Origin of the sequence: Spirosoma soli (assembly GCF_042684525.1) — a bacterium.
In the GTDB taxonomy this organism is placed as follows: Bacteria; Bacteroidota; Bacteroidia; order Cytophagales; family Spirosomataceae; genus Spirosoma; species Spirosoma soli.
The window spans coordinates 57,672-173,014 of record NZ_JBHULN010000004.1; the positions used below are offsets into that span (position 1 = coordinate 57,672).

The 115,343-nt window shown below is 49.2% G+C and carries 99 protein-coding genes and 2 pseudogenes (2 of these 101 cut by a window edge); 47 read left to right on the forward strand and 54 right to left on the reverse strand.

Annotated elements, in window-relative coordinates:
* The 4 genes from ACFSUS_RS08100 to ACFSUS_RS08115 form a co-directional block, all read right to left on the reverse strand.
* On the reverse strand, nt 1-424 hold the 5' portion of the coding sequence (locus ACFSUS_RS08100; RefSeq protein ID WP_381521396.1) for an energy transducer TonB. The gene continues 23 nt to the left of window position 1, outside the view; the window shows 424 of its 447 coding nt (coding positions 1-424); its start codon is at nt 422-424; the stop codon falls past the left edge of the window.
* A 181-nt stretch (nt 425-605) separates the two neighbouring features.
* Complete coding sequence (locus ACFSUS_RS08105; protein WP_381521398.1) at nt 606-1,439, reverse strand: energy transducer TonB; 834 nt, start codon at nt 1,437-1,439, stop codon at nt 606-608.
* A 33-nt stretch (nt 1,440-1,472) separates the two neighbouring features.
* Complete coding sequence (locus tag ACFSUS_RS08110; RefSeq protein WP_381521400.1) at nt 1,473-2,195, reverse strand: hypothetical protein; 723 nt, start codon at nt 2,193-2,195, stop codon at nt 1,473-1,475.
* 19 nt (nt 2,196-2,214) lie between these two features.
* A complete protein-coding gene (locus ACFSUS_RS08115; RefSeq protein WP_381521402.1) occupies nt 2,215-3,423 on the reverse strand; it encodes a saccharopine dehydrogenase family protein in 1,209 nt (402 codons plus the stop codon).
* Nucleotides 3,424-3,605: 182 nt separating this feature from the next.
* On the opposite strand from ACFSUS_RS08115, the gene ACFSUS_RS08120 reads away from it, so the two are divergent.
* From ACFSUS_RS08120 to ACFSUS_RS08130, 3 genes are all read left to right on the forward strand, one after another.
* Nucleotides 3,606-4,037 carry a WapI family immunity protein gene (locus ACFSUS_RS08120; protein ID WP_381521403.1) on the forward strand — a complete coding sequence of 144 codons (432 nt, stop codon included), beginning with the start codon at nt 3,606-3,608 and terminating at the stop codon, nt 4,035-4,037.
* A 150-nt stretch (nt 4,038-4,187) separates the two neighbouring features.
* Complete coding sequence (locus ACFSUS_RS08125) at nt 4,188-4,631, forward strand: WapI family immunity protein (protein WP_381521405.1); 444 nt, start codon at nt 4,188-4,190, stop codon at nt 4,629-4,631.
* A gap of 128 nt (nt 4,632-4,759) precedes the next feature.
* Nucleotides 4,760-5,410, forward strand: coding sequence for a TetR/AcrR family transcriptional regulator (locus ACFSUS_RS08130; RefSeq protein WP_381521407.1), 651 nt, complete (start codon nt 4,760-4,762; stop codon nt 5,408-5,410).
* Nucleotides 5,411-5,479: 69 nt separating this feature from the next.
* On the opposite strand, the gene ACFSUS_RS08135 is transcribed toward ACFSUS_RS08130, so the two are convergent.
* Nucleotides 5,480-6,775, reverse strand: a complete 1,296-nt coding sequence (locus ACFSUS_RS08135) for an aminopeptidase P family protein (RefSeq protein ID WP_381521409.1) — start codon at nt 6,773-6,775, stop codon at nt 5,480-5,482.
* 125 nt (nt 6,776-6,900) lie between these two features.
* Here ACFSUS_RS08135 and ACFSUS_RS08140 point away from each other — a divergent pair, with 125 nt between their 5' ends.
* The 6 genes from ACFSUS_RS08140 (at nt 6,901) to ACFSUS_RS08165 (ending at nt 13,016) form a co-directional block, all read left to right on the forward strand.
* Nucleotides 6,901-8,478: a S8 family serine peptidase gene (locus ACFSUS_RS08140; protein ID WP_381521411.1), complete on the forward strand. Its 1,578-nt coding sequence runs from the start codon at nt 6,901-6,903 to the stop codon at nt 8,476-8,478.
* 102 nt (nt 8,479-8,580) lie between these two features.
* Nucleotides 8,581-9,348 (forward strand): hypothetical protein, encoded by a 768-nt coding sequence (locus ACFSUS_RS08145; RefSeq protein WP_381521412.1) that lies wholly within the window; start codon nt 8,581-8,583, stop codon nt 9,346-9,348.
* 67 nt (nt 9,349-9,415) lie between these two features.
* Nucleotides 9,416-10,087: a response regulator transcription factor gene (locus ACFSUS_RS08150; protein WP_381521414.1), complete on the forward strand. Its 672-nt coding sequence runs from the start codon at nt 9,416-9,418 to the stop codon at nt 10,085-10,087.
* Nucleotides 10,084-11,382: a HAMP domain-containing sensor histidine kinase gene (locus ACFSUS_RS08155; protein ID WP_381521415.1), complete on the forward strand. Its 1,299-nt coding sequence runs from the start codon at nt 10,084-10,086 to the stop codon at nt 11,380-11,382. The genes ACFSUS_RS08150 and ACFSUS_RS08155 overlap by 4 nt, the downstream gene beginning before the upstream one ends.
* Before the next feature lie 30 nt (nt 11,383-11,412).
* Nucleotides 11,413-11,784: a DMT family protein gene (locus ACFSUS_RS08160; protein WP_381521417.1), complete on the forward strand. Its 372-nt coding sequence runs from the start codon at nt 11,413-11,415 to the stop codon at nt 11,782-11,784.
* Nucleotides 11,778-13,016: an MFS transporter gene (locus tag ACFSUS_RS08165; protein ID WP_381521419.1), complete on the forward strand. Its 1,239-nt coding sequence runs from the start codon at nt 11,778-11,780 to the stop codon at nt 13,014-13,016. The genes ACFSUS_RS08160 and ACFSUS_RS08165 overlap by 7 nt, the downstream gene beginning before the upstream one ends.
* On the opposite strand, the gene rfaD is transcribed toward ACFSUS_RS08165, so the two are convergent.
* Nucleotides 13,011-13,976: an ADP-glyceromanno-heptose 6-epimerase gene (gene rfaD, locus ACFSUS_RS08170; RefSeq protein ID WP_381521420.1), complete on the reverse strand. Its 966-nt coding sequence runs from the start codon at nt 13,974-13,976 to the stop codon at nt 13,011-13,013. The genes ACFSUS_RS08165 and rfaD overlap by 6 nt on opposite strands.
* A gap of 268 nt (nt 13,977-14,244) precedes the next feature.
* Between rfaD and ACFSUS_RS08175 the strand changes: the two genes are divergently transcribed.
* Both ACFSUS_RS08175 and lpxB read left to right on the forward strand, forming a co-directional pair.
* Nucleotides 14,245-14,661: a 6-pyruvoyl trahydropterin synthase family protein gene (locus ACFSUS_RS08175; protein WP_381521422.1), complete on the forward strand. Its 417-nt coding sequence runs from the start codon at nt 14,245-14,247 to the stop codon at nt 14,659-14,661.
* A 16-nt stretch (nt 14,662-14,677) separates the two neighbouring features.
* Complete coding sequence (gene lpxB, locus ACFSUS_RS08180) at nt 14,678-15,793, forward strand: lipid-A-disaccharide synthase (RefSeq protein ID WP_381521423.1); 1,116 nt, start codon at nt 14,678-14,680, stop codon at nt 15,791-15,793.
* A 38-nt stretch (nt 15,794-15,831) separates the two neighbouring features.
* On the opposite strand, the gene map is transcribed toward lpxB, so the two are convergent.
* The 3 genes from map to hisB form a co-directional block, all read right to left on the reverse strand.
* The gene (map, locus tag ACFSUS_RS08185; RefSeq protein ID WP_381521424.1) at nt 15,832-16,596 is read right to left on the reverse strand and encodes a type I methionyl aminopeptidase; all 765 of its coding nucleotides are present in this window, start codon (nt 16,594-16,596) and stop codon (nt 15,832-15,834) included.
* Nucleotides 16,597-16,639: 43 nt separating this feature from the next.
* A complete protein-coding gene (locus ACFSUS_RS08190; RefSeq protein ID WP_381521426.1) occupies nt 16,640-17,206 on the reverse strand; it encodes a 1-acyl-sn-glycerol-3-phosphate acyltransferase in 567 nt (188 codons plus the stop codon).
* Nucleotides 17,207-17,461: 255 nt separating this feature from the next.
* On the reverse strand, nt 17,462-18,610 hold the full coding sequence (gene hisB / locus ACFSUS_RS08195) for a bifunctional histidinol-phosphatase/imidazoleglycerol-phosphate dehydratase HisB (protein ID WP_381521428.1): 1,149 nt from the start codon (nt 18,608-18,610) through the stop codon (nt 17,462-17,464).
* 291 nt (nt 18,611-18,901) lie between these two features.
* Here hisB and ACFSUS_RS08200 point away from each other — a divergent pair, with 291 nt between their 5' ends.
* The 4 genes from ACFSUS_RS08200 to ACFSUS_RS08215 all read left to right on the forward strand — a co-directional run bounded on the left by ACFSUS_RS08200 (nt 18,902) and on the right by ACFSUS_RS08215 (nt 25,249).
* Nucleotides 18,902-19,906, forward strand: coding sequence for an NYN domain-containing protein (locus ACFSUS_RS08200; RefSeq protein WP_381521430.1), 1,005 nt, complete (start codon nt 18,902-18,904; stop codon nt 19,904-19,906).
* A gap of 60 nt (nt 19,907-19,966) precedes the next feature.
* Nucleotides 19,967-21,286, forward strand: a complete 1,320-nt coding sequence (pabB, locus tag ACFSUS_RS08205; protein WP_381521432.1) for an aminodeoxychorismate synthase component I — start codon at nt 19,967-19,969, stop codon at nt 21,284-21,286.
* A gap of 265 nt (nt 21,287-21,551) precedes the next feature.
* Nucleotides 21,552-24,449 (forward strand): TonB-dependent receptor domain-containing protein, encoded by a 2,898-nt coding sequence (locus tag ACFSUS_RS08210; protein ID WP_381521434.1) that lies wholly within the window; start codon nt 21,552-21,554, stop codon nt 24,447-24,449.
* 44 nt (nt 24,450-24,493) lie between these two features.
* Nucleotides 24,494-25,249, forward strand: coding sequence for a GLPGLI family protein (locus ACFSUS_RS08215; RefSeq protein WP_381521435.1), 756 nt, complete (start codon nt 24,494-24,496; stop codon nt 25,247-25,249).
* Here the strand turns inward: ACFSUS_RS08215 and ACFSUS_RS08220 are convergent, their stop codons facing one another.
* From ACFSUS_RS08220 to ACFSUS_RS08230, 3 genes are all read right to left on the reverse strand, one after another.
* Nucleotides 25,250-25,984: a DUF6503 family protein gene (locus ACFSUS_RS08220; protein WP_381521436.1), complete on the reverse strand. Its 735-nt coding sequence runs from the start codon at nt 25,982-25,984 to the stop codon at nt 25,250-25,252. It abuts the gene before it with no gap.
* An 87-nt stretch (nt 25,985-26,071) separates the two neighbouring features.
* Complete coding sequence (locus tag ACFSUS_RS08225) at nt 26,072-29,554, reverse strand: ThuA domain-containing protein (protein WP_381521438.1); 3,483 nt, start codon at nt 29,552-29,554, stop codon at nt 26,072-26,074.
* A 160-nt stretch (nt 29,555-29,714) separates the two neighbouring features.
* On the reverse strand, nt 29,715-30,527 hold the full coding sequence (locus ACFSUS_RS08230) for an META domain-containing protein (RefSeq protein ID WP_381521440.1): 813 nt from the start codon (nt 30,525-30,527) through the stop codon (nt 29,715-29,717).
* A gap of 175 nt (nt 30,528-30,702) precedes the next feature.
* On the opposite strand from ACFSUS_RS08230, the gene ACFSUS_RS08235 reads away from it, so the two are divergent.
* The 3 genes from ACFSUS_RS08235 (at nt 30,703) to ACFSUS_RS08245 (ending at nt 33,886) form a co-directional block, all read left to right on the forward strand.
* Entirely contained in the window at nt 30,703-31,611 is a 909-nt protein-coding gene (locus tag ACFSUS_RS08235; protein WP_381521442.1) for an LEA type 2 family protein, read from the forward strand.
* Nucleotides 31,612-31,656: 45 nt separating this feature from the next.
* Complete coding sequence (locus ACFSUS_RS08240) at nt 31,657-33,111, forward strand: dihydrolipoyl dehydrogenase family protein (RefSeq protein WP_381521444.1); 1,455 nt, start codon at nt 31,657-31,659, stop codon at nt 33,109-33,111.
* A gap of 187 nt (nt 33,112-33,298) precedes the next feature.
* Nucleotides 33,299-33,886 carry an HD domain-containing protein gene (locus ACFSUS_RS08245; RefSeq protein WP_381521446.1) on the forward strand — a complete coding sequence of 196 codons (588 nt, stop codon included), beginning with the start codon at nt 33,299-33,301 and terminating at the stop codon, nt 33,884-33,886.
* On the opposite strand, the gene ACFSUS_RS08250 is transcribed toward ACFSUS_RS08245, so the two are convergent.
* The 4 genes from ACFSUS_RS08250 to ACFSUS_RS08265 form a co-directional block, all read right to left on the reverse strand.
* A complete protein-coding gene (locus ACFSUS_RS08250) occupies nt 33,887-35,434 on the reverse strand; it encodes a serine hydrolase (RefSeq protein WP_381521448.1) in 1,548 nt (515 codons plus the stop codon).
* A gap of 487 nt (nt 35,435-35,921) precedes the next feature.
* Entirely contained in the window at nt 35,922-37,487 is a 1,566-nt protein-coding gene (locus tag ACFSUS_RS08255; protein WP_381521450.1) for a DUF1501 domain-containing protein, read from the reverse strand.
* A gap of 132 nt (nt 37,488-37,619) precedes the next feature.
* Nucleotides 37,620-39,170: a DUF1800 domain-containing protein gene (locus tag ACFSUS_RS08260; RefSeq protein ID WP_381521452.1), complete on the reverse strand. Its 1,551-nt coding sequence runs from the start codon at nt 39,168-39,170 to the stop codon at nt 37,620-37,622.
* A 163-nt stretch (nt 39,171-39,333) separates the two neighbouring features.
* Nucleotides 39,334-40,611: an MFS transporter gene (locus tag ACFSUS_RS08265; RefSeq protein WP_381521454.1), complete on the reverse strand. Its 1,278-nt coding sequence runs from the start codon at nt 40,609-40,611 to the stop codon at nt 39,334-39,336.
* A gap of 305 nt (nt 40,612-40,916) precedes the next feature.
* Between ACFSUS_RS08265 and ACFSUS_RS08270 the strand changes: the two genes are divergently transcribed.
* The 8 genes from ACFSUS_RS08270 (at nt 40,917) to ACFSUS_RS08305 (ending at nt 46,868) form a co-directional block, all read left to right on the forward strand.
* Nucleotides 40,917-42,053: a Gfo/Idh/MocA family protein gene (locus ACFSUS_RS08270; RefSeq protein WP_381521907.1), complete on the forward strand. Its 1,137-nt coding sequence runs from the start codon at nt 40,917-40,919 to the stop codon at nt 42,051-42,053.
* A 110-nt stretch (nt 42,054-42,163) separates the two neighbouring features.
* Nucleotides 42,164-43,309 (forward strand): Gfo/Idh/MocA family protein, encoded by a 1,146-nt coding sequence (locus ACFSUS_RS08275; protein WP_381521456.1) that lies wholly within the window; start codon nt 42,164-42,166, stop codon nt 43,307-43,309.
* Between the two features lie 38 nt (nt 43,310-43,347).
* On the forward strand, nt 43,348-43,584 hold the full coding sequence (locus ACFSUS_RS08280; RefSeq protein WP_381521457.1) for a DUF433 domain-containing protein: 237 nt from the start codon (nt 43,348-43,350) through the stop codon (nt 43,582-43,584).
* Nucleotides 43,581-43,946: a DUF5615 family PIN-like protein gene (locus ACFSUS_RS08285; RefSeq protein WP_381521459.1), complete on the forward strand. Its 366-nt coding sequence runs from the start codon at nt 43,581-43,583 to the stop codon at nt 43,944-43,946. Before ACFSUS_RS08280 ends, ACFSUS_RS08285 begins: the two co-directional genes overlap by 4 nt.
* A gap of 2 nt (nt 43,947-43,948) precedes the next feature.
* Nucleotides 43,949-45,001: a sugar phosphate isomerase/epimerase family protein gene (locus tag ACFSUS_RS08290; protein ID WP_381521460.1), complete on the forward strand. Its 1,053-nt coding sequence runs from the start codon at nt 43,949-43,951 to the stop codon at nt 44,999-45,001.
* A gap of 110 nt (nt 45,002-45,111) precedes the next feature.
* Complete coding sequence (locus tag ACFSUS_RS08295) at nt 45,112-45,447, forward strand: type II toxin-antitoxin system RelE/ParE family toxin (protein WP_381521462.1); 336 nt, start codon at nt 45,112-45,114, stop codon at nt 45,445-45,447.
* A 4-nt stretch (nt 45,448-45,451) separates the two neighbouring features.
* Nucleotides 45,452-45,778, forward strand: coding sequence for a helix-turn-helix domain-containing protein (locus ACFSUS_RS08300; protein ID WP_381521464.1), 327 nt, complete (start codon nt 45,452-45,454; stop codon nt 45,776-45,778).
* Nucleotides 45,779-45,998: 220 nt separating this feature from the next.
* Nucleotides 45,999-46,868, forward strand: coding sequence for a YDG/SRA domain-containing protein (locus ACFSUS_RS08305; protein WP_381521466.1), 870 nt, complete (start codon nt 45,999-46,001; stop codon nt 46,866-46,868).
* A gap of 9 nt (nt 46,869-46,877) precedes the next feature.
* Here the strand turns inward: ACFSUS_RS08305 and ACFSUS_RS08310 are convergent, their stop codons facing one another.
* The 3 genes from ACFSUS_RS08310 to msrA form a co-directional block, all read right to left on the reverse strand.
* Complete coding sequence (locus tag ACFSUS_RS08310) at nt 46,878-47,180, reverse strand: hypothetical protein (protein WP_381521468.1); 303 nt, start codon at nt 47,178-47,180, stop codon at nt 46,878-46,880.
* Nucleotides 47,181-47,597: 417 nt separating this feature from the next.
* Entirely contained in the window at nt 47,598-48,806 is a 1,209-nt protein-coding gene (locus ACFSUS_RS08315) for an MFS transporter (RefSeq protein ID WP_381521469.1), read from the reverse strand.
* Between the two features lie 88 nt (nt 48,807-48,894).
* Entirely contained in the window at nt 48,895-49,557 is a 663-nt protein-coding gene (gene msrA, locus ACFSUS_RS08320; protein WP_381521471.1) for a peptide-methionine (S)-S-oxide reductase MsrA, read from the reverse strand.
* An 80-nt stretch (nt 49,558-49,637) separates the two neighbouring features.
* Here msrA and ACFSUS_RS08325 point away from each other — a divergent pair, with 80 nt between their 5' ends.
* Nucleotides 49,638-50,486: a helix-turn-helix domain-containing protein gene (locus ACFSUS_RS08325; RefSeq protein ID WP_381521473.1), complete on the forward strand. Its 849-nt coding sequence runs from the start codon at nt 49,638-49,640 to the stop codon at nt 50,484-50,486.
* 108 nt (nt 50,487-50,594) lie between these two features.
* Here the strand turns inward: ACFSUS_RS08325 and ACFSUS_RS08330 are convergent, their stop codons facing one another.
* On the reverse strand, nt 50,595-51,611 hold the full coding sequence (locus tag ACFSUS_RS08330; RefSeq protein WP_381521475.1) for a glycoside hydrolase family 113: 1,017 nt from the start codon (nt 51,609-51,611) through the stop codon (nt 50,595-50,597).
* Between the two features lie 104 nt (nt 51,612-51,715).
* Between ACFSUS_RS08330 and ACFSUS_RS08335 the strand changes: the two genes are divergently transcribed.
* Nucleotides 51,716-52,864 (forward strand): FG-GAP repeat domain-containing protein, encoded by a 1,149-nt coding sequence (locus tag ACFSUS_RS08335; protein ID WP_381521477.1) that lies wholly within the window; start codon nt 51,716-51,718, stop codon nt 52,862-52,864.
* 81 nt (nt 52,865-52,945) lie between these two features.
* The gene (locus ACFSUS_RS08340) at nt 52,946-53,344 is read left to right on the forward strand and encodes a hypothetical protein (protein WP_381521478.1); all 399 of its coding nucleotides are present in this window, start codon (nt 52,946-52,948) and stop codon (nt 53,342-53,344) included.
* A 269-nt stretch (nt 53,345-53,613) separates the two neighbouring features.
* On the opposite strand, the gene ACFSUS_RS08345 is transcribed toward ACFSUS_RS08340, so the two are convergent.
* Together ACFSUS_RS08345 and ACFSUS_RS08350 are read right to left on the reverse strand one after the other, a co-directional pair.
* A complete protein-coding gene (locus tag ACFSUS_RS08345) occupies nt 53,614-54,387 on the reverse strand; it encodes an OBAP family protein (protein ID WP_381521480.1) in 774 nt (257 codons plus the stop codon).
* 137 nt (nt 54,388-54,524) lie between these two features.
* Nucleotides 54,525-56,033 (reverse strand): Gfo/Idh/MocA family protein, encoded by a 1,509-nt coding sequence (locus ACFSUS_RS08350; protein ID WP_381521481.1) that lies wholly within the window; start codon nt 56,031-56,033, stop codon nt 54,525-54,527.
* Nucleotides 56,034-56,228: 195 nt separating this feature from the next.
* On the opposite strand from ACFSUS_RS08350, the gene ACFSUS_RS08355 reads away from it, so the two are divergent.
* From ACFSUS_RS08355 to ACFSUS_RS08365, 3 genes are all read left to right on the forward strand, one after another.
* Nucleotides 56,229-59,510, forward strand: coding sequence for a helicase-related protein (locus ACFSUS_RS08355; protein WP_381521483.1), 3,282 nt, complete (start codon nt 56,229-56,231; stop codon nt 59,508-59,510).
* 152 nt (nt 59,511-59,662) lie between these two features.
* On the forward strand, nt 59,663-59,965 hold the full coding sequence (locus ACFSUS_RS08360; protein WP_381521485.1) for a GIY-YIG nuclease family protein: 303 nt from the start codon (nt 59,663-59,665) through the stop codon (nt 59,963-59,965).
* Between the two features lie 144 nt (nt 59,966-60,109).
* Nucleotides 60,110-61,219: a PDDEXK nuclease domain-containing protein gene (locus ACFSUS_RS08365; protein WP_381521487.1), complete on the forward strand. Its 1,110-nt coding sequence runs from the start codon at nt 60,110-60,112 to the stop codon at nt 61,217-61,219.
* Between the two features lie 100 nt (nt 61,220-61,319).
* Here the strand turns inward: ACFSUS_RS08365 and ACFSUS_RS08370 are convergent.
* The 17 genes and pseudogenes from ACFSUS_RS08370 to ACFSUS_RS08450 form a co-directional block, all read right to left on the reverse strand.
* Nucleotides 61,320-61,520, reverse strand: a pseudogene (locus ACFSUS_RS08370) (NAD-dependent epimerase/dehydratase family protein); the annotation flags it as partial.
* Nucleotides 61,508-63,682 carry a peptidase domain-containing ABC transporter gene (locus tag ACFSUS_RS08375; protein ID WP_381521489.1) on the reverse strand — a complete coding sequence of 725 codons (2,175 nt, stop codon included), beginning with the start codon at nt 63,680-63,682 and terminating at the stop codon, nt 61,508-61,510. The gene ACFSUS_RS08375 and the pseudogene ACFSUS_RS08370, both read right to left, overlap by 13 nt.
* Before the next feature lie 107 nt (nt 63,683-63,789).
* On the reverse strand, nt 63,790-64,299 hold the full coding sequence (locus ACFSUS_RS08380) for a TlpA family protein disulfide reductase (RefSeq protein WP_381521491.1): 510 nt from the start codon (nt 64,297-64,299) through the stop codon (nt 63,790-63,792).
* On the reverse strand, nt 64,296-64,952 hold the full coding sequence (locus ACFSUS_RS08385; protein ID WP_381521493.1) for a hypothetical protein: 657 nt from the start codon (nt 64,950-64,952) through the stop codon (nt 64,296-64,298). Before ACFSUS_RS08385 ends, ACFSUS_RS08380 begins: the two co-directional genes overlap by 4 nt.
* 596 nt (nt 64,953-65,548) lie before the next feature.
* A pseudogene (locus ACFSUS_RS08390) lies at nt 65,549-66,091 on the reverse strand (IS630 family transposase); the annotation flags it as partial.
* Nucleotides 66,092-66,133: 42 nt separating this feature from the next.
* Entirely contained in the window at nt 66,134-66,589 is a 456-nt protein-coding gene (locus tag ACFSUS_RS08395) for a winged helix-turn-helix domain-containing protein (RefSeq protein WP_381521495.1), read from the reverse strand.
* A 28-nt stretch (nt 66,590-66,617) separates the two neighbouring features.
* Nucleotides 66,618-66,788 (reverse strand): hypothetical protein, encoded by a 171-nt coding sequence (locus ACFSUS_RS08400; protein ID WP_381521496.1) that lies wholly within the window; start codon nt 66,786-66,788, stop codon nt 66,618-66,620.
* A gap of 11 nt (nt 66,789-66,799) precedes the next feature.
* Nucleotides 66,800-66,970 carry a hypothetical protein gene (locus ACFSUS_RS08405; RefSeq protein ID WP_381521498.1) on the reverse strand — a complete coding sequence of 57 codons (171 nt, stop codon included), beginning with the start codon at nt 66,968-66,970 and terminating at the stop codon, nt 66,800-66,802.
* Between the two features lie 178 nt (nt 66,971-67,148).
* Nucleotides 67,149-67,382: a hypothetical protein gene (locus tag ACFSUS_RS08410; protein WP_381521500.1), complete on the reverse strand. Its 234-nt coding sequence runs from the start codon at nt 67,380-67,382 to the stop codon at nt 67,149-67,151.
* A gap of 330 nt (nt 67,383-67,712) precedes the next feature.
* A complete protein-coding gene (locus ACFSUS_RS08415) occupies nt 67,713-68,774 on the reverse strand; it encodes an NAD-dependent epimerase/dehydratase family protein (protein WP_381521502.1) in 1,062 nt (353 codons plus the stop codon).
* 70 nt (nt 68,775-68,844) lie between these two features.
* Nucleotides 68,845-70,788 carry a KUP/HAK/KT family potassium transporter gene (locus ACFSUS_RS08420; protein ID WP_381521909.1) on the reverse strand — a complete coding sequence of 648 codons (1,944 nt, stop codon included), beginning with the start codon at nt 70,786-70,788 and terminating at the stop codon, nt 68,845-68,847.
* Between the two features lie 1,129 nt (nt 70,789-71,917).
* Complete coding sequence (locus ACFSUS_RS08425; RefSeq protein ID WP_381521505.1) at nt 71,918-72,442, reverse strand: hypothetical protein; 525 nt, start codon at nt 72,440-72,442, stop codon at nt 71,918-71,920.
* A gap of 17 nt (nt 72,443-72,459) precedes the next feature.
* Nucleotides 72,460-72,813 carry a PadR family transcriptional regulator gene (locus ACFSUS_RS08430; protein WP_381521506.1) on the reverse strand — a complete coding sequence of 118 codons (354 nt, stop codon included), beginning with the start codon at nt 72,811-72,813 and terminating at the stop codon, nt 72,460-72,462.
* 211 nt (nt 72,814-73,024) lie between these two features.
* Complete coding sequence (locus ACFSUS_RS08435; protein WP_381521508.1) at nt 73,025-73,258, reverse strand: GNAT family N-acetyltransferase; 234 nt, start codon at nt 73,256-73,258, stop codon at nt 73,025-73,027.
* A complete protein-coding gene (locus ACFSUS_RS08440) occupies nt 73,243-73,434 on the reverse strand; it encodes a hypothetical protein (RefSeq protein WP_381521510.1) in 192 nt (63 codons plus the stop codon). The genes ACFSUS_RS08435 and ACFSUS_RS08440 overlap by 16 nt, the downstream gene beginning before the upstream one ends.
* Nucleotides 73,435-73,450: 16 nt before the next feature.
* Nucleotides 73,451-73,867 (reverse strand): arsenate reductase ArsC, encoded by a 417-nt coding sequence (locus ACFSUS_RS08445; RefSeq protein WP_381521512.1) that lies wholly within the window; start codon nt 73,865-73,867, stop codon nt 73,451-73,453.
* Nucleotides 73,868-74,101: 234 nt separating this feature from the next.
* Complete coding sequence (locus tag ACFSUS_RS08450; RefSeq protein WP_381521514.1) at nt 74,102-74,428, reverse strand: ArsR/SmtB family transcription factor; 327 nt, start codon at nt 74,426-74,428, stop codon at nt 74,102-74,104.
* Between the two features lie 426 nt (nt 74,429-74,854).
* On the opposite strand from ACFSUS_RS08450, the gene ACFSUS_RS08455 reads away from it, so the two are divergent.
* Entirely contained in the window at nt 74,855-77,500 is a 2,646-nt protein-coding gene (locus ACFSUS_RS08455) for a DUF7133 domain-containing protein (protein WP_381521516.1), read from the forward strand.
* Nucleotides 77,501-77,706: 206 nt separating this feature from the next.
* Here the strand turns inward: ACFSUS_RS08455 and ACFSUS_RS08460 are convergent, their stop codons facing one another.
* The 4 genes from ACFSUS_RS08460 to ACFSUS_RS08475 all read right to left on the reverse strand — a co-directional run bounded on the left by ACFSUS_RS08460 (nt 77,707) and on the right by ACFSUS_RS08475 (nt 87,108).
* Nucleotides 77,707-80,301, reverse strand: a complete 2,595-nt coding sequence (locus ACFSUS_RS08460) for a sialate O-acetylesterase (protein WP_381521517.1) — start codon at nt 80,299-80,301, stop codon at nt 77,707-77,709.
* 431 nt (nt 80,302-80,732) lie between these two features.
* On the reverse strand, nt 80,733-82,118 hold the full coding sequence (locus ACFSUS_RS08465; RefSeq protein ID WP_381521519.1) for a RagB/SusD family nutrient uptake outer membrane protein: 1,386 nt from the start codon (nt 82,116-82,118) through the stop codon (nt 80,733-80,735).
* 6 nt (nt 82,119-82,124) lie between these two features.
* Entirely contained in the window at nt 82,125-85,349 is a 3,225-nt protein-coding gene (locus ACFSUS_RS08470) for a SusC/RagA family TonB-linked outer membrane protein (protein WP_381521521.1), read from the reverse strand.
* A gap of 424 nt (nt 85,350-85,773) precedes the next feature.
* Nucleotides 85,774-87,108: an Nramp family divalent metal transporter gene (locus ACFSUS_RS08475; protein ID WP_381521523.1), complete on the reverse strand. Its 1,335-nt coding sequence runs from the start codon at nt 87,106-87,108 to the stop codon at nt 85,774-85,776.
* A gap of 149 nt (nt 87,109-87,257) precedes the next feature.
* Here ACFSUS_RS08475 and ACFSUS_RS08480 point away from each other — a divergent pair, with 149 nt between their 5' ends.
* From ACFSUS_RS08480 to ACFSUS_RS08520, 9 genes are all read left to right on the forward strand, one after another.
* Nucleotides 87,258-87,911, forward strand: a complete 654-nt coding sequence (locus tag ACFSUS_RS08480; protein WP_381521525.1) for a metal-dependent transcriptional regulator — start codon at nt 87,258-87,260, stop codon at nt 87,909-87,911.
* A gap of 84 nt (nt 87,912-87,995) precedes the next feature.
* Nucleotides 87,996-89,072, forward strand: a complete 1,077-nt coding sequence (locus ACFSUS_RS08485; protein WP_381521527.1) for an LptF/LptG family permease — start codon at nt 87,996-87,998, stop codon at nt 89,070-89,072.
* 100 nt (nt 89,073-89,172) lie between these two features.
* A complete protein-coding gene (locus tag ACFSUS_RS08490) occupies nt 89,173-90,105 on the forward strand; it encodes a DMT family transporter (RefSeq protein WP_381521528.1) in 933 nt (310 codons plus the stop codon).
* A gap of 9 nt (nt 90,106-90,114) precedes the next feature.
* Nucleotides 90,115-91,557 carry a hypothetical protein gene (locus ACFSUS_RS08495; RefSeq protein ID WP_381521530.1) on the forward strand — a complete coding sequence of 481 codons (1,443 nt, stop codon included), beginning with the start codon at nt 90,115-90,117 and terminating at the stop codon, nt 91,555-91,557.
* Nucleotides 91,558-91,561: 4 nt separating this feature from the next.
* On the forward strand, nt 91,562-93,319 hold the full coding sequence (locus ACFSUS_RS08500) for a hypothetical protein (protein ID WP_381521532.1): 1,758 nt from the start codon (nt 91,562-91,564) through the stop codon (nt 93,317-93,319).
* Nucleotides 93,320-93,372: 53 nt separating this feature from the next.
* Complete coding sequence (locus ACFSUS_RS08505) at nt 93,373-94,374, forward strand: glycosyltransferase family 2 protein (RefSeq protein WP_381521534.1); 1,002 nt, start codon at nt 93,373-93,375, stop codon at nt 94,372-94,374.
* 298 nt (nt 94,375-94,672) lie between these two features.
* Nucleotides 94,673-95,971 (forward strand): hypothetical protein, encoded by a 1,299-nt coding sequence (locus tag ACFSUS_RS08510; protein ID WP_381521536.1) that lies wholly within the window; start codon nt 94,673-94,675, stop codon nt 95,969-95,971.
* Between the two features lie 19 nt (nt 95,972-95,990).
* On the forward strand, nt 95,991-97,286 hold the full coding sequence (locus ACFSUS_RS08515; RefSeq protein WP_381521538.1) for a hypothetical protein: 1,296 nt from the start codon (nt 95,991-95,993) through the stop codon (nt 97,284-97,286).
* A gap of 5 nt (nt 97,287-97,291) precedes the next feature.
* Complete coding sequence (locus ACFSUS_RS08520; RefSeq protein WP_381521540.1) at nt 97,292-98,824, forward strand: MBOAT family O-acyltransferase; 1,533 nt, start codon at nt 97,292-97,294, stop codon at nt 98,822-98,824.
* Here ACFSUS_RS08520 and msrB read toward each other — a convergent pair.
* The 5 genes from msrB to ACFSUS_RS08545 all read right to left on the reverse strand — a co-directional run bounded on the left by msrB (nt 98,821) and on the right by ACFSUS_RS08545 (nt 103,371).
* The gene (gene msrB / locus ACFSUS_RS08525; RefSeq protein ID WP_381521542.1) at nt 98,821-99,330 is read right to left on the reverse strand and encodes a peptide-methionine (R)-S-oxide reductase MsrB; all 510 of its coding nucleotides are present in this window, start codon (nt 99,328-99,330) and stop codon (nt 98,821-98,823) included. The genes ACFSUS_RS08520 and msrB overlap by 4 nt on opposite strands.
* Before the next feature lie 17 nt (nt 99,331-99,347).
* A complete protein-coding gene (locus ACFSUS_RS08530; protein ID WP_381521544.1) occupies nt 99,348-99,929 on the reverse strand; it encodes a Uma2 family endonuclease in 582 nt (193 codons plus the stop codon).
* 53 nt (nt 99,930-99,982) lie between these two features.
* Nucleotides 99,983-100,960 carry an AAA family ATPase gene (locus ACFSUS_RS08535; protein ID WP_381521545.1) on the reverse strand — a complete coding sequence of 326 codons (978 nt, stop codon included), beginning with the start codon at nt 100,958-100,960 and terminating at the stop codon, nt 99,983-99,985.
* Nucleotides 100,961-101,033: 73 nt separating this feature from the next.
* Complete coding sequence (prmC, locus tag ACFSUS_RS08540) at nt 101,034-101,882, reverse strand: peptide chain release factor N(5)-glutamine methyltransferase (protein WP_381521547.1); 849 nt, start codon at nt 101,880-101,882, stop codon at nt 101,034-101,036.
* A 148-nt stretch (nt 101,883-102,030) separates the two neighbouring features.
* Complete coding sequence (locus tag ACFSUS_RS08545) at nt 102,031-103,371, reverse strand: erythromycin esterase family protein (protein WP_381521548.1); 1,341 nt, start codon at nt 103,369-103,371, stop codon at nt 102,031-102,033.
* Nucleotides 103,372-103,513: 142 nt separating this feature from the next.
* Here ACFSUS_RS08545 and ACFSUS_RS08550 point away from each other — a divergent pair, with 142 nt between their 5' ends.
* Genes ACFSUS_RS08550 through ribD form a run of 3 tightly spaced genes read left to right on the forward strand, consistent with a single transcriptional unit; the run spans nt 103,514 to nt 106,452 of the window.
* Nucleotides 103,514-104,650, forward strand: coding sequence for a sensor histidine kinase (locus tag ACFSUS_RS08550; protein ID WP_381521550.1), 1,137 nt, complete (start codon nt 103,514-103,516; stop codon nt 104,648-104,650).
* Between the two features lie 12 nt (nt 104,651-104,662).
* Nucleotides 104,663-105,400 (forward strand): LytR/AlgR family response regulator transcription factor, encoded by a 738-nt coding sequence (locus ACFSUS_RS08555; protein ID WP_381521552.1) that lies wholly within the window; start codon nt 104,663-104,665, stop codon nt 105,398-105,400.
* Nucleotides 105,401-105,411: 11 nt separating this feature from the next.
* Nucleotides 105,412-106,452 (forward strand): bifunctional diaminohydroxyphosphoribosylaminopyrimidine deaminase/5-amino-6-(5-phosphoribosylamino)uracil reductase RibD, encoded by a 1,041-nt coding sequence (gene ribD, locus ACFSUS_RS08560; protein WP_381521554.1) that lies wholly within the window; start codon nt 105,412-105,414, stop codon nt 106,450-106,452.
* Here ribD and ACFSUS_RS08565 read toward each other — a convergent pair whose 3' ends face one another.
* The 5 genes from ACFSUS_RS08565 to nagA all read right to left on the reverse strand — a co-directional run bounded on the left by ACFSUS_RS08565 (nt 106,453) and on the right by nagA (nt 111,793).
* Nucleotides 106,453-106,674: a hypothetical protein gene (locus tag ACFSUS_RS08565; protein WP_381521556.1), complete on the reverse strand. Its 222-nt coding sequence runs from the start codon at nt 106,672-106,674 to the stop codon at nt 106,453-106,455.
* A 12-nt stretch (nt 106,675-106,686) separates the two neighbouring features.
* Nucleotides 106,687-106,836 carry a hypothetical protein gene (locus ACFSUS_RS08570; protein WP_381521558.1) on the reverse strand — a complete coding sequence of 50 codons (150 nt, stop codon included), beginning with the start codon at nt 106,834-106,836 and terminating at the stop codon, nt 106,687-106,689.
* Nucleotides 106,833-107,072 carry a hypothetical protein gene (locus ACFSUS_RS08575; RefSeq protein WP_381521560.1) on the reverse strand — a complete coding sequence of 80 codons (240 nt, stop codon included), beginning with the start codon at nt 107,070-107,072 and terminating at the stop codon, nt 106,833-106,835. The genes ACFSUS_RS08570 and ACFSUS_RS08575 overlap by 4 nt, the downstream gene beginning before the upstream one ends.
* 179 nt (nt 107,073-107,251) lie before the next feature.
* A complete protein-coding gene (locus ACFSUS_RS08580; protein WP_381521561.1) occupies nt 107,252-110,245 on the reverse strand; it encodes a TonB-dependent receptor in 2,994 nt (997 codons plus the stop codon).
* A 363-nt stretch (nt 110,246-110,608) separates the two neighbouring features.
* Nucleotides 110,609-111,793: an N-acetylglucosamine-6-phosphate deacetylase gene (gene nagA, locus ACFSUS_RS08585; protein ID WP_381521563.1), complete on the reverse strand. Its 1,185-nt coding sequence runs from the start codon at nt 111,791-111,793 to the stop codon at nt 110,609-110,611.
* Nucleotides 111,794-111,901: 108 nt separating this feature from the next.
* Here nagA and ACFSUS_RS08590 point away from each other — a divergent pair, with 108 nt between their 5' ends.
* The gene (locus ACFSUS_RS08590) at nt 111,902-113,182 is read left to right on the forward strand and encodes a 3-phosphoshikimate 1-carboxyvinyltransferase (RefSeq protein ID WP_381521564.1); all 1,281 of its coding nucleotides are present in this window, start codon (nt 111,902-111,904) and stop codon (nt 113,180-113,182) included.
* Between the two features lie 43 nt (nt 113,183-113,225).
* On the opposite strand, the gene ACFSUS_RS08595 is transcribed toward ACFSUS_RS08590, so the two are convergent.
* Nucleotides 113,226-113,999 (reverse strand): DeoR/GlpR family DNA-binding transcription regulator, encoded by a 774-nt coding sequence (locus ACFSUS_RS08595; protein ID WP_381521566.1) that lies wholly within the window; start codon nt 113,997-113,999, stop codon nt 113,226-113,228.
* Nucleotides 114,000-114,295: 296 nt separating this feature from the next.
* Here ACFSUS_RS08595 and ACFSUS_RS08600 point away from each other — a divergent pair, with 296 nt between their 5' ends.
* Nucleotides 114,296-115,343: the beginning of a SusC/RagA family TonB-linked outer membrane protein gene (locus ACFSUS_RS08600; protein ID WP_381521568.1), read on the forward strand. 2,078 nt of this gene lie beyond the right edge of the window; the window shows 1,048 of its 3,126 coding nt (coding positions 1-1,048); it begins with the start codon at nt 114,296-114,298; the stop codon falls past the right edge of the window.

A 115,343-nucleotide genomic window follows, 5' to 3' on the forward strand; every position in this document is an offset into this window, starting at 1 on the left:
AGTCAAGGCCAAACAAGACTGGTAACGTATATTTAACTTTCAACAAACGCCCCGACTGACTGCCCGGTTTCCAGGACGGCATAGCCTTTATGACCCGCATGGCTTCTTCGTCGCAGCCAGAACCGAGGCCATGGACTAATTGAAAATCGGTAAGGCGACCATCTTTCTGGACAATAAATGAGACATACGATTTACCTTTTACATTGGCTTTTACGGCTTCTGAGGGGTATTTTACATTTTGTTTTAAGTAATCCCACATGGCCTGAATACCACCCGGAAACTCGGGTTGCTTCTCAACAATAGTAAAGACTTCGCGGTCCAGGTAATCATCAGATTGGGCTAAAGAGTTGATTGACGCAAATAGAAAGACGGTACTTACCGCTAAAAAGCAAAGGCATATTCGGTAGTGTAGATAGGTGTGCATTAGGTTAAAGTTTTGGTATGATAGGTTTTGTTGAGCAGTTGAGCATAGTCTCCAGACTATGCTCGGGCGTTATCCGGTCTCCGACCGGAATGTTTAGCTAATAATTCATACCAGTCAGAGACCGGATAACACTGGAACGTAGTCTGGAGACTACGTTCAACCGAGTAATTAATAGGCTTTATCACTCCAAAGCGATAGGCAAATTATACTTCACTCGAACGGGGCGTCCTGATTGCTTACCGGGTTTCCAATGGGGCATTTTCTGAATCACCCGAGTGGCTTCTTCATCGCAGCCAAAGCCGATACCTTTCAGCACTTGCACGTCGGTAAGGCTACCATCGGTGTTGATCACAAAACTGATATACACTTTACCTGAAACACCTGCCGAAGCCGCTGATTTGGGGTATTGTAGGTTCTTGGACAGAAAATTACGTAGGGCGTCCAGGCCACCGGGGTATTGGGGTTCCTGCTCGACACGGATAAAGATGTCTTCGGTTTTGGGGGCTACTTCAACGGCTCGTTCTTCGACGGTAGGCTCGGCTGCCTCAGGAGGAGCAATAACTTCAATGTCGCCTGTGCCTTCGGTAGTTTCCTGGCCTGAAGTGGCTTCAGCAAGTTCTTCGACAGTAGCAACAGGCATTTCTTCCGGGGCATCCATGACGACAACCGGCATTACGTTTTTAACAGTCGGATAGGCATTAGGTATCTCAACGGGCGGAATCGGCAAAGGCACTTTTTCTTCGGGCACGGATACGTCTTCGAGCTTAATTTCTTGCATAAATTCCGTCGCAGCAGCGACCGGGCGAAGTCGGTTGTACAGCATGGGGGCTAGAAGACCGAGTAAAAACAAACCGACGCCCAACCCTAAAGCGCGGGTGAGCGTCGGTTTGTAGTGTCGGCGCAGATCGAAGGCTCCATAAGCCTGATTGCGATCGGCAAAAATCAGTTCATCGAGCGTAAGCGCGGAAGCATCGGAGGAGTGCATGACCTTGTGCGGGTTTGGTTTGTACCGCATAGATGTCGGCTCCGACAGATTTCCATAAAAAGTTTACAAGCTGTCGTACTGTTTTACCAGTGTAATAGCATCGTTTTCCGTTTTCAGACTCAGCTTCTCCTGCTTGATAAACGACTTCAACGGCTCCTGCCGGTCGCTTAGCGCGTCGAGGAGCGACTTTTCGGAGAGCTTAACTTTTGAAAGCGTCTGATCGGGTTTGAGCACGTAATACGAATTGGCGTCGGCATAGGCGTCATAACGTACATCGGCGGAATAACCCCCTTTGTAATCCGCTTTTTTTAGGGTTTTCACCACGCGCTTCAGCAGCGCCGTTTTGCCTTCGTACAACACCAGAAAATAGCCTTCTTTCAGTTGGTCGTCTGTCGTTTTTATCATTGGATAACGACTAAATAGATACGATTGACCATCGGGGCTGGTCAGTAAAAATCGGGCTACGGTTGGGCGGGCAATGATAATCGAGTCGTTGCCCGACTTTGGTCGTAGCATGATTAACTCCTGTCGGTACGCATCAAACTTCAGCGGCACCTCCTTATACTGCCGACCATCGCGCAAACTCACCTGACCATTGCTCCAGCTAGTGAGCAGGTAAGGCGTTCCCTGCTGGCCTTCGTAGCGAGAATCGACCCGAAAAATGAGCGGTCCCGAGGCAGGCGTGTTCAAATTGTTGAGCCGCAGCGTAGCGGCTGGGTCTTCGGTTGTCTGACCCAGCGCTACGTTACTCATAGCTACTACTATTCCAACGAGAATACGTTTCATGGCACAGCAATGGTCTGGTCTAATACTCGTGCGGCAGAGGAATATCGACGCGTTCGTTAACGGGTAGCCCTTGTTTGTTCATCTGCTCAATGAATGGGTCTGGGTCCAGCTCTTCGCAGTTCCAGACGCCGGGCTTCATCCAGATACCTTTGAGCATCAGCATGGCGCCAATCATGGCCGGTACGCCGGTTGTGTAGCTCACGGCCTGGCCGCGAACCTCGCGATACGTTTCGGCATGGTCGCAGTTGTTCCAGATGAAATACGTCCGGTCGGCGCCGTCTTTAACGCCCTTAATCTGGCAGCCAATGCTCGTCTGACCCGTATAGTTTTCGCCTAATGTGTCTGGCGCTGGCAATACTGCCTTCAGGAATTCGAGTGGCACAATATCCAGACCCTGAAACTTAACCGGATCGATGCGGGTCATGCCCACGTTCTGCAACACCTCCAGGTGAGTTAGGTAAGCCTGACCGAAGGTCATCCAGAACCGCGCCCGTTTCAGCGTTGGGAAATTCTTAACCAGCGATTCTAACTCTTCGTGATACAACACGTACGATTCACGCGGACCAATTTCGGGGTAGTCGATGGGCTTGTGAATACTCATCGCCGGAATCTCTACCCACTCGCCATTTTCCCAATAGCGCCCTGGCTGCGTTATCTCCCGGATATTGATCTCAGGATTGAAATTAGTGGCAAAAGCTTTACCGTGGTTACCCGCGTTGCAATCAACGATGTCCAGATAGTCCATCCGGTCGAAGTGGTGCTTGTTGGCGTAAGCTGTAAACACCTGAGTTGCCCCTGGGTCGAAGCCGCAGCCCAAAAGCGCCATGAGTCCAGCCTGCTCAAACCGCTCTTTGTAAGCCCACTGCCAGCTGTACTCAAATTTCGCTACGTCTTTAGGCTCGTAGTTCGCCGTATCCATGTAGTGCACACCCGCTTCCAGACAGGCATCCATAATGGGCAGGTCCTGGTAAGGCAGCGCTACGTTAATCACTAATACCGGATTAAACGATCGAATCAGGGTCACCATGTCAGCAACGACATCGGCATCTACCTGAGCTGTTTGAATCGTTACCCCGTGCATTTCCTGAACTTCAGCCGCAATTCGATCGCACTTGGCTTTAGTGCGGCTGGCTAGCATAATATTCGTGAAGACATCGCTGTTCAGGGCGCATTTGTGCGCTACTACACTGCCTACTCCACCTGCTCCAATGATGAGCACATTTGCCATATAGTTTTTTCGTTGGTTCGTGATTCGTTTCGGCCGCAAAGATAGGGAAAGTCGGTAAGCTGGCGGGCCGGTCGGTACAATAGCGGGTAGACTATGGCAAAAAATGCGATAATGGCCGAAACGCTTGTCAAACAATTAGTTACTATATTAGTTATGTAGAGATAATCATCTCCTCAAGCGTTATGAAATTTTTATCTCCTTCTGGTTCGTTCGAACTATCAATAGTAGGATACGGTAAGAAAGAAACCAACTGGCGGGACCGTAATCGACTCCAATGTCGGTTTTCTACATTCTGGCGTCAGCAGCGCGACACGCAGTCGGCTCTTTTGCAAACCTGGGAAGTAAGTCGTTTACTGAATGGGCTGCAATCGTTGTGGAACAAGGCGACTAACCATATCACATTATCGTTTTCAGAGCCTGGCCTGAGTCTGGAAGCAACTGCTTTGTCTGATGACACCTACCGGGTTCAGATCCAGCTTGACCATGACCTGGCTCCTTCGTGGCATCCTTATCCCGATTTTCCGATGGAGATGAGTATGCTACTAAACCGAGCCCAACTACGGAAAGCGGTTCAGGATTTGTCAGGGCAGTTAGCCACTTATCCCGAACGCTAAGCGTATACATGAGACGACTAGTTTATTCCAAATTCAGACTTATTTCACGGGAATTTGTGTTTCTAGTTGTATGCCCCTATCTTTCTGACGTATATACATATCGTTTGCTTGGTTTTTAGCAAAACGCTATGCCAGCTGCTTTTTACTGATATGCTCCTTGTTGGCCAACGCAGTTTTTTTGAACTGAACATTCTGGATTATGAACACGCGCCGGACTCGTCTTCGTCGGCCGATCGTAATCTGTTGTGGGTAGCAGTTCGATCGGGTTGGCAACATCATCAGTCTACATCAACAGCGGCCATCTTGCATACGTACGAGATAGAAATGCTGATCAACTGGTTGCGGCATCTGTGCGCTACGGGGCGGCCTCTACCACGACTACTGTTCTCTGAGCCTTGCTTGAGTTTTGAGTGTTTGTCGGCCGACACCGACGAGTTTTTGTTGCAAGTTAAGTTAGCCTTCGAAATCGCGCCTGACTGGCACGACGACCCTTTCTCTCCCTTTTGGCTGCCTATAGTTGTCTCTAAGCGTAAGCTGGCAGAAGCTATTGATCAGTTGGCAGACCAGTTCCTCAAATTTCCGGTACGCCGGTAAGGTTACCACTTGGTAACACCGCCCACATTGCTCATATTTGTACCCAGACTATAATTTCGGTAGAGTTATTGTAGCCTATCAAAGCCCTGAGGCTTTAAGCACCTAATTTAAACGTAAAAAGAAAAGGTATGAAAGTCGTCAAGCGTAGAAACCGCCAGATGACCATGGAGCGTATTTTGCGTGCTATGGGAGAGGTCATGGCTGAGCGTGGCACCGAAAAAGCAGGCATCAATGCTGTTGCTGAGCGGGCTGGCGTTAACAAAGTACTGATCTACCGCTACTTCGGCGGATGGAATGGATTGTTGGAAGCGTATGTACAACGCGGCTTCTTCTTATCAATGTTTAATGAGAAGTTTCTCGAGTCGGTTCCCGAAAGCCTGCCTGTGGAAAATCGCAGCAAAGTATGGTCAGAATACACAATTCAGTTTATGCGTGAGTTTCGGGCCAGAAAACCATCGCAGGAATTGATACGATGGGAGATGACCCACGGCGAAACGGAACTGGCTCGGCGACTGGCCGAGTTCCGGGATCAATCGTACAAAAACCTGGTTACTAAATTAGCGCCCTATGATGATTTCGACCCGATTGCTATCACTAGTCTGATGGTTTCGGCGGTTACTCACCTTGTGCTCACTAGCAGCCAGCGTGATCATATTGTAGATATTGACTTACGGTCAGATGCCGGATGGGAGCGTATCGAAACCGCTATCCGACGCATTTATTCGAGTCTGAGCTTCGCCCTCGAACGTGAAGACGCTAAGAAACTGGAAGTAAAATAATGTATAATGTATGATATAGGGTGTATACATCTAGTAGATGGCTGTACATCCTATATCATACACCCTACACTACGTATTCATTAATTCTTCAATTTCATCGGCTTCGAGCGGAATGCCAGCCATTAAGTCGATATTGCCCGATTCGGTAATCAGCACATTGTTTTCCAGGCGGATACCCAGCTTCTCGTCGCGTATGTAAATACCCGGCTCAACGGTAAATACCATGCCCGGTTCCATTTTCCGGTACTTGTTGCCCACGTCGTGAACGTCAAGCCCCAGGAAGTGCGAGGTGCCGTGCATAAAGTATTTTTTGTACAAAGGCGTGTCGGGGTCTTGCTTAGCTACTTCATCGCGGTCGAGTAGGCCTAATCCGATCAGCTCCGATTCCATTACCTTGCCTACTTCGCGATGGTAGTCGTCCCACAGATTACCGGGTCGTAACATCTGTTTAGCCTCCTTCATGACACGTAGTACCGCATCATACACAGCCCGCTGCCGAGCCGTAAAGCGGCCATTTACGGGCACCGATCGGGTCATGTCGGCATTGTAGTTGGCGTATTCAGCACCCAGGTCGAGCAGAATCACATCGCCATCCTGACACTGCTGGCTGTTGTCAATATAATGCAGTACACAGGCATTCGCCCCTGACGCTATAATGGGTGAATAGGCCGCTCCCCGCGAACGATGACGTAGGAATTCGTGCATCATTTCGGCCTCGATTTCATATTCCCAGACGCCGGGTTTAATGAATCCTAACAGGCGTCGGAACATTTTGTCGGTGATGTCGATGGCCGTTTGGATAAGCTGCACTTCCTGAGCTTGCTTGATGGCGCGAAGGTGATGCATCAACGGGGCCAGCCGTTCTAGTTGATGCAATGGGTATTTCTGCCGAAACTCGTTGATAAAACGGGCATCACGCGTTTGGACATCGACAGTGGCCCGGGTGTGTTCGTTCGTGTTCAGGTAGACATGGTCGGCCTCGAATACCATCTGCTCAAAAATCTGTTCGAACTGATGGGTCCAGTAGATCTGTTTCTGAGGGATACCGGTAACCTGTTCGGCTTCGGCTTTCGTCAGTTTATGACCTTCCCAAATTTCGATAAGTTCGCTGGTTTCCCGTAGGAACAGAATCTCGCGAAACTTGGGATCGGGATGATCGGGAAATAAAACAAACCGCGTTTCTTCCTGGTCCACTCCGGTCAGGTAAAACAAATCGTTGTTCTGGCGAAAAGTCATGGTGCCGTCGGCATTCGTCGGCATAATATCGTTGGCATTCACCACTACCAACGATTTGGGTTTCAGCAGGGCCGTGAGCCGCTGACGGTTTTGAACGAAAAGCTGATTGTCGATTGGTAAATAGCGCATACAGCGGAGTGTTGAGGCTGCGTTTCTGATTAAGTTTGCAAAGAAAACCAAAAGCCACAAGAGTTTTTTAGCGTTTACGTGTTTAGGTTTTTACGTGACACCTCTAAAATTAGGATAACTCGTTCATGACCATCCGCCTGACTTTTCTGTTTTGCTTCATCACGCTGGCCGGTACGGCTCAACAGGGCACGACTACGCCATACCTAAGTAGCGAAACGGCTGCCTTATCGAAGTATTGGATTTTATTTGACAGTAAAGATCAAACCTCGTCCCCCGCTTTATCACAGCAAGCTTATGAACGGCGGCAGATGCAAAATTTATCAGTCGATGAGTTAGACCGGCCTGTATCAACAGCCTATTTAAGCCGGTTAAAGCAGGTTGGCGTTGAGCCGATCTGCCAGTCGCGCTGGCTCAACGCCGTATCGGCCCGACTAACAACTACGCAGTGCGCAACGGTTTTAGCCATGCCCTTCGTGAAAGCAATTCAGCCCATAGATCCAAGCATTGTCATTACGTCGGTTGGTGTTCCCAATGGTTCATCAGAGGCTCAGCTCGCTCCTGTTATGACGCAGATTCAGGCGCCCGACTTTGCTCAGGCCGGCTTAACGGGGCGGTTTGTAACCATCGGTGTCATCGATGCCGGGTTTTTCGGCGCTGATTCGGCGAACGCGTTGAAGCATATCTTTGTCCGGGAGGGCGTTAAGCAGGTGCGTGATTACGTCAACGATAAAAAAACGCACGGAAACCTGTTTCATACCCTTGAAACCTTTTCTGACACGCATGGCACCGAAGTGCTGGCGGCCATTGCAGGAAGTGACCCAATCGATAACATTCAATACGGACTAGCGACCGACGCTACGTTTTATCTGGCTCGTACGGATCAGGGTAACAAAGAGTTCAGGGGCGAAGAAGACAATTGGGTGGCGGCTATGGAATGGATGGACAGCCTTGGTGTGCGGCTCATTAATACGTCGTTGGGATACGCGAAAGGCATGAGTAATCCTAAAGAAAACTATGAACCCGGTCAGATGGACGGTCACACAAGCCTGATTAGTCGGGCCGCGCAGATTGCTGCCGATAAGAAAGGTATTTTAATTATTGTGTCAGCCGGTAACGAGGGTGATGACCGCTCCTGGCGCATCATCAGCACCCCCGCCGACGCTCAGGGCGTGCTGGCCATTGGCGCTACCAACAACCGCCTGTGGAACCGAATTGGCTACAGCAGTATAGGACCCGAAAGCTTACCGTATCTGAAGCCCAATGTATCGTGTTTCTCGCTCTATGGCACCTCGTTATCGGCACCGGTGATCACTGGCTTTGCCGCCTGCCTGATGCAGGCCAATCCGAAGCTGACGAACAAGCAACTGATGGAGATTATCGAAAAGTCATCTCACCTGTATCCCTACGGAAACAACTACGTTGGCTATGGCGTACCGCAGGCATCACGGGCCATTGCTATGCTACGCAACCAACCCATACCGACCACGGCTCGGTCAGTAAAGGCAACGGGTAAGTCCTTTGTATTGCCCGTTACTACTAATGAGCCACTCATTTCTGTTTTTCATAAGAAAGACGCTACGCACGTTCTGCAGCAGGAAGCAACTAAAGTAGCCGGGGGGAAATTAACCCTGCGCCGGGCGACTAATGAGAAACGAACGACGGTGGATTTGAAGAAAGAAGTAATCGAAGTATTTTGGGAATAGCGTCGGTTGGTGGTATGAAGAAAAATTAATTTTGATTTCAGATTGACCACAGACGGCCGTTCTACTTTTGCTTCCGTAATCAACACTAAACAACAATTGACTATGGAAACGAACGCAAAAGTAATTTGCATGGCCCTATTAGGCATGGGATTATGGAATGTTACGCTGCAAGCGCAACCTGTCCCACCGATACCCCCTAATGCTTCTGTTTTGGCGGGCCCAACGCCACCACTGCCTGGTCAGGGCGAGCCGCTCGACCAGCCTGTTCCGCCTGGCCCTCAGGGCAGACGAGGGCCAAAGCCAGGGGCGTTAATACCTCTAACAACGATAACAGGAGCTGTGCAGCAGCTATCCACCAATGATGACTTTGTTTTCGATGGGTTTATGCTCAACGCCGGCAGTGGAATCGTAACGGTGAAATTTCCGCCCCATCTTGGTCAGCAGATACAAAAATTAGTTAAGACAGGTACTACCGTCAGTGTAACTGGTACTGCTGAGACTAGCCCCCGTGGCGAATCTACTTTTCACATGAATAGCCTGACTGCCGGAAAAACAACGGTGCTCGATGCTCCACCGACCGAGCCGGTAACACCACCCGTAGAAACGTTAACAAACGTATCCGGAAAAATTACGGACTATCGGGTAGATCGTGAAGGGCGGGTTAACGGCTTCGTGCTGGATGATAAAACGGTGATTCGGGTGCCGGGACATGCGGCCTATCAGCTGACTAATCTGGCTACAAAAGGCACGTCGATCTCGGTACAGGGATATCCGAAAACCATCCGGAATGGGCAGGTGCAATTGGAAAAAGTAAACATTGTACGGGCGTCGGTTGTCACAATCAACGGTCAGCAATATCTGGTTCGTTAACTTCAGAAGTGAAAGGGCTAATGTTCTACAAACAAAATGCCCTTTCACTTCGTCTACTTTCGCTGCTGTGAAAATTCTCGTTATTGAAGATGAACGTAAACTTGCCCGGTTCATTAAACAGGGACTGGAACAACACGGTCACGTAGCTGATCTGACTCACTCCGGCTCTGAAGGGCTGGAGCACCTTGCCGGAGGTTTGTATGACCTGGTGCTGCTCGATCTGATGCTGCCGGGGCAAACTGGCTTTGAGGTGTTACAGAATCTGCGGGCGTTCGGACTGACCGTACCGGTTATGATTTTGTCGGCACTCAGCGAACCCGAAAAAGTTGTACAGGGGCTGGACTTGGGAGCGGTTGATTACCTGCGGAAACCGTTTGATTTTGGCGAATTGCTGGCCCGAATCAGAGTCCTTCAACGTCGGACAACTACCAGCGATGCGGTTGATCTGGAGGTGGCTGACCTAAACATGCGCCTGGTTTTACATGAGGTCTGGAAAGCAGGTACGCTGCTGGAGTTGACTAATCGTGAGTTTGCCCTGCTCGAACTGCTTATGCGCCGGGCCGGGCAGCTGGTGACCCGGAACGAGATTGCCGAAAAAGTCTGGTCGGCAGATTACGATATGGGTAGTAATGTTATCGAGGTGCATGTGTATCAGTTACGTAAAAAACTAGATGCCGTGGGTAAAACGGGGTTAATCGAAACCCTTGTCGGTCGGGGGTACCGACTTAAAAAGGAATGAGTCTGCGGAGTCGCATTGTGCTGGCGGTTGCGGCCGTTTTTGCAACGATCAGCCTGCTAACAGGGTGGCTGATGCTCAACCGGGCCGAAACAAGCCTGCGCACCGCCTTCGACCGGGCTGTACAAACTCGGGCAAACTGGCTTTTATCGCTTGTCAGCGTCGACCCGGTAGTGGTTTCGTTGCCTGCTGAAACCGAGCAGATGCGCGTGGTTTATGAGGCCTATGGCCATAAACGAGAGCTGTTTCGCAGTCCCGGTTTCCCCGATACACTTACTTCGGCCCGCCGTTCTTATGCCCCCATGTATCGAGTTATGACCGTGCAGGCGACCCGCGAACAGATTCCTGATGGTCGTGTCTCGTTGACGCTTGCTGTACCCGCTCAGAGCCTGGCGCAGGACATTGGTCAGTTGCGATGGCTCTTCGGTGTAGGTTGGCTAGGGAGTTTGTTGCTAGCCTGTTTAGGAGGGTATATTGTGGCGGGGTGGTTACTGACGCCTATCCAAAACATCGTCCGGCAGGCTGACCAGATTAGTAATGCTACGTCTATTGATCCAATTGCGTTGCCTCGTAGCCAGGATGAAATTTATCAGTTAACGGATTCGCTTAACCTCATGCTGGCCCGTATCCGGGAGAGCGCCGAGTTACAGCGGAATTTCTTCGGAGCGGCTGCCCATGAACTCAGAACACCATTAGCAGTGATGAAAACAGGGCTCGAAGTGACCCTCAATAGCGGTAAAGCTGGAGAAGCCATAAGGCCTTTTTTAACCGGTCAGTTAGACGAAGTAAGCCGACTTGCGCGGTTACTCGACGAATTTTTAACGTTAAGCCGCCCCGATACCGACACACCAACTCTCCGGAACGACGAGATAGACATCCCCCACCTGGTTGAGACTTGTGTCGCTCAATTAGTTACATTAACCACCGACTATGGTGTATACATAAAAATAACAGGTAAAACTATGGGCCCATCCATACGGACCGATGCCATCAAACTGGAACACGTGCTGCTGAATCTGATGGAAAATGCGATCAAGTATGCTGCGCCGGGTAGCACTATCAGGGTACAAACGCATTATGATACCGATTGGATTATCCAGGTTCAAAACCGGACCGTTCGCGAAACGGGCCCTACGCTCGATCTGCTGCAGCCGTATTTTCAGGCAGATCCACTCCGTGAAGGGCATGGGCTTGGTTTATGGATCAGTCATCGTCTGACTAGATTGATTGGTGGACGCTTACGGCTTGACTGGCAAACTTTTACGTTTATCAGCGAGTTAGCGTTGCCAGTCAGCTAATCTTTCAAAAATTTACAGTAACGAAACACTATGAAAGCCATCTATTGCATTGCCCTGCTCACGCTGTCCAATTTTTTTATGACCCTGGCCTGGTACGGTCATCTACAGTTTAAACAATACCCGGCCATAGCCAAACTATCCTTGTTTGGGGTTATCATACTCAGTTGGGGATTGGCGTTCTTTGAATATATATTTCAGGTTCCGGCCAATCGGATTGGTTCTGACGAGACCGGCGGACCATTTACCCTTTTTCAGCTAAAAACAGTACAGGAGGCCGTTTCGCTAACTGTCTTTACCCTTGTCACGGTGTTTATCTTTAAAACGGATAAGCTGGCCTGGAATCATTTAGTTGGCTTCTTCTTTATTGTTCTGGCGGTCTTTTTCATCTTCAAAAAATGGTAGGTGTTCAGACCGGCGCTGAAACGCGCCAGCCATCAGAAACTAGCCTGAAAGCGCTCGATTGGGCCAATTTCTTCCTGGCAGATGTGCGAGACGGACTTGGGCCTTATCTGTCTATTTATTTGCTTACCGCTCAACACTGGAGCGCGCAGAACATTGGCCTGGCCATGTCCATTATGGGGATTTCGACCGTAGTGGCTCAAACACCCGCTGGGGCTCTTGTTGACCGCACCTCCCGGAAGCGGTTGTACTCTATTCTGGCTTCCTTACTGATTGCCAGTGCGTCGTTGCTGACGATCGTCCTGCCAACCTTTGGCATAATCATTGGCGGGCAGATAGCAATGGGCGTAGCGGCTGCCTGGTTCACGCCGGCCATTGCAGCTCTTACGCTTGGTTTAGTAGGCCATCGTAAGTTTGACGGTCGCGTTGGCCGAAACGAAACGTTTAACCATGCTGGCAATGTCTTTGCCGCGCTGATGGCTGGTTTAATTGGGTACTACGTGAGTACCAAAGGCATTTTTGTGTTGCTGGCCGTGATGTCGCTTGTGAGTAGTGCCACAATTTGGCGTATTCGGGAAGAAGATATCGATCATGAACTTGCCCGGGGCTGCGACGCAAAAGCCGAGGGAGAAAACCCAAAGGGCTGGCAGGCGATTTTGGGCGATCGAGTAATTATCCTTTTTGCGCTGGCCTGTGTGTTGTTTCATTTCGCCAACGCGGCTATGTTACCATTACTTGGGCAGCGATTGGCCGAAGGCAATGCTGCCGGTGCATCATCGGCTTATATGTCGGCCTGTATCATTGTGGCGCAGGTCGTAATGGTACCGGTCAGTAACTGGGCCGGTAAGCTGGCCCCCCGGGGACGAAAGCAGTTATTACTCGTTGGTTTTGCCGTGTTACCTATCAGAGGGATACTTTACACGCTAACTAACCACCCCGATCTGCTGATTGCCATCCAGGTGCTGGACGGTATCGGTGCGGGTATCTTCGGGGTTATGTCTGTGCTTGTGGTTGCCGATCTGACTCAGGGTAGTGGTTTGTTTAATACGACCCAGGGCGCCATTGCTACCGCCGTTGGGCTGGGGGCCTCGCTGAGTAATGCGTTTGCGGGAGGGATCGTGCAGCGGCTTGGCTACAATGCTGCTTTTCTGGCACTGGGTGCCATAGCATTAGTCGCTTTGCTGGTACTTTGGTTTTTCGTGCCCGAAACAAACAAATCAGATCGGCCCTTATAAATACGCGCCTTTCATCAGGTAGTTTCCTACATAGTCCGCAATACCATCTTCCAGCGAAGTAAATGGCCGCTCATAGCCGATAGACCGTAGTTTGGCCATATTAGCCTGAGTGAAGTACTGGTATTTGTCGCGTATGTCGGCGGGAGTATCAACGAAATCAATTTGAGGAGCCTGGCCCATGGCCTGAAAGGTGAGCGTTGCCAGGTCGTGGAAGGTGCGAGCTTTGCCGCTGCCCAGATTGTAAATGCCGGAGTTGCGCCGATGATGCATAAGAAACGAGCAGACGTCCACTACGTCCTTTACGTAAACAAAATCGCGCATCTGTTCGCCGTCGGCAAAGTCAGGGTTGTGCGACCGGAACAGCTTCATGTAGCCCGACTGACAAATCTGATTGTAGGCGTGGAAAATGACGGAAGCCATCCGGTCTTTATGGTACTCGTTGGGGCCGTATACGTTGAAAAACTTCAGCCCCGCCCAGAAGAAAGGTTTTCGTTCCTGCTCCAGCGCCCAGATATCAAACTCATTTTTAGACTCACCGTACGGATTCAGAGGCTTCAACTGAGGAATGACTGATTCATTGTCGTCGTACCCAAACTCACCCAGGCCGTAAGTTGCTGCCGATGACGCATATACGAGGGGGATTTGGTATTCGATACAGCGGTACCAGATTTGCTTGGAGTACTCGACATTCAGGTGCTCAAAAATCTGTCGGTCCTGCTCGGTAGTGTCAGTGCGGGCACCAATGTGAAATATAAACTCAACTTCCTGATAATTCTGGCTGAGCCAGTCGAAAAACACTTCGCGGTCGACCCGTTCCTGAATACGTTTTCCGGTGAGGTTGGCTTCTTTACGAGGGTCAGAAAAGTCATCGACAGCGATGATAAAATTGAAATTTTCCTGATTCAACTTGCTGATTAAACAGCTTCCGATAAAACCGGCTGCCCCCGTAACGATGATCATAAATTGGTAGTCGTAAAGGTGTTGGTTTCGATAAAGAGGTAATAATCAGGTATAATCAAATGAAATTGGCTGTAAAGATACGGCTTTTAAACCTGACAATCGACTAGCGTTTTTAGTGATTAATTTGTATTTTTCTTATAAAGCAATTGCCAGTTCTGTATACGGAGTAGACCGAACATGGTTTTATCCTGGTTAAAGATTTTGTACCTTTGTGCCCTGTTTTTTCAACCCCGGCGTTTCTGGCAACCGCCCTATCTAAACCAGAAAAATGGTCTATATTAATAGAATTGAACACTTTAACGCGGCCCACCGGCTTTATAATCCAGCCTGGTCGGAGGAGCGTAACAAAGAAGTTTTTGGCCCCTGCGCCAATATGAACTGGCATGGCCACAACTTCGAACTAATTGTAACGGTCAAGGGTGAACCTGATCCTGATACTGGATTCGTCATTGATCTAAAAGTACTGGGTGAGATCATCAAGCGCGAAGTCATCGAAAAGGTTGATCATAAGAACCTGAACCTGGATGTTGACTTCATGCAGGGCAAAATGGCCAGTTGTGAAATCTTCATCATGGAAATCTGGAAGATTCTGGAGCGGGCCTTGGCACCCGTTACGGAAGCCCATTTGCACCAGCTCCGGCTTTACGAAACCCCCAAGAATTTTGTCGATTATTTTGGTGAGTAGTCACCAATGGTCATCCATGACGTATTACTTAATAGCCGGTGAACGCTCCGGTGATCTACACGGGGCCAATCTAATCCGGGCCATTCGCCAGCATGACCCGGCCGCTCATTGCCGGGCTTATGGAGGTGAGCAGATGGAAGCGGCCGGGGCTACCTTGGTTCGGCATTACCGCGATATGGCGTTCATGGGGTTTCTGGAGGTGGTCAAAAATCTGGGCACGATTCGCAAGATAATGAATGAGTGCCAGGCCGACTTACTGGCGAACCGACCAGATGCGCTTATTCTGATCGATTACGCTGGCTTCAATTTGCGCATGGCCCGTTTTGCCAAAAAACACGGCATTCGGGTGTTCTATTATATCTCGCCCAAAGTATGGGCCTGGAACCAACGACGGGCTCTCAAGATCAAGGCGAATGTCGATCGACTATTTACGATTCTACCCTTTGAGACCGATTTTTTTGCTACGTATGATTACAACGTTGAGTACGTAGGTAACCCATTGCTCGACGCCCTTGCGGAGTTTAAACCCGATGCGTCGTTCCGACGGAAACTAGGTATCGACGAGCGTCCGGTGATCGCTTTATTGCCAGGAAGCCGTCGTCAGGAGATTATAGCTATACTGCCCACTATGCTGGCTGCTACCCGTCAGTTTCCGGGTTATCAGTTTGTTGTGGGCACGGTCAGTAATTTGCCAGATGCATTGTATGACAGCTTATTCGCTGATCATGCTGACATAAAGCGAGTCAGCGATGCCGCTTATGATTTATTACATATATCGACGGCTGCATTAGTGACCTCGGGCACGGCTACGTTAGAAACTGCCCTTCTGAATGTACCGCAGGTGGTGTGTTATAAAACAACGTTTGTGTCCTACGCCATTGCCAAACGCCTGATTGCGGTGCCATTCATTTCGCTGGTCAACCTGATTGCGGACCGGGAGGTGGTTAAAGAGCTAATTCAGAATGACCTGACTCCCGAGCAGACTGTCGCTGAGCTAAAAGCTATTTTACCTGATGGAGCGCGTCGGGATGCTGTATTAGCCGGTTACGCTGAGGTGCAAGAAAAAATGGGTGGTCCGGGCGCATCTGAGCGGGCTGGACGACTGATGGTAGAAGCGCTACAAAACGCTTAGCCTCACAATGTAACAATTAGGATTTGGCCGGAGCAGGATTAAGCCCAAATCTCGTTTGCTGCGGTTAAAACGACAGGTTGGTTATCCGTCACCATAATCGTGTGTTCATGCTGGGCAACGTAACTACCATCCCGCGTTACGAAGGTCCAGCCGTCACCTTTCTCCTGGGCATACATAGCCCGGGTTGAAATAAAGGTTTCGATGGCTACAACCGAGTTTTTCCGGAAACGGGTCTTGTTATAGCGGTCATAATAGCACAGAATTTCGGTCGGCTCTTCGTGCAAACTCCTTCCTACGCCGTGGCCGGCTAAATTCTTGATCACCTTATAGCCTGACCGCCTGGCTTCCGTTTCGATCAGTCGTCCAATGTCGGCAATCTTAACGCCCCCTCGTATCTGGTTGATCGCTTTCTTCAGGATAAGCCTGGAGGCTTCGACCAGCGAACTATGTCTGTTTATATCATTGCCAAGTATAAGTGAGCCACCGTTGTCGGCCCAAAAGCCATTTAATTCGGCTGATACGTCAATATTAATCAGGTCACCTTCTTTCAACACCGTTGAACTTGAAGGTATGCCGTGGGCGATTTCATTATTTACGCTAATGCAGGTCCATCCCGGAAAGCCATACGTGAGCTTAGGCGCTGATTTGGCTCCAAGTTGCTGCAGTATTTGTCCACCAAACTCATCGAGTTCTTTGGTTGTCATACCCGGCTGAGCGTGCTCTCTCATTTGTTTGAGTGTTGTAGCCACCGCTTCGCTAACCTGCTTTATACCTAGAAACTCAATGTGTGATGTAATGGACATGATTCTATAAGATTTGCAGCGTAAATTAATTCGCTCAATACCGTCACTCGATTACGCCCGTCTTTTCCCAGTTTTTGAGCCAGTCTTTCTTAACGCCCTGAACTTGAGAGAAAAATTGATAAAACGGAAGCATGTCGCGCTCGTAATTGCCTGTAACGTAGAGCGGTTCGCTCAGGATAACGAGCTTACGAGGCCAATCAAAGCCGACCAGGATTAGGGGAACATTAGCTTTTAACGCAATGTAATAAAAGCCCGTCTTAAGCTTAGATACATTACTGCGAGTACCTTCGGGTGCGATACAGATATGAAGCCGCTCACTTTGGTTGAATACTTCGGCCTGTGCGTCAACCAGATTACGCGACTTATCGCGGTATACGGGTATTCCGCCCAGTAACCGGAATAACCAGCCTGCATACCATGTAAAGAGTGTGCTCTTGGCAAGAAACTGAATCCAGATATGAATGGTCGGGCGGATGCCTAAGCCAATTGGAAAATCCCAATTAGTACTGTGTGGAGCTACAACCCAAATCGCTTTTGGGACGGTGGGAACGGGACCAACTACCCGCCAGCCCCAAATTTTGAACAACCAACGGGTAAGGGCACCAAGCATTGCAACAAACAGTTAACAGTTATCAGCGAACAGAAAAGCAACTGCTTACTGATAACTGTTCGCTGATGACGGAATTAATATTTACGGTCTTTGCGCTCCAGCCATTTGCCGGTCATAAAAGAAGCAGCTAGCAGAACAACGTAGAACAAAATCGTTAACGGGGTTGATAAATCCATGTTAGTATTCAGTTGAAATCAGGGGCAAAAATACAACGTAAAACTGGCCGCACAAACAGACGGCAGCTTAATAAGTCGCCTAAAGAACGCCTTTCGTGCTCGGAAGGTTATCCAGTTCCTTTACATCCCGCCGAACGGCCATTTTAATTGCTTTGGCAAACGCTTTAAAAATCGCTTCAATTTTATGGTGCTCGTTATCACCTTCCACTTTTACGTTCAGGTTACAAAGCGCCGTATCGGAGAACGACTTAAAGAAATGGAAGAACATTTCGGTGGGCATATCGCCAATCTTCTCGCGCCGGAAGGTGGCGTCCCAAACCAGCCACGGACGACCCGAAAAGTCGATGGCCACCTGGGCCAGCGCTTCGTCCATCGGCAACAGAAACCCATACCGGCTGATGCCTCGTTTGTCGCCCAGAGCCCTTCGGTAGGCCTCTCCGAGCGCCAGCGCGGTATCTTCAATGGTATGATGCTCGTCGATGTGCAGATCACCGTTGACACGAATGGTCAGGTCGGCCCCCGAGTGCTTAGCTACCTGATCGAGCATGTGGTCAAAAAAACCAAGGCCGGTATGAATGTCAGCCCGGCCGCGGCCGTCCAGATTCAAATCAACCCGAATCTGGGTTTCTTTCGTGTTTCGCTCCACCGTGGCGGTACGGGCGGGCAGCAGCAGAAACTCGTAAATTTTATCCCAATCATCGGTCGTAAGCGCAATGGCGTTCTGCATGGCGTCGGTTAATCCTGATACGTCGGCGGCCTGAACGGTAGGCAAACCGTTGGGAGGTAAGAAAAGAATGGCTTTAGCTCCCAGGTTTACAGCTAGTTGAACATCGGTAAGGCGGTCGCCAATGACGTAGCTGTTGGCAAGGTCATAGTCGCCGTTGAAATACTGCGTCAGCATGCCAATGCCCGGCTTACGGGTTGGCGAATTGTCGCGGGGGAAATGGCGATCAATATGAACAGCGGCAAAGTGAACGTTCTCGCCCGCGAACGTAGTTAGCATTTTATTGTGGGCAGGCCAGAACGTATCTTCCGGAAAGGAGTCGGTACCGAGGCCGTCCTGGTTGGTTACCATGACCAACTCGAAGTCTGTTTCCTGGGCAATCCGGCGCATGGCTGATAGTGCTTTCGGAATATAATCGAGTTTGGCCAGAGAGTCGACCTGCTGATCGGGTTGTGGCTCAGCAATGAGCGTTCCATCGCGGTCAACAAATAAAATTTTTCGCATAGCAAAGTCGTAATAAGCGGACAAAGATACAGCCTCAACGTGTTGCTTACGAAAATGTAGTATTTTTGCACCCTAGTTCTTTATAGCTGTACTACTAGTTTAGTTTGTAGCCGTACCCGTTGTTTTCGTCTACTTTGTTGCTTCTGGTTTCTACTCATATATAAAATAGACACCTGTACAATTAGCTTACCCGTAGCAGTGCAACTCGTACAACAATCGCCCTGATAGCAGTAGTAAGGACAAACTATTAATTCTCTACAGTCACACATCTAAGTAAACTACGGTTAAATTATGCCAGCAGGATCATCCAGATTGACCCGTATAGGGGTTTTCTATGACGGTAACTATTTTTTACATGTAAGTAATTATTATAACTACTCTCACGAACGACGCAGTCGCATTAGCATATCAGGGTTACACGCGTTTATCCGGCGGCAGGTGGCCGAAGAGGAGGGCGTTAATGAGCGGCTTTGCCAAATTGTGGATGCTCACTATTTCCGCGGCCGCCTGAACGCACACGAAGCGAATCAGCGGGGCAACCAACTGTTCTACGACCGTTTGTTCGATGATATATTAATGTCAGAAGGCGTAGTTACGCATTATCTGCCCGTAAAAACGTATCAGGGCTATCGCCAGGAAAAGGGAATTGACGTATGGTTGGCTCTTGAGGCCTTTGAGCTGGCACAGTACAAAAAATTCGATGTAGTTGTGCTGATTACGTCTGATGGTGATTATGTGCCACTCATTCGTAAACTCAACACGTTGGGCTCACGGATTATGGTACTAAGCTGGGATTTTGAGTTCTTGAACGAACAGGGCGAAAAGCAGGTGACGCGTACTTCGCAGGATTTATTGGAAGAAGTATCTTACCCAGTGGCGATGCATGAGTTGATTGACAACCGCACCCGCAAGAACGATACGATCATCCAGAACCTGTTTGTGAAGCAACAGGCTAAGCCAACCTTTACGGCGGCAACGGTTGCTCATGGGGCAGGGTTTAGTAGCTTTAGTGCCGGAGCTTACGACGATGATACGTATGCCCACGACGAGCCGAATTACAACATTGCCGATGGTGTCGACGACGACCCCGAAGGTCGTAAAGTCAGTACCATTCGCAGTCTTAAAACTGGCTACGGCTTTGTGAATTACCCGCCAAACAACCTGTTCTTTCATTATACCAGCCTGATTGATACTGATTTCAATGAGCTGCAGGTAGATGACGAAGTCGAGTTTACGATCGGCCAGAACGCCGAAGGCAAAGACATCGCGGTTGATGTTCGCCTGTTGCGAGCTTAGTTTGATGATCATCCATTGTTAAGTATAGTCATTAATTGTTTGACCCGTCAATGACCGTGTATGACAACGAATGACTATCGGATAAATATAAACGACGTTCCCAATTTTCGCTGGCGGGCGCTGGCCTGGGCAGTGGCTCAGCAGGCTGACGAGAACGGTTTTGTTACTTTTCTGAATAACAACGGTATTGCTTACCCCAATGACCCGTTTCCGAATCGACTGTGCGTCGGTGCGAAACGGGTCATTTCATTTGACACATATCCCGAGTCACGGGCAAATGTTTTCGAAACGTTATACAACGTCCATTGTGAGCAGCCTTCTTTTCTGATTGGTTATCTTGGATACGATCTCAAAAATCAGCTTGAAGACCTAACGAGCCGCCATCCGAACCGACTTGGCTTTCCGGACATCTACTTTGTTGAGCCTGAGTGGATCATTGAGTTTGGAGAAGATTACGTAGTGTTTCGGGGAGAAGGCGACGTACCGTCAATCATCAAAGCCATTGAAGCAACTCATTTTTTTACGGGCGAACAAGCGACCCGCAAACGGCTTGATTCTATCCAATGCCGCGTAACCTCCCAAGAGTACCAGGCTACTGTCCGGCGTATTCAAGAGCACATCTATGCCGGAGATGTTTATGAGCTGAATTACTGCATCGAATTTTTTGCCGAGCAGGCTAAGCTCGATCCACTTACGACTTATTACGCACTCAACCAGCGGTCGGCTATGCCATTTTCTTCGTTTCTAAAAATTGGCAACCAGTACGTTATAGGTGCTTCGCCGGAGCGGTTTTTTAAAAAAGAAGGAAACAAAATCAGTTCGCAGCCAATTAAGGGCACCATTCGGCGAGGGCAGACGGCCGATGAAGATGCGTTGTTACGTGTGCAGTTGCTAAATTCGGAGAAAGAGCGCGCCGAAAACCTGATGATTGTTGATCTGGTACGTAATGACCTTGCCCGAAGTGCCAGAACTGGATCGGTGGTCGTGGACGAACTGTTTGGCATATACAGCTTCCAGCAAGTGTACCAAATGATCTCTACCGTGTCGGCTACGTTGCGTAATGAGGCTACGTGGGCCGATGCCATTCGTCATGCGTTTCCGATGGGGAGTATGACGGGAGCCCCCAAGATCAGGGCTATGGAATTGATAGACGAGTTGGAAGCCAGCCGCCGGGGCGTTTACTCGGGTGCTATTGGCTTCATCACACCCGAGGCCGATTTTGATTTTAGTGTTGTTATCCGAACGCTGCTGTACGATGCTGAAAACCAGTATGCCTCGTTTTCGGTCGGTAGCGCCATCACCTATGATGCTGATCCGGCTCAGGAGTGGGAGGAATGCTTGTTGAAAGCCCGTGCCATTCGTGAAGTATTAGAGAGTTAGTATTAGGAGATTTATCAAAATTAAAGCCCCCTTTGCTGGGCTACATAATAAAAAACTGGGGCCCTCGTATGGAATTGCACCTACAACTGACTCATACGTAGTATCAAGCCTTTATTTAATTACGAATTTGCTCATTATCAATGCGGTTGACCGTTCATGAAATCATCTACTATATTTTTAGTTAAAATTCGTTAAGTATGTAACTGATTCGCGATTCTGTAATTAGCTTTGCTATCAATCGTCTACTCCTTTAACCTTCGTTTTCATGAAAAACCTTTTCTTGCTGGCCGTACTGTGTCTGCTGGCGACTGTGCTCTATGCCCAAAATCCGGCTTCGCCAGGGGCATCTACTTCGGGCCGTTTTACGTTACAAGGTCGCGCTGTTGATACGGCATCGGCTCCGTTGCCTTCCTCAACCATAATGCTACTCAATCCCAAAGATTCGTCGCTTGTCAATTTTGGCCGTGCCGATGAGAAGGGAGCCTTTACGTTCAAGAACCTCAAGGCAGGCAACTACATCTTGAAGATTTCATTTGTTGGATTTCTGCCTTATAACCAGGTTATTAAGCCGACGGGCGAGGCCGTCATTGACTTAGGGGCTTTAAAGCTGAAACCCATCACGAAAGAGCTGTTGGAGGTTGTGGTCAGAACGGCCAAAGCACCATTAACCATTAAAGGAGACACGATAGAATATAACGCCAGCTCATTCAAAGTACCACCCGGCTCGACCGTCGAAGATCTGTTACGCAAGCTACCTGGCGTTCAGGTTGACCAGGATGGCAATATCAGAGCGCAGGGGCAGGAGGTAAAAAAAGTAACCGTCGACGGCAAAAGCTTCTTCGGAAGCGACCCAAAACTGGCTACTAAGAACTTACAGGCGGAAGCAATTACGAAAGTTCAGGTCTACAACGATAAAACGGAACAGGCGAAACTAACCGGCGTTGATGATGGGAAAAAAGAAAAAACCGTCAATCTCGAACTGAAAGAAGAATTCAAGAAAGGTGGCTTTGGTAAGATTACCGCTGCCGCTGGCCCGGCATCGAACAACCTGCCCGCACGAACCGAGGTGAAAGGAAATTACAACAAGTTCGACTCAAAGCAGCAGTTCTCGGTTATTGGCCTGGGGAACAATACGAACCAACAGGGACTGTCTTTCAATGATTATCAGGACTTTCGGGGTAGTAATTCGTTCAACTGGAACGACAATGCCGACTTCGGGTTCAGCAGCGGTGGCCGGTTCATTTACTTTGGTGGCGATGATGATGAAAGCCTGGGCATTCCGGTAGATGGCCGGGCAGGACGGGGCTTCTCGAACAATGCCGCAGGGGGCGCTAACTACAACTATGACACCAAGAAAACAAAGGTGAGTGCCAACTACTACTACAGCCAAACCCGCTTAGGGCTGGACGCGATACGTAACCGGCAGAATTTTTTGGAAACGGGTTCATTCCGCACCGATGAGACAAGCAATCAAGTTAATTTTAATGCAAACCACCGACTTAGCTTTCGTTTTGAGAAGGCCATCGACTCGCTCAATACGATCATATTTATCCATAGCAGTCGTCTGAACAACGGAAACTCTTCGCTCCGGACAACTCAGGAGTTAAATCGTGTAGGCCAAGCCTTGCCCTCTGGTGGAAACGCACCTGACACGCTTTCAACTCGAAACCAAACTCAAAACCTTAATGATCTGCAACAATTCGGATCGGCAAATACATTACTGTATCGACTGAAATTCAAAAAAAAGGGCCGCTCTTTTGCCGCCAGTGCGACGTATCAAATTAACAAGAACGATGCTGATCGAAGACTCGATGCTAATAATCAGTTCTTTGAAGCAACAAATGTGAATGACCAGATACGGGTGATTCGGCAGAATCAGGGAACAAACAGCTTACGGAATGAGTATAAAGCCAGTCTGTTATACGTAGAGCCGTTTGCCAAAAAATACTTTTGGGAGTCGTTCTACAATTTTAGTCTACGCTACGACGAGGTAGATTATGATGTGTTAAACAGAGGAGATGCCGGGCAAATTATCAGCCGCAACGATTCACTAAGCCGTTACTATAAGAATAACTACCTCTTTAACCGGCTGGGCAGCAGTGTTCGCTACTCGTTTAAGGGCCTCAACATATCGGCCGGATTAGCAGGGCAACAGTTTACGATTGATGGCGAATATGCCTCTGACCAAACGTCGCCGGTATTTAACCGTATTAATCGGACCTTCACGACGGTGATCCCTAACGTGTCGTTAAACTACGACATGAAAAATAACAAGTACCTGTACAGTGGATACGATGTAAACGTCCGTATCCCATCATCGCGCGACTTGCAGCCTATTATTAATAACACAAATCCCTTGTTTATTAACGAGGGTAATCCTGATCTTTTGCCGGAGTTACAACATAATATAAATGCAGGCTTCAGCTACTTCAATCCAGGGAGCTTTACTAACTTCTTCGGTAATTTATATGGAACGTACTACGTCAACCAGATTGTCTACAACCAAACTGTTGACCCACAGACGTTAATTACACGCACCAAACCAGGAAATATTACAGGAGGTAGAAATATTGGGTCTTATCTGAGCTTCGGCTTTCCACTTAAGAAAACCAAAGCCACGCTGAACCTTAACTCTCAGCTTAACTTTGGAAAGAACCTAACCATAATTGATCAAATAGAAAACCAGACATACAACGAAAATGTCAACGTTGGAGCCCGGTTGGATCTGACACCGACAGAATGGTTCACGTTTTATGGCAATGCCAATGTTGGCGTTAGCAATACGCGTTACTCGATCAACTCGGGTCAGAACCAGACCATTGTCAACAATAACTTCGGCGGGGACATGAATATTAAATTACCCCATGATGTGTACATAAACTCAAGCCTGAACTACCGGGTCTTTAAAAACGATCGGTTTGGTTTTGATCAGCGAATTCCTATCTTAAACACATCGATATACCATATTTTGGGTAAGGCCAAGAAAGCCGAAATCCGATTATCGGCCGTTGACTTGTTAAACCGTAATGTAAACGTAACACAATACGCAGGCCAGAACTACACACAGAATGAGAGTGTCCGGACGCTGGCTCGTTATTTCCTGCTGAGCTTCTCGTATAACATGCGGGGGGTAAAGGCAAACATGCGCCGGAACGGCTATTAATACTGCAATCAACTTCGAACCAACACGAAACAAAGACAGATAGTATGAAAGCAATAGTCACGCTCCTGATCAGCTGCTGGCTTATGGCCACCACGGTGGTAGCCCAAAACACGGAAGGCGTTGTTTCGTATAAACGGAAGACGTACTGGATTAAAATCATTAGTCGAATGACATTTTTAAGCCAGGAAGAAAAAGACCGGGCCGCCCAAACCTGGAAGAATTACGAAGAGGAAAACAATGCCGAGAAAATGAAATTGGCGTTTAGCCCTACCGAAAGCTTGTATACATATGCCAGCGAATCGGGGGAGACCGACGATGGGAGCTACTCGTGGCGTAACTCAGAGCTGAAATTGTACCGCAACTTTGATAAAGACAAAAAGACGGATATTGTGGAGATGCTGGGTAAAACCTATGTTATTGACGACTCACTGCATACGCCAATTTGGAAAATAGGTAACCAGATTAAGGAAGTGGCAGGCTACATCTGCATGAAAGCCGAAACGGAAGACCCTATTAAAAAGCAGAAAATTACGGCCTGGTTTGCGCAGGATATTCCGGTTCCGGCTGGTCCAGAGCGTTATAATGGACTGCCTGGACTGATTCTGGAGCTAAGCCTGAACGACGACGTAGTGATCGAAGCTACCGGTGTCACGTTCCGTAAACTAACGCCTGATGACCTCAAGTTGCCTAAAACAAAAGGTAAGAAGATTAGTGATGCCGCTTATGATGCGCTCATTAAACAGCACATTGCTGATAGTATGACGGCCCATCGCAATCCGTACTGGGCCATCCGATATTAATCAGGGCAACGGCACAACCCTAATATTTTTCTGTTCAATGCGCGACAGTTCCGGTAGCTGTCGCGCATTGAATTTTTGGTCATAATTACCGACCGAGCTGGTATCTTTCTCGTTGCCTTTGTAGTTGATGTAATCCTGAAATCGGATACCACACACCATTTGCGGATGGATCGCCTTACGGAAACGAGGGCCGCCTTCGCTATAAGCCAGGTAATCCATGGTGTGAGTCTTAGTATTGAACCAGTAGAAGAACGTATCCTGGTAATCTTTGCCACCGCCTTCGGCTTTGAAGCGAACTCTAACTTTATGGTAGGCTTGCTTATCGATCTGGCTATCGCCAACGTAATCGGCGATGACGGCCGGATCATTAAGTTTTTGAGGTAGTAAGACAAAATAGGCAACCGAGTTAACGGCCCGACTGTATTTACCGATCTGGGCCGTGTCGAGCGTCTGAAGCTGACCGTTAATAAATCGACTAAAGCTATTATTGGTTAAAACCTCCCGAATAACCGCCCTGGACGAGTCTTGATGAGTGCGTTCGTAGCGAAACTGGCCATCTCTTTGCTCCAGTACTAAATGAAATTGCCGAAAATCGAATTCAATTCGCTTGTTCTGATACGCGTCGCCCCCGTGTGCTTCAATAGCCTGATCGATAAATGATTCAGCATCGTTTTTAGGCTGACAGGCTAGCATAGCAATTACTAGTGAACACAAAAGAAGCAAAGTACGCAGCATGAGAAAACGGGTTGAATACATGGTAAACCTACAAAAAAAGGGTCTGCCATGTATTGGGCAGACCCTTCCATAAACGATTTATCTGTGCTACTTGCCCTGCCCGGTGCTGTTACCTGAGCTGGCCGAAGCGCTCTGACTCATGAATTGCAGCTTGTCAACGGCAAAGAGCGGCTTTTGCCCGGCACTAGGGTTGACAAACACAAAATACACTTTGTGCATACCACTAGCCGACTGCCGGAATGGTAAGTTCACCATACCGCTTGCGCCTTGCTTCACGTCTGCCTCACCTAACAGCGTTCCCGTTGGGGAGTCTAGTCGAGCTTCGAGTTTACCGCCCGCCGTACGGTCATCGGCGCTGAATGCACTCGCTGAAATGCCCTGAATACCGGTTAAATCGAGGTCGTTAAAGGCAAGGTAGCTACCCGATTTCAGGCCAACAGCCGACAAACCGATTTTGGGTACGTCAGCCTGGTAGATGTCTTGTTTCATGTCAGCTGAAACGGCTTTCACCGTCGGAGAACGCAGGGCAATGCTGGTTGAACCCGTTTGCGGACCGATAACCGAGCTGCCTTTGTCGGTGTAGCTGGCTGTGAAAATATACGAACCTTCTTTCTCTTTCGACTTAGCTACGTATGCCCCTTTGATAGGCTGCTTGTCAATCTTTTTCTTATCGCCCAGCGACAAGATATAGCTCACCATCTCTTTGGCTTCATCTTCTTTCAGCTGAGGGTGGGCGCTCATAGCCTGCTCTCCCCAGTTGCCTCCTCCGCCCGCGATGACTTTTCTGGCCAGTTGATTCACAACGGCGGCCCGGCGCTCTTTAGCGTAGCGCTCAGCCACGGCCATGTAAGCAGGACCAACGGACTTTTTGTCGATGCTGTGGCAGGCTTTGCAATCGCTCAGCTCAATCAGCCGTTTTCCTGTCGCGAAGCCTGTGTTGATCTGGTGACCCTGCGCCAGCATGGTCTTGTCGAATCCTTCGAGGTAGTTGACGGTTACAGTAACATCTTCGGGGCTGATCTTGCCAGCTGCCAGTGTACCATCTTCCTTATCGGCTACCTTCACTTCGTAGTCGATAGGCTTATTGTCGAAGTAGAACGTTTTATTGCCTTTAATGGCTACCTCAACTTTAGGAGCGTCGTTGCCGACTTTGATCTCCATCGTCTTGGTCGATACGTTGCCGCTGGCGTCAGTTACTTTTAGCACGGGCTGATAAACACCGGGCTTGGCAAACGTAATGGTTGGGTTAGCCTGCGTACTCTTTGGCATCCCTTTACCAAAGGTCCATTCGTATTTGATAGCGTCGCCGTCGTAATCCATCGATCCTTTGCTGGTAAAAGCTACCGTGAGCGGAGCGGCTCCCACAACTTTATTGGCGCTGGCAGCAGCCACCGGCTGACGATTACCGGCGTTGTACGTAATGTGTACGAGTCGGGCGTCGTCGTTCTGCGCAAACCAGTTCGTGCCGTACTCCAGCATCCAGAGTGAACCGTCTTTGGCAAACTGCATGTCCATCGGATGATCGAATTTTGTGCCGGGCATAAACCGCTCCATTTTCACAAAATCACCATTCTCGTTCATGGTTACCGGGTTAATCCAGCCGCGCATCCACTCATAAGCAAAGAACTTGCCGTCGTAATGACGCGGGAACTTCACCGGGCTATCGGCATAATCGTCATAGTAATAGACTGGCCCGCCCATAGCATTACGGCCACCTTTGCCCACAATTTCACCAAACTCGGGTGATTCGGCGTATGGGTAGTAAATAAACGCTTTTTGCGCTGGAGGAAGCTCTTTCAAGCCTGTTTGACGGACAGAATAGTTGATAGGCTTTGCCGGATCATTGAGCGGTCCGGAAGTACTATCGGCAAAGTTGAATTGCCGGTATGGTTTGTTATCGGCTACAAATAAAGGCCAGCCAAAATAACCAGCTTTCCGAGCCTGGTTTACTTCGTCGTGACCACGAGGGCCATATTTGTCATTGTTCTCACCGGCGTCGGGACCAACTTCGCCCCAGTATAGGAAGCCAGTACGCTGGTCGACAGCGATACGATAGGGATTTCGGTTACCCATTACGTAGATTTCAGGCCGGGCATTGGGCGTTCCTTTGGGAAACAGGTTGCCATCGGGAATATCGTAACCACTGTCAGCCCGTGGTTTAATCCGTAGGATTTTACCCCGTAAGTCGTTCGTATTGCTGGACGATAATAACGCGTTAAACTTTGTCCGCTCTGCCCGATCGTCGCTTGGCGAAAAGCCCTTCGAGAAGAACGGGTTGGTATTATCACCTGTCGACAGATACAGGTTGCCTTGTTTATCCCAGGCAATGGAGCCTCCCGTATGGCAGCAGTCGTCCTTGTCGTAGGTCCGGTGTTCGGCTACCGTCAGCAACAGTTGTTCTGTGTTGAGCAGCAGTTCATTTTTCGCATCGTCCCACTTTACACGCACCAGCCGGTTGTTAGAGTCTGGCTTAACGGCCGAATAATACAGATACACCCATTTGTTTTCGTTGAATTTCGGGTCGATGTTAAGTCCCATCAGGCCGTATTCGCGCTCAAAGTGTACGGGTACGTTAGCAACCACTTTGTTAGTATTCGTCTTCGTATCGTACATCTTAACGGCACCTTTACGCTCGGTAAATAAGACTTTGCCGTTATCCAGCACAACCAGTTCTGTTGGCTCATCGAGTTTCTCCATCAGAACGTGTTTCGTGAAGCGATTTTCTTCGGGGAAAGGCTGGGTTTTTGCCTGGCCAAACTTCAGGTCGGTGGCCATTACTGATTTAATGCCACCCAAAAGATGCTGTAAAAAGAGAGGATCGCTATACGATTCGTCGGTATGGCCGCCACCCGTGTAGAATGACTTCCCGCCGTCGAAATCGCGGTACCAGATGAATGGGTGATTGTCGCCATTGGCACCACCCTGATACGTGCTTTCATCGAGCTTAGCCAGTACTTTAATGTCTTTAACAATGCTCTTGTAGTTGTACAATTCATCGTAGCGTTTCCAGACGTCGGGCAGCATTTTGGTAGATGGGTGGTTTTTATCAACAACCTTGATATCTACGTTCTGCTGCTTCGGATGGCTTAGGAAATACGCGCCAACCAGTTGATTATACCACGGCCAGTCGTATTCGGTATCGGCAGCCGCGTGAATACCCACGTAGCCACCGCCTGCCTGAATGTACCGTTCAAAGGCGGCTTGCTGGGCATCGTCCAGTACGTTGCCGGTCGTGCTTAGCCAGATTACCGCACTGTATTTTTTCAGATTGGCCTCTGTGAACAGGCTGGCGTCTTCGGTGGTATCAACCGCAAAGCCATTTTCCTGACCCAGTTTCATGATGGCCCGCTTGCCGGCCGGGATCGATCCGTGACGGTAGCCCTTCGTTTTGGAGAAGATCAGTACGCGATTGAGGGCAACGGGTGCTTGGGTAGACACGGCGGCTGATTTCGTGTCCGTAGTACGTTTGGCAGTTGTCTGGGCTATACCCGGCACATTCACTCCAAGCACTGATGCTGTCAGCACGCCCGCCAGCAACAAGGCGCGGGAGGGAAGCTGTGAGTTTTTCATATAAATTGGGTTTGTTCGGATTGGTTGGGTGAACCTCTGAGTGCCAATCAAATGCTTAACTTGTTCTCTTGTTTGATTGACTTTTGTCAAGAAACAAATGTACAAAAAAAGCGAACGCCATTGTATGGTCATTCGCTCGAATTTGACGCAAGTTGCCTCTTTAATCTACCTTCTTAAAGGTCATAATTGGCTTATTATCGTGTAGTAAGATCAACTTGCCTTCGGCTATACGGTACGTGAGCGGGCGGCTTAATGCTTCCAGGAAATCACCTTCAAACCGACCGACTTCCCCAGCGCAGGCCATTTTAGTGGTAGCTAACGGCCCGAACTGTATATGTCGACTGTCGGCCTGAACGCGCCCGTTGAGCCGATTGCAGCCGGTTGTGCCGGTTACCCGACCTTCGCTGAGAGATATTTCAACCCGAGGAATTTCGGTTTGGGGACGATTCGTGGCAATCATACGCCCTTGAAAGTCAGTGAGTACCCAAATATCCTGCAATAGGGCCACCTGCCGGAGTGATACGCCACAACCCATGTATGTTTTACCCCGAACGTCCAGTTCTACGCGATAGTCGTATCGTTGGCCGGAGGTCTTGTCTACACAGCTATCCGGTACAAACAAAATTTTAATACGCCCGGCGCCCTCTGGCGCATCGTAGCGAAACGAGCCGTCAGAGTCCGTTAACCGTTGCGGCAGCGGAATCGTGGTTGAATCTCCTTGATCCGACTTAAACCGTAGCGTATTCTTCGACGGGTTAATTGTCAGCGACCAGGCCGGATCGTTACCGACAGCGACTAGCTCATCGCCTGCTTTGAGATAACGTCGATAATCGGCGATGTTGGTTATCGGTGTCTTAGTACGTTGCACAGGTGAATTGGACTGGTCGGCAGGCGTGAGCGTAGCCGCAAACTGTTTGGATGGACGGCGACAGGCAACAACCATCAGTAGAGCGGCAAAAATGAAGATACGCATAGTACGATATGTTTTACTGATATGTCAAAGCCTTGTATGTCATATAGGTTTCGGATTAGGGAAAAGGTTTAACCGAGTTACTTGGAAATTGACTAGTGAGGGTCTGTTGCCTAATACATAGTAAACAGTCACGGCATAGCGCCTGTTATTCTAGTTTATCAATAGGCGACACGTTATGAAAAAAGGATGGACTATTGCGCTGCTCTTGCTGCTGATTGGTGGCGTTGGAGCTTACATTTGGTACAGTCGATTGAAGAACAATGCGGCTTCGGAAGGCGGAGCGTTCGATAATACCCTTAAGCCCCGGCTTGAGATGAGCAACCTGGAGATCACCAACATCGATGATGATCAGGTAGACATGAATATGCAGATGCTCATTGACAACCCATTGCCAGTGGGTTTTAAGGCGCATAAGCTGCGGTATACGGTTTACATGGCAAAAACACCAATCATAGAGGAGTCATACGAAAAGCCAATTGAAGTTGAGTCAGGCGACAGTACGCTGGTGACCTTACCGGCCAAGCTCTTGATAAAGAAACTAAATACGGTGCTGAAAACGCTGGACAAGAAAGACATTGACAGTACTACCTATGGCGTGCGGGCTACGTTCGATCTTGATGTGCCTATTTTGGGACAGAGAACGTTCACCCAAAGTTTCGAGAAGCGGTTGCCGACGTATTACATACCCGAAATCAAAGTAGAAGATATTGATTTTGGAAAATTAGGCCTCAAACAAACCGACGTAGCGGCAAAGGTGAACGTAGTTAACAAGAACAAGTTTCCGTATAATTTTACGGATACGCATTACACGGTCTCAATCAATGGGAAGCAGATTGCTGAAGGAGACCAACCCGAACCCATCTTAATTAAGGCGCAAGGTACTACCCCAGTGGTGTTCCCCGTAACGATGAAGCCAGGTCGAACATTAGGACTTTTGCCTAAGATGTTGTTCGACAAAAAGGATACCCCGTTTCTAGTTACGTTCCGTTGTAAGATCATTGACAAAGACAACAGTTCAGCATTTAGTAAGAGTAAAATGAATGCCACAATTCGTGGTACATTAGCCGACTTTAAGAAAGATTGAGTAGCCTGGCCGCTGGTCCGCCAGCCTGGCCAAGCAACTACCATCATGAAATCACACTATGATTTAATTGCCATCGGAGCGGGTTCTGCCGGTCTGGGCGTGGCGATTGCCATGAAACGGCTGGGCTTCGACGTGCTGCTGATTGACCGTAAAGATCAGCGGATTGGGGGCGATTGCCTCAACGACGGTTGCGTGCCAAGTAAGGCTCTAATTCACGTGAGCCGCATGATTCATAATGCCCGTCGCTCGCAACCGTTCGGCTGGAAGATGGAAGGGGCTACCGACCTGGCGGCTGTGATGCAGTACGTTCACGAGCGAATTGAGATCATTCGGGCTCACGAAAACGCAACTTACCTGCGCGACAGCGAGAAGCTGGATGTGGAGTTGGGCACGGCTCGGTTTGTTGGTAAACAGCAAATCGAAATAGGAGGGCGGGTAACGTCCGCTAAAAATATTGTACTCTGTACCGGATCAAAGCCGCAGCAGCTTAACGTAGCGGGCATCGATCAGGTGAAGGTGTATACCAACGAGAACATCTTCACGCTCGATGAACTGCCTGAGCGGTTGCTGATTATTGGGGCGGGGCCGATCGGCATGGAAATGGGGCAGGCCTTTCAGCGGATGGGCAGTCAGGTTACAGTGGTGGGTGCCGAAGACCGTATTTTAAGTAAAGAACTCCCCGAGGTATCGACCCTGCTGCAAAAACGACTGGCCGAAGAAGGTATTGATTTCAGGCTAAACCGTAAGGTAAAAGCGTTTCGTGATGCAAACACGGCTGAAGTAGCCCCGGAGAATGGAGAAACCGAACAGATTCCGTTCGATGTGCTGTTAGTTGCCATTGGGCGTACGTTCAACTTTGATGACCTGAACTTGACCGCTGCGGGTATTGAGTTGGATGATAAGGGACGGATCAAGCTCAACGACTATCTGCAAACGACTAATGAGCACGTTTTTGCCGCAGGTGATGCAGCCGCGGGAGCACCGGCTGGCCAGCGCTATTTTTCACATGCCGCCGAGCTTCATGTGTCGACGCTGGTGAGCAACCTCATTACCCCAAGTCGGGTGCTCGACAAAAAACTGACGTACGACAACTTCTCGTGGGTGACGTTTACCGATCCCGAAGTGGCCACATTTGGCTTGCTGGAGGAAGACCTCCGCAAGCGAAACATACGCTACGAGCGTGTTGACTACGACTTTGCACACGACGACCGTGCTGTGATTGAAGACTATGAATACGCCAAGATGATCTTATTCACTGAACCGACAGGTCTTAATCCATTTAGCACAAAGATTTTGGGCGGTACAATTATTGCCCCCAATGCGGGAGAGCTGGCACAAGAGTTGATCTTAGCTATTCAACAGAAGTTGACGGCGGGTGACTTTTTTAATAAAATCTACCCGTACCCAACGGCCAGCCGAGTCAATAAATCAGTTTGGATAGACCACATTTCCGACAATTTGCCGGGTGTGGTCAGGAAGGCCGTGAAATGGTTGTATTAATTATGTGAGTAGCCTGGACGGCCACGTCCGGGTGTTAAATTGCTGACGCTTGCTGCGCGGACGTAGCCTAGCTACTTATGAACCCTGAGCAGAATCAGCAACCTTGTAGGGTACTTTTTTGTGAATAAATAAGTTTATTCTTTTATTGAGTCGGTATCTCACAAATGAGCATTGATTCGACGGATTTATGAATGTAGCCGAGGCTGAACAGTTTGCCATATCGACGTTAGCCTCGGGGCTTTCGCCGACTCTCTATTATCATGGCTTACACCACGTACTCGACGTTGTTGAAGCGGCTGGCCGGATTGCCCAAGCCGAATACATCACTGATGCTGAATCGCTCAACCTGCTGAAAACAGCCGCCCTTTTTCATGACATTGGGTTCATTTCCACCTACAACGGTCACGAAGCATGGGGTTGCCAATACGTTCGGGAAGTGCTCCCACGCTTTGGGTATGAACAGGGGCAGATTGAGGCCATTTGCGGGATGATCATGGCTACGCGTGTGCCACAAATGCCTCAGACCAAATTGGAAGAGATCTTATGTGACGCGGACCTTGATTACCTGGGCCGCAACGATTTCGAGCCTATCGCTCACTCGCTATATGACGAGCTGAAAGTCCGCAATATGGTCGCAGACGAAACGGCCTGGAACCGTATTCAAGTCAAGTTTCTGGAAAGTCATCACTATTGGACACCGACTGCCATCGCTACCCGCCAAGCCGCGAAACAACAGCGTTTGGATGCTTTGCGGGTTCTTGTCGATGCAGTGTAGTTACTTCAATAAAACTTTCGTGAACGTGTAGGGATCATACTCGACAAAATCACTAGCTTTAATGACAACGCTCGTGGCCGTCTTGCCGTCAACGGCGAACTTAGCCGGGAAGATACCAAACGCCTGATTGGAGTACGTCAGCCGGAAGGTGTTGTCGTCCATGTAGTCGAGCGTGGCCGAAAGATTTGGGTGATTCTGGAACGATACTTTTAAACTATTGCCGTCCTGAGCAATGGTGATCGTGCCATAAAGTTCGTGCTGGTACGTACCCGTATAAGCCGTCAGAGGCAGCGCAGGTTTAGTTTTCCTGGCAACCTGGTCAGCCATAGCTGTCAACTCCTGACGTTGTTTCTCCTCGTCCTGCTTTGCGCCTTTTAACGCAAGTCGGCTGCGATCGGTATACGGCACCCCCAGATACGCATCCAGAATCATATAGCGTAGTAGTTCAAAGAAACTTTGATTGTCCTGGTTGGTCAGAATCGTAATGGCGAGTTTTTCTTCGGGCACGAAGCAGGTGTTCGTGACAAAGCCGAAAGCTCCGCCTGTATGGGCGTACACCTGACGGCCGTTGTGGTCGGACATAATCGTACCCAGCCCGTATGCCTGAAAATGTCTCGGGTACAACGTCGACTTGCGGCTGTTCAGAATCGTATTGGCATCGCGGGTGCGTTGCACGACTCGCCACGGCAAAATTTCTTTGCCGTCGAAACGACCGCTATCGAGCTGCATCATCAGCCATTTACTGAGGTCTTTAACGCACGAAACCATGCTACCCGCTGGCCCCAGATTATCAACATTGTCATACGGCAGACGTACCAGTTTACCGTCAATGCTAAAGCTATTGGTGTAAGGCCGGGCGATGTTTGGGCGAGATTCTGCGCCGGCTGTCAGCATGTACGTGTTGGTCATGCCCAGCGGCCGAACAATGTTATTCTCTACGTACTGCTCCCAGGATTGCCCGGTTACTTTGGGAATGATTTCACCCGCCGTCACAAAGCCTGAATTACAGTAGCCGTAGTCCTGCCGAAACTGACCCGTTGGCTTCAGCAGCTGCATCCGCCTGATAACTTCGGTCCGCGGGAGATTCGTATCCCAAAACGTGAAATCGCCCTGAAACGTCTTGGTACCAAGCTGATGGCAAAGCAGATCCCGTACCGTAACGAGTTGGGTTGCGGCTGGATCGTACAGTTTATAGTCGGGTAAGTATTTGGTGACTTTGTCGTTAAGTGACAGCTTCTTTTCGTCTTCGAGTTTGGCGAGGGCTGTGCCAGTAAAGAGTTTCGAGTTCGATGCAATCAGGAACAGGGTATTCTCATCCACCGGCTCATTCTTGCCAGACGAACTCCCGGCCACTTCCCTGACGCCATACCCTTTTGAGACAATAACTTTACCATCTTTAACGATCGCAATGGCCAATCCCGGAATTTGCCAGTCAGACATGCCACGTTTCACATAGGCGTCGAGGCTGTCCGTAATAAAGACGGGTTGCTTTTGCGCAGTAGCTACAATCGAAAACGTAAATGATAGGAGTAAGAGCAGCTTTTTCATATTGGGAAATTAGTAAGTTGCCCTGTATTTAAAAATTGTAACGCATGAATCTGTTCCAACCTGACACGATGCTATGATATGGCAACTGCTTTCACTTGTTTTCTTCGTGCTTATAGTTGTGATAACTATCAAATTTGTAACCGTACTTTTCAAGGCCGACCGGTTGATCGACGAAGTACGGGCGTATATAAAATCACGTACGTGATTACCGTTCCTCAGGCACTTACTTTTGAAAATTCTGCGATAGAAAGGCTGCATTGGCTTTAATTCAGCCTTGCCGGGCAAGTTTCTGTTCACGCTCGGCCGTTGCCCCGTCGCCTTTTAGGGTCGCAACACGCGCAAGAACGTAGTGCGTGTTAGGGTAGAATGGATCATGCTCCGCCAGCACTTCTGCTGACTCCTGAGTAAAATCGGTGGTGTGCTTACTCAGGAGTCAGTGATCGTTTTATCGGCGAAGTATGGGCGTACACGTGGCATCAACAACCGCCTACCGCGCTACCACCAGCCGCTTCGTGAATTGCCCCTGACCGCTATCAACGCGTAGTATGTAGTTTCCCGTTGGCAAGGCGCTTACGTTGAATCGAATGGCACGCGGGGCCGTCTGAGCGAGACCTATGGATACGATTCGCCCCTGCGTGTCTGTGATTTGTAGGGATTTTACGCCGTTGGCAAGCCAGTCTGCTTCTAGGACAACCTCCGATGAGGCTGGGTTAGGATAAAGCAACGCATCGGATGCAACAGGTTCACTCGCTGTGATGACCGCTTTAAATACAGGGGCTGCCGGGAAATCCCGGAATAACGACGTGGCTTCGGTGTTGGCATCAGCACCAAACCAGTCGGTTAAAATAGCCGCGTAAACCTGCCGGAAGTCAGTCTGCATCTTTAAGTTATTATTATCCAGGTCGCTCAGGTTTGGGTTCTTGCCGACCATCGGTGACTTGATGGCTGTGCCAAACACGAGCATAGGAGCCGATGTACCATGATCGGTGCCTCGACTGCCGTTGGAGATAGCTCGTCGGCCAAACTCCGAAAAGGTCATGCCAACTACACGATCTTCCAGCTTTAGTTGCGCCAGGTCATTCTGGAAAGCTACAACGCCATCGGACAGCGTACGCAGCAGATTAGCATGCGTGCCAAGGGTTGTGTCGTTCACATCAACCTGGCTGGCGTGCGTATCGAAGCCGCCGAGGGTCAGATAATATACTTTGGTTTGTAAACCCCCGCTAATCAACCGGGCAATAATTTTGAGTTGGGCTGCCAGTGCGTTATTGGCTGGATACGTAGCCATATTTTTCCCTTTACCCGCAGCGGTTTTAATCTGCCCGGCATAGCTAACCGAGCTGGCCTGCTGTTGCCGGATAAAGTCAATCTGTTGGCCCGCGTAGCCAGATGTTGTACTGGACGGGGTGCTGGGCTTGTCGCCCACGAGCCGGGCAAACGTATCGGGATCTTGTAGCACAACTGCCATTGGGTCAGTAGGGCCAAGCAGAGTTGTGGCTGTAACATAGCCAATCTGAATAGCTGGTGGATCGGGGGCTTTTTCGGTCGGGTAACTATCCGGAAACCCCGGAAACTGTTTGTCGAGGTAGCGACCGGCCCAGCCTGATGTAGCGGTTTGCGATGAGTCGACGGCGGTCATCCAAATGTCGCTGGCCCGAAAATGCGAAAAGTTAGGTGTGGGATATGATACACCCTGCACAATACTCAGTTTGTTATCGTTAAAAAGCTGTTGCATACCCGTCATGGCCGGGTGCAGGCCGGTTTGAGCCTGATTTTTCAGCCTTAATGCTTTTGCTTCGGGAATGGCGATGTTACCCCGAAAAGTTGGTGAAGTATAAACGCTCATCTGATCGAGCGGGATCACCATGTTTAGCCCATCGTTTCCGCCCTGCAACTGAATGATCACCAATACGCGATCGGTTTGGTCAGCCAGTTTAATCAGGGACTCTACAAACGACGAAGGCCGGGCAAAGGCTTTCGCTCCGAAGCCGTCAATCAGTACGGGTAACACTAGCGACGAAGCGGCATACTGTAGAAAATTACGACGTTTCATAGGTAAAGAGTGAATGAGTGAAATCGGACCGCCGAAGCGGAGCGAATGAGTGACAGGGTGATTGAGTGAAATCGGACCGCCGAAGCGGAGCAAATGTTAGGAAAGCGTTTCACTCTTTCACTCAATCACTCTTTAACACACCTGATATTCAGCCATACGGAGTACGTATTGCAGGAAATTGGTCAGTTTCAACTGAACGGCCTGTTTCTTGGCCGCGTCGTTTGGGTTGTTTACATAATCATTCCACTCGCCCGTCCACTCGTAGCGGGGAATGGAGTTAAGCAACACCGTATCCGTCAAAAAATCTTTTTGGTCCTGCGCCAGCGGGATAGCCAGTAACTGACTTGTTAGGTCACTGACCAATTTAGCGGGGTCGTCGGGGGTAGGTAACGTCTTTGCATAGGCTAGCACATCAATGGCTGGTTTACCATTAAGCTTCAACGCGTTAGTGGTCAACATATCGCCAAAACTGCCACGCAACCCCAGCGTAGTGGAGTTAATCCATTGCTGATAATAGCCCGTCTGGTAGTAGGCCGTCCAGCCGAACACCGTGGGTGGATCAAGCAGATCCTGCTGTTCCTCCTTGACGCGGCTGTAGATGTAATTACCAACCTGATAAAAACCCGTTACGTTCTGCGTTTGATTTGGGGCTTGGGTCCCCCAGAAGCGCAACGTACCAACCACTAAGTCCGTTGGCGATTTAATGACTGCTCCGCGCAGAGCTTCGTCATAAAAATGCTGACTCTGAAAAAGAGCTACAAGCACCGGCTTAATCTCAAAATTGTTTTTACGAAACAGGTCAGCGAGGGGACGAATGAAGTTTGTTTCAATGTCGGATGTAATATCAGCGTTGACGAACCAGCGGTATAATTTCCGGCAGATGTAGCGGGGTGTTTCGGCGTTACGTAAAATCATGTCGAGCAGGTCGTTCAACTCGTCTAGTCCAGCATTGGCCCCCGATCGGCCCTTAATCACTGTATTCTGATACGTTGCCGAAAAGGTTTTATCGGCGGTGTCGTGCCGGTTTGCCCGGAATGTGCTGCCGATGGTGGCGTTTGTTACGTCCCGGTAACCGGTATCCGTCCACCCCGTGAGGACTTTGGCCGCAGCCCGTACATCGTCTTCTGTATAGCCGCCGTTTCGGCCAACGGTAAAGAGTTCCTGAAGTTCACGGGCGTAGTTCTCGTTGGCGGTGCCTACCACGTTCTGGTTGCCGTTGAGAAATCGCAGCATGGCCGGGTCCTGCGTAATGGCAATTGTAAATGTTTTGAAATTGCCCAGCGCATACTGTCGAAGCAGCGCGTTGTAGCGGTACATATACCGGTAATCGTTAACCGTTGACTGGTTCGTTACAAAGTGATTCGACCAGAATAAGGTCATCTTTTCGGTTAGCGAGGGCGTTTCGTTCAGGAACTGGTTGCCCCACCACGATTTCAGATAAACGCTCAGTTTGCCCGCGTTGGTCTGGTCGAAGGGCTGATCATGAAATGTTTTCCCCGTAGTCAGATCAAGCGGTGGAGCAGGAGCCGGTTGGTCGGCTAGTAGTTTAGCAACGATCTGACTGGCGGTTTGCCCGGTAAACGATTTAAGTTGATCGGGTGTAGGTCCAAACGTTGCCCGTCGAAGCAGGTGGGCAACCTGAGCCGCTGTCAAGGGAGAGGTGTAAACGTCAAGAAGGGCCACAGCGTAGAGAGCTTAAGATCGTCTGAATAGGTTTATGTGAAGTTGACAATAAAGCGGTAAATATGTTTAGCTGCTATGGTGTAATTAATTGATATTTAATAAGAAAGCGCCAGAGCTGATCAGCTCTGGCGCTTCTAAACGATTGGTTCTATGAATCGAAAACTTACAGTTGAGGCTGTTTCAGAGCAGCGCTCTCATTACCGTGACCAGGAGATTTTCGGTTGCGCATCCAGAAGAACAGGAACGTAAAGGCAACGATCAGGATAATTGGAAATGTAGTCATTTTAGCCAGAGTCGCCTGGCCAGCCGCCAATTCCAGCGCATCGCCCGATAAACTGGCAGACGCTTTTTCAACCCGCTCCGCGTCAATCCATCGACCAATAATTGGCTGGAAGATAGAGGTTGAAAACATACCGACTCCCCCAACGATCGACATACCTAAAGCACCGCTCAGCGGAATACGCTCGGCCACAAAACCGATCATGGTTGGCCAGAAATAACACACGCCAATGGCGAAGAAAACGGCGGCAACATAGGCCATACCGCCTGTTTGCGTGCTAAACAGATAAATGCCGAGGGTAGCGAAGATAGACCCTCCCAGCAATACGCCGGTTTGATCGAGCCGGTGAATGATAGGGCCACCAAAATAACGTCCAACGGCCATGAGTCCCGTTACAAGCGCCAAGATCAACATTGGACTAGCTCCGCTTTTGCTCATAATTAAGCCTACCCACTGCTGTGGGCCAAATTCTGAGATGGCCGTTAATGCCATACAGCAAAATATAAACAGGTACAGCGGGGTTAGCATAGCCTGAAAATTTTTGGCCAACGACGTTACACCTTCGACCCTTGGTTTCGGAAAAACTTGGCCAAAGTACAGAAACGCATAAATCAGCGTCGGGATCATGATGATCCAAATCTGAGCCTGCCAGGGTAAACCCGCATCGGTCATAAACTTGGAAATCAAACTGCCCACTACAATGCCGCCGGGGAACCACATATGGAACCGGTTTAGCATCTTGTTCATCGTTGAGCCGGAGTACATATCGGCAATCAGGGGGTTGCAGGCCGCTTCAGTACAACCGTTACCAATACCAATTAGTAAGGTTGAGATGAGCAGGGTCGAGTAACCACCAGCGTAAATAGTTAGCAGAATCCCCAGCGTATGAGCTACAAAGGCCACCGACATGATCACCTTTGGGCCAACGGAGTGATAAACTAGTCCGCCGACAATCATGGCAATGGGGAAGCCAACAAACCACATGGAGTTAATAAATCCCAGTTGCTCGGCGGACAATCCAAAATCATTACCAAGTTGAGGTAGAATTCCAGCCCGGATACTAAACGAAAAGGCTGTCGTGATGAGGGCAAAACAGCTGGCTAGAAACAGTCGGGAAGGATTGACCGCTGAGCTTATTGATCGATCGATGGTTGGGTTCATATTCTGTAAGAAGGGTATTTAGTGGTTGTCGGTTTATTAAAACTAAAGACATCGATCGGGATAAACTCCCCGCTGGATAGCCGCATTTGTGCAAAATTTCCGAAAAAAAAGTAAAACCACTAATTTCCGGCCGCAAAAATTAGAGTAGGTTCATGGTTAATTATCCTTGACATAACGTCAAATTTGCAGACCTCGTCTTTATCAGGCCGATTAACTATTGGAAAGACGAAGGTGCGGCAACCAGCAAGCCGCTCATAATCATCCTTTATAAACTCAACTCTATACCAATGCACAGAAAATTGCGCATGGGCCAGATCGGGGGTAGTCTCGACGCCTTCATAGGAGCCGTTCACCGCCGTGCCGCCGTGCTGGACAATGAAATTGAACTGGTGTGTGGCGTCTTTAGCCAGTCTGCCGAAAAGTCAAAACAAACCGGGAAGGCGCTTTACCTACCCGACGATCGGGTGTATACCAGTTTTGAGGAAATGATCCTGCGGGAAAAAGAATTGCCCGAGGGCGAGCGGATGGACTTCGTGTCTATCGTAACGCCCAACCACATGCACTTTCCGCCCGCCAAAATGGCGCTCGAAAACGGGTTTCACGTTATCTGCGACAAACCGATGACGCTGAACTTGCAGCAGGCCAAAGACCTGGCGCAGATTGTCGAACAGACCGGGCTCGTCTTTGGCCTGACGCACAACTATACCGGCTATCCGATGGTGAAAGAAGCCCGCGACATGGTGCGTAACGGTATCCTCGGGCCACTGCGTAAAATTGTCGTTGAGTACCCGCAGGGCTGGCTGTCGAAAGACGAAGAACACAACGACTACAAGCAGGCGATCTGGCGTACAGACCCCGCTCGCTCGGGCGCGGCTGGCTGCATGGGCGACATTGGTACTCACGCCGAAAACCTGGCTGAGTACATTACAGGGCTCAAAATAGAAGAGTTATGCGCTGACCTCAGTACGTTCGTACCCGGCCGTCAGCTCGACGACGATGGTAACGTGTTGTTACGTTTTGAAGGTGGCGTTAAGGGCGTTTTACATGCCAGCCAGATTTCTAATGGGGAGGAAAACTCGCTCAAGATCTTCGTTTACGGTGAGTTAGGTGGCCTGGAGTGGCATCAGATGGAGCCAAACACATTGAAGTATAAAACCCAGGAAGGCCAACGTATTATACGTCCCAACGTAGGTAATAATTCAGCCGCAGCCAAAGCGCACATTCGACTGCCGGCTGGTCACCCCGAAGGTTTCTTTGAAGCCTTTGCCAATATTTACCGCAATTTTGCTTTCGCGGTTAAAGCGCACATGGAAGGCCGCGAGGCTGACCCGCTCTATGACTTCCCGAGCGTTCAGGATGGCGTTCGCGGATTAGCCTTCATCGACACCGTTATTGCCTCGAGTAAAGACGATTCTAAAAAGTGGACGAAGTTTGTTGAGTAACTTTTTTAACACAGAGAGCACAAAGTTTCAACAGAGCAGACAGAGAAAAGCTCCGTGTTCTCCGTGCTAAAACTCTGTGTTCTCTGTGTTTCTATTTTAATCCCAAACCAATGCAAAAAATCAATGTCGGTGTAGTAGGCACCGGATTCATCGGACCCGCGCACATCGAAGCCCTCCGTCGCTTGCCTAACACAAATGTACTGGCGCTTTGCGAAGTAACCCCTGAACTGGCTCGTCAGAAAGCCGATCAACTTGGTATTGAACGCGCTTGTACGTTCGACGATCTGCTCAAGATGGACGACATTCAGGTGGTACACATCTGTACACCGAACTTCCTGCACTACCAACAGTCGAAAGCCGCTTTGCAGGCAGGCAAACACGTCGTTTGCGAAAAACCACTGGCGAAGGACCTTCATGAAGCCGAAGAGCTTGTACAACTGGCCAAAGAAACGGGTTTAGTTAACGCCGTGCATTTCAACCTGCGTTATTACCCGCTGATTCGGCAGATGAAGGTTATGCGGGAGAAAGACGATCTGGGGGATGTGTATTCTGTAATCGGATCATACTTGCAGGACTGGCTTTTTTACGACACGGATTACAACTGGCGTCTGGAACCCGATAAATCAGGCGACTCGCGGGCGATTGCCGACATTGGTTCGCACCTGATGGACAGTCTTGAGTACATTACGGGTCTGAAAACGGTTGCGGTCATGGCTGATTTTAATACCATTCATAAGGTACGTAAGAAGCCGTTGAAGCCGGTAGAAACGTATTCGGGAAAAATGCTGCAACCCGAAGATTATGCCGACGTGCCCATCAATACCGAAGACCATGCCAACGTGCTGCTGAAGTTTGACAATGGTAACCGGGGCGTCATTACGGTGTCGCAGGTGTCGGCTGGTCGCAAGAATCAGATGAAGCTGGAAATTGCTGGCTCGAAAAAAACATTTGCCTGGAACTCTGAAGCACCGAATGAAATGTGGATTGGTAACCGCGACGGCGCCAACGAATCGTTCATGCGTGATCCATCGCTGGTTTATCCAGAAGCACGGTCGGTAATTTCGTTCCCTGGTGGGCACAACGAAGGTTTTCCGGATACGTCGAAGCAGTTGTTCAAAGAGGTTTACGACGCGGTTGCGGCCGGAAAACAACCCGAAACCCCAACCTTCCCAACCTTTGCCGACGGTTACCGCGAACTGCTCATCTGCGAGAAAATCCTGGAAAGCAATCGCAAGCAGGCGTGGGTGGAAGTGTAAGCATATTGTTTGATATAATTACTAACCTTTTGTAAGTCATGCAGTATCAGGCTAAGTACAATCATATTATCACAATTGAACCTGGCAAGCGTGGTGGTAAGCCCTGTATTCGAGGAATGCGAATTACCGTAGGTGACATCTTGGGGTGGCTAGGGGCTGGTAGAACAGTGCAAGAAATTATTGATGATTTTCCCGAGCTCACTCGTGAAGATATTCAAGCCGCGTTACTGTTTGCAGCCGATCGTGATAACGGTACAATGCTGATGGCTGCATGATGCGATTGTTGCTCGACCAGAATATTTCGTTTCGTGTGGTTAAACAGTTGAAGTCCACGTTCCCGGAAGTTATAGGCGTTCGAGAATGTGGACTTTACAACGCCGACGATTACCAAATTTGGGAATATGCGCTGCAGAACAATTACACGGTTGTTACCTTCGATAAGGACATTCCGGCAATAGGTTCTGTAAAAGGGTTCCCGCCTAAAATTATCTGGCTACGTACCGGCAACTTGAGTAACCAGGCAGTTGTGTCTCTTTTTGTTGATCGTGCCAGTGATTTCGTCGCTTTTATTGCTGATGATAAAAAAGGGTGTCTAATGGTATATTCCCATTCAGCCCCTCAAACCCCAATCGCATAAGAATGAAAACAATGAAAGGACCCGCCATATTCTTGGCGCAGTTTTTGGGTGATCAGGCCCCGTTTAATTCGCTTGAAAGCATTGCCCAATATATGGCTGATCTGGGCTATAAGGGCATCCAGATTCCAACCTGGGATCCACGCATGATCGATCTCAAGCAAGCTTCTGAAAGTCAGACGTATTGCGATGAGTATAAAGGTAAGCTGGCCGAAATAGGCGTAGAGATTACCGAACTTGCTACGCATTTGCAAGGGCAGTTAGTGGCTGTGCATCCGGCTTATGGGCCGATGTTCGATGGGTTTGGGCCAGCTGAGTTAGCGGGCAAGCCAAAAGAGCAGCAGGCTTGGGCGGTTGACCAGTTGATCATGACGGCTAAAGCCAGCAAAAATCTTGGGCTAAAGGCTAGTCCCACGTTTTCGGGGGCGCTGCTTTGGCCGTTTATCTATCCCTGGCCGCAACGACCAGCGGGTTTGGTCGAGACAGGCTTCAAAGAGTTGGCTGACCGCTGGATTCCCATTCTGAATGCCTACGACGAAGCGGGTGTTGATGTGGCCTACGAGCTGCACCCCGGTGAAGATCTGCACGACGGTATTACGTTCGAGATGTTCCTGCAGCATACAAACAATCACCCACGGGCCGGTATTAACTACGACCCGAGTCACTTCGTATTGCAGCAGCTCGACTACCTGCAATTCATCGATTTCTACCACGAGCGCATTTACGCCTACCACGTGAAGGATGCCGAGTTTAATCCGACGGGTAAGCAGGGTGTGTATGGAGGCTATCAGGGCTGGGTTGAGCGGGCTGGTCGGTTCCGCTCGCTGGGCGATGGTCAGGTCGACTTCTCGGGGATCTTCTCTAAACTGGCGCAGTACAATTACGACCGTTGGGCCGTGCTGGAATGGGAGTGTGCACTGAAACACCCCGAACAGGGAGCCGCTGAAGGAGCGCCGTTCATTGCTGATCACATCATCCGCGTCACCGAACGAGCCTTCGACGACTTCGCCGGAACCGGTGCAGACGAAGGTTTTAATAAGAAGGTGTTGGGATTGTAGAAAGCTTATTATGTTTAATAAAAAGTGTCGGCTATCTAACCCGACACTTTTTTATTGTGTTTCCATATAGGGAAACTTTGTCTATATTTGAGCTGTTACCTAACCCACCAATGGAAGAAAGATTTGATGTATTGTTTTTGGAGGATGCACGAACGTTTCTAGCAAGTCTTGACGAGAAAACACGAACCAAGATTTTATACAACATTGATAAAGCAAGGATACTGAATGATCCTAAACTGTTTAAGAAACTGACGAATACTATCTGGGAGTTCAGGACCAAATACAATGGTTCTCATTACCGTTTATTAGCGTTTTGGGATAAAAGCGACAAGAGTGAAACGCTGGTAATTTCGACGCATGGTTTTGTGAAAAAGACGGACAAAGTTTCGGGTAACGAATTGGAAAGAGCCGAAAAATTAAGGCAGGCCTATTTTGAAGAGAATTAAAGCGATGGACACAAACAAGATAAAAACATACTCACTTGCTCAAATTAAAGATGAACTGATTGGCAAGGAGGGGACGCCAACGCGTGATGAATATGAATTTGAATTGAAGTTAGAATTGTTAGGCGAAATGATTAAAACAGCCCGACAGCAGCGCAATCTAACCCAGGAGCAGTTAGGTGATTTAGTCGGTGTACAGAAAGCACAAATCTCAAAACTTGAACGTAACGCTAATAACGTTACCGTCGAGACTATTCTAAAAGTGTTTAAAGCCCTAAAGGCCAATGTGAGCTTCAAAGTCGCTTTAGTTGATAAAGAAGTGAGTCTGACGTGAACTATTATCCGCGTCACCGAACGGGCTTTCGACGACTTCGCCGGAACCGGTGCAGACGAAGGTTTTAATAAGAAGGTGTTGGGATTGTAATCCAAATTCAAATAAAAAGCTCCGGTACACTATCTTACGTGGTGCCGGAGCTTTTCATTTGTGTAGAGACTAGAAAATTATTGGCGTCCAGACAACGAACAGACATCCGAGGACTTAATCACGATCATTAATGGCAGAGCGAATCTTCGGCGATATTCCAGGTATTCCAGAAGGTAGCGAGTTTGAGAATCGCTTCTTTTTATCACAATATGGCGTACATCGACCTTTACAAGCTGGAATCAGCGGTTCACAAGCAGAAGGTGCTGACTCGATTGTGTTGTCCGGAGGATACGAAGATGACGAAGATTTAGGCGACATAATTATCTATACCGGTCACGGAGGGCGCAGTTTAGAGTCTGGTTTACAAGTAGCCGATCAACAACTTGTCAAGCAGAATCTAGCTTTGGCTCTTAACTGTCAGCGTGGATTGCCAGTGCGAGTTGTTCGTGGCTATAACCATAAGTCATCTTTCTCTCCAACTCAAGGCTATCGATATGATGGTTTATTCAGAGTTGATTCTTACTGGCGCGAGAAAGGAAAGTCGGGATTTTACGTATGGCGTTTTCGTTTAATCAAAATTGAAACGATTACGGCTCTTAGCGTGGTTCATGACGACCAGCCGGAATACGGAACTTCTAAGCGAATTACATCAACCATTCAACGGGTCTTGCGAAATACAAAGCTGGCTACTTATGTTAAAGAGCTCTATGAATATCAATGCCAAGTGTGCCAAACGCAGGTGATGACCAACAGCGGTTTGTATGCTGAGGCTGCACACATACAGCCATTAGGCCGCCCTCATGATGGGCCTGATGTGATCGCCAACATTCTATGCCTGTGCCCCAACCATCATGTCATGTTTGATTTTGGGGGATTTGGTATCGCTGATAACTTGAGTTTGATAGGTCTTGAGGGAATGCTTTTTGCTAAGCCAAATCACCGATTAGCTAGGCAGTATCTTCAGTACCACCGAGAACATTTTCTTCTCAATAATTGGTGACAGGTTTACTTACTTAAACTCAATACCCTCCTCCGTCAGTAGCCCAGCTAGATTTAATACTACGTCATTGAGTACAGGCACGTCGGCATCCCAGTTTTGGGTGAGCCAGGGATCGGTGCGGGTGGCTACAAAAATTTTCTTAGGCTGGGTCGTAATCCAGATGACTCGTTCGACACCGAAGTCGAGCAGGCGTTCCGTTTTCTCGTGCACGTAGCCCGACTCTTTGCCTTCAAATTCCTCCGGTTCGATATTGACGTCTACCTCAATGGCAATAATGGGGGGAACATTAAAATACTTTTCATTCAGGGTCAAATTGGAGGATCTGTCAAAAATCGCAATATCATTTGAAAGATTACTTCCCTTGTCTAAGTGAACACCAGACTCGTTAGTTACTAATAGATATTGCTTCCGGTTGATGTTAGTGAATAAGAAACCATGTATAAGTGACACGAGCATGGCTTGTAATGAACTACTTCCCATTATTTCGGCGGGTTTTTTTTTGCCGGCTATCACGTCGCGGTATCCCCGTCGATAGAGGGGACGTCCATTCAGTGTTTCGTAAATCAAATAAGACGGCACACCCGGTTTTCTCCGCTTTTTTGGTACAGTTACTACAGCTACTGGCATGGCTCCGTTGAATCTGTTGAGACAGTAATACTACAAATTTACATACAAAACCAGGCCAGATACCATAGCAATAGCTGGTCAGCAAAACTATTCACGTCAGCTTTAAAACAAATTAACAAGCCGCGCCAGACCTGCCGAGATAAGAAGTATGATGGCAACGAAGGCTAATCCGTAGTATAAGCCAAAGGCTTCGGCAACAAACCCAATGACTGGTGGCCCTGCCAGAAAGCCAATAAAGCTGAAGGTAGCAAAAGTGGCTAAGCCAGCCGCTGGTGGAATACCCGGTACACGCATAGACGCTCCGTACAGGATGGGAGCACCAAGCGAACAGCCCGCGCCCAATAACGCAAAACCTAGTAAGACCGTTGCAGGGTAGGGGAGGGCAATGGCGACAAACAAACCGATTGCGCCTAGTATGCCGCCGAAGAACAACCAGCGTTTGCCGCCAATCTTAGGTATGAACGAGTCGCCGAAAAAGCGAAAGACGGTCATCGTTAACGAAAAGCTGGCGAAACCTAAGGCCGCAATCTGACTGCTGGCCCCCAGCGTTTGACGAAGGTAGACCGCGCTCCAGTCGAGGGCAATGCCTTCGCCCATGGCAACTGCCAGGCCGATCAGAATCATAAATAGCAGGTCGCGATTAGGGCGCACAAAGGACGATCCCGTTTTTTCCCCCGATTCTGTGCGGCTACTAGAAGGAATCTTAGCCAAAAGAGGCTTCAAAAAGAACGTTAGAATCAAAATCAAACCGGCCATCGCCAGTACGTGTACTTGTGGCGATACGTGCATCGCAATAACCGCTCCGGCAACGCCTGAACCAAACAACCCTCCCAAACTCCACATACCATGGCACGACGACATGATAGTGATACCTTCGGCCCGCTCCAGATTAGTAGCACTGGTGTTCATAGCGACATTGATTAAAGCCGCTGCAATACCCATCAAAAACAAACCAAGCCCCATAACGGCCGCATTGGGCGCATTAATAGGAATACAAACTGCCAACGACAAGGCAATAGCTGACAAGAAGCAGGAGCGGGCTTCGCCAATTCTGGCAATGATCCAGCCGGTTACCGGGTTCATAATGATTAAGCCAAGAGGCATGGCGAAAAGCAAGAGACCCAGGTCACCGTCTGAAAGCTGTAATTTCGCTTTAACGTATGGAATATGAGCCACCCAACTGCCCAGCAAAATACTGTCTGAGGCAAACACTAACCCAACGGCTAGTGCCTGTGGATGCAGGAAAATAGTCAGCAGGTTGCGTAAGAATAAATTCCGGCGTGGTCGATCGAATATAGCTGTCGTATTCATAACACAAAAATAGCCGGTACATACCGGCTACATTGTTAATATATTGTCCGTTGCTAATGCTGTATTGACCGTTTAGCTTACGAACAGGTTAATTCATTGTTAACGACGTATTATTTTTGAGATGTCCAACCATAGCTTTACGTAACTTTTCAACCTTTGGTAACGACACCCGCTGAATATATGGCTGATCGGGATGCAGGGCAAAATAGTTTTGATGATAATTCTCTGCCGGGTAGAAGGCGGTGAAAGGGACTACTTCTGTTACCACCGGGTTCGGATAGTGTTTTGATTCGTTTGTACGCTTGATAGCGGCTAAAATTTCAGCCTTCTCAGCTGGAGTTCGGTAGAAAGCAACGGAACGATAGTCACGGCCTACATCGGGCCCCTGGCGGTTGAGGGTTGTAGGGTCGTGGCCCGCAAAAAAGGCGTCGAGCAGTTGGGCATACGTAATGACTTTGGGGTCATAATACACCTGAACCGATTCGGCATGGCCCGTTTGGTCTGTACCAACTTGTTCGTAGGTAGGGTTTTTGACGTTTCCACCGGCATAGCCGGAGATAACTTCGCGGACACCCTTGAGCTGGTTCATGCCTTCTTCCATTGCCCAGAAGCAACCGCCTGCAAAAGTAGCCACAGCTTCACCAGGTTTGGGAGCGGGTAGTTTGGCAAAGGCGTAATCATTCGATTGCCCTTGAACGCAACCTGCCATAAACAGCAGACTTAGCGCAATTACATACATTCGGTTTGTCATGATTTTTGAGAGTAACCCGTTGCCTAATAAACGTTTAAAACGCTATATCGGTTTCACTGGTAGTCCAGCCAGCCACACGTATGAAACTTCAATTTGAAAAAATAGAGCCTGAAGCCGGGAGCTCGTTCCGGGTCATCCACCACACCGAAGTTGAGACCTGTGGCGTTTACTGGCATTACCACCCGGAATACGAGATTGTGTACATCCCGGGTGGCGACGGTCAGCGACGTATTGGTACGAATGTGTCGCGGTATGAATCGGGTGAACTGGCCTTCATTGGGCCAAATCTGCCGCACTTGAATTTTAGTTACGGTAAAGAAGGTCAGTACGAAGAGATTGTGGTGCAGATGCGGGAGGACTTTATGGGTGACGCCTTCCTGCAAAAACCCGAATTAGCCACGGTTCGGCGCTTATTTGAACGAGCGCACCGGGGACTTGTATTTGGCGCGGAAACTAAACGACGGGTGGCTCCGTGGTTGATGCAACTGCCTGATCAACCGCCGTTTGAGCGCTTCATGGCCTTACTTCAAATACTACAGCAGCTGGCTACTGCTGGCGATGCTGAACTACTTCATGCCGATGGCGTTCGGTTTGATCTTAATCCAAAAGAGCAGGAGCGCATCAACCGGGTTTGTCAGTACGTAGAGCAGCACTATGCTGAGCCCGTTGATGTTCAGGCCGTGGCCGACTTAGCTAGCCTGACAGTTCCGGCGTTTTGTCGCTACTTCAAGCGTATGACGCACCTGACCTTCACCGACTTCGTCAATGAATACCGCGTTAACCAGGCCCGGCGACTGCTGCAATCATCCCGAACAGTCGCTGATGTTGGTTTCACCGTTGGTTTCAATAATTTATCCCACTTCAACAAAACTTTTAGGGCCGTAACGGGCCAGACCCCCAGCTCCTACCGAAAGGCATTGGTTGGCTGATTTACGGAACCAGAAGAGAGAAACGATCTTATAATAACGAGCGTAATAAGATTCGTAGAGACCTCTGTGTATCTCGCTATACTCAGCGCATCTCTGTGTTATAGTTTGTTAGTGCGCCCAGGTGCTCTTCACCACTTTCTCTGCCATTTTTCCGTGTGGGCTATACTGGTCGCGCTCACGATGGCGTAAATCAGTGTCCATAAACCATTTCCAGATGAAGCCACCAGCAAACCAGGGTTCTGGCCAAACGGCTTCCAATAGGGCCGAGTAAGCGTTTGCTTGCACTGTTGAATTTGGGACGCAATCCGTTTCAGATTCCCACGGACGTCGGGCGCTGTACTCGCAGCTTCGGTAGCCAAACTCCGTAAACAGAATTGGTTTTTGAAGCCGGTCACTCGTCTTCTTCAGCGCTTTTAAATGCGGCTTCCAGGCTTGTATTAAGTCAGACGTTGCCGGTTGCCGATCATCCGATAGGGGAAAGTAAGCATCGACCCCAACGTAGTCTAACTGACTCCAGAAAGGTATCTTTTCGTAACGGTCCCAGTTGGCTGCGTAGGTTAGCTTGCCTTTGTAAACTTGCCGGACCTGGCCAATCAGTTTCTGCCAAAAATCAGGACGGGCTATGGCAAAGCGGTCGAGTTCGGTAGTGATACAGTATAGGTCAACTTTGAGTGAGTCGGCTAGTTTGGCGAAATGAAGTACGTATTGCGCGTAGTCGTGTTCAAATGTTTGCCAGTCGGCGTCGTTCGTAAACTCAAGGTCCAGGTGTGAGCCACCCTGCATCCACACATGTGGTTTCAGCATCGTTTTTAGTCCCTGCATCTTGGCCATTCGTACGGTTCCTGCGACACCAGCCGTCGTTTCGCCCCACCACTGCCAGTTGTTTTTCTCCTTTCGATTTTCGCTGAAATAAAAATGCGGATCGCCTTTACGGCAGAAGCCGTAGGGGACAATGGCGACCCAATCACCTCCCATAGCCCGAACCGGAGCCAGCGCCGTTGAGTCGGGTTGACGGGGCGGAGCCACTAGATTGACGCCCTCTAGCTTAGGACCGCTGTATCGAAAGGGCGGAAGTGTCTGACAACCGAGTAAAGCGAATAAAATCAAAAGCAAGCGACCAGCCATTGCATGAGTAGGAAAAGGCCTAAATTACAATTTATCGTGTTGATACGATTACGTATTGATCAACTTGGGCTGATGGATCGTATCTCGGCTTAATTGAAACCATTATGAATATAATCCCGCGAATAGGATGCCTGATTCTTGTGTATTCGTCTTCCGTGCTTAATACACCCGCGCCCCAGCCAGATTTGCAATTCAGGCGGTATTTTGTAGCGGCTGAAAGTTACGAAACCGTTGCGGTGTACGACGTTGACAAAAATGATACGCTGGATATTGTTTCAGGCGACTTTTGGTATGAAGGACCGCGTTTCCGGCGTCGGCATCTGATTGGTAGCCAAACCCGGCAAGACCAGTACTACGACGATTTCTCGACGATCCCAATGGATGTAAACGCCGACGGACGAGTCGACTTTGTGACGGGCGGCTGGTTTGGACAAACGTTACGTTGGCTCGAAAACCCCGCAAAGGCAGGCATGTGGCCCGTTCATGAGATAGCTAAAGTCGGCAACGTTGAAACGACCCGCGCCTGGGATGTTGACGGTGATGGTACGTTAGAAATCGTCCCTAATAACCCTGGCCATCCGCTGAAGTACTTGAAATTAACGGCACCGCATCAGTTTCAAACCATTAACATAGCACCCACCCAGGGCCATGGACTGGGTTTTGGCGATATTAACGCCGACGGTCGGGGTGATTTCGTTGTCAGCGATGGCTGGCTCGAAGCCCCTGCTGACCGAAGTGCGGGTCAATGGATATTACACAAAGAGTTTGCACTCGGAACTGCCAGCGTCCCCATTATCGTAACGGACGTCAACGGCGACAAACGCACTGATCTGATTGTGGGGCAGGGCCACGGTTATGGTTTACACTGGTACGAACAAACCCGCGACAGCAACGGAAAGCGCGGTTGGACTAAACACCTGATCGACGATAAGAACTCGCAGTACCATTGCATGGAGTGGGTAGACATCACCGGCGATGGTCGGCCTGAGTTACTAACCGGTAAACGTTTCCGGGCTCATAACGACAATGACCCTGGTTCAGATGATCCCGTAGGTTTATATTACTTTATGTGGGACGCTGCTAAAAAGCAGTTTATCAAACATGATATTGCTTACGGACCCGCCGGTGCGGGCAAGGGTACCGGAATTTACTTTGCCATTGCTGATTTGCACAAAACCGGCCGCAAAGACATTGTGGTGGCTGGTAAAGACGGATTGGTAGTATTTTTTAATGAAGGGGTTAAGAAAAATTAATTCGATTTAATCGATCTGCGTTACCGTTTTAAACGTATTTTTATAATTCGTAAAAATCCTCTTCACTCAATCAATCGTTTTATGCAGCGTCCTCAATTAAAAGAGTTTTATGGCTATGGACTCATTTTAGGCGTACTGATAGCTGTTCAAAGCTATTCTGTTTATGTGGCTTCTACCACCGACTTATTATTGACCTGGCAGCATTATTTAGGATTTGCCGCTACGGCCGTAGCAGGTATTTTGTGGGCTGTGCGCAAACCTCAATACCTATTTTACGCCCTTGGCCTGACGCTCATGTTAGGTTACGAAAATTTAGTAGGATTCACGCCAACGCTTGACTTTACGGCCACCCAGTATTATTTCAACAGTACCCCGCTGCCCGTTTCGTACCAGGATTTTTCAATGTACATGCTGCTCATCTGGGCCTACGTTGCTCATGAGCGGCTGCGTACTATGGTGACCCGGTTACTAGTGAAGTAAGGGCAGGGTGTAGCACAGGCCTTATTCTGTTTATCGATACGACAGCTATAAGCTACGAGTACTCAACCAATTTAATTTGTAGCCAATAAAATGCGTCTTGTCTGGGCCAAGCTCCAGCTTGGCCTGTGTAAAGAACTCCATCAATTGTTCTCGGGCCAAGCTGGAGCTTGGCCCAGACAACTTCAATTGTATCCTTCTTCTACCTTTTAGTTTGGAGAAGTACTAGCTTGGGAACTGACTAGAGCGGACTAAAGTCTGTGCTACACAATTCACTTCTTCTCATCCTTAAAACTACTTTGCTTGACGTGCTCATGCTTGTGGCCTGTCAGCGCAGGGAGTTGAATGGTCTCGCCCGTTTGCCAGGAATCTGCACCGGGTTGAACAGGTGGCGCTTTAATATCTTCGCGTTGTTTACGCTTTTCCTGCATCGAGATCCCAAAGCGTTTATCGCGGTCTTGGGCCAGCTTTGGTTTCAACTGGCCGTCTTTAACGAAAGCCATCATTAAGGCCGGGTTGCCGTAAGGTAATTCAAGATCCTGGTCCGTGTGCCAGGTGTGCCAGGTTTTCCCGTAGGTTGAAACAACCTGCTCCATCAATTCATGCTCGGCCACATCGGGCAGGCCGGGCGCAATCAGGTCACCGCTTTTGACCTCAAACCGGTGGCTGTGCCAAAGCTTCTTTTCGTCGGCGGGCAGCGTTTTAAAGAGCTTTTCGGAGACAATGTATTCGACGCCCATGATCTTGGCGCTATCGCCGTTACCGTCGAAAATGACGCACTGGGTCAGATCTTCGTTTAACTTGGAGCAATAGTGATGAGCTTCCATCTGGCCGTCTAGCTGCCCATTGTAGAAGTGAAAGCCGTCGAGGTAAATAGTCAGTTTGTTGATGGGTGTTTTATCCTGAATGGCGGCAGCCCCCGCTTCGAGCACTTTTGTTTTGCCCGATTTTTCGCCCCCTGGCGTCTGTACATTTGACGATGTATTCTCTCCACCACAGGCTAACATCATGCCCGCGATCACTAACCAGCCTACTATCCGCTTCATGCTGTCGATACGTTGAGTTTGACAACACAACCGTGGTATAATGATCGTTGTTTATTCTAGTTATCAAGTAGACTGAAACGCAAAAAACCGCCCAACTGAGCGGTTCTTTGCGTAGCCTAGACCTAGTCCTGGTTACATTACGCCGTTAGCGACCAGCCCTCGCGGTACTGACGCGAAACGAATTGGTTGGCTTCGTCGAAGTTAGTAATCTTCATATTCTTACCATCCCAGGTTAGTTTCTTACGGCCTGGGTAATTAAAGCCCTTGCCATCGGCTTTAGGCGTGCGAACCATATAGCTGCGAATGGCCAGGTTACCCATAAGTACTGACTCGGTTAACGGCCCTGCAAAATCGAACGACGACGTAAGCGCCTTGTGCTCTTTGCTGTTAAAGCCAGCTTTGCAGGCTTCCGTCCATAGATACTGGTGACCGTTTTCGGGGTAGACCGTTACGCCTGATTCCGCTTTAGGCTTCGGGGCCGCTTCCATCTTCTGACCGCTTTTGGTGTACAGTTTTGGATTATCGCCGTACATACCGCAAGCAATCAGCCCTTTGTCGCCAATCAGGAACACGCCGTTTTCGCCATTCTCTGGAAATGGTTCACCTTCAGGTAGCATGTCGGGCCGGAACGGACGCAAGCCGCCATCCATCCACACCATATTAACCGCTGACTTATTTTTAGACGATGCCGGAAACTTCAGCTCCACATGAGAGGATGGCGGACAGCCTTCCGGAATATATTCGGGAGTCCAGTCTTTCAGGAACACGGCCCCAACGCTGGTTTCAACTTCCGTTGGATAGCCGAGCCCCAAAACCCGGAACGGTACGTCCATGATGTGGCAGCCAATGTCGCCGAGTGCACCGGCACCGAAGTTCCACCAGCCGCGCCATTTGAACGGGTGGTAGGCTGGTGTGTAGCCAACCTTTTGAGCGGGTCCGAGCCACAAATCCCAATCCAGATCGGCGGGCGTTTCTGGAGCAGCCTGTGGCACAGGAATGCCTTGTGGCCAAACGGGGCGGTTCGTCCAGAGGTAAACCGTATGCACGTTACCAATCAGACCTTTATCGAACCACTCGACCATCTGTTTCTGCTGCGGGTTCGAGGAACCCTGGTTGCCCATCTGGGTTACCACTTTGTACTTACGGGCGGCTTCGGTCAGCATCCGGGCCTCGTGGATATTGTGCGTTAACGGTTTCTGCACGTAAACGTGCTTGCCACGCTGCATGGCGGCCATCGCAATTACCGCGTGGGTATGGTCGGCGGTTGAAACAGTCACTGCATCGATGCCTTTACCTTCCTTGTCGAGCATTTCGCGGAAGTCCTTGTAACGCTTGGCGTTCGGATGCTTGGTAAAATTCTCTTTCACCCGCGGCATACTCCAATCGACGTCGCAGAGCGCTACAATGTTATTGACTCCGTTGTTGTACGAGTTATTCGTATCGCTGAATCCTTTACCGCCGAAGCCCACACCCGCAATGTTGAGCTTATCGCTGGGAGCAATAAACCCTTTACCGCCCAGCACATGGCGTGGAACGATGAAAAAGCTGGTAGCCGCCAAAGCGCTGGCCTGAATAAACTGGCGCCGGGAGGTTGTTGAGCTGTCAGCTGGTTTCGGATTTGACATTGAGTTATCTGACTGATTCATGTATGAAAGATCAAACTAGTTCGTCTTACGAAAGTACTTAACTAGGTCTTTTTACCCGGTTTTTGTAAATTTTTTAATAAGTAGCTCCTTTAGCTTATATAAGACGAAATAGAGCCGATATAAACGTTCTAGTGCCAGTTTAGTGATGCTAATCACCGATTGATTCGATAAATTGCCATTTGATTCAATGCTCTGATGCAAACTAAATTCTTCACCAACGAAGACAGGAATTCATTACTTGCCAAAATAGAAGGCATTTTCCGCCATCGCCAGATTCACTTCTTCGATGCTTTGGTCGGCTACTTCTACGCTTCAGGTTATTTCCGGGTTAGGCCGTATATTGAGCGGGCTGCTAAAGTACGGGTGCTGGTTGGCATCAACGTGGACAAACTTGTTCATGAAGCTTCACAGCAGGGCATCCTGTTTACCGCTGACGCCTACAAGTCGCAGGAAGATTTCTTTCAGGTTGTCAAGAAAAATATACAGCAGGCGAAATATAGTAAGACCGTCGAAGATGGAATGCTCGGTATGATTTCCGACATCACGATCGGCAAACTACAAATCCGGGTCCATCCTAAACAGAATATCCACGCTAAACTTTACGTGTTTCGGGAGGAGACCTATCATCCACATGGCTACGGAGCGGTTATCACCGGCTCCAGCAACCTAACGGAACCGGGACTGGAACGTAACTTTGAGTTTAATGTTGAACTGCGCGACGACGCCGATATTCAGTTCGCCAACGAGACGTTTGAAAAGCTATGGGGTGAGTCGGTGCCGGTAGCCGAAGAGTTTATTGCGCGGCTCAAAAGCGAAACCTTCCTAAATGACCAGTTCACACCTTATGAGGTGTATTTGAAGTTCTTGATCGAATATTTTGGCAAGAGTATTGATTACGATCCAAATTCGGAAACGGATCTGCCTAAAGGTTTTATGCCGCTGGCTTATCAGGCCGATGCTGTCAACGATGGTTATAACAAGATGGCTAAACACGGCGGCTTCTTCCTGTCGGATGTAGTAGGTTTAGGCAAAACCATCATTGCTACACGCATCGCCAAGAAGTTCTATTTTAAGAATGGTTTCCCCGAACACCGCTCCCGTACATTGATTGTTGTGCCACCAGCGCTAAAACTGAACTGGGAAGAAACGATCGAGAAGTTTAATCTTGATGGAGTTCACATTATCACCAATGGTAGCCTACATAAGGTTCGCACTCCCGAACAATACGATTTAGTGATTGTGGACGAAGCCCACAAGTTTCGTTCAGATACGGCCGATGCGTATAACGATCTTCAAAAAATCTGTAAAACGCCTACTCGTCGCCGAAAATCGGATGGTTCGCGCTATCCTAAACGGGTTATGCTGGTATCAGCAACGCCCTTAAATAACTACCCGCAGGATATTGCTAATTTGGTTTATCTGTTTCAGGATAGCAAAGACTCGACGCTGGAGATTGGCAATTTACAGCACTTCTTCCGCCAGCACATCGACGCCTATCGTAAGCTGAGACTGGAGCCGGATATGCAGAAGGTGAACGAGGGCGTCCGGCGCATATACGAGCAGATTCGGGTAAAAGTCATCGAGCCGCTGACGGTTCGACGGACACGCACTGACCTGAGAATTCACCACCAGTACAAAGATGACTTAGCTGCTCAAAAGATTGAGTTTCCCGATGTACGCAAGCCTGAAAAGATTTTTTATCAGTTGGCTCCGCACCTAGAAGAATTGTATGATAGTACTATTCGGAGTTTAACACATCCCACCGAAGGACTAACGTATAACCGCTACCGGGCTATTGGTTTTCTAAAACCATATAAAAAGCAGAAGTATAAAAAAGCCGATATGATCGCCACCCAGCTGGCTAAGATTATGAAGACCATGCTGGTAAAACGTATTGACAGTAGTTTTTACGCCTTCCGGCAATCGATTCGACGGTTCTGCCAAGCTAATGACGCGATGATCAAAATGTTCGATACGGGTCGGGTCTTTATCGCGCCTAATCTTCCCGTATCAGATATGATCAATGACGGTCGGGAAGATGAATTATTCGATCTTGTTACGAGCCTGATGGACACCGACCCTACTCTGGACATCTGCATTCCCGATGACTTTGAGCCGGGGTTTTATGAGGGTTTGCTCCGCGATCAGCGTATTCTGAATAACTTATCTAAAGAATGGGACGACCTCGGCGACGAAGACCCCAAACTCGATATGTTCGTTCAGTACATCCAGAGCCAACTATTCGGACCTGATAATCGCGAGAAGAAATTAGTAGTGTTCTCGGAGAGTAAGGAAACTACCGAGTACGTCGCCCGACGTTTGAAGAATGTAGTCGATCACCGCGTATTAACCGTCGATAGCCAAACACGCAAAGACCGGATGCCGACCATCCGGGCTAATTTTGACGCGAACTTACCCGCTGACCTGCAACAGAACGCCGATGCGTCGGACCGTTATGACATCCTTATTTCGACGGAGGTGTTAGCCGAAGGCGTCAACCTGCACCGGGCTAATGTTATTGTGAACTATGATACGCCCTGGAACGCTACCCGTCTGATGCAGCGCATTGGCCGAGTAAACCGAATTGGTACGAAGGCCAAGGCCGTCTACATCTACAACTTCTTCCCAACGGCTCAGGTCGATAACGACATTGAGTTGCAGAAGAAAGCCATGATGAAGCTACAGGCTTTTCATGCAGCCCTGGGCGAAGACAGCCAGATATATAGCCCTGACGAAGTGACGGAATCGTTCGGCCTCTTCGATAAGGACGTAGACGAGGAACGTGATGAGAAGTTGGATTACCTCATGCAGATTCGGGACATCAAGGAAAAAGATCCTGACCTGTTTAAGCGCATTAAAAACATGCCGCTTCGGGCGCGGGTAGGCCGCAAGGACCGGATGCAGCATCAGACAACCATTGCTTTCATTCGCGACCAGAAGCGCGATGCTTTCCTATACGTTCGTCCCGATAATTCGGTAGAAGAGCTAACCTTTCTGGAAACCGCCAAACGCTTTCAATGCATGATGCACGAGCGGGCCGTTAAGCTCCACGACGATCATCACGAGCAGGTGCAAATAGCGGTGCAACGCTTCCAGACACAGGTAGAAGCCGAAAAAGCGCAAGACAAAAAAGTAGACGTAAGCCAAGGCCCCAATGAAAAGAAAGCCCTGATGTATTTAGACGCATTTCTAAACCTTCCCATTATTTCAGAAGAGGAGAAAACGCTGGTTGGGTTAGCCAAAGAAGCGATCCGGCGCGGGAAGTTTCAGAACCTACAACGCGACATCAACAAGCTACAGAAGTCGCAAGCAAAGGTGAAAGTCCAGGCGGCCGTGCTACTGGATAGTCTTATGAAAATTTTGAACAGCTATCCGTTGACCCAGCCAGAGGAAGACGTAACAGCTACGCCGGTCACTCCGGTAGTTGTTGCGCCAACGGAACCGGCTATCATTATTTCTGAAAGCTTTAGCGCGTAACTTGCGAAACGCTTGTCACTTATTTTGTCATCCCGACTATTTTGTCATCCCGACGCAGGAGGGATCTTACGCATTGGCCATCTCACATATGCCTCCTGGCGTCAGGATGACAAAACGACTAACCGAACAGTAAACGCAAAATAGCGCCCCCGATGAATGGCTATTCTTTTTACGTCTACATTACTACAAATCCCCAGCGAACAGTTCTTTACACGGGTGTGACTAACGACTTGGTTAGGCGTATGGCAGAACATTATGATTCGAGAGGACAAAAGGACAAGTTTGCCGGAAAATATTACTGTTACAACCTGATTTATTGGGAACACCATCAATATGTAAACAATGCTATTTCCCGCGAAAAAGAGATAAAAGGCTGGCGACGGGAGAAGAAAGTAGCTCTTATTGAGTCAATAAATGCAAGCTGGAAATTCCTCAACGATGAAATTCAGAGTTGACTTACACTTACCATTCCGTGCTTTTGTCAGCCCGACGCCAGGAGGGTTCTGGGAGTTATCCGATGTATAAGATCCCTCCTGGCGTCGGGATGACAAATACACAGGATGACAAAAGCCTTAGTAGTAAAACTAAACCCACCAACCATGAATAATGACACGTCGGACCAAACCTCGACAAATCAGTACAACGCTTTGCTTAGCGACATCAGCAGCCAAATTCTGCAAAGTCGCTACCGGGCTGCTCGGCTGGTTAATCGCGAATTACTACTATTATACTTTGCCGTTGGTAAGCGACTATCCGAAAAAGTTGCGTCCGAAAAGTGGGGTACACAAGTGCTGGAACAGTTGTCAGCCGACTTACAAAAGCAGTTGCCAGGTTTACGAGGATTTTCATACCGTAATCTGAGAAATATGCGTCAGTTCGCTGAAGCTTATGGCCAGCTAATCGATAGCTTAATACAGAATCAAGAACCAGGCGGAGATAATCAAGCCGAACCAATTTGGCAGACGACATCTGCCAAATTGAGCGATCAGGATTTTGGTGTTTTCGTCAGCCTTGGCTTTTCACACCATATTCTACTGCTAAATCGATGTAATGAGTTGCAGGAACGGCTTTTCTACATGCGAAAGGCAGTAGCCAATCAGTGGACGCACGAAATGCTGGATTGGCAGATAAAAGCTAAAGCGTACCAAAAGCGTGATCAAACCCTGCCCAATAATTTCGCTACAACATTACCTGAGACCATCCGCAATACGGCCATGCAAGCGTTCAAGGACGAATACCTCCTCGATTTCATTAATGTTGAAAGTGACGACGAGCGGGTTGTAGAAAAAGGTATTGTACAAAATATCAAGGACTTTATTCTGAAGGCAGGTAAGGGCTTTGCGTTCATTGGTAATCAGCACCGGCTGCTGGTCGATGATGAGGAGTTCTTTGTGGATTTGTTGTTTTACAATCGCCAGCTTCGGTGCTTAGTCGCCTTTGAATTGAAAAAAGGTAGGTTCAAGCCCACTTATGCCGGTCAGCTGAATTTTTATTTAAATGTATTGAATGACCAGGAACGATTATCCGACGAAAATCCGGCAATTGACATCGTTCTATGCAAGGAGAAGAACGACAAAACGGTAGAGTACGCCTTTCAGAACATTTACAACCCGATGGGCGTAGCCACTTACCAACTCAGTTCTGACCTGCCCGAACACCTACGTAACGTACTGCCCGACCCCGAGTCGCTTAAAAGACTACTCGATTGACACTATACATTATGACTGAGCGCGACCTAAAAGCCTTTTTGCAACAACCTTTTTCCGCTACAAATCAGCGGGCGCTGCTCAACTACCTGTTCAGTGACTTGACGTTGTCGAGGTTATGTAGCTCCCAATCGATCAACCGGTACAGGTCGGCGATATGGAGCATGTCGCGGGTTTGTTTGCCGGTGCCACCGTAGCCAATGTAGGCCAGTTGCTGCTCAAAGTAGTGCTTGGCAATCCAGAGTACCATCACCCCCTGATCGACTTTACCCATTTGCCACGGACCCGTGATTACGCTACAGCGGGTTCTATTGCATTCTCATGTTTCATCACCCTATTAGCGTTGCCAACCAATTGTAATGTTTTGTTGTCAAGTTCATATACTCGGTTCGCCTGTTGAGTAGTTTGAGGTTTGTGGGTAATAAGCAAAATACCAGTGTCAGGCCGTAGTTGTTCAAGGAGGTTTAATACAAATTGCTCTGTATGGCGATCCATGGCGGCCGTAGGTTCATCTAGCAATAATAGCTGCGGATTCTTGTACAGCGCACGGGCTAACGCAACCAACTGGCGTTGGCCACCGGACAGGCTGACGCCGTCTTCGCCCAGCAAAGTCAGATAGCTCTGCGGAAACTGCTCGAAATACTGGCTAAAGCCGTACTGGTGACAGAACCGGATGATTTGAGCTGCTTCATCGGTGGTGTTGCCCAAGCAGATGTTGTCTAATAGCGTTCCATTGAAGAGTTTAACGTGCTGCGGTACTACGCCCAACGTGTGGCGCCAGGTAGTAATGTCTACGTCGTACCAATCCGTATTGTTGATCTTTATCTGTCCGGCTTCTGGCGTATAGAAGCGCTGTAGCACTTGTAATAGTGTACTTTTACCCCGGCCGCTTTCGCCTAGTAAAGCCACAAACTCCCCCCTGCGAATCTCCAGCGATACGTTCTCCAGCAGACAGGGTCTACCCGGAAAACGGAAGCTCAGGTCACGCAACGTGAGTGACTCAAAGGTAAACACCGGACTAAAAGCAGCTAATGTGTCGACAGGCTCGTGTTCGGGTGTGAGATAAGCGTATTCATACATCCGCTCGAAGGCCACGTTGGCTTCCTGTAACTGTATATTCGTGAGGGCTAATGCAGCCACAGCAGGTAGAATGCTACCCACCAGTGTTAGAATAGCCATCATCTCGCCCAACTGCAAGGACTGTTGAACCACCAATACAGAGGTCAGTGCAATGAGCCCACTAATCAGGACGGCACTACTGATTTCGGCCGACAAATTAAACTGCAGGCCAACGCGGCCTAAGTTATACACCTGCTCCTGGAAGCGCCCGTAAATGGCTTGGGTGATGCCCGCAAAAAACGACTCGCGGTTGGTGGCTTTAATCACGTCGACGCCCTGAATCGTATCAACATAATTGCTTTCGGTGTGAGCCGAAGCGGCCATAACATCACGCTGCCCGTTAGTGATGCGTTTGTGAAACCGCCATACTAATCCGCCGTATAATGGTATACTCAATAAACTCAGCATACCCACCCAAACGGAGTATGTAAACAAATACCCTACCGATACCAGCACGACCAGCGTATTGATAACCACCGCGCCGGTCAGGTGGCTGATGGTACGCTGAATTCGACCTGTATCATTCAGGCGGGCAATGAGTTCGCCGGTCTTTCGGCTATCGAAGAACGATTTGGGCAGGTGTAGTAATGCGTCATAGAACCGATTGATAATGCGGTTGTTGAAATCACGACTTTGGCGGTTGAGCAGAAATCCGCGTAGGTAGTTTACGACCGCCCGGGCCACCAGCAGCACCGCTAACAACATTAGCCCAAGCACCAGCCGCTTGGTGTCATGTTTAGGTAAAATGTTGTCAATAAGCTTTTGGGAGAAGATTGCGGTTGACAGTCCTAGAGCTGCCGTTATGATACCTAGACCCGTGGCTATGGCCAGCAAAGGGGCGTCGTCCTGAATGAGGCCTAGCAGCCAACGGTGTTTGGCCCGTTTCTCATCCGACTGTTGCCGGAATGATGCGTTCGGCGTAAGGGCTAACAGTACCCGTGAAGGCCAGATCGCGGTAAGTTCGTCTGTCGTGTAGCTTATAACACCTCGTGCTGGGTCTCCAATTATAAATTGCTGTGTGTCGGCATTCCAGCCGTAGCAAACTACGTAATGCTGAAGCCTGTTTTCGATTAACACGTGTAGAATAACAGGCCCATCGACATCCGTTTTCAGGTTCTCGACCGAATCGGCCTCCAGGCCCTCGGCATCGAACCCAATCTGCGACGCAGCCTGATGCAACCCGAGCAGCGTAGTGCCCTGGGTATCCGTGCCGCTAAGTTCGCGCAGGCGTTCGAGTCGGCTATGCCCACCGTAATAGGCGAGCAGTGAGGCTAAACAGGCTACCCCACAATCGGCCTGGCCCTGCTGCCGTATCAGCGTTCGCTGGATGTGTTTTCGGGAGATCATCTTACAGGGTCGGATGAGTGAGGTGGTCAACAACAACCCAAAGTAAGTCCTGGAGAACCGATAAAATCTGTTCCATAGCGGTAAGAGCAAGACGTGGCGAGAAGAAATTAAAGATGTCGGGCAATGGCTTCGACACTGGTTTCACCCTTGAAGTGTTTGGCCAACGAGCCATCGGCATGATAGATGAGCACGTCGGGAACGGACGTAAAGCCCAAGGTGTCGTAGGCAACTTGCCGGTCGATATGTGCCACGCGCACGTTAGGCAGGGCATTTAGCTTATATGCTTCCGTAAAAGTAGTAAGATCAGATATCGGTGCCGACGAAAGCATTACAATCATTGCCTGCTTAAGTAGAACAGATTTTTTATACAACTCGTCAGCTTCGCGCTGGCAGTGATCGCAGTCAGGATCAAAGTATAAGAGAACGACCGGTTGTCCAGCCAAGGTAGTCTTACTAATCACCGAACGATCAAGCAGACTCGCTGTAAAATTGGGTAACGTTTGCACACGTTGAGCTACTTCTTTTTTGCGATTAAGTTTCGTCGTAAAGCCCCACACAAAGTATGACAGTGTAGCCAAAATGAATATGGGTAGCCCCCATTGTAAATATTTTTTCATGACAGGCTTATGCTTAAGAACATGATAAATACTACCCATAGTAAAAGACCCGTACCATAAGAAGCTGCTACCATGCCTAGTCCGCGATTAACTGACCAGCCAACCAATCTAGAAACAGTATAAGCCAGTACAATCCAGTAGGCTACTTCAAACAGATTAATCAACTGCAAAGGGTACAGGAGCCAGGTCGAAACGTCAGTCGGATCGAGTAAATTTAGTAGGCTAAGCGGATAAAAATATTGCAAATCAGTTAAGTTATAATCAGGCTGGATCAAAAGAAACCATAGCAATTTCACTACGTTTGGTAGCAAAAGTACCAGCTCTGCCTGAATGGCAATCCGAAAAAAGGGAATAAACAACCACCGATTTGTTAGCATGTAATAGCCCAGACTCAGACAGGTAGCCAGTGCTGAAAATTTAACCAAATTAATGGCAGGTAAAAGAACATAAGGGAGCCAGGTCAATTGATGGCTTTTGTCAATAAAATCTTCTACCTGAGCAACCGTCAGCTGATTAACAAGGGCATCGTAATACAAGTCGTCCGAGATGAGCAGATACTGACTTGCAAAAATCAGTAATGCGCTTAAGGTTGTAATAGCCGAAAAGAATAGCCAACTGTTCTTTTGTGAATAGGATTGGCTAGGAGCGCTCATAGCTGCTAGATCGGGGGTTAGTATCTGCATATTTTTAGTCTAGCTTATCGATTTTTCTGGCAACGTAGACAACAGAATACAAAATTGTAGCAACCAGTAAAGCTACTTCAATGTATGTGTTGTTAAGCGAGAGCGAAAAAATATACAAGCCGAAAAACACAAAGAAAAGCTGGCCGCTTTTAAAGCTGTTTCTTATCAAATTAAACATAGTAATTTTTGATAAAGGTTAAAAAAGACTAAGCCACAAGCCTTGGCCTGTGGCTTAGTAAACAATCAAAAATACAGTTTTCACAATAGCCTCTTCATTCAGCATTATAGCCACTAAAATGGTTAGGAATGACACGGGAGCAAAAAGCAGATCCCATGTAAATGATTTATCATTCATCATAAAAAAGGATTCTTCCTTTTTAGCGCCCGAGTCCCAAGACCAGCGGCTATAATGATAAGTAGAACAATTAAGGTAGTTGCCATATCTAGTATTATTGATGTTTATTAAATACAATAAAACTTTTATATCGGGAGACAAACATCTCCCGATATATGTTACCAAGGCAATTCAAGGCCAACACAACCAGCTTGAGTTATTGATCTGTGAATTAATCTGTAAAGAACGCTACCTCTTTCTTGCGAAAGAACATTTGTATCAATTTAGGGTCTTCCTCTAATAAAGCAATTTGTTCCAAAACGGTAACTGTTAAGTCTGCCAGAGATAGAAAGACCCGGTTTTTCAACCGTTGCTTGATCTGATTCCAGACCAACTCGGTCGGATTCAGTTCTGGACTGTAGGCCGGTAAACGCTCTAAATGAATCCGGCCAGGACGTTCTTTAAGGAAGGTTTTCACTGCTTCTCCGCTGTGAATCGAAGCCCCGTCCCAGATGATCAGCAAATCCCGTTTTCGGTAGCGACTACAGAGCTTACTTAGAAACCACACAATGTCTTCCCCACTGAAGGACTGATCTTGGCCCGCTACGTAAATCCGACCATTCGGTGCAATGGCCGCAATCAGGCTCAAGTGGTCACGACCAGCTTGCTCCTGCAAGACTGGCGTTTGCCCTCGTGGTGCCCAGGTCAGCCCCAGCATGGGTAACAGATAACAGGCCGATTCATCGACATACAGAATGACTCGCTGCTCAGCTTGCGCTTTTTCGCTTCGGCGATCCGATTGAGTTCGGGTAAGCGTTCATCTCGCCATTGCTGGACCCTTTGTGGGTTCTGCCGCTTCGGCGGTCCGATGACGCGCTTTGGGCTGTGGTTTCTGGCGACTCCATTCGGCCTTTTTTAATAAACGTCCCACTTGAGAGGGATCGTAACTAACGCCAAAGAGTCGCTTAATGACCTCATTGACACGAGGTCTTGTCCAGATATAGCCCGGAAAGCCATGATGTTCCGCTCCTTTGTTTAACTCTTCTACCAGTTGCGTTATCTGCTCGTTGGTTAAGCGGCAGGCGGGTCCAGCCGGTTTATGCCAGGCTAAAGCGGCTTGGCCATTCTGGCGATATTTTTTCAGAGTACGGCTAACCCAGCCCTCGGTTAGACCCAAGGCCTGAGCAATTTTGGTTTGTTTCCAGCCAGCCTCTTTTAGTTCTGCGCACCGCCGACGCAATAACTCGTAGTCAGATGGTTTGTAAGTTGCCATCCCTGGCAAAGGACCAATCTTTACACACCTACTCACGCATCAATAATGCAGCGATCCCAACGAAAGCCAAGGTGACTCCTGAAGAAATTGCGGCTCCACCAGCAGCAGCGGCTAACAACGTACAACCAGCAATAATACCGATTGGAGACATTTTACCTCCTTGAGTGTCAAGCATTTTTTTGGAAGTTAACTTATTCATTAGCCGTTAATTTAAGATTCTAATAGTAGACATCCCGCGTATGTAAGTGTACCAATTCTTAATGCTGCTGGCCCTAATGGTGATGATGCCCAGATAGCAGCTGCTCCCATAGCGGCACATCCCAGAGTTACTTCCTTACCGCCTTCAGCATTCATCATTTGCTGAAATTCTAATTTTTTCATCGTTGTAAATTATTATACATTAACCTGCTCTCTTTCGGGCTTTTCGGCGTCCGCCTTTGTTGCGCGTCAACGATACAAAGATGGTACGTTGACTAGGCCTGGCGCATCAGTAAGCCTACTCAATTTGGGGAAGATGGCTTACCTAAAACGTACCGATTTTCCTAGATAAGGCTGTTAATCAGCGACTAGCCGCCCGGATGGATGAGATAAACTGGTCAGCACCCTGAGCCAGCCATTCACAACTGATAATAACTACGGCCGGTTGCTCCTGTCTGATGTAATTCAGGGATAACTCATCAATACCCTGATGGCCGCGCCATGCTAATGAAACCGCTTCGATAGACTGGCCTAGTACCGAGCTATAAAAGCGTTTCTGAAAGATGGCAACAACATTCGCGTTTGAGTAAAGCATTGTATGGTCAATGATTGAGTTAGTGGTAGTGGTTTTATTCTGCTCCTAGAGCTTTGTACCAATAGTTTCACCCCAGCTCGTTGAAACCTAGAATACTGATACGAGTATATGTCGTGTAAGTATGCTTCTGGTTGCCTGCATTAGCTCGTTACTGAATCAAAATTGATGTAAGCTGTAGGAGGATAAAAATTTATTACACCAACTCGGGGTTAGTCAGGACAAACAGCCAGCTAGACTGTACCAAAGAGCTGCATGGAGGAGTGACCTAAAACCAAAAACGCAGCATAAACCGAAGTTCATGCTGCGTTATGTAGGAAGATTTAAAGATGCTTACTTCAAAATCGGCTCCAGCGCGGCCCGGTTTTCGTTCAGCCAGTCGTGGATGTCGCTCACAATTTCACGAATGCCCAGTTCGGGTTTCCAGCCGGTTAACTGCGTCACTTTGGTGTTGTCCGTAATGTACAGCCGGATGTCGGCGGCCCGGTTCTCGGTCACCTGTTTGATGGGGATGGTTTTGCCCGTTACTTCCTGACAGATTTGGGTTAGCTCCTGCAACGAGGCACTACTTTCGTTGCCACCACCCGCGTTCAGGATTTCACCGTTGACGGCATCCAGGTTGTGCAGTTCCCAATCGATGAGCCGATAGAGGTCAGCGATATGGAGCATGTCGCGGGTCTGTTTGCCGGTGCCACCGTAGCCGATGTAGGCCAGTTGCTGTTCAAAATAATGCTTGGCAATCCAGAGTACCATCACGCCCTGATCGACCTTGCCCATCTGCCACGGACCCGTGATTACGCCACAGCGGTTAATGACCGTTTTCAGGCCGTAAAACTCGTTGTACTCCTGAATCAGCAGCTCCGATGCGAGTTTGGTGGTGCCGTATAGGGACCGGGCGCCGTCCAGCGGGAAGTTCTCAGCGATGCCCTTCGAGGAAACACCAGCAACCGGTTGATCATCGGTCAGGACAAAGCGGGTGTCGGCCTCGGCGAAGTTCAGCGTTTCAATCGTTTTGATTGGATAAACCCGACTTGTCGACAGAAAGATGAAGTTCGCCTTGTGCTTCAGCGCGTAGTTCAGGCAGTTGACCGTCCCGAACAGGTTGGTATTGATGAGGTAGTCGGGCGTGCCGTCCAGACCTGCCAGCACCGACGGCTCGGCTGAGGCTTCAATCACCGTATCGACGGCGGGTAGCGCGTCAAAATCTTCTTTGCTGCGGATGTCGCCGTGCATGAACTCGATACCCGCGGCTTTGAGTCGCGACAGGCTTAATTCAGAGCCACGCCGTTTGAGGTTATCCAGCGCGAAGATCTGGTAGCTGGGATAGTTTTTCTTGAGGGAGATGGCTAGCGACGAGCCAACAAAGCCGGCCCCGCCGGTGATGAGAATTTTCATAGATAAAGAGCGGAAGAGTGAAAGAGCGAAAGGTGAAAAGGAAGCGGACTATCGCTCTTTCACTCTTTGATTAAGTTGCGATTCGTTTGAGTTTAACGTTTTCGACGGGGCGAATGACCAGCGGTACTTTCTCGACTTTGACGGAACTGCTGTCCAGGCCAAACCAGCGGTCTTCGGGCGTGGTGAATCCTTTTATGGTGAAATAAATGTTCATAATAAGCCGCTCGCGAGCTGGTAACTCGTTCTCGAACGACAGGAATTTTTCTAATACCACAAATCGGAAGTCACCAATCACATTCTGGCGGCTTAACGATTCATAACGGCTGGTAATGTCTACTTCCTTGTTCTTTACCATGTCTTCAATCACCTTCCGGAAGAACAGATTGATCCGTTGCTCCACCCGGAAGCCTAGCTTAAACGTCACTTTGTAGGCATCATCGGGCGCAATCGTGTTTACCTTATACTCCATCGTATAGGGGTCATCGGTAGTGTCGACGTGAACGAACCAATAAATGTCGGCGCGTTTGGGACGTTTCTGAAAAATTGAGTAGATGATCTTCGACTCGATTTCCGATTGCCGGGCCGCATTGCTCATGAAGACCAGGTGCGTGGCGTATTTCGGAATACTGATGTCGCGACTAAGTTCCTTTATGGCTTGTATGTAATGATCGATACGGACGTATTCGGTCAGGCGTAGTTTGATCTGGAAGGCTTGCAGCCAGATATACATGACGCTGGCAATGGTTGAGCCAATGAGTACCGATACCCAACCTCCATGCGGGAATTTGATCAGGTTGGCTACCAAAAATGATCCTTCAATGGCCAGGTAGACCGTCAGAAACAGGACAACGCCCCACGGCTGGTACTTATGTGTGTACAGATAGTACGACATCAGCAGGGTCGTCATGAGCATGGTCAACGTAATCGCTAAGCCATAAGCGGCTTCCATGTTCGATGATTCGCGGAAATAAAGGACCACGCCAACGCAACCCGACCAGAGCAGTAAATTAACGCTGGGTACGTAGAGCTGGCCTTTCTGAACGCTGGGGTAGCGGAGTCTGACCTTGGGCCAGAAGTTAAGTCGGATGGCCTCGCTAATGAGCGTAAACGAGCCGCTGATCAGGGCCTGACTGGCTATGACGGTCGCGGCCGTGGCAATGACAATACCGATGGTGAGAAACCAAGGGGGCATCACTTCATAGAAAGGAATGCGGCTTTTGAGCACCTGACCTTCAACCCCCAGCAACCAGGCACCTTGCCCGAAGTAGTTCAGAATCAAACAGGTCTTGACAAAAATCCAGCTCACCCGAATATTCGACCGACCACAGTGGCCCATATCTGAGTAAAGCGCTTCGGCCCCGGTTGTACAAAGAAAAACGGAGCCCAACAGCCAGAATCCACCGGGATATTCGACCAGTAGCCACCAGGCATAATAAGGGTTAAGAGCCGCTAAAACGCCAGGTGACTGAGCAATCTGAACAATACCTAATGTGGCCAGCATGACAAACCAGACCAGCATGATCGGGCCAAAAGCAGTACCTACCACGCTCGTTCCAAACGCCTGAATCAGAAATAAAACTGTTAAGATGGCTATTACGATTGGAATGGTTTCAATGTTCGGGTAGATTAGTGTCAGTCCTTCTACCGCCGACGAAACCGAGATCGGTGGCGTAATAATACCATCCGCTAGCAGGGCTGATCCGCCGATGATGGCTGGCAAGGTGAGCCAGCGGGCATGCCGCCGAACCAGGGCATAAAGGGCAAAAATGCCACCTTCACCGCGGTTATCAGCTCGTAGAATCAGAATTACGTATTTGACGGTGGTTTGCAACGTTAATGTCCAAAAAACACAGGAGAGGGCTCCGCGAACGACATCGGCTCGAATAACATTCTCGGCCCCGATAATAGCCCTAAGTGTGTATAAAGGCGATGTGCCAATATCGCCGTAGATGATACCCATTGCCACCAGCAGACCAGCGGCCGTGACGGTGTCTAAATGCTTCTTATCTTCCATAAAGTAGGCTTTCGCCTGTCGTTGCACGAGCGGGTAAAAACGGGGCAAAGATAACCCATGTTTAGATTCGTTAATCCTACTTTAATGGAAAGTTACCCCGTAGCTGGCTTAACAAAACTAATCTGAGGGCCGTTTTGTAAGATTACGCCACAAATGACTCGATATACTCTTATCTGTCTGTTGGATTAGCCCATTATAATCAGCCTTGAGGCTGCCTCAACGGGTGTTTTACTCTTCTGCTGACTGGAACTTTAGCTTGGTACGAAATGACGTAGTGCCCCAAGATAAAGCCGCAACGTTAACCAGTTACCCTGGTTAAAAGTCATTGATTTTACGTTTTCGGTATTACTTTTTGCAATGAAATCAGTCTAAACGTTGAACACGGGAAGTCTGATCAGTTATTGGACTAATGGCACATAATGCAGCCCGATTCGGGTTAGGTGGCCGGGTGGTATCGTTAATAATGGATACGGGCTCACCTCGTCAATTCCAGCACATGTGCTTACTTGTTTAATAGCGGGTGCAAGACATATGAATGAGTGGAGGAAACTGAATACGTCGTTATATCGTACATATAGTTTCCACCATTTGCGCCTACCGAGTTTTGTTTAATTAGGTGTGTTAGCAGACGACTCGTTCCCTGAACGAGTCGTCTCTTTTTAGTAGCATGGTATAGATGAAGGATAGCGTGCAGGGTATTTGCTACGTTCCAGTATTGCCGTAGCGGTTCAATCCGGCCGGATGGCGTGAGGAGAACCCTTGAGGGTACTGTCTGGTAGTAATTTATGGGACTACCAGAACGAGATAAATATTTGCATTCGGAGCGATTAAGCTGCTCTGTAGTAGCGCGCAGGCCCGCGGTTGTGCGGGTGTTGCTACCCTTCGCTTAGCCGCTGTTAATGATTCGCTTATTCTAAATAGTACTGATCGCCTGATTCGCTCTCGGCTGCTTAGCGCTATAAGCGTTGTAAAAGTTTAATTCTTAACGGTAAATGTATATACGTTTCCTGGGTAGGCCAACTGCCAACGGGCAGCTGTTACTTCATAACTTGCGCTCACTTTATGGGGACTCCGATTACTCTAGTTGACCGCAAAACTATCGCCCAGCAGGCTTTCAAGCGGCTAAACCTTACCGGACCAGCAATTGATTTTGCCGTTCGTGCTGTAGGTACCAGCTAAAGCCAACAAAGGTAACAGCACCGAGCCCGACCAGCCAGATGGCACCCCAGAGGCTCAGGTAAGACCAGGTGCCCCGGCTAATCATATGGACAAGGGCCATCAGCATCATGCACAACCCTAACGTCATGATGATGGCGTTACGTAGCGTTGTTGGATAGGTCTGGCGCAGGTCGTAAGCCCCGTACGCTTTGTTGCGATGCTGGAAAATAATGTCATCAAAACTGGCTTCCTCAAGCTGCGTTTCGGTTAATGTCAATTCATGCTGATACGTTTTGCGCAACTGGCCTACTGCCTTAGCATCGGCTTCGAGCAAGGTCTTGTCTAAAGCCGACTCAAACGGCAGACCAATCCACATGTAATACTCCACTTCGCAGGCGAGGTGGTCAAGAAGCTCGCGGATTAAGGCTTCGCTGGTGCCAGTTTGAATCAAATGATCGTACAATCGAGCTACTTGTTGCGGGTTTAGCTTTTCCATGATTGTGCTGAGTTGATTTATTTGCCAAGGGCCAGATCGGCAGGTGATTGTAATAAGGTTTGCATGATCTCAACAAAACGCTCAAACTCCGAGACTTTTCGGACGGCGGTTTCACTGCCGCTCGGCGTAAGCGTATAATATTTGCGTAGTCGGCCATCTACTTCGACCGATTCGGTTACAAGCAAGCCTTCCTGCTCCAGTTTGTGCAAGACCGGGTATAAGGCGCCAAATGTTAAAATGAGTTCGCCCTGGGTACGTTCTTTCACCGACTGAGTGATTTCGTAGCCGTACATTTTGCCCCGCTCAGCCAAGAGTTTCAAAACGATCGTTTTCAGTGTTCCCCGCAAAAATTCGGAGCTGGATTGTTCCATGGAAGATGGGCGTTAACTATTTTTAGTGTGAATCTATTCAAGAAAATTATATATACAAGTATAGCAATATTTTTCTTAGTGAAAGATGGTTGTAGTAAGGCAGTGTGTAGGAATACCCTAGTTTGCGGGAAGGGCTAATTTACGAACTGAAGGTTTGAGCAGGAGAAGAGGAACACGCCCATAGAGCGCCTGGTAATCAATATAAATTGCGTCACATCACTACTGCCGATGCTGGGCAGAGACCACTAAACTGGCGCGTGGCTGAAATTGTATCAGGGACTAGATTACGTTCGATACGTTCAAATCCCAGGCGACCGAAATAATGATCCGCGGTTGTTGTGATCAGGAACAGACGCTGAATACCCCGTTGCTGAACGGCCGTGAGTAGCTGCTGCCCCACGTGCTGATGGCGATAGTCTACCTGAACGGCTACCGAACGTAACATCCACTAACACCAAACTGCTCAAAGCCAGCCGATCCGACAAGCGTATTTCCGTCGAAGGCTAGTACGAAGCTGGACAGCTCGTTAGGGAGGTCATCAGTGACTAAATCAGCATTGGCAAGCAGATCGATAAGGAACGGTCTGTGATGTAATTGTGCGGGTTGTACAATAATGGGCATCGTACCTTAAGGGCCTTCAGCGGATGTATTGATCAATAAATGATTGGCTAAATTGCTTAATCTGATTGCGAACGCGCCGATAGTTAGCCATGACAGTTTCATCGTCGCCGGTTACCTTCGATGGATCTTCGAAGTTTTGATGCAGCCGGTGAGCCCGGCCAATCCATACCGGACAGCGTTCATTCGCATTGTCACAAACGGTAATGACGTAATCAATCTTCCGGGACGCATACTCATCAACTAAATTAGACGTATGAGAGCTAATATCCACGCCATCCTCAGCCATGACCTGCACCGCTTTGGGGTTAAGACCGTGCGTTTCCACCCCAGCACTAAGCACCTCTGCTCGGCCGTTGGCAAAGTGCTGAAGGTAGCCATGGGCCATTTGAGACCGGGTTGAATTACCCGTGCAAAGCACTAAAATTGTTTTCATTGGTATTGAATTTTCCCTAAGTTAACAACGCTGAAAAGTACAGGCCTATACTTCTCGGCGGTGTACCTGCTTAATTAACAGCAGTCATTCTGACAGTCGTTGCCATCCTCGCAGCAACCGCTTTCGCAGCATTCGATGTCGTCCATTGCGCGTATAGTTTTAAGTGAAACGATATATTGTTGTGCTTCGAAGCCTGCCATAATATCGCATTACTGCGATCAACCAAATCAAATGTTAACAGCATTCATTCCCTGTAAAAGAAGCTAGTAATTCGCCAAATCTAGCTTTGGCTCCTTTCCATGCAACTTCATCAATGCAGTAACACACACGGGGAGGCTGCACATTACCTTTGATAAGGCCAATCCGGCTTAGCTCTTTCAAGTGTTGAGAAACGGTGGCCTGCGACAAGGGTAGTTCGTCTACCAATTCACCACAGACGCAGCTTTTTGTGGCAATCAGATGTTGCAGAATGGCGACTCGTGCCGGATGAGCAAACGCTTTGGCTAACTCTGCGATCCGATTTTGGTCGGCGGTGAACACCTCTGTTTTTGTCACTCCCATGTTACGAAGATAACGGATCATTTTATCATTGCAATATTACGATGGGAAGTTTTGAACTTACTTAAACGGTGCTGCCCCGCAGTCAGCAGGACATAAGCTTACAGCAAAAGCTTTTTCAGAGTCAAGAAAATTAGACGATAGCTAACAGTCAACGAACGTGCTCTCGCACGGATTGATTAAACTGGAAAATATTCCTCCTGATTAGGTTCTTTATACCTTGTATTCATTCGTTGAGCCGTAATTTAGCGCTATTAACGAGGCTACTGCTGTACTCTTACAGGCTAAGTTTAGTATATACGGACACGTGATAACTTTGTCCTTTAACTTGGCTCCGGGCGAAAAAGAACAAGCCTCGTGTGGCATAGCTAAATGCTTTTATAGAAGCTAGTTTTCCGCAAGATTAGATCAATAAGCTTATTTTTGACCATGATTAAATTTATTGCAGCCTTTGGTGTTGCGTTCTTGTTGCTCTCCTTGACAAACACGCAAAAGAATCCTTCAACCAATACCCAAGACAATAACGCTGCTATCGCTGCCGATTCGTTGCTCAAAGCCAGTAGTTGGCCGGATGATTTGCAGGTAACAACGTTTACTGGCCCTGACCGTACACCCAGCCCAGCCTGTCTGGCGGTAGCGCCTACCGGAGAGGTCTTTGTGGGCGTCGACATGATGGGATCGCTCGGCAAAAAACCGGGTAAAGGCAGCATTGTTCGGTTAGTCGATACCAACAATGACGGTCAGGTCGATCAGCAAACCACCTTCGCAAGTGTAGACAATCCGCGTGGTATCCTTTCTATTGGCGATCAGGTATTCGTGCTGCATACTGCTTTCTCAAAAGAGACCGGCATTGCATCGGGCATGGACCTGGTCGTTTTTGATGATAAGAACCATGACGGGGTTGCCGATGGTCCCGCCAGGCCCCTCGTCGAACATTTAAGTTCGCCTAAATTTCTCCAGAGCCGGGGCACCGATCACGCAACCAATGGCATTCGCATGGGTATTGACGGCTGGATTTATATCGCGGTAGGTGATTTCGGCTTTCATAATGCGACAGATCGGACGGGTAAGAAACTAACCATGCTCGGCGGAGGCATCGTGCGGGTCCGGCCGAACGGTACCGAACTGGAAGTGTACACGCATGGAACGCGAAATATTTATGATGTAGCCATTGATCCCTACATGAACATTTTTACCCGCGACAATACAAACGATGGAGGAGGGTGGAATATCCGCTTTTCCAATCATATTCAATCGGGTGAATACGGCTACCCAGTCCTGTTTAAGCAGTTTACGGATGAAATCATCCCTGCCCTGGTTGATGTAGGGGGCGGCTCGGGCACAGGTGCTCTGTTTATGGATGACCCCAACTGGCCAGCCAAATACAACCACGTGCCCATGATGGCCGACTGGGGACGTAGTCAGCTTTTTGTGCATCGTGTTAAGCCTGATGGAGCCAGTTTTACTCAAGAAGAAGAAACCTTTATCAAGCTCCCCCAGATCACCGATGTAGACATCGATGCCTCGGGGCGGGCGTATCTCGCGGCCTGGGATGGAGCGGGTTATACCGGTAATCCTGGCAAAGGATTCGTGGTCCGGGTTGTGCCCAAAGGCTTGCAGTACAAACCGTTTGCCGCGATAGAAAAAGCGTCTCCCAAAAAACTAGCCTTGCTTTTGAAAGCCGAAAGTGCGGTGATTCGATTAGCCGCTCAGCAGGAGTTACTCAAGCGTCCAGCTGGAAAAGCCGCTAAAGCCGCCTGGGCGATTGCATCAGACAAACAGTTGCCTTTGTACAGTCGGGTAGCGGGAATTTTCACCTACGCCCAGGCTGCGGGTGCGTCTGGCGTTGATAAACTGGTCGCCTTAACCCAGGATAAGGACGTACAGGAGTTTGCGCTACGGGCATTGGCCGATCGAAAAACCAATCTGGAAAAGGTGCCCGCAGAGCCGTTTCTGAAAGGTCTTCAGGACCCATCACCCCGGATTCAGGTGGCATCTATTATTGGTTTGGGTCGACTAGGTCGATTGGAATCGGCCCCGGCTTTGTTGCAGGTGAAAGCTCCTGCTTCATTTGTAGCGCCCGCTAAAGGAACCGAAGGGCCACACGCTACGCCCAATTCTGCCATCATTCCGGCTCACCTGGCCGTTCGGGCGCTGGTAAACCTACATGCCGTTGACGCTTGTGTACATGGCGTCGGTACGGAAAATGCAACGGTTGCTCTTTGGGCGTTACGGTATATGCACGATTCTAAAGCCGTCAACGGGTTAATAGCTGCTTACGGACGGACCAACGATGAGGCCCTCAAACGACAAATACTTGTTACGTTGTCAAGGCTTTATAAGAAAGAAGCGGACTATGACGGCACATCCTGGTGGAGTACCCGACCCGATACGCACGGTCCGTACTACAAAGCTGTCGAGTGGGAAGCGTCACCTACTATTAAAAATTTCCTGATGGATCAATGGCGCCAGGCCGCTGATAAGACGCTTTTCGCGGATTTGAATGAGCGGCACCGGATGGAGATTGCTGAATTCGGCGGCACCGAAACCGTAGCCGCTACTGAGGAGGTCAAAGTCGATTTAGATAAAATCAAAAACAAAAAAGGTCAGATTGGGGAATCATCCATTGAAGATGTAATGCTGGCCATGGATAAGGTGAAAGGGGATGCGGCATTAGGTAAAACGCTTTTTATGCAACAAGGGTGCGTTGCCTGTCACAGTCTTAGCAGAGGAGAAACCATGAAAGGACCTTTCATGGGGCAGATTGGTTCGATCATGAGCCGCGAGCAGATTGCCGAGTCGATCCTTAAACCCAATGCGTCTATATCACAAGGCTTTGCTTCGGTACTCATTACGGCGAAAGGTAATAAGAGCTACATGGGATTTGTGACCGAAGAGTCCGCTGATAGAGTTGTTCTACGCGACATTTCCGGACAGGTCTACACCATAAAAGCCGCCAATATTCTGAGCCGGAAAGAGATGGAGACGTCTATGATGCCGACCGGCTTGGCGAATGGCTTATCGTATGAAGAATTTGCCTCGCTCATTACGTTTTTGTCTCAGCAGAAAAAGTAGGTAACGAAACAGAATTCATTGTGTAGAGTTCTGGTTATTTATTGATACATTAACGCTTTGGTTGAGTTAGAGACTTAGCCAAAGCGTTTCTGGTTTCTAACCGGAATAGCTGATTGATGCTATAAACCGGTTACGGATGGCATCGGCCACCCGGCGAATAACGCCCGTGCATACTCTCAGACTATGCTCAACAGGGGAATCCTGAATCACCGCACTCTGATGGTAACCTGGGCCGTGTCGTCTTCGCCGTTGGTGGTGCCATTGCCGGGTGTAGAGTCGGCGTCAGGCATTGAAGAACTGCTGATTTCTGCCTGATTCATGATGCGCCCCTGCTTAATAGCCCGCGCCTTAAACTCAACATTACGACTCTCTCCGGCTGGCAATGGCGGTAATTCGGTGGTGAGACGCTTAGCGCTAACCTGCCAGCCATCACTTGCAATGTATTCGAGTTCGGCGGGCAAATCGTTTGTGAGGGTAGTCAATTTAACCGCGGCTCCCCCCGTGTTTGTTACCGTCAAGGTAAACGAAATTACATCGTTAAGCCTTGGTGATAACGTACTGGCAACCATGTGTAAACTAAGATCAGCCTGGTCTGTAACCGGGCTGGGCTGATCTGGTATAACTGGGGCTGCCAACTGTTGATTGGGATTGGGCGAAGCAAAAACCGTGTCGGCAGCCGGATTGGTGCGTAAATCGAGAAGAGCCGCGTCGTCTTCGCCGTCGCCTGTACCACTACCTGGTTTAGAGTCGGTATCAGGTTGGTCTGATTGCACGATTTGAGCCGCATTGATGTAACGTCCCGGCTGCTGTGCACTAACGGTGTAGGTTACGCTAACTGCCTGACCTACGGTGAGCGATGCAATGGTTGTTGAGACAACGCCCGCAGAGTGCGTTACCGCGTTGCCAGCTACAAATGTCATCTGGTCGGGTAGCCGATTTTCGATTACGGTATTGAGCGCTGCCGCCGGTCCTCTGTTGAGCGCCGTCAGCGTGATTCGAATGGGAGCACCTACTTTCGGAACCCGAGTAGAGCTATTCATGGTCAACTGAAGGTCGGAACGGGCGTTATCGATAACATTTACCCGCAAGGCTGCACTTACTGGCGACTCCGCCGTTGCAGTAAGAGCCCTGAGCCGATAAAATACAGCTACTGTTCCAGACGGTATTGTAGAATCGACAAAAGCGGTGGCTCCTCCATTTGTCCAGCCAACAGCTCTGTAATGGCCGGCTACGTTATCCGAGCGCTCCAGTTCGTAGCCCGTAAGCGTCATCTGGGGGGTATCCCAATCCAGTTGAACGGTTCTCTCGCCAACTAACCTGCCCGAACGTAACTGAACCACGGGTAAACTCGTACCGATCGCTACATTTTCGAACGTGAAGGCCCGCATCCCGCGGCCATTCTTAAGGTGAACCCCGTCGTAATAGGTCGTATGATTGTCAATTAGAAATGGGGGAAGATACGTCAGTCCGGTAGCCGAAGCAGGTTGGGTAAGCGCTAAAATGACTCGGTTGCGGTCGGCAGCCCCTGTTTTTACTAACCCTGCCTGGCCATCTAAATAAATATAGTCAGCCATCCGACGCTGATATGATGCCCCAGTGGCACGGTCTCTGAGCGTTGAATCAGCTGGCCAGATCATCTGCATTCCCTGATTAAAAACCATCATCAGCGAATCGCGGCCGGGGGTATAATACGCTCGCTGGATGTCGGGCGAGTTGATCTGGAGTGTATCGGGGGATCGGTAGAGGTCACGGGCAATTTGCCGGAAGAGTTCATTGGCAATCTGAACGTTTCCAATGGTTTCGTAGTGGATACCATCGAAACCGGCTGTACCAACTGTAGCGATGGTTTCGATATTAGGATAAAGCGATTTGGTACGTCGCTGGAAATCACGGACACCACCGGCCCGACTATTCGGATCGGGTAGGTAGTTAACCTGACCTAAATAAATCCGGGGCTTGGGGCCATAATCCTGCTGCCAGTATTTGTAGAGCAGATCGAACTGTTCGCTGTAAAACAGACCATCGTTGAACCCTCCGCCCGCTTCTGCTTCACCTTGTTTCCAGATAATAGCTCGTAAGGACTTAAGGGCCTGCGAACGTTGATGGCGGAACAAGAGTCGGCCGTAGGGATTATTCAGGTCGGCGGGGTTAGCCGCGTTGCGGGCGTTCAGCGCAATGATACCCGCCCCGCCTACCGCTCCGTTGATAATGCAGGTCGGTATGCCAAACTGCTCTAAGATTAACTCCTGCAACCGCCAGCCGACAACGCCTACCCCACCATATGGCTGGCTCGAGGGGAACCAGCGCACCAGCCCATCCGTTGGGGGTGGGCCATCGACAAAGGCGAAATTCCGAAGGTACGTATCGTCAACAACATACAGTGGGTTAAAAGCAGCTGCGTTCGACTGGCCATAAATCTGAATGAAATCGCCACCGACTACGCGTTTGCGTTCGACCAACAATGTTGAGTCACGGCCGGTATGAGCGTACACTCGAAATAAATACTGTGCCTTTTCGGCCCGAATTTGAACCGCCGTGCTGAAAGTCGCTGGTCGGCTCACGCTTAACGAAACTACCGAATGTGCCCATTTCTGATTCTCCCGCCAGACCTGTACGGATAAACGTTCGGGTTGAGCATTCGATGCCGTACCGGCAATAACAACAGAGGCCTGGTTGGTGCTGTCGCGGGCAAAAAGCTGATAGTCTTCGGGGAGCTGGGTGAAGGTGATACCTGATTGACCGAATGTGTTCCGGACCAGGCTACAAAACAGTAAGCACAAGCAAAGGTATCGAACGAGCATAGGCAGCAACGTGTGGATAAAGACGCAAACTGTAGAAAGACGTCAGCTTTTATGGTCGCGATAAGCAGTCTGCAAATACAGACTACACTAGTACGACAACAAATCTACAACAACTTCATTATCAACAATAACGGTTAATAAAATTGCTAATAGAAAATTATATTGCTGTTCCTTACAGGTCGTTTTTGAATTAGTTTTCTAGTAATGTTGAGCCGGTCCGCCGGTGCGATAGTCACAGACCATGCTTTAGCGTTACCCAGTCTGTGACCGGAATATCAAATTACTCCGGTCATAGACCGGATAACGCCAGAGCGAAGTTTGAAACTTCGCTCAACGCTCAACATTGCTAACTCAAACAGATTCTTATAGATTAGAAAGATCAGCAGATGCCGAAACTGTTCGGCATCTGCTGCACATAGTTCATTAACTTACTAATAACCCTGATTTTGAGGGAAACCAGTTGGGTTATTATACGTATCAATTTCTGATTTCGGGATCGCATATAATACGCGGTAGGCAGGCATCGTGATGTTTGTCGCCTTGAGGGCATCTACCGCCGTACCTGTACGGAGCAGGTCAAACCAGCGGTCATTTTCGAGGGCTAATTCCAACCGCCGTTCGTTGATCACGGCCGCCCGGAACGCTTCTTTCGTGGCTAACTGAGCGGCCGTGTAAGGCGCAACACCCGCCCGGCTTCTGACCAGATTAAGCACCCGAAAGGCTTCCCCGTCGGCCTGATAGCCCACTTCGTTAAGGGCTTCGGCATACAGCAGCAGCACATCGGCAAAGCGTAGTACCGGAAAATCGTTGCCCACGTCGTTGGTCGACGATAACTCATCGTAATATTTTCTGGGAACAACGTTAAGGCCACTTGGAACCGGTACCTGCAAGGTTAGCGGCTGGCGTTTGTCGCCAGCTGGGTAAGCGGCCCGCAGCGATGCCTCGATGTTGTCGCCGATGCTGGTGCCATACCACTGACTATGTCCTTCGCCCTGCGTGCCCCCTTTCCGGTATTTAACGGCAAACAAGAGTTCAGCGTTGTTTTTATTGGTCACGCTGAACACATCCGCTACGTTAGGCAGCAATCGGTACGTAGTGCCCGTGGCCAGATCGCGCAAGGTAGCCACAGCCAGATCATATTTCTTTTCGGTTACGTACACCTTCCCTAACAAACCCCGGGCGGCCCCCGACGTAGCCCGGCCTATATCGGCACCGGTATAGCTGGCGGGTAGATTAGCGATGGCATCGGTCAGGTCTTTTTCGATGGCTGCATAGACCTCCGTTACCTCGTTTCGCACGTACGAGCGGGTCTCGGCGGTCGAGCCAGCGGCTTTCAACACGAGGGGCACCCGGCCCCACAGGCGTACTAAATTGAAGTAGGACAACGCCCGGATAAACTGCGCTTCACCTTTGTACCGGTTTTTTAACGCGGCATCCATCGTTACACCGTCAATCTTGTCCAGAATCAGGTTGGTCCGGTTAATGCCGGTGTACAGACTTCCCCAGGTGTTCTGTACAATGCTGTTGGTCGTTGGTTCTGTGAACCGGTCAATATTGTAGCGCAAGCCTGCGTTTGAAGATGGATCGTTGTCCAGCACATTGTCGCTGCGCGTTTCAATCAACGTATTGAAGTCGCCCCCGTATTGACTACCGCTTTGGATGGCATCATACGTGCCGTTAACAGCCGTGCCGAAATCGCTGGCCGTCTTATAAAAGTTATCGACGCTCGGCTGCGCCAAGGGTTTGAGATCGAGAAAGTCGCGTTGGCAGGCGGTGAGCGAAGCCACGAAGACGAAGGAAAGAACGATTTTTTTCATGGCGTATTAAAAGGAAAGGTTAATGCCGACAGATGTGGTGCGGGGTAGGGGATACGTTCCGTAATCTTCCCCTGAGGAAAGGGCGCTGTCAGGACGGCTGTTGACTTCTGGATTGTAGCCAAGGTATTTAGTGAAGGTGAACGGATTCTGAGCGGTTACGTAAATTCGAGCGCGGCTTATGCGGGCTTTTTGTAATAAGCTGCTCGGTAAGGCATACCCTAACGTAATGGTACGGATGCGCACGTACGAGCCATCTTCAATATGCCAGGTCGAAATCTCACCATTAGAGCCCGATGCCAGCCGGTTCGCCCGGTTTACTAAGCCGTTGCCGGGGTTATCGGGCGACTGCCAGCGGTCGAGTGCGCCCCGGAACAGGTTACCATTTCCTTCCATGTTGTACACGTAGCGCCGGAGCAGATTCAGGATTTTGTGGCCCTGCACACCCTGCACAGCTACTCCCAGGTCGAAGCCCCGGAAGGCAAAAGTATTGTTAAACCCAAACGTGTATTTAGGAAAGTAGCTACCCGTAACGGTGCGGTCGCTGCTGAGGTCGAATTTGCCGTCGGGTTTTCCATTTGGACCACCACTAACGTCACGAAACCTGAAATCGCCAGGTCGGGTGCTAGGGACATGTAATCCAGAATCAGCGATTATCTCCGCTTGGTTTTTATAGACACCATCATAAACATACGTGTAGTACTCACCAATCGGTCGACCGATTTGCGTGATGAACTGGGCACCCGCAACACCACCCGACACAATAATAGGATCGCCGGAGGAACCAAGTGCCACTACTTTATTGCGGTTCGTAGCCAGATTGGCGCTGGCTTCCCACCGGAATCGGCCGAAGGTCTGGCGGGTACCCAGGGTAAACTCAAATCCCTGGTTGTTTACTTTACCAATGTTTTGCAGCTCGGTGCTGAAACCCGACGCACGGGGAACCGGTACGTTCAGTAGCAGATCCGACGTATTGGCGTTGTAGTAATCAAACGAAAAGTTCAGGCGGTTTTGAAAGAAGGTAACGTCCAAGCCGAGGTCGAGCATGGCCGTTTTTTCCCACTTCAGGTTGTCGTTGGCTGAGTTGCCAGGAGCCAACCCGCTCACTATCGTCTCGGGGCCGAGCACGTAATTCTGATACGAGAGTAAGCTCAAAGAGCCGTAGTTCGGAATCTGGAAGTTACCCGTCAGGCCGTAGCTACCGCGCAATTTCAGGTCGCTCAGCCACGATACGCCTTTCATGAACGATTCCTGCGATACGTTCCAACCGGCTGATACCGACGGGAAGTAGCCCCACCGGTTGTTACGTCCGAAGCGCGATGAGCCGTCGGCCCGAACTGCTGCCGATACCAGGTATTTTCCGTTGTAGTCATATTGCACCCGACCCAGATACGAAAGCAACGACCACTCCTGGATGTCAGAACCGCCCGAAGTTACCTGCCCGGCATTCAGGGTCTGAACCAGATCGTTGGGGAAGTTCGTCGCCGTGAGTTCGTTCGAGGTTCGGCGATCTTTCTGCGACGAGAAGCCCGCTAAGGCCGAAATATTATGGTTGCCGAATGACTTGTTGTAGTTCAGCGTATGTTCGACCAGCCAGTTGATGAAGTTCTGCGCTCTGGAGAAACCAGTCGGTACAGAGGGTCCTTTACGGTCGCGTACTTCGAGGGTTGATGGCCGGTAGTAATCCCGTTGAAAGCTGTTGATGTCGGTGCCAACACTGAGTCGATATGATAGCCCTTCAATGATCTCATATTGAGCATAGGCATTGCCCAGCAAGCGCAGTTGGCTGAGTTTATCGCTCACCTGATTGGCAATGGCAACTGGGTTTAAAATCGACGTAGCGCCGTAACCCCAGGCGTTAGCCTGCCAGTTATAAGAACCATCGGCATTGTAGACCGGGAAAATAGGCGGCATCTGTAACGCCAGGCCCACGATGCCTTCGCCCAGATACGGTCCTTCGGCCTTCACCAGGTCATGGTACGAATACGTTGGGTTAAAGCCAACGCCAACCGTTAAACGGCCCGACTTGACATCGACGTTGGCCCGGGCGCTGTAGCGTTTAAAGCCCGAGTTAATTACTACGCCCCGCTGATCGAGGTAATTGCCCGACACATAAAATTTCACATTGTCTTTGCCACCGGAGATAGAAAGCGTATGGTTCTGGATGGGTGCTGCTCTGAAGATAGCATCCTGCCAATCGGTGTTTGTTAAACCCGGCTGGCCCGACAGATAGGGTACAATTTCGGGTTGAATTTCTGTACTTGGTGCACCCACGCCCCGTCGTCTAACGTCGTTAGGATCGGTTGGCTTGCCGGTAGGATTTCTGTCCAGGTAGGCGTTGTTTTTGGCTTCGTAACTTAACTGAGCGTACTCATACGCATTGATCATGTCGATCTTTTTCGATACGTTTTGAACACCCACGTAGGAGTCGTAGCTGATGGTCGTTTTGCCTTCTTTACCCCGCTTTGTCGTTAACAGAACCACTCCGTTGGAGCCTCGGGACCCATAGATGGCTGCCGCTGATGCGTCTTTCAACACCTCAATGCTCTCAATATCGTCGGTATTGATGGTGCTTAGTACGTTGATCGGGTTATCCGGAAACTGCGTATTGGTGCTACCCGTTGCGTATTTCGTATCCCGCGAAAGAGGAATACCATCAATGACATACAGCGGATCATTACCCGCACTGATTGAGCCCGTTCCCCGCACCCGGATAGACAAGCCGGCTCCAGGAGCTCCTGACGTTTGGGTAACCTGAACCCCGGCAATTTTTGCCGCCAGCGCCTGGTCAAAACTGGCCACGGGCTGGTTAGCCAGGTCGCGCGCTTTCACTGAGCCGATGGCTGTTGTGACATCGCGCCGATTCTGCACCCCATAGCCTACCACGACGACTTCGCTCAGGGCGTTGTCGGTGGCCGTGAGCTTAACGTCGATGACGCTCCGGTTACCAACGGCAACTTCGGTAGGCTGATAGCCAATGAACGAGAAAACCAGTGTTTTTTCACCCGCTGGTACCGTTAGCTGATATTGCCCGTTGGCGTCGGTCGTTGCTCCGGTGTTGGTGCCTTTTATCTGAATGGTCGTGCCAGCTAGTGCATCGCCGGTAGCCGCATCGGTCACTTTGCCGGTGACTGATGTCTGAGCGTAACTCAGTTGAGAAGTTAGAATAAACAGACCAAGTGCCACCCAACGTCGAAACCGGCCTGGTGGACAATTGAGTAAAAAATTAGACATAGTAAGATAGTTTACGAGTGAACAAAGGAGGTTACGCTGAAAGAATTGTGTAGGAAGACCGATGGCTTTATCTACTTGTATGATTGGTGAAGCGTAATAATACGCACAGGTTTTTAATTTATAGATATAGTACTAATTGCTATTGCTGAGGAGGTGTGTTACAGAGGATTATTTTTCTTTTAAGTTGCATTAATGCACACTAAAACGATACCTTTTCTTGATTATCAAATTGTTAAGGACTAGAATCCTATCTACACTATATACTATAAAAAAGTCTATTTTCAACCCACAAAGAAGACGGTCATTGGCGAGTTTCCTACAGCGTTCGTGCGCCGATAGTACAACAAAAAGGCCGGTAGACGTACCGGCCTGCTTCTTCAGAAAAATGGCTACCCGCTAATGAAGTAATACTTCATCAGTAGCCTTAAAGGATGGTGTCCCAAAGTAGGTATGCATTCAAACCAATAATAATTACCGCCACCACCCAGGAGACGGTTTTCATCCAGGCTGGATTCGCGAAGCGGCCCATCTTCAATTTATCGCTGGTGAACGACACCAAAGGCACAACGGCGAAACTGAGCTGTAGTGATAAAATCACCTGGCTCAAGACCAGCAGGTCGCTGGTGCCTTTTTCGCCGTAGATGATAGCGACGGCCAGGGCCGGAACAATGGCTACCAGGCGAGTGATGAGTCGGCGTATCCACGGCTTAAGGCGCAGATTCAAAAAGCCTTCCATCACAATCTGGCCCGCTAACGTACCCGTCAGGGTTGAATTCTGACCAGAGGCCAGCAAAGCCACGGCAAACAGAATACCTGCTAGTTTAACACCCAAAATCGGGTCGAGTAACCGGTGAGCATCCGTGATGTCGGCCACGTTCTGGTTACCCGAAAAGTGAAAGGCGGCAGCTGCTAAAATCAGGATGGCTGCGTTGATGAAAAACGCCAGAAACAACGAAACCGTTGAGTCAATGGTGGCGAACTTAATGGCTTTTTGGCGGCCTGCATCATCGCGGCTAAAGTTGCGCGTTTGCACAATGCTCGAATGCAGATACAGGTTATGGGGCATGACGGTGGCTCCCAAAATGCCAATGGCGATGTATAACATGCCAGGATTTGTAACGATTTCCTGACTAGGAATTAATCCGCCCAATATGTCGCTGACAGCTGGTTTAGACACCAGCAATTCATAGCCGAAACAAACCAGAATCAGGAAAATAAGACTGGCAACGATACGCTCCAGCACCCGGAAACCTTTGTTCTGTAAGTATAATAGCAACAATACGTCCAGAGCAGTGATCAGGATACCAACCGTGAGCGGTAGTCCGAACAACAGGTTGAGGGCAATAGCTGATCCGATGACTTCGGCTAAGTCGGTAGCTGCAATAGCAATTTCGGCCAGCAGCCACAGGCCAACAGCGACGGGACGGCTGAAGTGGTCGCGGCAGGCTTGGGCCAAGTCACGGCCGGTGGCAATGCCAAGTTTAAGCGCCAGGTGCTGTAACAAGATTGCAAAGAGGTTCGAGATCAGGACAACCGATAAAAGTCGGTATCCAAACCGGGCACCGCCCGCAATATCGGTTGCCCAGTTGCCGGGGTCCATATAGCCCACGGCTACCATTAAACCGGGACCCGCATAGGCCATTAATGTTTTAAAGAAGCCGCTATTCGCCGGAACACGAACGGAACTGTGAACATCTCCTAAAGAGTTTGCCCCGCTTTCCTGCCGCCAGCCTTTCATCGTTGTATTCATTACTTCCATACTGTATTCTCTATCAACGCAACGAAGATAAGGATTGTTGAAATAAATTTTTAGACTACCCTAAATTTTTAGAAAGTTTAACATAAAAACTACCTTTGCCCCTAAACTGTTTCACCGTATTTAGCCGTTTAGGGTAAGTAGTACAGTATATGCATTCGTTCACGGAAGAAAATTATTTAAAGACCATTTATTACCTCGCTACCCGACAGGAAGGTGAGGTAAGCACGAATGCGCTGGCCGAAATGACCGCCACCAAGGCTGCCTCAGTGACGGATATGTTACGTAAACTGGCTGATAAACAGTTAATCCATTATAAAAAATACCAGGGTGTTCGGCTGACAGAAGAAGGAGAGCGGTTGGCGCTGCAAATCATCCGACGCCATCGACTGTGGGAAGTATTCCTGGTGGAGAAGCTTGGGTTTGGCTGGGATGCCGTCCATGACATTGCCGAAGAAATGGAACATATCCGTTCTGAAGAGCTAGTTGCACGGCTCGACACGTTTCTTGGGCACCCACAGTTTGACCCGCATGGCGACCCGATTCCGACACCCGCCGGGCAAATGCCTGAAATGGGCTACCGCAAACTATCAGAAGTAGGAACCGGTGAGGCAGCCCGCTTAATGGCTGTGCTGGAGCATTCTGCAGAGTTTCTGCAACACCTCGATCATTCGAAACTAACGCTTGGTTGTACAGTAACGGTTGAGGAGATTAACGCCTTCGATAAATCGGTGGTCGTTCAGATCAATAGTGGCCGGATGGTGTTCGTTAGCCACGAAGTCGCCAAAAATTTGTTAGTTAATTAACGAGTAGGCTGATGCAGGTGCCGACGTCAGGCATTGAGTTCTGACCGACACGTATCAGTAACGACGTACCGCTTACCAATTATTATGAAATTACTCGACTGGTATATACTCAAACGCTTCTTACAGACGTATCTCTTCGTTGTGTTCGTCATTGTATTGGTGGTCGTAATGATTGACTACACCGAGAAGGTAGACAACTTTCACAAGCACCATGCCCCCGGCAGCAAGATACTCTGGGATTACTACCTCAACTTTGTTCCTTACTGGGCTAATTACATTAGTCCATTAATGGTTTTTATTGCGACTGTATTTTTAACATCCCGGCTGGCCGCGCGTACCGAAATCATTGCCATACTCAGTAGCGGAGTCAGCTTCATCCGGTTGTTGTTTCCTTATCTGTTAGGCGCATCGGTGCTGGCTGTATTGACCTATTTCATGGTCAACTACATCATTCCGAAGGCGAACAAAACCCGGATTGCTTTTGAAGAAGAGTACATCAACGATGCCTTTACGTATTCGGGACGTAATGTTCACCTTAAGATTGCCCCCAATACCTACGCGTATTTAGAAAGCTACAATAACCTGAGTAACACCGGTTATAAATTCACGCTGGAGCGAGTAGAGGGCAATCAGCTAAAGCAAAAACTGTCTGCCGACCATATTGAGTGGGATACCAAGAAAAAGAAATGGGCGGTGTATGATTACAAGATTCGTAATATCAACGGCCTGCGCGAAACGCTCACGCCCGGTACCCGGCTGGATACTACGCTGAATCTGAAACCCGACGATTTCAGCTCTCACTTCAACATGTACGAAACCCTAACCCTGCCCGAGCTCAATCAGCACATTGCCTTACTGCAAAGCCGCGGGGCCGACGGGGTTGAAACGTATCTGTTGGAAAAATACAGCCGTGATACCCGGCCATTTGCCATTATTATTCTCACCGTTATTGGGGTTATCATGTCGGCTCGTAAAAGTCGACGGGGGGTGGGCTGGCAAGTGGCGCTAGGTTTCTTTCTGGCGTTTACGTATCTGTTGTTCTTCATGTTGGCTAAAGGCATCGCCGAGTCGGGCAACCTAAACCCGATAGTGGCAGTCTGGCTGCCAAACGCTATTTTTGCGGCCATCGGGGTATTGCTCTATAATACTATTCCGAGGTAGTTAATGAGCGAAATGGGACCGCCGAAGCGGAGCGAATACCTAGTAGCTACTTTATTTGCTCATTTACTCCACTTCGGCGGTCCCATTTCGCTCTTTGTTTATGAAAAGTTCGCCTTCTCTTGCTGATTACTTACAACTTCACTTCATCGTTTTGATCTGGGGTTTTACGGCTATACTGGGGAAGCTGCTGGAGCCACTCGATTCATCGGCGGTCGTTTTGTTTCGTACGGTATTAGCCGTGTTGGGTATGGGAGCGGTATTAATGGCCCGAAAGCAAACCATCCGCGTACCATCGGCTGATCGCTGGCGGTTGCTGGCCACGGGTGGTATTATCGCTCTGCACTGGGTAACGTTTTTCCTGGCTGCCCGGGTTGCCAACGTATCGGTTTGTCTGGCAGGAATGGCCACCAGCTCACTCTGGGCCAGTTTTCTCGAGCCAATTCTGTTACGTCGGCGGGTGCGCCCGATCGAAGTCGTCATGGGAGCGGTGGTGATGGCGGGGCTTTACCTTATTTTTCGGTTCGAGTTTGATAAGGTAGTTGGGCTGGCCATTGCGGTGTTTTCTGCCATGCTTTCATCGCTGTTTACGATCATTAACAGTCGCTTTACGCAACGACTCGATGCCCTCGTGATCTCGTTCTACGAAATGATGGGTGCATCGGTTGGCGCATTTGGTATGTGGCTAGTGGTAAAAGCGGCCGATCCGCTGGAAGCAAACCGCGTTATCCAGTTCGTTCCCAACACGTTTCTGCAGTGGCTGTGGTTGTTGGTGTTGTCGTTAGTCTGTACGGTATATGCCTATTCAGCAGCTATACGCCTTTTACGCAAATTTTCACCATATCTAGCCATCTTGACCGTAAATTTGGAACCGGTTTACGGTATCCTGCTGGCCGTTCTGTTTTTTGGCACGGCGGAGCGGATGACCTTAGGCTTTTACCTGGGAACACTTGTTATTCTGGCTACGGTGCTCGTTTATCCGTTCTTAAACAGCCGGTTAACCAAAGCTGAAGCCCGGTTGCCTACTTCGACTTAATAGTTTCTGATGACTACTTCTACGCCCTGGCCGCGTTTCGTTGCTTTCTTACTGATAGGGTTCGCCATTGTGCTGATTGTGCCGCTGGTCGTCCTGGCGTCTTACAATCATCCATCGCCCGCCGATGATTACTGCTTTGCCAACACAGTCCTGCAATATGGTTTCTGGCAGGCACAACGGTTCTATTACGATGGATGGACGGGCCGTTTCTTTCACAATTTTCTGGTTCATGCCAACCCGCTGGTGATTGGTTGGTACGGTGGCTACAAGGTGTATCCGGTTGTTCTGCTGGCCATTATCCTGCTAAGCTTTTATGTTTTTGCGAACCAGTGGTTGTATAAAACTTTTGGAGCCGGAACCAGATTGGCGTTTGCCGCGGGTTTGTTCATCGGCTTTATGTCGACAATGGCCGGCTTACCCGAGTTTCTCTACTGGTATACCGGCATGGCTAGCTACGGATTATCAAGTGGTTTGTTTATGTTGTTACTGGCTACGTTGCTGGGGCACCAACGGCGAGGATTTGGCCTGTTCCCCGGCTATCTACTAGCTGAATGTTTATTAATTGCCGCCATTGTTGGAGCCAGTGAGATGACTATGGTAACAGTAATGTCGTTGTTGGGCATCATTGCCTTAGGGCAGCTTATACAAGAGCGTAGGCTAACTGTGCCTACCTTACTATTAGTGAGTGTTGGGTTAATCTCATGCTACTTTCTGATGTCAGCACCGGGCAATGCGATCCGGATGGGGGGCAATCCTAATAGCAGCAACATCCCCTTGACGCTGGTGTCGTCGCTACGGTACAGCGTTGGCTACGTGGCCCACCAAGTGTTTTTAACACCTTTACTACCGCTTTCCATACTATATGTGCCAATTGCCTGGCAATTAGTCGGGCCGCGTTCTTCGGGTCGGCCGTTGCCTGCCTACCTACGGTTACATCCGCTGTTAGGATTGTTGCATGGAGCCGCAACGATAGTAGCGCTAATTTCGCTTCACTTTTACGGCGTTGGCATTCCACCGATAGCTCGGCTGATTAATCTGATAAACCTCGTTTTCTGGTTGGTTTGGGGGTATAACCTAACGCTGTGGGTGGTTGCCTTAAGGACGCGTGTGCAGTCTGACCGGTGGCAGGCCTACGCCCGACCGGTGGCGGTGCTGGCCGTTGTTTGGGCAATTGTCATGGCTAGCATTGGGCCCGTTGTGCCTATGATATACGGCGATTGGTTGAGTGGTCGGGCGGCTGAATATGACAAGGCTATGCAACAGCGTTACCAGCAACTGGCTGCTCAGAGCGGTGCTGCCAGTGAGATTGCCCCGTTGCAGAACTACCCAGCCTCGCTGTTTCTGGAAGATATTAAGACCGACCCTAAACACCTATGGAACCGTTGCTGGGCCGATTATTTCCACAAGAAAACCATTACTTTACAGAACGTATCAAGTCAGTCGGCACGCTAACCGTATGAACCTAGTCTCTGTTGCTCGCACTCAATCACTAGCGTCAACCCGCTCGCAGGGACTGGCTCTTGTGCTTGTTGCCTTACCCATTGTTTGCTTTACGGTATTGCTGCTGGCCTACGTGGTCGACGTTCCGTGGATGGATGATGTCGATACTTTTCTGAACTTCATTGTTGATTATATAGATGCTGGATCAGTAAGTCAGAAATTTGATTTGCTGATTCGCCCCAACAACGAACACCGCATTCTGATTGCTAAACTCATTACGGTGGTCATGTATAAGCTAACGGGCACGGTGAATTTTCGTTGGCTAATTTTTGCCGCTTATGTGTTTTTGTTAGGTACGTTGTATCTGTTTTACCGTGTTTTCAAGACCATTAATTTGTCGCTGCTGGCGTTTGCGCCCGTACCGTTTTTGTTATTGCAACCCCAATATCATCTGACTAGTACCTGGGCCATCACGGCCTTACAACATCAGGTTGTTGTGTTTATGGCATTTGCCACCATGTATTTGCTGGCTGGTGTGGGCCGTAATCGCTTTGTTGCTGCAACGGGCGTACAGTTATTAGCTTCATTTTCGATGAGTAACGGCTTGTTTGGCTGGGTAGCTGGGGCGGTTGTATTAGCGCTGCAACGACATTGGGGGCGGCTGGGGATCTGGCTTACGTTGGGCGCAGCAACGATTATGTTCTATTTTCATGATTTTCAGAATCCGCAGGGTAATGAGAGCAGCTTTACGTTTTTTCTCAAGCATCCACACCTGGTCTTTCTGGGATTCTTTACGTTTACCGGAGCTCTGTTCGATTTTATATCCACTACCGATATTGTTTGGCGTAGTGTGTTGCCCACGCTGGCCGGTTTTGTGTTGATTCCAACAATGCTATGGCTACTCTGGCGAATGAACGAACCACTCCTGCGTCGTTATGCGAATACGTATATAGCCACCGATCGGACGTCCGCTTCGCTCTGGAAGCGACGCTATTTCTTTACAGGTTGCTATGCGTTCTTAATGGTTAATGCTGTTATTGTTGCGTTTTTTCGCCCCCGTTTCGGTTATTCGGTCATGCTGATTAGCAATTATATGCTGTATCCGGCAGTATTAGTTGTTTTACTATATATCAACGTACTGAGTGAGCGTCGAAACGAACGGAGCGTGAACCGATGGATACGGGTTGGCCTAGCTGTTAGTATCGTTGTTTGGGGCCTGTCGTACGTTATGCGCTTGCCGAAAATAGCCTTCCGTAAACAGCAATTGCTGACAAATGCCTTTAACCAGAAACACAATAATGTCGGTCTGGGGGCTACCGTGGGCACCCCGTTTGCGGAGTTAGTCAACCGGGCGATGACTGAGACGGTCAAACGAGGCATATATCATTACCCAGATGCCTTCTACACGCCCTACGAGCAACAACTGAGCGATGCTAAGGCAAAATCAGATGGAAAACTCGACGTAGCCATCAACGGACAAGCAACCGATTACAGTTATATAGTCAATACGGTTGAGGGAACAACGCCGGTTCTGGTCAGGCCAGCTGCTCTGATCGTTCAGTCAAAACAACATACCTACCTGTTCGCATCAGAAGTTCCCTATGACCTTGCTACGTTCTGGTCTATGGGGGCCGGATCAACAATAAAGGCAGAGGTGATCAACGCTACACTCTATCCAAATACCTATCAGGTTGGCGTGCTGATACCCTCGCCTGATGGTCAGCCCGTACGTTTTAGTAACCGGCGAATAACGATTACTCAAGAAACCAAATAGCAATACCAAAAAGGCTTACTTTTGCTTATTGACAACCGTTTATCGTTAGCACTTTGTCAGATCCACAGATTTCAATTATTGCCCCGTTATACAACGAAACGGATTCGTTTCCTCATCTGGTTGCCCGGCTTAATGCCGTAATGGATGCATCCCCCTTGTCCATCGAGGTGGTGTTGGTCGACGATGGAAGTCGGGACAATACGGCTGTACTCATGCAGCAATTAGCCTTGACAGATGCGCGTTACCACTGCGTATTTTTATCACGGAACTACGGCCACCAGATTGCATTAACAGCCGGTATCGCCATTGCCCGAGCGAGCGAAGCACTCTTCATTATCGATGGCGATTTGCAGGACCCACCCGAATTGCTGACCGAGTTCTACCAGAAGTTTCAGGAAGGTTACGATGTGGTGTATGCCGTACGAAAAAAGCGGAAAGAGAGCTGGTTTAAACGATTGGCCTACTCTTCGTTTTACCGGTTCATGCGGTCGATTTCCTACGTAAACATCCCGCTCGACAGCGGAGATTTTTCGCTGATTAGCCGACGGGTGGCGGATGTGTTAAGCCAGATGCCTGAAGAAAGCCGGTTTATTCGTGGGATGCGAAGCTGGATTGGGTTTCGGCAGGTTGGCGTTGAGTATGAGCGTGATGCCCGAGTGGCTGGGGAGCCCAAATACTCATTCAAGATGCTTCGTAAGCTGGCTTACAACGGCATTTTTAACTTCAGCGAGTACCCCGTTAAGATCGTGACGCGCATGGGTATGTTTACCCTCGGGGTAGCGATTCTGTACCTAATCCAGACGCTCATAAAGAAATATTACTACGGCGATGTACCGCAGGGGTTTACGGCTACCTTATTAGTTATTATTTTGTTCAGCGGTATTCAACTGATTGCCCTCGGTATGATCGGTGAGTATGTGTTGCGCATATTCTTTCAGACGAAAGGGCGGCCTTTGTACGTTGTGCGAGAAGTGATTCGGGAGCAGCAACGGCAACCGCTTGTGGGGATAGATGGTGTAAGAACACAACCGCTTGTCCCAAAGCAGATTGTGTAAGTGTTGCGTCTCGCTACGTACAAACCAAGATGGCACTAAACCGAGTCTGGATCGATTATGAAGCCCGCCCCGATGCGGGTCTTCTGGCGTTTGCAAGTAAGTGTGTTTTTCGACTCCTTTAACAATGTATTGGATTACGCAGGAACCTCTTTCTGGCAGACAGTTTGATGAGCTTTCATTCATGAATGGCTACGTTGCAACTGCCCGTTTCATAAGTGGGTCATTGTAAGTATAAAACCAGCCTATTGGCACCTTAACATATAGAATAAACATCTACCTCCGATCTAATCGATTATTTATGATCTCATTCGAGGCTACTTCATTAGTCAAAGTGGCAATGGCCCTGGGCTTGGCAATGGCTGTCTTGTTGGTATTTTATAACCGTGAACGGCTAAAACCCGTATTTCAGCGTCATGAAACAACAACTATCTACCTGACTTTCCTGCTCCTGCGCTTATTACCATTTGTTGCAGTCTACGTAGTCATGAACCAGGACCCACGTAGCGACGTCGACTTTTTTTACCGGAAAGCTCAGGCGGCCCTGCAAGGTAAATTAGTGTACCGGGACTTCCTGTCTTATCACGCGCCTTTGTTCGGCTACTTTATCAGCTTGCCCTTGCTTATCTGGTACAGTGCCAAGTCTATCGTTCTGTTGATGGCTGTCGCCGAGTTTATTATTGCGCGGGCGACGGTTCGTTATTACCGAAACCGGATGAACGGGGCTATTGTCTGGTATGTCCTGTACTACTTGCTTCCCTTGCCTTTTGTGGCCATGATTCTCAGTAGCGAAGAGGACCTTTGGATGTGGGGATTTGGGCTGATAACCCTGGCCTTGCCCGAAACGCGTCGGTTTAGTTTGTGGGTAGGCGTCATATGGGGTATTGGTATGCTGACCATTAAGTTTATGCTGGTGGTTTTCCTGATCCCATTGTTTTTTATTGTGCCGAATCGCCTTCAATACGTAGCCGGCCTACTGCTGGTGGGCTTGCCAAGTCTGGTGATTCTGTATGCGCTGGTCGGCATGGATTTTCTGATGCCTATTCAGCATTCATCACTACCCATGACGCCTAATGTAGTCAGTGTACTACGGCCTTTTTTTGGTATATATTTTGATCGGGTTCCGCTGACCTACCTCAACTGGTGTGGTTTGCTGACAACAATTGGCGGAGCCTCGTTTATCGGTCATCGTTTCCGGACGATGGGGTATCGCCAGTTAATGCCGCTACTGTACGTATTTACGTTTGCTCTGTTTATGGTCTGCTTACCAAGTTCACCCGGCTATTACCTGTTCACGTACACCTTGCCGTTGGTGTTTGTAGTTTTATCAGTTGACAACCGACCCCGCGTCTGGATTGCTTTCACCCTCTTAAACATATTGACTATTGCACAACCTATACTATCTGTTCTTTATAACGGGCAGGAACTATACAATACCTGGGCGCTTATCAATCGCCCGACCGAATGGGTCGATTACGTTATCCAATGCGTAGAGTTAGGCATACTGCTCTATCTGTTGCGAACAATTTTGAAGCAGTTCCACCTGGCCGCCGGTCAGGAGCAACTGGCGGAGCCCTCATTATCTGCGCCCTTAGTCTAAACAGCTTAGTTTTACTACTATGTTTATTGTTTACGTAAAGCTGGCTGCTTCGGTTATACTTGCTCTGTTATTGGTTCTTGTCATGAGTCGGCGCTCGTGGCTGGAGGAGCGTTTAGGAGCTTCTGATCGTCCATGGTTGCTATATTTCTGGCTGGTACTGCGCTTTCTGCCGTACCTGGGTGTATACATCATTCTGGGATACATGCCTCAGTCAGATGTAACCTATTACTACTACCCCATAAGCCTGACGGCATTGGACGGCGGTATTCCGTACCGGGATGTGTACAGTGGCTACTCGCCCTTGTTTGGCTATTGGCTGGCTCCCTTTCTGGCCATCTGGCGCGACCCTCGAATGGTTGTGTTTGCCATGTTACTCGTGGAAGGTCTGGCAACTCACCTAACGTATCGCTTCTATCGAGCGCAGGATGCCCAAGGCGAACGGATATTCAGGGTGCTATTTTACTACTTATTACCTTTGCCGTTCGTGATGTGCGTATTCAGTGGACAGGAAGACGTGCTTGTGTGGTTATGGGCGTTATTGGCTATTCCTTTCATGCAACCAAATCAGCACGGTCAGACAAGACCTTTCATCGCTGGGCTGGTACTAGGTTTAGGCATGCTTTCGACTAAGGTTGTGTTTGTATTGTTACTCATGCCCGTGTTTCTGTTGAAAATTGATGACCTGCGCTTCTCCGCACGTTTTGTCGCTGGTTTATTAATTGTCATTATACCTGTTTTAGCGTTCCTGTATTGGAAGACGGGCCTGTTGTTTCTGGAACAGCAGGCCTCCGAAGGTGATGTGCTCAAGGCACCTAACTGGCGTTCAATTTTAAACCCTATACTGACGGATAAAGTCCGGTCGGCTAGTGCGATCTGGAAGTGGCTCAGCCTCGTCATTACGTTATTAGTTATGCTGCGGGGCGTCTGGTTAGTGCGCACCTGGCATACCGACTGGCGCTATCGGGACTATTTGCCGTTCATTGTAGTTCTGGTCTACAGTGTTATGACTGTCGTTCAGCAAAATGCGATCAGTAACTACGCTTATGTGTTTATGCTGCCATTAATGTTTACCTTGGTCGACTTTCGGCGGTCGGCTCAGTGTGTATGGCTGGTAGTTTTTAACATACTGGCGGCCATACATCCGTCGCTCTGGTGGCGGCTTGGCCAACCTTTTTACGAGCGAATTGCCGCCTTGTTGAAACCTGTTGCGCTACTCGAGTACACCATCGAGGTAGCGATAATCGTTGGTTTCGTGTATTACGCCATTCAGGCTATGAACGCCCTGCGTCGATCCAAAACCGTGACGCAGGCCTGACTTGTATGTTATTTAACTCGTTACAGTTTTTACTTTTTTTCATTGTCATTACGCTGAGCTACTTCAGTTTAAAGTGGCAGGGTCGGTGGATACTCTTGTTGGTAGCTAGTTGCTACTTTTACATGGTGCTCAAGCCAGAGTACATTCTGATCCTTTTTCTCACCATTGTCATTGATTACATTGCCGGTATCTGGATTGAGAAAACGACGGGTTCGTCACGACGGTGGCTGTTGATTCTGTCGTTGATTTCTAATTTAGGCATCCTGGCCTTCTTTAAGTACCTCGGTTTCTTCACCGAAAACGTATCGTGGTTTTTTGAAACGATACATATGCCGGAGCTAGCTAACCAGGTGATGAGCCTGGGTAACCGCTTGTTCGTGAAAGTGCTGCACGTTTTTGGCGAAAGCGGGGTCTCCTCCTTCAAAGACCCTAAAAGCATTCTGCCGGTCGGCCTGTCGTTCCATACGTTTCAGGCGATGAGTTATACCATTGAGGTGTACCGGGGTAATCAGAAAGCCGAGCGGCACTTTGGTATTTATGCGCTTTATGTTATGTTTTACCCGCAGCTGGTGGCTGGGCCGATCGAACGACCGCAGAACGTATTGTGGCAGTTTCACAAAACTTTTCCCTACGATGCCGAGAACGTAAAGGCTGGTTTGATGCAGATGGCGTTTGGCTTGTTTAAAAAACTTGTCATTGCGGATCGGCTGGCCATCCTGGTTGACCATGCCTACGGTCACCCCGCCGAACAGAACGGCCTGACGCTGCTGGCGGCCACCTTCTTTTATACCATCCAGATTTATTGCGACTTTTCGGGCTACTCCGATGTTGCCATTGGGTCCGCTCGGGTGATGGGTTTTACCCTAATGGAGAACTTCCGAACGCCCTACATTGCGCAGTCGGTTTCGGAGTTCTGGCGACGCTGGCATATTTCGCTCTCGACCTGGTTCCGCGATTATTTATACATTCCACTAGGTGGAAACCGCAAAGGCGAAGTCCGGCAGTACCTGAATATGATGATCGTGTTTCTGGCGAGTGGGCTCTGGCACGGCGCTAACTGGACCTACGTTATCTGGGGCGGCCTGAATGGGGTTTATCAGATCCTGGCCGTTTTGCGCGATAAGTTATTGGCAAGGTTGGGCTTACTACCAGTTCCGCCCCAGAAAGTAACTTCACCCGTTCATGATACGCAGGCTCGAAAATCGCCAGTACGAGTGGTCTTTAACGTCTTGTTTACGTTCGTGCTGATTATGCTAACGTGGGTATTCTTCCGGGCCAGAACGCTCAGCGATGCTTTACTGATTCTACAGCGTATTGCCACTCTCTCACCAACCGAACGTATCGACAGCCCATTGAACACAACCGAAATGTGGTTCAGTATATTTCTGATTGGGTTTCTGCTGGTGAAAGAATACTTTTATCTGTACATTCCAACCCGGAATACCCTACGTTTTGCGGTGCTTTTTGTGCTGATTACGTTCGTGACGTACCTGTTCGGCGTGTTCTCCTCGAACCAATTTATCTACTTCCAGTTCTAGTTGGCTGGCCTGAATACCAACACCACGCCGTTCAGGCAATACCGCAGACCGGTAGGGTCGGGGCCGTCGTTGAATACGTGGCCCAGGTGAGCGTCGCAAACCGAACAACGAACCTCTGTGCGGTTGCCATCAGGCTCCGTATAGACTGCGTTTGGCACGGTCGGTGCGTAAAAACTTGGCCAGCCGGTGTTCGAGTCAAACTTGGTTTTTGAGTTAAACAACGGATTATGGCAGCAAACGCAGGCATACATGCCCCGGCGGTGTTCGTGAGTTAACAGACTACTATTAGGCCACTCGGTATCGCCCCCCCGAGCTACGTTGTACTGGGCTCGTGTCAACATAGACTTCCACTCAGCATCCGTTTTCTCAACGCGTCGGTTGCCGGGCGATGTTGTCCCTGGCGGTCGGCGATGAGGGGGACGAGGTGAGGCAACGTACGTTCCATAGAACCATAAACCACCGGCAAGCAGGAAAGCGATAAGCAGAAATAGGTGGCTCGATTTCATAGACACACCGTGCCGGTTTATGCGAAAACTCGACTGTGTGCCACAATGAGATCCGGAAAAATGCGGCACGGTATCTCCTCTGATTCGTAGATGTCTACCAACGCGTACTCTTCGTTTTCGAGTGTATACACATTAATGGCTTTTTCCTTCGGTTGTACGATCCAGTATTCGCGGACGCCCGATTGCTCGTAGAGGTGAAACTTTTCATCGAAATCTTTCTTGGCTGTGCGGGGCGACGTAATCTCGATAATCCAATCCGGAGCGCCGAGGCAACCGTCGTCGTCTAACTTGGCCGGATCACAAATTACACTGATATCAGGCTGCACAACCGTGTAAATCTGTTCGGGCTTTTTCTTGTTCTGAACTGGCAATCGTACGTCAAAAGGTGCATCATATACTTGACATTTTTTACCATCAAGGTGTTGACGAATGATGTACGATAAGTTACCCGACGCGCTTTGATGCATTCGTTTCGGCGCTGGAGACATCCAGTATATCTTTCCCTTAATGAGCTCAACGCTTTCGTCGAACTGCCATTTCAGGTAATCGGCGTAAGTGTACGTTCCTTTGGGGTCGAGCTGGGAGATGTCGGTAATCATCGTTTACAGCGTATCGTATCTTTATGCAAATCTAACGAATCAGGTTGTACAGCTTAGCGCCCGATAGCCACCTTCCGCAGAATAGAATCAATGACCTGCAAAGGGGTAACGCCGTCCGCTTCGGCTTCGTAATTGAGCATGATGCGGTGGTTGAACACGTCCGGCGCCACTTCTTTGATATCCTCTGGCAAAACATAATCGCGTCGGTCAAAGTACGCTAATGCCTTCGCGGCTAAGTTTAGGTTGATGCTAGCGCGGGGCGATACGCCAAATTGAATATAACGGGCTTCGTCACGTAGGTTATACTCCATCGGGCGACGCGTAGCAAAGACTAGTTCAATGATGTAACGTTCGAGCGTTTCGGAGATCGTGATACCGTTGATTTCGTCACGAATGGCGACCAGGTCATCTTTACCCAAAACGGGTTGAACTTCGTAATCAAAGTTCATATTCGACATCCGACGCATCACTTCCAGTTCATCTTCTTTGCTCAGGTAGTCCACAAAGACTTTCATCATGAAACGGTCGACCTGGGCTTCGGGCAGGGGATACGTTCCTTCCTGCTCGACGGGGTTTTGTGTCGCTAATACCAAAAACGGGCGGTCGAGTACAAACGTTTCTTCGCCAATGGTTACCTGTTTTTCCTGCATCGCTTCCAACAAAGCCGCCTGGACTTTCGCCGGTGAACGGTTCACCTCGTCGGCCAGAATCAGGTTCGCAAAAATTGGCCCTTGTTTGACTTCGAATTCAGCCGTTTTCTGATTGAAAATCATGGTACCGATCAAATCGGCGGGCAGCAGATCGGGCGTAAACTGAATACGTTGGAAATCCAGTTCCAGGACTTTAGCCAGTGTATTAATGGTCAATGTCTTAGCCAGGCCAGGAACGCCTTCCAGCAAGATATGCCCACCGGTGAACAGCCCAATCAGCAGCCGATTGAGCAGTCGATCCTGTCCAACCACGACCTGGCTCATCTCATTGAACACTTCGCGGATTTTAGTATGGTAGGTAAATGATGTCGCTGCTTGCATTGGTGCAAATTTTCCGTTTTCATCCTCAGCTTACGGGTAGTTACCCCTAAACTGAGGACGAAAAACCCATCAACTAAAAAGTAGCCCGGATACTACGGTCTTTGCCGTGTATATCCTTGTACACCTGAATTTTGGTAAAGCCACGTTCGGCAAAAACCGCACGAGTAGCTTCGCCGAAACGTTCGTTAATTTCAACGTAACAAGCCCCATCTTTCGTCAGATGACGAACGCAGAAATCAGCAACAGCCTTAAAAAAAACCAGTGGATCGTTGTCTTCGACGAATAAGGCGAGACCGGGTTCGTAATCCAGTACGTTACGATCCATACCGGCGGCTTCGGAACGGGTTACGTAAGGTGGATTGCTCACTACACAGTCAAACTTGTTCGTGTAATCGGCCGGTACGTTCAGAATGTCCTGAAGCTCAAACGTAACGTCGGCCTTGAGGTTCTGGGCATTACGTTGCGCCAGGGTTAGCGCTTTGTCAGAAACGTCCCAACCCGTTACGACCGATTGGGGCAGAAACCGCGCTAACGTAACGGCAATGCATCCGCTTCCGGTACCAATGTCTACGATAGGCACATCATCAGTACGGTCGGCAAAGTCGTGCATAATCAGCCGCACCAGATCTTCTGTTTCAGGTCGGGGAATTAAGACATCGGGCGACACTTCGAACTCTAATCCGCAAAAAATCGTGGTGCCAATCACATGCTGAATCGGCTCTTGTCGGTTGAGTCGCTCCAGTATTTTGAACCAGTCGGGTTCGGTGCGATTAGGGGGCAGGGGTTTGTCAGTGAGTACATCAGTCTTGCGCAGGCCGAAGTAGTGATCGAGTAACATAAACGCCATCTCCCGCGCTTCTTCAGGCGGGTAGGCCGTGATGTTCTTGCTTAAGCGTTCGTATAGCGGTTTGGCGGTGGCCATTCGGTCAGGTCGAGTAATTTTGTCAAAAATAGGGAAGATTTCTATTACACAGAGATGCACAGAGACGACATAGAGTGCACAAAGTGAGATAAATAAATTTCTCCGTGTGCCTCCGTGCCGTCTCTGTGCATCTCTGTATCACAATTCCCTACGGTATAAACGTCGCGGCTTTGGTGTTGCGAATGAACAAATACGCATCGTACATCTGGTTCAACGGAGAGCTTTTGTCATGGCTGCGTTTACCATTATCTGAACCATAGCCTATTACTCGATTTGACAGGTTTGTATTCATCTTATTCCAATTGACTCCATTGACGTAAAATGCGGGTGCATCGGCTTTGGCGAGTTGGGTTTCCCACAACGTATCGACGGGCGTTTCTAATGGAAAGGATTTCATCTGGCTGGCATGGGTGATAAACTGATCGTCTGTGGCGGCAAACGTGCCATTCGCTGTACCCGTACCCAGCACAAAGTATTGACCTGGCAACTTGCGCTCAATAAAGCCCCCCATACCGCCGACTGAGTTATTATAAACAGGTTTACGAGACACATGTGCGTCGTGCGCCCAGATAATGAGCTTATCACCCGGTTTCGCCATAATTCGCGTGGCCATTACCGCCATTGCGCTGTCGCGGTTGCCCCGGCCGCGACCAGTTTTCAGATATGTATAGCCGCCCTCACACTGCATCCGGATGTTTTCGGTTAGCCTGGCTATCGTACTACGCTGTTCAGATGAAAGTTTAATGGGGCGAGTTAATTTGTCAATGCGAAGTGCAGCTTCGTATGCTAATAACATATTCTCGTTCGATACCGTATCGGAAAGATTATACTCACGTCGGTTCGAGTTATACCACATTGAGTCGCGAGCAGAAGCTAATTGTCGGAGCTGATCACATTGCACATTGATTAATTTATTATTTAACAAATTTGTTACAAGCGTCAAAGCTTTAGCGTCGGGTTTCATGAACATGTGGTCCAACCCGCCGAAACTGATCGGCCGTTTGTGCGTTTTGTTGTACGTCTGCATCCAGGTAAGCAGTTCTTTCACTTCCTCATTGCGCCAGATCGCAATCAGGTGCTGTTTCATCAGGGCGTCGTAGTCGGTGCGGCCCTGTTTGAGGGCTTGATTGAGCAAGTACGAGTCGGCGTAATCGTTCTCGAACGCTACGTTGGTAAAACCTTTTTCCTCGACCAAAATTTTGGTGATCCAGTAGCGAACCTTGTAGAACTCGCTCGTGCCATGAGTGCCTTCGCCCAACGAAACCACCTTCTTCTGGGCCATCTCCTCAATCAAGGGCATAATCTGTCGCCGAAACTGGGCGAAATCGTTGGTGTTGATCGGAACGGCCTTTCCGTTTAGCACAGTTACCGTAGCTGGCGGGCGATTGTCGATTTGTTTGGATTCAGTGACAATCCAGAAACCAGTAGCAAACGTCAGGGCAGTGGCCAGTAGCCATTTCAGCGTGTTCATAATCAGATAAAGTTTCATGGTTGACATTCAGTAGGGGCATTACCCAATTGATATGTCAAAGGTGCGGCTGCAAACGGGCGTGTGAAAAAAGCTTATACGAAAGCCTAGTTTCGCGATACGAATCGTCCGATTCGCAGGTGGTTTTATTTAACTTTGAGGAATGCTATCATCCAAAATCTTAGCTCGAATCATATTTAGGCGCCCGTTATGGCGATGGCACCTTACGGCCTGGCTAATTTATCTGATCATTGAAAACGGGCTGTTTCTGTTGGGTACATGGGGGCATTCTGATGCTCCAGTGCGAATAGCATTGATTCGCTCATTGACCACATTTCCATTTGTCATTGCGCTATTCTACATCAATGCCCACTTCCTCATCGAGCGTTATCAACCGCAACGGGCCTGGGATCGGCTTACGTTGGCTACTTTGTCGTTACTCGTTGGCTTTGCCGCTTGTCGGTTGATTCTGTATCGATATGGTCTGGAAAAGCTAGGCGTCTTCGACGCCTTCGAGCCTTACGGTCCATACTCGTTCTTGACCGAACACTTTTTCCTCGACACACTGTGGATTGGGCTGCAATACTTACTATTCAGCTACGGCTACTGGTTTGCCAGGCATACGCTACGGCTCGAACAGGAAAAACGACAGCTTCAGGCCGACCTCTTTACCTCAGAGCGGGCGAAGCTGCAAGCTGAGCTGACCTTTTTGCGTAATCAACTAAATCCTCACTTTCTGTTCAATACGTTTAATTTCCTGTATGCCGAAGCTATGAACTGCTCACCAAAACTAGCAGATTCGGTCTTGTCGCTCACAGTCATGATGCGGAATATTACCGAACTGGGTCGTAAGCCGCTTATTCCACTTAGTCACGAACTGGAATACATTCATCACTACCTCAATATCCAGTCATACCGGTTTGAAGAGCAGATGAACCTGCGCTTTCGGGTTGAGGGGGAGGAGTTCGCTTCGTTGGTACACGTACCGCCGTTGCTATTTATTTCGTTAATCGAAAACGTATTCAAATACGGCGATCTTAGCGAGGCTACCGACCCGGCTGACATTCACTTTTATATTGGGGATGAAGGCGTTCGCTTTCATTGCTACAACCGAAAAAAGGACTTGGCTGGTCGAAGGGAAGCCAGTAGTGGCGGTGTTGGGCTGACAAATATTCGGCAGCAACTGCATCAGTATTTTCCAGATAGTTGCCAACTTACAATTGATGAGTCAGCAACGCATTACGTCCTTAAGCTTGTGATCGGTACAACCAGGTCGGCGCTGGTTTCGACAAACACATAACCTCTGTACAATATGTTAACTTGCTATATTCTGGACGACGAACGGGCTGCTGTTGAGGTGCTTAAGCGTTATGTGAGCGATACGCCCGAGCTGATACTGGGTGGCTTTTCGACCCATGTGCTGGAGGCTGCGCAGTCCCTAAAAGAGCGACCAGTTGATTTATTGTTTCTGGATATAGAAATGCCTAAGCTGAGCGGTCCTCAGTTTATGGAGCTGTATGCCCAGCAGACGGGGGTTATTTTCACAACGGCTTACAGTGATTATGCTCTGGAGGGGTACGAGCGGGGCGTAATTGACTACCTCATGAAGCCAATTACGTACAGCCGTTTTCTTAAAGCAGTTGAAAAAGCGCAAAAGCAGTTGAGCGTAATACAAGTTGAGCCTATACCCGTATCTACACCGTCGAATGACGATTTTATCTTCGTCAAAACAGAGCACAAAGGCAAATTTCGAAAGATCAATCTGAATGATATTGTGTATGTTGAAGGCCTCAAGAATTACGTCTCTATTAACACTAAGCAGCGCGAGCAAATTGTTATTTATATAGGGATTACCGAGCTGGAAGCTAAGCTACCGTCGAACCGATTTGTACGCGTACATCGGTCATACATCATTGCGTTGGACGCCGTACTGAGCATCGATGGTAATGAGATCTACCTCAAAGACGCCCCCCGCATCCCAACGGCGGGCAGTTATAAAGATGACCTGTTCCGGCGTTTGGAACACCACTTCGTACAGAGTAAGCGATGAACGAAACCTTCATGCGTCGAGCCCTCGAGCTGGCCACGTTGGGCCGGGGCCATGTCAGCCCCAACCCCATGGTTGGTTGTGTGATCGAACACCAGGGGCGTATCATTGGCGAAGGCTGGCATCAACGCTACGGCGAGGCTCACGCTGAACGTAACGCTGTCCTGTCGGTTCGGCCGGAAGACGAGCATCTGTTGCCCGAAAGCACGGCCTACGTAACCCTCGAACCGTGTTCGCATTACGGAAAGCAGCCGCCCTGCGCTGATCTCCTGATTGAAAAGCGGGTCAGACGGGTTATTTGTTGTAACGACGACCCCAATCCACTAGTGTCGGGGCAGGGGTTTGAGAAGCTAAGAGCGGCTGGAATTACCGTTGAAACCGGATTATTAGCTGAAACAGGGCGGGTGCTAAACGCTCGGTTCTTTACGTTTTTTGAGCAACATCGTCCCTACATTATCTTAAAATGGGCCGAGTCTGCTGATGGTTACATTGCCGCAAAAGGCGAGTCTACTAGGGAAGGTAAACCGGTTCAGATCAGCGGGCCGCTAAGCCAACGTCTGGTGCATCGCTGGCGGGCCGAAGAAGACGCCATTATGGTCGGTACGAACACCGCCCGCACCGACAACCCCCGCCTGAACGTACGGCTCTTTCCCGTGTCGGATGGGAGCCCGGCGAACCCAACCCGGATTGTTATTGACAAGCAGCTCCAATTATCTCCGGACCTGAATCTGTTCGATGGTTCACAGCCGACGCTGGGCTACAATTTCATCAAAACAGAAACCGTTGGCCAAACGACATACATCCAGCTAAGCCCCGATAAACCTTTTCTGCCGCAGTTGCTCAATGATTTGTACGAACGCCGGATACAATCTGTGCTGGTTGAGGGCGGAACGACATTGCTGGAATCGTTTATGGATGCCGGTTTATGGGATGAAATGCGGGTCTTTCGTAGCCAGAAAATATTGCTTGGTGGAGTGAGAGCGCCAAGAGTGCGGGGACGATTAGTCAGCCGAGAGCTGATAGGAAAAGATGAATTGAGTACGTATCGGCCGTGATTAAGCAGAGGGCTGACTTTGTAAGATAGCCGCCATCGTTTCCATATTTACGTCTTCGTTAAAAGCGGCCTGTATTGGAATAGTAAAACCCGGTAAGGCGAAACTACTGATATGCCCCTGGCTGGCTTTTAGAATCAATTTGTACTCACCATCCACCAAGTGGTATTGTTCGATAAATAACTCATCCGCATCAATGATCCAGTATTCTTGGACACCATGCACCTGATAATCATCCTATTTAATGCCCCGGTCGCGTTTGGCTGTTCCATCCGACAAAACTTCAATAATTAAATCTGGAACGGGAAACAAGGTCTGTTTCTTGTCAAATAAATCCGCTTTTGCCCGCCCGAAAAAGCAAATATCGTTGCAGGTTAGCGCCGTCATGATCTTCTCAACGCCAACAAAGCCAAGCTTGTGCTTACGGACATATATGTATTAAAAAGTTGGTAAAGGAAACCGGTTACTTCATTATGCATCTTCTTAACCGGCCAATGCATCACAACGTCACCATTGATGAATTCAAGCGCCCGGCGGCCCGGTTTAAACTCATCTGTGATGTCATTATAGAACGCTTCACGCTTCTTACGTTCCTCATTCAAAGCCGCCTGAATCTCTTGCATGATCAAATAAGCATCGGGGTACTCCAAAATCTGTTCAACTATAATGTGGTGTATGTGTAGTACGGTGGTAATGAACGATCAATATACAAACGAAGTCAAAATATTGAAAGTTTGAGGCAGGTCTAACGCAAAAACGCCAGGACCATAGCCCCGGCGTTTTTGTAACGTATATTTATTGATTAAAACTGCACGTTGAGTCGAGCGTAGTAGTAAGCCCCCTGAAAACCCATTTGGTAATTGTCGTAGGCAAACCGGCCAGAATCCGTTAAGTCGGCACGGGTCCGGGTGGGGTAGGTGTTGGTGACGTTATCACCCCCAATCGAGAGCCGGACGGCTTTTAGCAACTGATAGCCAACGCTCAAATCCAGTGTGGTTCGGGCACCGAGTTGATAATCGGCATAGGGCGACGTAATATCTTCGGTTTCGTGGTAGTTACTGTAGTACTGTACGGCTCCGTAATAAATGGCCCGGGCCATCGCCGAAAACGGTCCTTTCTGATAAACAATCGAGCCAATATACTTCTGACGGGGGCTACCGTGCTCAAAGCTGCCGCGGGAGTTCCGGTTGAGGTAAATGTCGGATAAATACTGTGCCCGGAGGGTTGGATCGGTAGGGAGCTGGTTGTCTGCGCCGATGTTCAGATTCGCTGGATAAACGCGGGTGAAAGCCACCTGATTCCAGTTGGCGGCCAGCGAGTAGGTAAGCTGTCCGGCACCGGCACGGGTCCGGTAATTGGCGACCAGGTCAATGCCTTTCGTTTCTACGTCAGCCGCGTTCGTGAAAAATTGAGCGATACCATCGGCCGTAATAATGCTTTTGAGATTACCCCCAATGTCGCTGCCCGAGAAGCCGCCCGTCTGAATGATTTTATCACGAATCTTGATGTAATATGCGTCGGCTGTTACCTCTAATCCGGAAGCTGGCTGTGAAGTCATTCCAAAACTTATGTTTGTGGAGCGCTCCTGCTTGAGCTTCGGAATGCCCAGGGCTTTGGCTGCGGTGCTGCTGTTGGTGAAATACCCCTGATCGAATGGTACACCACCCGGAGTGAAACCCGTTGATGTTTGAGCATAGTACAGCTCCTGTAAGCTCGGCGCGCGGAAACCAGTACTAATCGAACCCCGTAAAGCAAACACGCCGGGAATGACCGAGAAACGGGTGGCCAGTTTGCCCGTCAGGACATCACCAAAATCACTGTAATTTTCATAACGACCCGCCAGGCCAATCATGAATCGCTTCGTGAGGTCGATTTCTATGTCGGCATACGCTGCCATGACTGAACGGAACGCATTCGCCTGCTGATCGGGAGCAAAGCCACGGAAGCACTGGCAGTTCGGCGAATACCCTTTAATGTCGACAGTGCCGCCCCGGTATGGAATAATGAGATCTTCGTAGGTCGTTGTCTGGGTGCCGTCTGGATTAGTGACTACTTTCTCGGCTTTTACGTCTTTATTGACGCGCTGGGTATAATTGAAATTATCTTCGGGCGCGGTGAACGTACCGTAGGGGCCTTTTGTGTACGATTCAACCTGGCCGGGTGTAATCTGATAATTTTCGACGCGCATCTCGGCCCCAAACGCAATGTTCATGCTCTTGAGTACGCCACCCATTGGCTCACTATAGAGTCGGCTAAGGGCGATGTTAGTCGTGTTCTGCGTGAAATTGTTGTCACCCAGCCGCATGGTTGTGGGCGTAGAGGGTCCGTACGACGCGTTCATGGTGTTAACCATACCGTATCGGAATATGCTCGACCCAAAGCTGTTGCTGAAGTCAAGGTCAAATCCGCCCGCACGGCCCCGAATGCCAACTGTCAACGATTTGTCCGATACGTTAGATGTTAGTTGTGGCAGGAATCCGTTCGGGTACAATTCGTTCAGAAACCGGTCTTGCTGGCGAGGAAAACGATAATAACAGCCACTCAACGTATTGCGATAATTGAGGCCTCCAAACGCGTAGAATTCGGTGCCCTTAGCGCTCAGCGGAATGCCCATGTTCATGAAAATTGTACCATTGTCGACTTTGCTTAAGCCATTGATCATCTCGTAGCTTTTGGGAGTCAGCCCACGGGCGGCCTGTAAACCCTTATCGGTACGAAGGGCTGCATTGTCGGGATTAGCTATAGCTTCTGGATTTGTAATGATTGGTGTTCCGTCGGCTTCTTTACGCGTATTATTCAGATAGCTGGCGTCAAACACTTCGCCCGTGTAGCCGCCTTTCGGAACACGGCTGGTGCTTCCCTGCTTGCTCAACTCGAACGTTAGATTAATGAATCCCCCTTTTTCACCCAGCGCAAAGCCATAGTTACCCATAAACTGCTGCAAGTGACCGTCGGTACCGAAGTCATCAATGTCCTTGTTTTTGGCGAGCCCTACGTTGGCGTAAAACCCCGTGTTGTACATGCCCGAGAAAACGCCCACGCTTTTCTTTAACTCCATATTGACTACACCTGCAATAGCGTCGGAGCCGTATTGCGCGGCCGCGCCGTCGCGTAGAATTTCCACCTTTTCGACGGCTGCCAACGGAATGGTTCGCATGTCTACAGTTGTTGATGGCCCCGCGTTGTTAGCCACCAGCAATAACGACGACGTATGCCTTCGTTTACCGTTCAACAGCACCAGGGTCTGGTTAGGCGGCTGGTTACGTAGCTGTACCGCATCAACGTGCGAAGCCAGGTCCGCGCCGGGAATCTTCAGTGAGTTGAACGAAGGAGCAATTTGCTTCAAAAGCTGCGATAGCTCCGTCTGGGGCATCGTCTGCGCCAGTTTAGAGACCGCAATCACATCAACTGGGGCGGGGGTATCTAGTTTCGTCCGGCTGCTGTTCCGCGAGCCAATGACCACCAATTCGGCCAGCTGTTTCGTGTCCGAGATTAGACTGACGTCCAATGTATTACTTGTGCCAAGTGCTACTTCCCGGGTGGCAAAACCGATAAACGAAAACGTCAACGCTCCACCTTGTTCGGGCACGGTTAGTTTATATTCACCGTTCGCGTCGGTAGCGGCACCTGTGCTTGTGCCCTTCAGCACTACGTTAACGCCCGTGATGGGCGTGTTATCATCCTGAGCCGTAACCCGTCCTGAAATGGTTCGTTGTTGAGCCATAAGCGGATAGCTGAGCAGACTGGCTATCAAAAGCAGAAGGGCTGTGAAGCGCATAGGTAATGGGTTTTTCATGGGTTGTCGTTTAGCTTGTTATACGTCAGATAAAAGAGTTTTACTAATTGATTGACAGGCTATTGAGGTGAATTTTTGGCAAATAAGTACCCGTAACCAGTTTAGCCGGTTTTTTTTGAACGCCATAAAAAACGTAGGGTACTAAGGCAAATAGTTGAAATGAACTTGACTCAACCTTCGCTTAACTGATTTCCAGATTAAGGTTAAACTATTTCTTATATGTGTGGTATTATCTACTGGCATTGGTCAAATATGCCAATTAATATAGTATGAGTAAAGCGAAGACTAAAATTAAATATTGAATTATTAGAACAATACAACATAAAATTGTATAGCTGCTATATTGCGCCTATTATTCTATTGTCAAGCCCGCGTTTCACCTGATGACCATACGGCTTTAACGGCTAGTCGCTGGTCAAGGCGGACCAGGTTAGCAACGTAACCCGATTGAATTTTTCCCAGAACATGCCCTAAGTTGATAATCTCGGCCGGTACGGTAGAAGCCATTCGCAGGGCATCAGTCAATGACAAGCCCGCCCGTTCAACACATAGCCGGACACAGTCAATTAATGTAATGGCCGATCCGGCCAGTTTTCCTTCATCATTTACATATCGGCCCGGCCTGGATTGGCTAGAGCCATTTATATCGGGTTCAAAATGAACCACAAACTGACCGAGGGTAAAAGAAGGGCGGGGCGGGTTGGCAAACAGCGCGTCAGAGATCAAAAACAAACGGTCGCCTAACAGCCGACGGGCAATACGAGTCGTGGCTAAATCGCAGTGGTAACCATCGGCGATAATACTGGCCCGTACGTTGGGGTGATCGAATACGGCACCCACTACGCCTGGTTCGCGGCTTTCAAAACCTCGCATGGCGTTATACAGGTGCGTAGCTAACGGAATGCCCGATTCAAAAGCGTCCATAGCCTGCCGATAGGTCGCGTTTGAATGGCCAAGCGATAATAACGTATTGGCATGTTTGCGCGCCTGAATCGTTTGGCGTTGTTCAGGTGTCAGTACTTCGGGCGCTAGCGTTAGAATTCGAATCACATCCGCATTGGTAGAAAAGAGCGCTTCCAGTTCACCTTCGGCGGGTGTTCGCACAAAGGCCGGACTATGCGCACCGCGTTTGATGGGGTTGAAATAGGGCCCTTCGAGGTGAATGCCCGGTACGCCGAAGGGATTTTCGTTCCGCACTACCTGTACAGCAGCCATCGCCTGCTGCATAATATCGAGCGAGGTTGAATGGATTGTCGGTAATAAGGTAGTGGTGCCGTTGCGGGCGTGGGAGTTATAAATATGTCGAACGGCTTCGGGAGTAGGTTGCTCATTCAGAAAGATTTCGGAGCCGCCGTAGAGCTGTAGATCAACCATACCTGGAACGAGGTAGTCGCCGTTAAGGTCGATGATCGATGCGTTATCGGGCACATCACTAAGAACGATATTTGCCGTTGAGACTTCCTGAATTCGACTATTGTCGACGCGCACCGATGCGCCGGTTAACCATTCAACACCGGTGAAGACGGTGGCATTTACAAAGTAATTCATCGGATGAGATAAGTTTCGAGGAGGCTTATAAGCCCAACATGGGGGGAATCTACCAGTATTTTTGTTTTTTTGCGAACTAATTCGAGCCTGCAATAATCTGTCTATCTCTTGAACGCCGTTCGTTTAACTCCTCCTGCCAGCCCTGTTCGTGACCAGTCTGTCCGTGCTTCCATTCCGCTGGCTTCGTCAAAAAGTGAAAGTAACCGTGCCCTGATCATCGACGCCCTAACCGGCTTTGGCTGTGAGTTGCAAAACCTGTCAACGGCCCGCGACACGCAGACTATGATTCGGCTGCTTCATTCGGGAGATTTCACAGCCGACGTTCTGGATGCGGGGACAACCATGCGCTTCCTAACGGCGTATTTTGCCGTTACAGGTCAGCACAAAACGATGACTGGCACCCCCCGCATGTGCGAGCGCCCCATCGGCATTCTGGTAGATGCGCTACGGACGCTAGGCGCGGATATTACGTATCTGAAGAATGACGGCTACCCACCCCTGCAATTAAATGGGTTCCGTGCCTCCGAAATCAATCAACTAAGCATTCGGGGCGATGTGAGCAGTCAGTATATATCGGCGTTGCTCATGATTGCACCCATGTTACCGCAGGGGCTGACCCTTACCTTAACCGGCGCGGTTGGATCGCGACCCTACATTGAAATGACCATTGCCCAAATGGTTTATTTCGGAGCCGATGTTCAGGCTGATTGGCAGACAAACACAATTACTGTAGCGCCGAAGCCCTACATCGCCAAACCCTATCAGGTCGAATCGGACTGGTCGGGAGCCAGTTATTGGTACAGCGTAGCCGCCTTGGCTCAGGACGAACAGGCGGAGATTGAATTACTTGGTCTGAAAGAAAACTCCCTGCAAGGTGATAGTGCCATTGTAGCTATCATGCGGTCGTTCGGTGTCGAGAGTACGTTTACCGACACCGGTGTTCGGCTAACCAAGCGACCGGCGGAAGCATCGCTTAGCTGGGACTTCACTGATTGCCCCGATCTGGCTCAAACTGTTGCGGTCTGCGCAGCGGTGAAAGGCATTACGCTGACCTTGACAGGTATAGAAAGCTTGAAAATCAAGGAGACCGATCGGGTAGCCGCGTTGCAGGCCGAATTACAGAAGATTGGTGCCGAGTTGGTCGAAGTGGAGACCAATCATCGTTACGAGGTACGCACCACAACGCTTAGTTCGCAGCCCCATGCCCCACTCATTCACACTTACGACGACCACCGCATGGCCATGGCCTTCGCTCCGGTAGCCATGCAACGTGAAATCATAGTTGAAGAACCGGGGGTGGTTGCTAAATCCTATCCATCATTCTGGAACGATATGGCGCAGGTCGTAACCGTGACCGAAGTGCCAAATAGCGCCAACGCAACGGTGTAAGGAATCACCACGACGTTCGCTTGCGATGATGGATAAGTAAAAGTTACAGAAACTGAGTAATGCCAGTCCGGTACGGAGTAAGTAGTGAAGAATCAGCCGGTAGCTCGGTGACGAGGTAATCAATCTGGCTTACGTCAGCAATCTTCATCCGCATCACCGTATTCATTTTTTCGGAGATAGCTAATATTGCAATTTTTGCAGAGGCTTTAATCATCGCTTTCTTGGCCTGCACTGTTTCCCAATCGGAGTCTGTAAGGCCTTCTCTGGAGTCGATGGCGTTGGTACCCATGATGCAAAGGTCGGCTTTTAGTTCTGACAGGCGCTGGTAGACCTCTCCACCGACGCTCATCTGGCTATACCGGGAAATCTGGCCACCAATCAGAATGATCTCCAGGTTAGGCTTATCCATCAATTCTACAGCCGTCAAGGGGTTAACGGTGATAAACGTAGCTTTCAAATCATTCGGAATCAGCTTTACCAGCTCCCGAATGGTTGTGCCGCCACCGATCAGAATGAACATGCCGTCTTTCAATAAGCTAAGTGTTTTCTCCGCTATAGTGCGCTTACTCTGATGCGCATACGTTTCCTGAAGCGATGACGCATGATGGTAAGCCTTCGACATGACTCCTCCTCGAATCTTGATGACCTGCCCCTCTTCGGCTAAATCGTTGATGTCCCGACGAATGGTGTCTTCCGATACCTTTAGCGTATTCGCTAAATCACCCAAATAGATTCGGGTGTGTAGATTTACTTCTTTCAGAATTAAGGCTTTACGCTCATCCTTGAGCAGACCTATAGCAGTATCTATTGCTTGCATCAGCTGATTCAACAACTTGAAAAAACACTAATTTTTCAGCGCTCAATATTAAGGGCGCGCCTTGTATTTACCTAACATCATTGCATAATATGCAATCACGCTAAGCAGATAAAACAAAATATGGGTTTTTGAACCCAGTAGAGCATACATCAACGCATAATTCGCATAAAAATAAAATATAATTTGCAAATATTGTTTTTTGCATCCATAATTGAGCAAATTTTGCAGACAATTGTTGCAAATTGTGCATGAAGTGCTAACAGATATAACATAATCTCTAACTTATAACAACCAGTATGACTTATCCACTACCAACTCATTGGGTACGCTTCAACAAGCTCCTTACCGGGCTTTTACTGTTAAGCATGCCAGCGTTGGCCCAAACAATCACTGGAAAGGTGACCAACGCAAACGACGGATCAACGTTACCGGGCGTCACCATCCTTGAGAAAGGTTCTGCGAAAGGGACCGTAACGGATAGCGAAGGTAAGTATTCGCTTAACCTATCAGGTCCTCAGGCAACCGTTGTTTTCTCATACATCGGCTTTTCGGCGCAGGAAGTAAGCGTTGGTGGACGATCGGTTGTTGATGTTGCCTTAAAAGAAGATGCCACTCAATTGGGCGAAGTCGTCGTGACGGCGCTGGGGATTGCCAAAGACAAGAAAGCCCTGGCCTATTCGGTGACGGAGGTAAAAGGAAGTGATTTTACCCAGGCTCGCGAGACTAATCTGGCCAATGCCTTAAGCGGTAAGATTGCCGGGGTTAACGCATCCGGATTGTCGACAGGTGCGGGTGGCTCAAGCCGCGTCATCATTCGGGGAAACGGCTCACTGAACGGCAACAATCAGCCGCTCTACGTTATCAACGGAATGCCGATTGATAATACATCGCCCGGAGGCAGTCCAACGACAAATGGGGGTGGACTCAACGTAGACCGGGGCGATGGTATTGGCGGGATCAATCCAGATGACATCGAAACGATCAGCGTATTGAAAGGGGGTACCGCTGCGGCCTTGTATGGTTCGCGGGCGGCCAACGGTGTTATTCTGATCACAACCAAGAAAGGCCGGGCACAAAAAGGAATTGGCGTCGACTACAACTCAACCCTCATGTTCGATTCGCCAGCGGTGTTTCCTGACTTTCAGTATGAATATGGACAGGGAGACGGGGGCGTAAAACCAACCACTCAGGCGCAGGCCGTTAACTGGGGACGCCGGTCGTGGGGGACGAAAATGGACGGTCAGCCGTACATCGCCTTCGATGGCCAGCAGCATCCTTATTCGCCACAGAGAGACAATATCAAGAACTTCTACCAAACGGGGTCGACATTTACCAACACGGTGG

What these genes read in the sequence shown, in the direction of transcription:
- ACFSUS_RS08120 (WP_381521403.1), top strand. Translation starts at nt 3,606, where the DNA reads ATGAAATTTTTATCTCCTTCTGGTTCGTTCGAACTATCAATAGTAGGA.
- ACFSUS_RS08375 (WP_381521489.1), bottom strand. Translation starts at nt 63,682, where the DNA reads ATGATCTCCCGAAAACACATCCAGCGAACGCTGATACGGCAGCAGGGC.
- ACFSUS_RS08160 (WP_381521417.1), top strand. Translation starts at nt 11,413, where the DNA reads ATGAAAGCCATCTATTGCATTGCCCTGCTCACGCTGTCCAATTTTTTT.
- ACFSUS_RS08165 (WP_381521419.1), top strand. Translation starts at nt 11,778, where the DNA reads ATGGTAGGTGTTCAGACCGGCGCTGAAACGCGCCAGCCATCAGAAACT.
- ACFSUS_RS08530 (WP_381521544.1), bottom strand. Translation starts at nt 99,929, where the DNA reads ATGATTACCGACATCTCCCAGCTCGACCCCAAAGGAACGTACACTTAC.
- ACFSUS_RS08570 (WP_381521558.1), bottom strand. Translation starts at nt 106,836, where the DNA reads ATGACGGCGCTAACCTGCAACGATATTTGCTTTTTCGGGCGGGCAAAA.
- ACFSUS_RS08280 (WP_381521457.1), top strand. Translation starts at nt 43,348, where the DNA reads ATGCAGTATCAGGCTAAGTACAATCATATTATCACAATTGAACCTGGC.
- msrB (WP_381521542.1), bottom strand. Translation starts at nt 99,330, where the DNA reads ATGAAATCGAGCCACCTATTTCTGCTTATCGCTTTCCTGCTTGCCGGT.
- ACFSUS_RS08380 (WP_381521491.1), bottom strand. Translation starts at nt 64,299, where the DNA reads ATGAAAAAATATTTACAATGGGGGCTACCCATATTCATTTTGGCTACA.
- ACFSUS_RS08420 (WP_381521909.1), bottom strand. Translation starts at nt 70,788, where the DNA reads ATGGAAGATAAGAAGCATTTAGACACCGTCACGGCCGCTGGTCTGCTG.
- ACFSUS_RS08285 (WP_381521459.1), top strand. Translation starts at nt 43,581, where the DNA reads ATGATGCGATTGTTGCTCGACCAGAATATTTCGTTTCGTGTGGTTAAA.
- ACFSUS_RS08395 (WP_381521495.1), bottom strand. Translation starts at nt 66,589, where the DNA reads ATGGCAACTTACAAACCATCTGACTACGAGTTATTGCGTCGGCGGTGC.
- ACFSUS_RS08595 (WP_381521566.1), bottom strand. Translation starts at nt 113,999, where the DNA reads ATGCAAGCAATAGATACTGCTATAGGTCTGCTCAAGGATGAGCGTAAA.
- ACFSUS_RS08490 (WP_381521528.1), top strand. Translation starts at nt 89,173, where the DNA reads ATGAAAAGTTCGCCTTCTCTTGCTGATTACTTACAACTTCACTTCATC.
- ACFSUS_RS08510 (WP_381521536.1), top strand. Translation starts at nt 94,673, where the DNA reads ATGATCTCATTCGAGGCTACTTCATTAGTCAAAGTGGCAATGGCCCTG.
- ACFSUS_RS08425 (WP_381521505.1), bottom strand. Translation starts at nt 72,442, where the DNA reads ATGGAAAAGCTAAACCCGCAACAAGTAGCTCGATTGTACGATCATTTG.
- ACFSUS_RS08360 (WP_381521485.1), top strand. Translation starts at nt 59,663, where the DNA reads ATGAATGGCTATTCTTTTTACGTCTACATTACTACAAATCCCCAGCGA.
- ribD (WP_381521554.1), top strand. Translation starts at nt 105,412, where the DNA reads ATGCGTCGAGCCCTCGAGCTGGCCACGTTGGGCCGGGGCCATGTCAGC.
- ACFSUS_RS08455 (WP_381521516.1), top strand. Translation starts at nt 74,855, where the DNA reads ATGATTAAATTTATTGCAGCCTTTGGTGTTGCGTTCTTGTTGCTCTCC.
- ACFSUS_RS08555 (WP_381521552.1), top strand. Translation starts at nt 104,663, where the DNA reads ATGTTAACTTGCTATATTCTGGACGACGAACGGGCTGCTGTTGAGGTG.
- ACFSUS_RS08115 (WP_381521402.1), bottom strand. Translation starts at nt 3,423, where the DNA reads ATGGCAAATGTGCTCATCATTGGAGCAGGTGGAGTAGGCAGTGTAGTA.
- ACFSUS_RS08140 (WP_381521411.1), top strand. Translation starts at nt 6,901, where the DNA reads ATGACCATCCGCCTGACTTTTCTGTTTTGCTTCATCACGCTGGCCGGT.
- ACFSUS_RS08550 (WP_381521550.1), top strand. Translation starts at nt 103,514, where the DNA reads ATGCTATCATCCAAAATCTTAGCTCGAATCATATTTAGGCGCCCGTTA.
- ACFSUS_RS08230 (WP_381521440.1), bottom strand. Translation starts at nt 30,527, where the DNA reads ATGCGTATCTTCATTTTTGCCGCTCTACTGATGGTTGTTGCCTGTCGC.
- ACFSUS_RS08130 (WP_381521407.1), top strand. Translation starts at nt 4,760, where the DNA reads ATGAAAGTCGTCAAGCGTAGAAACCGCCAGATGACCATGGAGCGTATT.
- map (WP_381521424.1), bottom strand. Translation starts at nt 16,596, where the DNA reads ATGTCCATTACATCACACATTGAGTTTCTAGGTATAAAGCAGGTTAGC.
- ACFSUS_RS08350 (WP_381521481.1), bottom strand. Translation starts at nt 56,033, where the DNA reads ATGAATCAGTCAGATAACTCAATGTCAAATCCGAAACCAGCTGACAGC.
- ACFSUS_RS08440 (WP_381521510.1), bottom strand. Translation starts at nt 73,434, where the DNA reads ATGCCCATTATTGTACAACCCGCACAATTACATCACAGACCGTTCCTT.
- ACFSUS_RS08480 (WP_381521525.1), top strand. Translation starts at nt 87,258, where the DNA reads ATGCATTCGTTCACGGAAGAAAATTATTTAAAGACCATTTATTACCTC.
- ACFSUS_RS08175 (WP_381521422.1), top strand. Translation starts at nt 14,245, where the DNA reads ATGGTCTATATTAATAGAATTGAACACTTTAACGCGGCCCACCGGCTT.
- ACFSUS_RS08355 (WP_381521483.1), top strand. Translation starts at nt 56,229, where the DNA reads ATGCAAACTAAATTCTTCACCAACGAAGACAGGAATTCATTACTTGCC.
- ACFSUS_RS08495 (WP_381521530.1), top strand. Translation starts at nt 90,115, where the DNA reads ATGACTACTTCTACGCCCTGGCCGCGTTTCGTTGCTTTCTTACTGATA.
- ACFSUS_RS08190 (WP_381521426.1), bottom strand. Translation starts at nt 17,206, where the DNA reads ATGCTTGGTGCCCTTACCCGTTGGTTGTTCAAAATTTGGGGCTGGCGG.
- ACFSUS_RS08415 (WP_381521502.1), bottom strand. Translation starts at nt 68,774, where the DNA reads ATGAAAATTCTCATCACCGGCGGGGCCGGCTTTGTTGGCTCGTCGCTA.
- ACFSUS_RS08110 (WP_381521400.1), bottom strand. Translation starts at nt 2,195, where the DNA reads ATGAAACGTATTCTCGTTGGAATAGTAGTAGCTATGAGTAACGTAGCG.
- ACFSUS_RS08445 (WP_381521512.1), bottom strand. Translation starts at nt 73,867, where the DNA reads ATGAAAACAATTTTAGTGCTTTGCACGGGTAATTCAACCCGGTCTCAA.
- ACFSUS_RS08435 (WP_381521508.1), bottom strand. Translation starts at nt 73,258, where the DNA reads ATGTTACGTTCGGTAGCCGTTCAGGTAGACTATCGCCATCAGCACGTG.
- prmC (WP_381521547.1), bottom strand. Translation starts at nt 101,882, where the DNA reads ATGGCCACCGCCAAACCGCTATACGAACGCTTAAGCAAGAACATCACG.
- hisB (WP_381521428.1), bottom strand. Translation starts at nt 18,610, where the DNA reads ATGCGAAAAATTTTATTTGTTGACCGCGATGGAACGCTCATTGCTGAG.
- ACFSUS_RS08295 (WP_381521462.1), top strand. Translation starts at nt 45,112, where the DNA reads ATGGAAGAAAGATTTGATGTATTGTTTTTGGAGGATGCACGAACGTTT.
- ACFSUS_RS08385 (WP_381521493.1), bottom strand. Translation starts at nt 64,952, where the DNA reads ATGAGCGCTCCTAGCCAATCCTATTCACAAAAGAACAGTTGGCTATTC.
- ACFSUS_RS08300 (WP_381521464.1), top strand. Translation starts at nt 45,452, where the DNA reads ATGGACACAAACAAGATAAAAACATACTCACTTGCTCAAATTAAAGAT.
- ACFSUS_RS08405 (WP_381521498.1), bottom strand. Translation starts at nt 66,970, where the DNA reads ATGAAAAAATTAGAATTTCAGCAAATGATGAATGCTGAAGGCGGTAAG.
- ACFSUS_RS08545 (WP_381521548.1), bottom strand. Translation starts at nt 103,371, where the DNA reads ATGAAACTTTATCTGATTATGAACACGCTGAAATGGCTACTGGCCACT.
- ACFSUS_RS08255 (WP_381521450.1), bottom strand. Translation starts at nt 37,487, where the DNA reads ATGAAACGTCGTAATTTTCTACAGTATGCCGCTTCGTCGCTAGTGTTA.
- ACFSUS_RS08215 (WP_381521435.1), top strand. Translation starts at nt 24,494, where the DNA reads ATGAAAGCAATAGTCACGCTCCTGATCAGCTGCTGGCTTATGGCCACC.
- ACFSUS_RS08325 (WP_381521473.1), top strand. Translation starts at nt 49,638, where the DNA reads ATGAAACTTCAATTTGAAAAAATAGAGCCTGAAGCCGGGAGCTCGTTC.
- ACFSUS_RS08145 (WP_381521412.1), top strand. Translation starts at nt 8,581, where the DNA reads ATGGAAACGAACGCAAAAGTAATTTGCATGGCCCTATTAGGCATGGGA.
- pabB (WP_381521432.1), top strand. Translation starts at nt 19,967, where the DNA reads ATGACAACGAATGACTATCGGATAAATATAAACGACGTTCCCAATTTT.
- rfaD (WP_381521420.1), bottom strand. Translation starts at nt 13,976, where the DNA reads ATGATCATCGTTACGGGGGCAGCCGGTTTTATCGGAAGCTGTTTAATC.
- ACFSUS_RS08580 (WP_381521561.1), bottom strand. Translation starts at nt 110,245, where the DNA reads ATGAAAAACCCATTACCTATGCGCTTCACAGCCCTTCTGCTTTTGATA.
- ACFSUS_RS08250 (WP_381521448.1), bottom strand. Translation starts at nt 35,434, where the DNA reads ATGAAAAAGCTGCTCTTACTCCTATCATTTACGTTTTCGATTGTAGCT.
- ACFSUS_RS08400 (WP_381521496.1), bottom strand. Translation starts at nt 66,788, where the DNA reads ATGAATAAGTTAACTTCCAAAAAAATGCTTGACACTCAAGGAGGTAAA.
- msrA (WP_381521471.1), bottom strand. Translation starts at nt 49,557, where the DNA reads ATGACAAACCGAATGTATGTAATTGCGCTAAGTCTGCTGTTTATGGCA.
- ACFSUS_RS08575 (WP_381521560.1), bottom strand. Translation starts at nt 107,072, where the DNA reads ATGCAAGAGATTCAGGCGGCTTTGAATGAGGAACGTAAGAAGCGTGAA.
- ACFSUS_RS08220 (WP_381521436.1), bottom strand. Translation starts at nt 25,984, where the DNA reads ATGCTGCGTACTTTGCTTCTTTTGTGTTCACTAGTAATTGCTATGCTA.
- ACFSUS_RS08275 (WP_381521456.1), top strand. Translation starts at nt 42,164, where the DNA reads ATGCAAAAAATCAATGTCGGTGTAGTAGGCACCGGATTCATCGGACCC.
- ACFSUS_RS08485 (WP_381521527.1), top strand. Translation starts at nt 87,996, where the DNA reads ATGAAATTACTCGACTGGTATATACTCAAACGCTTCTTACAGACGTAT.
- ACFSUS_RS08470 (WP_381521521.1), bottom strand. Translation starts at nt 85,349, where the DNA reads ATGTCTAATTTTTTACTCAATTGTCCACCAGGCCGGTTTCGACGTTGG.
- ACFSUS_RS08410 (WP_381521500.1), bottom strand. Translation starts at nt 67,382, where the DNA reads ATGCTTTACTCAAACGCGAATGTTGTTGCCATCTTTCAGAAACGCTTT.
- ACFSUS_RS08535 (WP_381521545.1), bottom strand. Translation starts at nt 100,960, where the DNA reads ATGCAAGCAGCGACATCATTTACCTACCATACTAAAATCCGCGAAGTG.
- ACFSUS_RS08155 (WP_381521415.1), top strand. Translation starts at nt 10,084, where the DNA reads ATGAGTCTGCGGAGTCGCATTGTGCTGGCGGTTGCGGCCGTTTTTGCA.
- ACFSUS_RS08290 (WP_381521460.1), top strand. Translation starts at nt 43,949, where the DNA reads ATGAAAACAATGAAAGGACCCGCCATATTCTTGGCGCAGTTTTTGGGT.
- ACFSUS_RS08365 (WP_381521487.1), top strand. Translation starts at nt 60,110, where the DNA reads ATGAATAATGACACGTCGGACCAAACCTCGACAAATCAGTACAACGCT.
- ACFSUS_RS08235 (WP_381521442.1), top strand. Translation starts at nt 30,703, where the DNA reads ATGAAAAAAGGATGGACTATTGCGCTGCTCTTGCTGCTGATTGGTGGC.
- ACFSUS_RS08315 (WP_381521469.1), bottom strand. Translation starts at nt 48,806, where the DNA reads ATGAATACGACAGCTATATTCGATCGACCACGCCGGAATTTATTCTTA.
- ACFSUS_RS08340 (WP_381521478.1), top strand. Translation starts at nt 52,946, where the DNA reads ATGCAGCGTCCTCAATTAAAAGAGTTTTATGGCTATGGACTCATTTTA.
- ACFSUS_RS08330 (WP_381521475.1), bottom strand. Translation starts at nt 51,611, where the DNA reads ATGGCTGGTCGCTTGCTTTTGATTTTATTCGCTTTACTCGGTTGTCAG.
- ACFSUS_RS08520 (WP_381521540.1), top strand. Translation starts at nt 97,292, where the DNA reads ATGTTATTTAACTCGTTACAGTTTTTACTTTTTTTCATTGTCATTACG.
- ACFSUS_RS08450 (WP_381521514.1), bottom strand. Translation starts at nt 74,428, where the DNA reads ATGGGAGTGACAAAAACAGAGGTGTTCACCGCCGACCAAAATCGGATC.
- ACFSUS_RS08225 (WP_381521438.1), bottom strand. Translation starts at nt 29,554, where the DNA reads ATGAAAAACTCACAGCTTCCCTCCCGCGCCTTGTTGCTGGCGGGCGTG.
- ACFSUS_RS08335 (WP_381521477.1), top strand. Translation starts at nt 51,716, where the DNA reads ATGAATATAATCCCGCGAATAGGATGCCTGATTCTTGTGTATTCGTCT.
- ACFSUS_RS08265 (WP_381521454.1), bottom strand. Translation starts at nt 40,611, where the DNA reads ATGAACCCAACCATCGATCGATCAATAAGCTCAGCGGTCAATCCTTCC.
- ACFSUS_RS08200 (WP_381521430.1), top strand. Translation starts at nt 18,902, where the DNA reads ATGCCAGCAGGATCATCCAGATTGACCCGTATAGGGGTTTTCTATGAC.
- ACFSUS_RS08305 (WP_381521466.1), top strand. Translation starts at nt 45,999, where the DNA reads ATGGCAGAGCGAATCTTCGGCGATATTCCAGGTATTCCAGAAGGTAGC.
- ACFSUS_RS08210 (WP_381521434.1), top strand. Translation starts at nt 21,552, where the DNA reads ATGAAAAACCTTTTCTTGCTGGCCGTACTGTGTCTGCTGGCGACTGTG.
- nagA (WP_381521563.1), bottom strand. Translation starts at nt 111,793, where the DNA reads ATGAATTACTTTGTAAATGCCACCGTCTTCACCGGTGTTGAATGGTTA.
- ACFSUS_RS08465 (WP_381521519.1), bottom strand. Translation starts at nt 82,118, where the DNA reads ATGAAAAAAATCGTTCTTTCCTTCGTCTTCGTGGCTTCGCTCACCGCC.
- ACFSUS_RS08240 (WP_381521444.1), top strand. Translation starts at nt 31,657, where the DNA reads ATGAAATCACACTATGATTTAATTGCCATCGGAGCGGGTTCTGCCGGT.
- ACFSUS_RS08345 (WP_381521480.1), bottom strand. Translation starts at nt 54,387, where the DNA reads ATGAAGCGGATAGTAGGCTGGTTAGTGATCGCGGGCATGATGTTAGCC.
- lpxB (WP_381521423.1), top strand. Translation starts at nt 14,678, where the DNA reads ATGACGTATTACTTAATAGCCGGTGAACGCTCCGGTGATCTACACGGG.
- ACFSUS_RS08135 (WP_381521409.1), bottom strand. Translation starts at nt 6,775, where the DNA reads ATGCGCTATTTACCAATCGACAATCAGCTTTTCGTTCAAAACCGTCAG.
- ACFSUS_RS08430 (WP_381521506.1), bottom strand. Translation starts at nt 72,813, where the DNA reads ATGGAACAATCCAGCTCCGAATTTTTGCGGGGAACACTGAAAACGATC.
- ACFSUS_RS08245 (WP_381521446.1), top strand. Translation starts at nt 33,299, where the DNA reads ATGAATGTAGCCGAGGCTGAACAGTTTGCCATATCGACGTTAGCCTCG.
- ACFSUS_RS08125 (WP_381521405.1), top strand. Translation starts at nt 4,188, where the DNA reads ATGCTCCTTGTTGGCCAACGCAGTTTTTTTGAACTGAACATTCTGGAT.
- ACFSUS_RS08270 (WP_381521907.1), top strand. Translation starts at nt 40,917, where the DNA reads ATGGGCCAGATCGGGGGTAGTCTCGACGCCTTCATAGGAGCCGTTCAC.
- ACFSUS_RS08500 (WP_381521532.1), top strand. Translation starts at nt 91,562, where the DNA reads ATGAACCTAGTCTCTGTTGCTCGCACTCAATCACTAGCGTCAACCCGC.
- ACFSUS_RS08105 (WP_381521398.1), bottom strand. Translation starts at nt 1,439, where the DNA reads ATGCGGTACAAACCAAACCCGCACAAGGTCATGCACTCCTCCGATGCT.
- ACFSUS_RS08460 (WP_381521517.1), bottom strand. Translation starts at nt 80,301, where the DNA reads ATGCTCGTTCGATACCTTTGCTTGTGCTTACTGTTTTGTAGCCTGGTC.
- ACFSUS_RS08515 (WP_381521538.1), top strand. Translation starts at nt 95,991, where the DNA reads ATGTTTATTGTTTACGTAAAGCTGGCTGCTTCGGTTATACTTGCTCTG.
- ACFSUS_RS08475 (WP_381521523.1), bottom strand. Translation starts at nt 87,108, where the DNA reads ATGGAAGTAATGAATACAACGATGAAAGGCTGGCGGCAGGAAAGCGGG.